This window comes from Mumia sp. zg.B21, from assembly GCF_019550855.1.
Lineage (GTDB): Bacteria > Actinomycetota > Actinomycetes > Propionibacteriales > Nocardioidaceae > Mumia.
In genome coordinates this window covers 1-111141 of record NZ_JAHWCJ010000003.1, presented here as the reverse complement: position 1 = coordinate 111141, position 111141 = coordinate 1, and the positions used below count along the sequence as shown (strand labels likewise).

Here is a 111141-nt window from a genome sequence, read left to right as displayed (position 1 = left end):
CCGCGATCACGCCGCAGAGCTGGTTGTACGCCGAGGAGTTCGTCGTCGAGGACGAGCCGCTGCAGAACGGCCGTGCCCGGGCGGACGAGGTCGGCGTGGTGCCCATCGGCCCGGGTGGCGGCGCGGCACTGCGTCTGCTGGCGGGGGTCGCGAACGCTGGCGCGGTCGTCGAGGTCGGGACGGGTACGGGTGTCTCCAGCCTGTGGCTGCTGCGCGGCATGCGCCCGGACGGCGTCCTGACCTCCGTGGACCGGGAGGCCGAGCACCAGCGGCTCGCGCGCACGACCCTGACCGAAGCCGGGATCGCCTCCAACCGGTTCCGTCTCATCTCCGGCTCCGCGCTGGAGGTGCTTCCCCGCCTGGCCGACGGCGGGTACGACCTGGTGTTCGTCGATGCCGACAAGCGCGACTACCCCCTCTTCGTCGAGGAGGCGGTGCGCCTGTTGCGTCCCGGCGGCGTCCTCGCGTTCGACAACGCGCTGTGGCACGACCGGGTGGCCGACCCGGCGCGACGCGACGAGGACACCGTCGCGGTCCGCGAGATCGGCCGTTCGCTGCTCGACGACGACCGGTTCATGCCGGCGCTGCTCCCCGTCGGGGACGGCCTGCTCGTGGCCCAGGTCCGGAGCTAGATCTCTCGACCAGCCGCCGCTCACCCTGCCGGGGCGCGGAGCTCGGCATCCTCGCTCAGCCTCGCAGCCAGCTCCGCACGCGAGGAGATCCCGAGCTTGATGTAGGCGTGCCGCAGGTGGTACTCCACCGTCTTCGGACTCAGGAAGAGTGCCGCCGCTGCCTCTCGTGTCGTCCGTCCCTCGCCGAGGAGACGGGCCACCTGCAGCTCCTGCGGGGTCAGGGGCTGCTCCGCCCCCGGCGCGCGCCGCTGCACCCGCTCACCGGTCGCGGCGAGCTCCGCGGAGGCCTGCGCGGCCCACGGGGCGGCGGCCAGGCGGTCGAACGTGGTGAGCGCCTCCCTGAGGTGCTCACGCGCCTCGCTGCGCCGCCGCGTGCGGCGCAGGTGTGCCCCGAACGCGAGCTGGGTGCGCGCCCGCTCGTACGCGTCCGGGCTGTGGGCGTGCTCCACGAGAGCGGCGGCGAACCGCGCGTCCGGCGTCACGCCGGCGAGCGCCAGGGCCCGGTGCGCGCGGGCTCGTGACCACGGCTGACCCTTGGTGTCGGCGAGCAGGGCGAACGCGGACGCCTCAGCACGGGCACCGTCCAGGTCACCGACACGGACGAGGCACTCCACCAGCTCGGGGGCCGGAGACAGGTCGGCGTCGACGACGCGGAAGCGGCGTACGAGCGACTGCTGCGCACGAAAGTGCTCGACCGCCTCCTCGTACCGGCCGAGGCCGGCCGCGAGGTCGCCCGCCGCGAAGCGGAGCCAGGCCCTGCCGAAGTTGAGTCTGCTCCGCACGCACTGACGCTCCGCCTCCTTTGACTCGGCCCGCATCTCGTCCTCGCACCCGCGACGCGCGAGCAGCCACGCGAGTCCGGCGCGGGAGATCGCCTCGTCGGTGCGCTGGCCGGATTCGCGGGCCAGCGCGATGGCCTCGCGGTAGGCCCCCTCCGCCGACGTCCACCGGTCCGTCGTCGCATCGTCGCGCGCGGCGTGGAAGAGCAGGAATGGCAGCGTCCCCAGCGCCGCGCGCTCACGTGCGTCGAGGACCACCGCGTCGACCAGGGCCCGCGAGTCGCCGGAGTCGCGCAGCCAGATCGGCGGGAGCAGCAGCCACCCCCGCCACCGGGGATCGTCGATCAGATCGCCCGTTCCCGCCGCGGCCACGGCACGGCGCATCTGGGTGGCGCCCGCCTCGCCGTCACCGGTCATCAGCCGCCCGATGCCCGCGGCGAGGTCGCCGAGCAGCCGGCTGCGGGGTGCGGTGGCCGTCTCCCGCAGCGCGTCGAGCCGGGCGACGACCGTGCGCGCTCCGGCGCCGTCACAGAGGTACACGCACAGATACACCGCCTCCGCCAGCAGCACCACCGCGAGGTCGGGGTCGTCGGCGGCGACCGGACCCGACGCCTCCAGGAGGAGGGCGCGCGCCTCGACCAACGAGCCGCACCGCGCACCCACCACCCCCCGCAGCGCCAGCGCGCGTCGACGGGCCGGCCCTGTGGGAGCACCCGCGACCGCCTCCCCGAAGATCTCCAGGGCGCGGTCGGCCAGGCCCCCGAGCCAGGCGTGCTCGCCGGCGAGCGCGAGTCGCCGGGTGCGCTCCTCCGGGTCCTCGCTCGCGTGCGCTGCCCGCTCGCCCCACTGCGACGCCACCGCGTATGCGCGACGCCGTGCCGCGGACGCGGTCGCCGCGTCGAGCACCGCGGCCGCCTCTCCGTCGGGGCCGATCGTCGCCGCCGAGAGGTGCTGCGCCCGCCGGTCGAGGTCGCCGGTGGGGAGCGCGTCGGCGATGATCCGGTGCAGCTGCCGCCGCAAAGGTGGCGCCGTGGCCTGCACCAGCGACGCCTGCATGAGCGGGTGCCGGAACCGGACACGGTCGAGCCCCAGGTCGACCAGCTCCGCCTGCTCGGCATCGGCGAGGTGCGCGAGGTCGCTCCCGGCCGTAGCGCACGCCCGGCCCAGCGTCGTGAGGTCGACGTCGCCCGCCAGCGCCGCGACGGTGAGTGCGGTGCGTGCGAGGGGCGGCAGGCTGCCGAGACGGCCGGTGAACGCCTCCTCGATGAGTCGGGGCACCGGGATCTCGCCGAGATCCCGCGCCAGCAGGTCTGGCGTACGCACCATCTCGAGGGCAGCGAGCGGATTGCCCTCGCTCACGGCGTGCAGGCGCTCGGCCTGCGTGGCGGAGAGCCCGCGGGATACGACGAGCGCGTCGCACTCCTCGCGGCTGAGTCCACCAACCTCGAGACGGTCGAGGTCGGCCACAAGCTCACCGACGGCAGCACCCGGTCGCGTCGCGAGCACCACCGCGACCGCGTCGGTGAGGAGCCGCCGGGCGGTGAAGAGGATCGCGTCGACGGAGGGGCGGTCGAGGTGATGGAGGTCGTCGACGAGCAGAAGGAGGGGGCGTTCCTCGGCTGCCCGGCTGATCAGCCCGAGCGTCGCCGCGGAGATCACGAAACGCTCCCCGGCGCGAGCGGGCGCCTCCCCCGTACCTCCCGGACGGAGGGCGAGCGCCTGTGCGAGCGCGTCCGCCTGCACGGCCGGCAGGGCGTCGAGGTGGCCGAGCAGCGGCCGCAGGAGCTGCGCGAGCCCGGCGAACGGCAGGTCGCGCTCGGGCTCGGCTCCTGCCGTCGCGAGGACCTGGACGCCGGAACCGGCTGCTTCCCTGGCCTGCAGGAGCAGGGTGGACTTGCCGATCCCGGCCTCGCCCACGACGACGACAGCACCGCTGGCACCGCCGCGTGCTCGCGCCACCAGCGCGCCGATCGCGGCGCACTCACGCGCTCGTCCGACGAGCATGCTCCCGAGGCTAGTCACCCGGGGGGCCTACAGCCGCGGGATTGACGAACCAGGGGGGTCACCGGATGCGGCGACACGTCCCCGATCCCTAGCGTCGCGGGCATCGACGGATCACCGAGGAGGGTGACATGACTGCACAGATCGACGAGGACGTCCTGATGTCCTTCGTCTTCCGAGCCGTGGACGAGGTCGGTGCGACGCTCAACGCGGCGCTCGTGGTCCTGGGCGACAAGCTCGGCTACTACCGGGCGCTGGCCGACGGTGGCGCGCTCACGCCTGCGGAGCTCGCCGAGCGGACCGGTACGGCTCTCCCGTACGCGCGCGAGTGGCTCAATGCCCAGGCGGCAGGCTCCTTCGTCCGCTACGAGCCCGACACCGGGCGGTATGTGCTCCCGGCAGAGCACGCCGTCGCGCTCACCGACGAGTCGAGTCCGGCCTTCCTGCCCGGTCTCTTCCAGATCGCGCTCGGCACGGTGGCCGACTCCCAGCGCGTCGTCGAGGCGGCGCGGGACGACGCGGGGGTCGGCTGGCACGAGCACAACGGTGACGTGCACGACGGCTGCGAACGGTTCTTCCGGCCCAGCTACCTGGCCTACCTCGTCGATGCGTGGCTTCCCGCCGCGGGTGTGGCGGACAAGCTCCGGGAGGGCGCCCGCGTCGCCGACATCGGCTGCGGTCACGGCGCCTCCACAATCCTGATGGCCGAGGGTTACCCCAGCTCCACGTTCGTGGGCTCGGACTACCACGCGGCCTCGATCGACGTCGCCCGTCAGCGGGCCGCGGCCGCAGGGGTGTCCGACCGGGCGACCTTCGAGGTGACGTCGGCCCAGCACCTCGGTGACGAGGCGTACGACGTCGTCACGACGTTCGACGCGCTGCACGACATGGGCGACCCGGTCGGTGCCGCTCGGCACGTGCACCACATGCTGGCCGACGACGGCGTCTGGATGATCGTCGAGCCGATGGCCGGCGACCGGGTCGAGGACAACCTGACGCCTGTCGGTCGCGCCTACTACGGGTTCTCGACGCTGCTGTGCACGCCCGCCTCGCTGTCCCAGGACGTCGGGCTGGCGATCGGCACCCAGGCGGGTCCGGCGAAGATCCGCGAGATCACCGCCGCCGCCGGCTTCACGGGCTTCGACTCGGTGGCGGAGACGCCGTTCAACAGGGTGCTCGCCGTCCGGAAGTGACGTCTGCGCACCCACGGGGACGACAACCAAGGGCCGTCGCACCCACCTGCGGGCGCAGACTGGGGGCGACGGCCCACCGACGGAGGGACGATGCGCGCGAGGGAACCCGACAGCGACGGCGTCGTGGTGCGCGACGGGGTGCGCATCGCGTACGAGGTGTTCGGCGACGCTCCGCACACCGTCCTGCTGATGCCGACCTGGTCGATCATCCCGTCGCGCTCGTGGAAGGCGCAGGTGCCGTACCTGGCACGTCGATTCCGGGTGGTGACCTTCGACGGCCGTGGCTCCGGCGGCTCCGACCGTCCGGTGGGGCCGGAGCCGTACGCCGACGGCGAGTTCGTGGCCGACGCCCTGGCGGTGCTGGACCGCACACGCCGCGACCGGACGGTGACCGAGGCCGTGGCGGTGGCCGGGTTCTCCTGCGGCGTGGCCTGGTCGTTCGCGCTGGCGTGCGAAGCACCGGAGCAGGTGGCCGGGATCATCGCGATCGGCTCCGCACTCGGTCTGGTGCCGGGTCATCCGGAGCGGGAGCAGCACGCGTTCCTCGCCGACCAGCGCGACGGCCCGGCACCGCCGGGGTGGGCGTCCTTCAGCCGCGACAACTGGCTCCACGGCGACTACGACGCCTTTCTCAGGTTCTTCTTCGGGCAGATGTACACCGAGCCGCACTCGACCAAGAAGATCGAGGACTGTGTGGCCTGGGGACACGACATCGGGCCCGAGCGTCTCGTCGACACCGAGCTCGCGCGGACGGTGTGCCGTCGTCCCGATTTCACGCAGAGCATCACGCAGGTCGACCTCCCGGCTCTCGTCATCCACGGCGAGGACGATCACATCCGCCCCTTCGCCGAGGCGGAGGCGCTCGCCGAGAGGACGGGGGCATCACTGTTCGCCGTGTCCGGCGGCGGGCACGCCCCCCACACGCGTGAACCGGTCGCCGTCAACCTGGCCATCGGCGAGTTCCTCGGTCGGCTCTGGCCTTCTGCGGAGCCGGCGGTGCGGCGGAGGTGGACCCCGCCGCGAGGGCGCCGACGGCGGGCGCTCTTCCTGACCTCGCCGATCGGCCTCGGTCACGTGCGACGCGACCTCGCGATCGCCGACGCACTGCGCGAGCGCCACCCCGACCTCCACGTCGACTGGCTCACCCAGTCCCCGGCCACCGGCGTCCTGGAGCGCGCCGGCGAGCGCGTCCACCCGGCATCGTCCCTTCTCGCGAGCGAGTGCGCCCACGTCGAGGACGAGGCCGGCGAGCACGACCTGCACGCCTTCCAGGCGATCCGTCGGATGGACGAGATCCTGGTGGCGAACTTCGGCGTCTTCGACGACGTGGTGAGCGAGGAACCGTACGATCTCGTAGTCGGCGACGAGGCGTGGGACGTCGACCACTTCCTTCACGAGAACCCTCAGCTCAAGCGGTTCGCGTATGCGTGGCTGACCGACTTCGTCGGCTGGGTCCCGCTGCCCGACGGCGGCGCGGAGGAGGCGGCGCTGACCGCCGACTACAACGCCGAGATGCTCGAGCAGCGTGCTCGGCTCGAACGTGTGCGTGACCGGTCGCTCTTCGTCGGCAACCCTGCCGACGTGATCACGGAGCCCTTCGGTCCGGGTCTGCCCGGCATCCGGGAGTGGACCGAGGCGCACTTCGCCTTCACGGGGTACGTCACCGGGTTCGAGCCGGTGGGCCCGATCGGACGGGCCGCCGTCCGCACCGAGCTCGGCCTCGAGGCCGACGAGCTGCTCTGCGTCGTCACCGTCGGGGGCTCTGCGGTGGGGCACCACCTGCTGCGTCGGGTGCTCGACGCGGTCCCGCGGATCCGTCGCGAGGAGCCGCGCCTACGGTTCCTCGTGGTGACCGGACCCCGGATCGACCCTCGTACGCTCCCTCGCCTCCGTGGCGTGGACGTGCGGGGCTTCGTGCCGGACCTTCACCGGCACCTCGGGGCGGCCGACGTGGCGCTCGTCCAGGGCGGGCTGACCACCTGCATGGAGCTGACGGCACAACGCGTGCCGTTCGTCTTCGTGCCGCTGCGCCACCACTTCGAGCAGAACGTCCACGTGACGCACCGGCTCGCGCAGTACGCCGCGGGCCGGCGACTGGCGTACGAGCAGGCGTGCGACCCGGACCAGCTCACGTCGACGCTGGTCGCCGAGGCACGGCGCCGACCGTCGGGTCCGCCCGTGGAGAGCGACGGCGCCGAACGGGCGGCGGGCCACCTGGCCGACCTCCTCTGAGCAATGCGTACGAGGTTCCCGCCGCAGACCCACGGCGCCGCCCAGGGCGACGTCGGTGGCCTGCGGCGGGCACCTCGACCGATCAGGCGAAGGACGGGGTGGGCCTGAAGCCCGCAGCGCCTTCCGCGATCGCGACGACCTCGCACTCCTCGATCAGCTCCGGCGCGCTCCCGACGATCTGCGATCCGGGTGCCGAGGCCGCGGTGGCGGCGAACGACTCCTGGAAGGCAGCACGAGCAGCGTCGTCGACGAACACGTACACGCCCTCGAACCACGCGCCCTCACGAGCACGCCAGGTCTTGAACGCCAGTCCGTCCATGCCGGAGAACCGGTCGTAGGAGGTGTCCCGGACATAGGCCCTCAGCTGGTCCAGCGCGCCGTCGGGGGCGTCACGCAACGACCAGCGGACGGTCAGTCCGGGCTGGGAGCCCACTCAGACTGCCTTGAGGGCGTCACCCAGGTTGGATGCCTCGTCGTTCGTCAGCTCGACGACGAGTCGTCCTCCACCCTCGAGCGGGACCCGCATCACGATGCAGCGTCCTTCCTTGGTGACCTCCAGCGGACCGTCTCCGGTCCGAGGCTTCATGGCCGCCATGCGTTCCCCTCTCCTCCGTGCGCAGCGCGGGCGCGTGCACCTTGAATGCGTCCATTATCGCCCACGTCCCCGCCGGGAGTGAATGCGGCAGACTGACGCCATGACAGAACCCCACCCCGCCGTCGCCTACGAGGTCGCCGACGGCGTCGCCACGATCACGCTGTCGCGCCCCGACGTGCTCAACTCCTTCGACGATCTGACCAAGGTCGCGTTCCGTGACTCCCTGCACGCCGCGGCGGCCGACGAAGCCGTCCGGTGCGTGGTTCTGACGGGCTCGGGGCGGGCCTTCAGCGCCGGTCAGGACCTGAAGGAGCACGTCGCGAAGATGAGCGAGGGCGGCCAGCTCAGCAACACCGTCGAGGAGCACTTCAACCCGATGGTGCTCGCGATCACCACGATGCCCAAGCCGGTGATCGCCGCCGTCAACGGGATCGCCGCCGGCGCGGGCGCCTCGATCGCCTTCGCCGCGGACTTCCGGATCGTCGCCGAGTCCGCGGGGTTCAACCTCGCGTTCGCCGGCATCGCGCTGTCGGCGGACACCGGGGCGTCGTGGACGCTGCAACGGCTCGTCGGCCTCCCGAAGGCCACCGAGCTGCTCCTGCTGCCCCGTACGGTCCGTGCCGAGGAGGCTCTGGCGCTCGGTCTCGCGACGCAGGTCGTGCCCGACGACGCCTTCTCCGAGGCGGTCGCCGACCTCGCCCAGCGCCTCGCCACAGGCCCCACGCTCGCGTACGCCTCCCTCAAGCGCGCGCTCGCGTTCTCCGCCACCCACTCCTTGCCCGAGTCGCTCACCAACGAGGCCCGGTTGATGGCGTTGACCGGTGCGTCGGAGGACCACGGCACCGCGGTCAAGGCTTTCCTCGCCAAGGAGCAGCCCACGTTCGTGGGCCGCTGAGCCGCGGCGTCAGGACCGCGTGCCGCCGAGCGCCTTGAGGAGGCCGGTGGGCGCGGTCCGGGTCAGGTAGGCACGCGACGGCCTGCGCCCGAGCTCGACCGTGACGAGCTGGCCGTCGAGCCGGTGGTTGAACCACTGCGACATCGTCCCGTAGCAGCCCGACCCGCAGGAGAATGACCTCCTGGGGAGCTTGAGGTGCTTCGCGAGCCGCCGCGCGAGCGGGCGGTTGCCGGTCCCGCTGGTGTCGATCCCGTACAGAGGCTGGTGGAACGAGACGACCTGATCGGGGGCGACCCGGCGGAGGAACCGCATCATGGCGCGCGTCTCCGGCTCGGAGGCCGCGCTCGGGCCCGACCAGGTGACGCCGCGCCTGGACCGCTTCCAGCGCCGTGGGAAGTTGCGGTTGAGGTCGACGCCACGGGCATTGCGTCGCGCCTTGCGGGCGACCCCGTCGGGGTTGGCACTCGGGACGACCCACAGGTCGAGGCCGGTGATCGGACGACCGTCGCGAAGGGTGCGGAGGATCGTCTGGGGCTTGCGCTCGTTGCCGTGCATCGCCGCGATGACGACCGCCGACCGGGTCGCGTCGGGGTCACCGAGCCGGAACGCGAGGATCGGGCGGCCCCTGCGGGAGCGGCCGATCACCACCCGCTCGACGACCGCAGGACGAGGCTCGGCGAGGCTGCGTGCCGGCACCACGACCCTCGACGGAGCCGTCCTGTCCGGCACGACCTGCCGCACCGACCGCGTGGCGGACGCCTCGGCCGCCGACGGGACCACGAGAGCCAGCGCGACAACGCCCACAGCACTGCCGGCGAGGGCGCCACGCGTTGCTGTCCGCATGAGCCGATCCTCGCTCAGACCGGGTCGGTGCGCACCTGGCAGCCGGCGAGGTGGTCGTCGACCATGCCGACCGCCTGCATCATCGCGTACGCCGTGGTCGGGCCGACGAACCTGAACCCCTGCCGCTTGAGGCCAGCGGCCAGGGCGGTGGACTCCGGGGTCACCGCCGGGACGTCGGTCATCGACAGCGGGCGCGGACGCGGCTCGGGGGCGAACGACCAGACCAGGTCGGCGAAACCACCGTCCAGCGCCCGGATGGCCCGGGCGTTGGCGATCGTCGCCTCCACCTTGGCGCGGTTGCGGATGATGCCGACATCGCTGAGGAGCGCGGCGACCCGCGCTGTGTCGTAGGCCGCCACGACCTCGGCGTCGAAACCTGCGAAGACCTCGCGGAACCGCGGCCGCTTGCGGAGCACGATGGCCCACGAGAGGCCGGACTGGAACGCTTCCAGCGTCAATCGCTCGAACAAGCCTCGCTCGTCGCGGACGGGACGGCCCCACTCCGTGTCGTGGTAGGCCCGCATCTCGTCCGACGACTCCGCCCACGCGCAGCGCGCGACTCCGTCCGACCCGACGACCGCGTCACCCATCGGCGTCGTCCCGGGGCGTCACCGACGGCTCCACGGGCGACGACGGTGTGCTCTCGTCGCGCGCGCGGGCCTCCTTCTCGAGCCGCGCCATCAGCGAATCGACCTCGTCGCGCGCGTAGCCCCGCCAGGCCCAGCTGAAGCGCACCGCCTGCAGGTCGTCGGCCGAGAGCGTACGGTCGGCCGGCACGAGGACGTCACGACGCGAGGACGGCAGCGGCGCGAGGTCCCCGGTGCGTCCGGCGACGACCGTCACCACCGCACCGACGAGGACGGCTCCGACCACGACTCCGATCCAGATCACGCCTACGATCGTGCCATGGACCTCCGACTGCGCGGACGGGTGATCGCGCCCGGGGACCACGCGGTGATGGCGATCGTGAACCGCACGCCGGACTCCTTCTACGACGGGGGCCGCACCTACGACCTCGACGACGCGCTCGCCTACCTCGGCGTGGTGGTCGCGGAGGGGGCCGACATCGTCGACGTCGGCGGTGTCAAGGCCGGCTACGGCGACACGGTCGACGCCACGGAGGAGCTGCGGCGTACGGAGGACTTCGTCCGGGCCGCGCGCGAGGCGTACCCGGAGCTGGTGATCAGCGTCGACACCTGGCGCAGCGAGGTCGCCGACCGCCTGTGCGCCCTCGGTGCCGACCTGATCAACGACACGTGGGCCGGACACGACCCCGAGCTCGCCGAGGTCGCCGCGCAGCACGGCGCCGGTCTCGTCTGCAGCCACACCGGCGGCCTGCCCCCGCGTACGGACCCGTTCCGCCCCGCGTACGACGACGTGGTCGCCGACGTCGTCGCGAGCACGACCGAGCTGGCCGGGCGTGCGGTGGCGGCCGGGGTGGCGCCGGAGTCGGTGCTCCTCGACCCGACCCACGACTTCGGCAAGAACACCCGGCACTCGCTGCTCCTCACCCGTCGCATCGGAGAGCTGGTCGCGACCGGCTGGCCGGTGATGGTCGCACTCTCCCGCAAGGACTTCGTCGGCGAGACCCTCGACCTCGAACGCGACGAACGGCTCGCGGGCACCTTGGCGGCCACGGCCTGGTCTGCGGCCGCGGGGGTGCGCGTCTTCCGCGCCCACGACGTCGCAGCCACCCGTCAGTGCCTGGACATGGTCGCGTCGATCAGGGGCGTACGACAGCCTGCGGTGTCGCGGCGCGGGCTGGCCTGATCGGCGGCTCGCGCCGGCCGCTCACCCGGAGCTGGAGGCGCCGACCGGCTCGGCCATCGCGGCGATCTGCTGGAGGAATGCCGCATAGACGTCTCGTGCCTTGGCGCTGTCGCCGTCGACCAGCCACGCGAGCACCACACCGTCGTTGACCACCACGAGCATGCGTGACAGCAGGTCCACCGGAACCGACCACTCGATGCCGGCGGCAGCCGCGATCCGCAGGAGGACCTCGCGGGCCGTCGTCCGGTAGGTCTCGTACTGCCACTGCGCGAGGTCGGTGAAGCCTGCGTTGCGCAGCGCGTGGGCCGCCACCTCGAACGTCAGCAGATGCGCCTTCGGGTCACCCTCGACCGACGACCACATGTGGGCGAAGGTCTCCTCGAGCAGCGCGGTCACGTCGTCCTCGCCCGAGACGACGACGTCGCTGACCGAGGCGACGTACTGGTCGGCCAGCCGGGAGATCATCGCCCGGAGCAGCTCCTCCATGGAGGAGAACACGTAGTGCACGATCCCGGGGGTGGCCCCTGCCTCGGCGGCGACCGTGCGCGTGCTCACCGCGCCGACGCCCTCGCGCTTGGCGACGGCCAGCGCAGCCTCGATGAGCTGTTCGCGCCGCTGTTCCGAGGAGACCCGCACCCGCACTCCGTCCGTCGACCGTGTCCGTCCGATTGTGCCGCACGAGCGCGGCCCGGTCCGCACGGCACGCCCTTGCGACGGCGGTTCAGGAGGAGACGAACTGCGCGACGATCTCGTCGATGTCGTCGGTGAGGACGAGCCGGTCCACGTCGTCGGCGGAGATCGCTCCGTACTCCATGACGGAGTCGCGCAGCCAGGCCAGGAGGCCGGCCCAGTACGCCGTGCCGTACAGGACGACGGGGAACTGCGTCACCTTTCGCGTCTGCGCGAGCGTCAGGGCCTCGAAGAGCTCGTCGAAGGTGCCGAACCCGCCGGGGAAGACCACGAAACCCTGCGCGTACTTGACGAACATCGTCTTGCGCGCGAAGAAGTATCGGAAGTTGACCCCCAGGTCGACCCAGGCGTTCATCTTCTCCTCGAACGGCAGCTCGATGCCGAGGCCGGCCGAGACTCCTCCGCGCTCGCACGCGCCTCGGTTGGCGGCCTCCATGATCCCTGGGCCGCCCCCCGTGATGACGCCGATGCCCGCGTCGGCCAGCCGGCGTCCGAGCTCGCGGGCGGCGGCGTAGTCGGCGGCGTCGCGCGAGGTCCGGGCGGAGCCGAAGATGCTGACCGCGGGCCCGAGCTCGGCCAGTGCACCGAACCCCTCGACGAACTCAGCCTGGATACGCAGGACGCGCCAAGGATCGGTGTGCACCCAGTCGGACCGCTCAGGGGAGTCCAGCAACCGCTGGTCGGTCGTCGTCGACTCGATCCGGTCGCGCCGAAGGAGGACGGGACCCTTGACCCGCTCGTCCTCGGCGCGCTCCTCGACCCGCTGGTCCTCGGCGCGCTGGTCGTCGCTCATCCGGGCTGCCCCTCGCCGGCACCGCGCAACCATCCGTGCAGCCGTTCCTCGACCGACCGGAGCTGTGTGACCGGGACGCGCTCGTCCTTCTTGTGGGCGAGCAGCGGGTCACCGGGCCCGAAGTTGACCGCGGGCACGCCCAAGCGGGCGAACTCCGCGACATCGGTCCATCCGAACTTCGGGTTGACCTCCACGCCCATCGCCTCGACGAACGCCGCCGCGGCGGGTCGGTCCAGCCCCGGCGACGCGGCCGGCGCCGAGTCGGTGACGACGACCTCGTACCCGTCGAACAGTCCTTGGAGGTAGTCCAGCGCTTCGTCCTCCGTACGATCAGGGGCGAAGCGGTAGCTGACGGCGATCCTCGCCTCGTCGGGCACCACGTTCGACGCCGCACCCCCGCTGATCCCGACCGCGTTGAGGCCCTCGCGGAACGTGAGTCCGTCGATGACCGGTGTGCGAGCCTGCGCCGCGGCGAGGCGATCCATCGCGGGCTTCAGGCGATGGATCGCGTTGACGCCCATCCACGACCGGGCCACATGGGCGCGCTCCCCGCGGGCGACGACGTCGACGCGCAGCGAGCCCTGACAGCCTGCCTCGATCACACCGTCCGAGGGCTCCATGAGGATGGCGAAGTCGCCGGCGAGCAGCTCGGGGCGCTCCCTGGCGAGCCGTCCCAGCCCGTTGGCGGACGCCTCGATCTCCTCGGCCTCGTAGAAGACGTAGGTGACGTCGCGAACAGGCTCGGGAATGTGTGCCGCGGCCCGCAGCGCGACCGCGACGCCGCCCTTCATGTCGCACGCGCCCAGGCCCCACAGGTCACCGCCATCGAGCGCGGACGGGAGGTTGCCGTTGACCGGCACGGTGTCGAGGTGCCCGGCGACCACGACCCGGCTGTCTCGGCCGAGAGCGGTGCGGGCGACGACCGTCTGCCCGTCGCGGATCACCTCCAGGTGCCGGCAGTCGCTCAGTGCGGCCTCGACCGCGTCGGCGATGACGGCCTCGTGACGGCTCTCTGAGGGGATGTCGACCAGGGCGGCGGTCAGGCTCACGACGTCGGCGTGGAGATCGAGCGAGGTCATGCCGTCCATCCCATCACGTGGCGGGCGCCAGAGCACGGGCCGCCACCTGGAGATCGGAGACGAGTGCGCGTCACCCCTCCTCCTCGAAGACGCAGAACTCGTTGCCCTCCGGGTCGGCCATCACCGTCCACGGGGTCTGCTCCGCCGGCCCGCGCAGCACGCTCGCGCCACGCCGTACGAGCTCGTCGACGGCGTCCGGGCCCCCCGTGACGTCCCAGTGGATCCGGTTCTTGACGGTCTTGGGCTCGGGCACGTTCTGGAACACCAGCGACTCGAACGGCACGCCCGGAGGAGTCGTCCAGCTGAAGCCTCGACCCTCGTCGTCCACGTCGGAGCCGAGCACGTCGGCCCACCAGGCCGTCATCGACGGATGGTCGACCGCGTCGACCCCGACCTCGTACAGGCGGTACGCCTGCGGGTGTGCCGACCACCAGTCGTCATCGCGTTCGAAGATGCACAGCTCGCCGCCGCTCTCGGGGTCGCCCATCACCGTCCACGGGGTGTCCCAGCCCGGCAGCCTGGTCGCGCCGAGCGCCTCGTACTCGGCGACCGAGCGCCCGTGGACGTCGAAGTGGACGCGCTGCTTCACCGTCCTCGGTTCGGGCACCGCGTTGATCCACACCGTGTGCTGCGGCGTGGGCCCGCGCAGCACCGCGTCGCCGTCGGGCAGCGCCTCCGCCGTGAGCCCGAGCGCTGCCGCCCAGAAGGCGCTCGCCGCCGGCACGTCGTTCGCGTCGATGCTGAAGTCTTTGAACCGTACGAGAGACATGTCGGCACCCTAGGACAATCGGGCGTCTGGAGCCGGTCGATAACCTGGACCGCATGACCCCCACCACCCCGCAGTCCGCCTGGGCGTACGGCATCGCCACGCTCACCGAGGACGGGACCGTCCTCGACGTCTGGTATCCGAACCCGACCCTCGGTTCGTACGACGGAGCGATCGAGCCCACCGGCCTGACGGCGCTGGAGGGGACCGACGAGGTGCGCCAGGTGCGGAGGACCGTGGTCCGGACCGAGGTCGAGGACCTGAGCTCGCCGGTCACCGACGCGTACGACGCCTACCTGCGCCTCCACCTGCTCTCCCACCGGCTGCTCCGCCCCCACGGGACCAATCTGGACGGCATCTTCGGCGCCCTCGCCAACGTCGTGTGGACGTCCATCGGCCCCTGCTCGGTCGAGGGCTTCGAGGAGACCCGGCTGCGAGCCCGTGCGGCTGGGCTGTCGGTCGCGGTGACCAGTGTCGACAAGTTCCCGCGGATGACCGACTACGTCGTTCCCAGCGGCGTCCGGATCGGTGATGCCGATCGGGTGCGCCTGGGCGCTCACCTCGCGGAGGGCACCACGGTGATGCACGAGGGCTTCGTGAACTTCAACGCGGGCACTCTCGGGCACGCGATGGTCGAGGGCCGGGTCAGCGCGGGCGTGGTCGTCGGCGAGGGCACCGACGTCGGCGGCGGCGCATCGATCATGGGCACCCTCTCGGGCGGCGGCAAGCAGGTCATCAGCCTCGGGCGCAACTGCCTCCTCGGTGCCAACGCCGGCATCGGCATCTCTCTAGGCGACGACTGCGTGGTGGCCGCGGGCTGCTACGTGACGGCGGGCTCGAAGGTCACTCTCCCTGACGGGTCGGTAGTCAAGGCGGCCGAGCTCTCGGGCCACGACGGGCTGCTGTTCCTGACGAACTCCGAGACAGGGCGTCTGGAGGCCCGGCCCCGGACGGGCAACGGGATCGCGCTCAACGCAGAGCTGCACGCCAACTGAACGGCGCAGTGACCGACCCGATGGCCCCTCGTGACCGTCGCCGGAGGGGCGCCTCTCTCCTTCTGATCCTCCTCGTCCTCGTGGGCGTGGTGGCTGCGGGTCTGGTCGTGCTCGCGCGCAGCGGGCAGATCGCCCAGCTGCGCGGCGAGGAGTGCACCGTCGAGGTCGGCGACACCTACGCGACCCTCGATCTCGAGCAGACCGAGCACGCGTCGCTGATGGCGGCGATCGCGATGCGCCGCGGGTTGCCCGCCCGAGCCGTGACGATCGCCGTCGCGACGGCGTACCAGGAGTCGAAGCTGCGCAACATCGACTACGGCGACCGGGACTCCGTCGGCCTCTTCCAGCAGCGCCCGTCGCAGGGCTGGGGGACGGTGGAGCAGATCATGGAGCCCCGCTACGCGATCACCCGCTTCTACGAGGGCCTGGAGAAGGTCGACGGCTACCGCTCGATGTCGGTCACCGAGGCGGCCCAGGCCGTCCAGCGGTCTGGTTACCCCGAGGCGTACGCCGACCACGAGGCCTACGGGCGCGCGATCGCGTCGGCACTCACGGGCAACTCCCCCGCCACCTTCACGTGCGTGGTCGACCTGCCCGCCACCGACGAGGGCGTGCCCGGCGCCAACGGTCTGACCCCTGCGGCCGAGGCCGTCCGTGTCGACGTACGCAAGGCGTTCGGGCGCCTGCCCACCGGCGGGTACGCCGCCGACGGGGTGAGCACGGGACACTCCGCCGGGTCGAAGCACTACGACGGCAAGGCGGTGGACGTGTTCTTCCGGCCGGTCACCGCCCAGGCGAAGAAGGACGGCTGGGCGCTCGCGCAGTACCTCGTCGCGAACGCGCGCCGTCTCGGGATCGCCACGGTGATCTACGACGCCAAGATCTGGACGGCACGCCGGTCCCCGCAGGGCTGGCGGGACTACACGCCGCCGGCGCGCGACGGCGACCGTGCCGTGCTCGAGCACCGCGACCACGTCCACGTCGACGTGTCGTAGTCGCGGTGCTCGGCGTCACCCTCCGGCGACCGGCTGCTGGGTGAGGACCTTGTAGGTGTAGCCCGTCGCGATCAGCGTCAGCGGGATGGTGACCAGCAGTCCGACGAAGCACAGGATGAAACCGAGGATGTTGATGCCGGTCAGCGCCAGTGCGAGCAGGAAGACGGGCCCGAGGTTGTTGCCCACCAGCCGGAAGCTCGACTGGAGCGCTTCCCACGGTCCCTGTCCTTGGTCCATCACGAACCACAGCGTGTACCACGCGAAGAACGTGAAGACGATGCCCGGCAGGATGCAGAGGATCAGTCCGACGAAGGTGAGGACGCCGAGGAGCAGGAAGGTCAGGATGACCTTGCCCGCGTGCTCCCCCCACTGGAAGAAGTCGCCGAAGCCGGGCTTGCGTCCTTCGGTCTCGAGCAACGCTCCCTTCGTCTGCGCGGCCTGCATGAACCAGCCGACCAAGGTGCCCGCGAGGTTGAACAGCAGCGCGACGACCGAGAAGCCGCCGGCCAGCCACCAGCGCGAGGAGTCCCAGGCGTCGTCTCCCCCGGACTGGGCGGCCGAGCCGATCCCGCTGATGACCGCCTGGATGACGAAGAACACCAGGCTGACCCCGACCCAGACGCCCCAGTTGTCCTTGAACCTGTCCCAGCCGAACGAGATCGCTCTGCCGACGTTCAGCTCCTGCGGGGCGCCGTAGCCGCCGGGTCCACCCCCATGGCCGCCCGGGGGCTGGCCGGGCGGGGGGCCGTACCCACCGGGTGGCTGGCCAGGCGGCGGACCGTACCCACCGGGTGGCTGGCCGGGCGGCGGACCGTACCCACCGGGCGGCGGTCCCGGAGGCGGACCGTACCCACCGGGCGGCGGTCCCGGAGGCGGTTCGTACGGCGGTGGAGGAGGTGGAGGCGGATCGTACGGCGGAGGCCCGCCGGGTGGCTCGTTGCCCGGTGTGTCGCCGCCGGGAGGGTTCTGAGGCTCGCTCATGGACCGTCTCCTCCAAGGGTCGCGCGGGGCGATCGACCCCCCGGCCTCCTTCGAGGCTAGCGACATCTCGGCGTGTCGGCGCGACCGGAGCGGACTCGGCGCGTCGCGGCTCGTGGGCCTCAGGCGAGGCTGGAGAGCCTCGTGGCCGCGGCCGCGATCCGCTCGTCCGACGCGGTGAACCCGACGCGGACGTGCTCGGCGCCGGCGGCGCCGTAGAAGTCACCCGGCGCCACGAGGATCCCGAGGTCCGCGAGCGCTCGCACGGTCTCCCGCGCCGGCTCGCCCCGCGTCGCCCACAGATAGAGCGAGGCCTCGGAGTGGTCGATGCGGAACCCTGCAGCCTCGAAGGCGCGGCGGAGCGTCGCCCGGCGGGCGGCGTAGACGGCGTGCTGGGCGTCGGCATGCGCATCGTCGGCCAACGCCGCCGTCATCGCGTCCTGGACGGGCGCGGGGACGATGAGGCCGAGGTTCTTGCGCACCTCGAGCAGTTCCCCGATCACCGTGGGGTCGCCGGCGACGAACGCCGCACGATATCCCGCGAGGTTGGACCGCTTCGAGAGCGAGTGGACGGCGAGCACGCCCTCGTGCGAGCCGCCGCTCACGTCAGGGTGGAGGACCGAGGAGGGCGTGGCGTCCCAGGAGCACTCGAGATAGCACTCGTCGGAGACCAGCAGAACACCACGCTCCCGCGCCCACGAGACGGTCTTGCGCAGGTGCTCGAGCCCCAGCACGCGCCCGCTCGGGTTGGACGGCGAGTTGATCCACATCAGGCTCGGCGCCGACGGGCCGAGGGCCACCGTGGAGTCGGAGACCACGACCTCGCAACCGGCGAGGCGAGCACCCACCTCGTACGTCGGGTAGGCCAGCTCCGGGATCACGACCGCGTCACCCGGGCCGAGGCCGAGGTGGAGTGCCAACCCGGCGATCAGCTCCTTCGAGCCGATGGCGGGAAGCACCCCGTCGACGTCGAGACCGGTCACCCCGTGGCGCCGTGCGAGCCAGTCGACGGCAGAGCGCCGGAGCGCGAGGGTGCCGACCGTCTGGGGGTAGCCGGGCGCGTTCGCGCCGGCGGCCAGGGCCTCCCGTGCCACTGCCGGGGTCTCGTCCACCGGCGTGCCGATCGAGAGGTCCACGATCCCATCAGGATGTGCGACCGCTCGCGCCTTGACCTCGGCGAGCGAGTCCCAGGGGAAGTCGGGAAGGCGACGAGACACCGCACCGGCCGACAACCGCGTCGTCGCACTCGGGCGCGACGGCACGGACGGGACCGGGTCCGGCATCAGTCCTGGTTCTGCGGAGGAAGCGCGGCGATCATCGGGTGGTCCTTGTCGATCGGACCCATCTTGGCAGCACCGCCGGGCGACCCCAGGTCGTCGAAGAAGTTGACGTTGGCGGTGTAGTAGTCCTTCCACTCCTCCGGGGTGTCGTCCTCATAGAAGATCGCCTCCACGGGACAGACCGGCTCGCAGGCACCGCAGTCGACGCACTCGTCGGGGTGGATGTAGAGCATCCGCTTGCCCTCGTAGATGCAGTCGACGGGACACTCATCGACGCAGGCACGGTCCTTGAGGTCCACGCAAGGCTGAGCGATGACATACGTCACGAGGGGTCCACTCCTTCATTCGAACGGCTGGAACTAGTATCACCCTCTCGTGCGGGGAGGGAGTGGCCAGGTCCGCCTAACGGACCGGCTGGGCGGGAGGTTGGGGTGCCAGACTTCGGCGAGCTCGTCGGTCGACGCGTCGTGGTGAGGTCACGTGTCCCCGGTGAACGCGGCCCGTCGGGCGGGCCCGCCTACACCGACGTGGTCGGTCGGCTGCTCTCGTACGACGGCTCGACCCTGCGCATCCAGCGCCGCGACGGTCGTGAGGCGTACGTCCCGGCAGCGGACGTGGTGGCAGCCAAACCCGTGCCCGAGGGCAGCGCACGCGTCCGGACGCGGCCGGCGATGGACTACTCCCCCGAGGAGCTCGCCCGGATCTGCACGCGCGGCTGGCCGCCCCGCATCACACAGGATCTCGGCGAGTGGACGCTGCGCGCGTCCGGCGGGTTCACCGGCCGCGCCAACTCGGTCGCGGTGCACGGCGACCCCGGCGCCGACCTCCCGACCGCGCTCGCCCAGGTCGAAGGGTTCTATCGCGCGCAGGGGCTGCCCGCGAAGGCCCAGGTGATCGACCAGACCCCCTGGCCCGGCCGCTTCGCCGACGCCGGATGGGTCGGGACCGGCGGCACTCACGACCACGCAGTGGTGCTCGTCGCCGCCGCCCGCGCCGTCCTCGAGACGTCACGGACCGGGCGCCAGGACGGCGAGGCGACGGTCAGGATCGACGAGACGCTCACCGAGCCGTGGATGGCTGCGGCTGAGCGGGTGACCGCCGACGTGCCGCTGGACGACGTCCGCCACGTGCTCGCCTCACCGCCGGTCGTCGGGTTCGCGGTCGTCGAGGGGGACAGCGGGATCGAGGCGGTGGCGCGCATCGTGGTCACCGGAGAGTGGGCCGGCCTGTCGAGCGTGCACACCCTGCCCCAGGCCAGGCGCCGCGGGCACGCCGCACGGCTGCTCGAGGCGTGCACGCGTTGGGCGTGGGACCGCGGCGCGGACAAGGTCTACCTGCAGACCATGCGGCACAGCAGGGCGGCGCTGGCGTTGTACGAGGGGTACACCTTCGAGGTGCACCACACGTACCGCTACCTCAGCCCCGCGTAGCCGTCACTCGTCCCCAGGCGCCTTGCGGCACTCCACGTTGTCGGCGGCGTTGTACTTCGCCGTCGTCGTCTCACGCTTGACCACCGCGCCGTCACGCGTGAAGGTCCGATAGACGTCGACGTCGAACCCGGTCACGCCGGCCTGGGGCAGGCACTCGTCGGAGGCGTCGTAGCGGGTCGCGGGCGACCGGAAGTTGCGCTTGGACGACAACCCTGACTTGATGTCCCACTGCTTCGTGCCCCACAACGTGACATTCATCGAGCCCTGGCGGCCCGGGGTGCTGCGGTTGACCCAGGCCTGGATGAGGATGCCGTGATCGGTGGTGTTCTTGAACTTGAGGTCGACCGACGGCCAGGCGACCGTCGCCTCGCGGCCCACCGGGTAGCGGCTGATGTAGAAGCTGTGCGGCTTGTGAGTGACGTCCTCGAGGCCGGCGAAGAATCCCGCGTTGTAGAGCGTGGTCGCGACCTGGGAGACGCCGCCGCCGAGGTCCTCGCGGAAGACGCCGTTGCTGATCATCGTGCCCGCGGTGAAGCCGTTGGCGACCGTACGCTCGCCGACGGTCTCGTTGAAGCTGAACGTCTCGCCTGGCTTGAGCAGCGTGCCGTTGACGAGCTCGGCGGCGCGGCCCTGGTTGGTGTTGCGGTAGTCCGCGTGCGGGTAGTTCGTCGAGAAGGAGCTGACCTTCTCGACGATGCCGAGCTTCTCCACCTCCTTGGTGGTGAGGTCAGGCGCCTTCTGCTTGGGCTCCACCTCGACCGCGCGTTCGGCGCCGGACTTCTGGAGCACCGGCACGAGGGCGGTCGCCACGTCGGCCGGGACCACGCCGATGCCGGCCTTGCCCGGGACCACGACCGGCTTGCCGGAGCGGATCGCCACCGTGGCGTCCTGCGCCGGTGTGCCGATCTCCTCGGTCGCCTCGGCGAGCGGCTCCGCCAGCTTCTTGGGGTCGACGACCGTCGTGAGCTTGCCGTCCTTCACCTGCACGCTCAGCGCAGGCGCGTAGTCCGACGGGGCGAGCTCGGCAGACTTGCTCCCGGCGACGATCTTGACCGGGGCCGACATCGCCGGCTTGGCGATCTCGGTGACCGCGGCCCGGAGGTCGTCGACGCTCACTGCGGGCTCCAGCACGTCGACCGGCAGCTCGAGATCGGTGTGCGCGAGCGGGTACGAGCTGCGGACGAGGGCCGTCGTGGCCTTCTGATCCACCGCGCGGCCCGCCTTGGGCTTGCTCACCTTGGGCTTGCCGTCGGTGAAGCCGATGCGACCCTCGGAGACCTCGCGGTCGGTGTCGTCGGCGATGGAGGCCACGGCCGACTCGAGCACCTTGTCGTCCACGGCGACGGCCACGTCGTAGCTCTCCGCGCCGAAGAGCACGTCCAGCATCGTCAACGGGTTCCACACCGAGGTGTCGGCGCCGGTCTGGGCGATCGAGGTGTCGAGGTCGACGGCGAGCCCGGCCTCGTCGGGCGTGAGCTCGAAGGTCTTCTTGCCGCGGACGATCCGGACGGGCTCCTTGGCTGGCGCGGCCAGCGTGTCACCGAGTGTGGTCCGCGCCTCGTCGATCGGCTTCATGCCGAGCTCGACGCCGCCGATCGTGGTCCCCGCGGGCACGCGGTCCGAGGTGGAGAAGTGCAGGACGACGTAGACGCTCACGACGAGCAGCGCGATGACGGCGAGAGCGATCAGCGCGATGCGGTCGCCGCGCCGGCGCTTCTCCTCGAACAGAGTCGTGTCGTGCTCGGTGAGCGTGGGGGTCGGGGTCGGGGCCATGTGTTCCTCGTGGTCCGGGTCGTGCGGGGGCCGGTCAGCGCTGGTGCTCGACCGGGGCCAGGCCTGAGTTTTTCTCGCTCTCGGGGGAGCGGACCAAGGCGCCGTAGTGCGAACGGTAGTAGAGAAGGGGCTCCCCGAGCCGGGACTCGCCGAAATCGCGGGTTCCGTCGGGTGCCGCGGGGGCGCCCGGCTCGTCGGCACGCACCGCCGCCGTCAGGACCTCGCCGACGACGATCGTGTGGTCACCACCGTCGTACGTCTGCCAGGTGCGGCACTCGAGCCACCCGATGGCCCGGTCGAGCAGCGCTGCGCCGGTGGCTTCGCCCCGGTGGTGCGGGACACGCTCGAGCTGTCCCTCGAGGGGGCGCCCGCGGCGGGCGAGCCAGGTGGCGTCGTCCTGTCCGTTCTCGGCGAGGACGGAGACGCCCCACGTGCCGGAGGACAGCACCGCGTCGTGGAACCGCGCTCGTCGGTCGACGGCGACGAGCACCAGGGCGGGGTCGAGCGAGACCGAGCAGAAGGCGCTCGCGGTCATCGCGTGATCGAGCCCGTCGGCCACCGTGGTCGTGACCGTGACGCCGCTCGCGAACCGTCCGAGGACATCACGGAAGGTGCGCGCGGCCGCTGGGTCGAGGGGGTGGGGCACTGAGCTCACCCTCCCAGCCTACGGGGACGGTCCACCGTTTCGGACGCGATGTGACCTGCGCCGCGTGCGGCGAGCACGACGCCGGCTCCGAGGACGACGAGGGAGCCGAGCAGGAACGAGTAGCCGAGGGCGTCGGCCGCCACCAGGTAGTCGCCCTCGGGCCGCGACGACATGGTGAGCAGCAGCACGGCGCCGTAGGAGACGGCGAGGACGACCGCCGCCGCCGTACCCCCCACGAGCGCGGCAGCACGCAGCGTCACCAGCACCGTTCCCAGGGCCAGGACGAGCCCCCACGGGACGGGGCCGGTGACGTGCCGGTGGACGACCAGTCCGGCAACGCAGAGGACCGCTCCGAAGACGGCGGCGAGGAGCAGGACGAGCGGCCTCGCGGAGCGCGAGTCAGCGCGTGCCCGCGAAGAGGTCATGCTCGAGCCCGTCCTCCCCCGGCACCGGCGTGCCCTTCGCGATCCGGAAGAACTCGGTGCCCCACACGTACGCGCCGAGGTTGTTGGACAAGGCGAAGAAGGGGCTGTCGACCTGGATCTGAGTCGGGTAGGCGCGCATCGCGTCCAGCTTGGCCTCGGCGAACTCCTCGGCGACCACCGATGCCGCGATCTGGTCGTCGGGGACGGCCATGAACGACAGGTCTCCCTCGGGGTCGAGGCCCTCGAAGGTGGTGTGGTCGCCGGCCGCTCGGAGCTTGCGCAGACCCTCCCGCAGCCACGAGTCGGCGTTGGCGGTCCAGTAGACCTTGTCGACGTCCCAGGCGGCGCCGAGGTCGGCGCGGTAGGACGGGGCGGCGGCGAGCGCGACCGCGTAGGTCGCCACGCGGTGCGCCTGCACGTGGTCGGGGTGACCGTAGTTGCCGAAGTCGTCGTAGGTGATGAGGACCTGTGGGCGGATCTCGCGGATCACGGCGACGAGGTGGTCGGCCGCCTCGCGGAGGTCGGCGAGCCAGAACGCGTTGGGGGCGACGTCGGGCGCGACGGTGGCGGCACCGGACTCGGACCACACCATGCCCGAGTCACGGTAGGTCCCGGCCCCTCCGAGCCATCGGGCGTCGGTGATGCCGAGTCGCTTCATCGCCGCGTCGCGCTCGGCGACCCGGTGCTCACCGAGCGTGTCGTCGCGGTCGGCCGCGAGATGCTCGAGCTCGGGCACCAGGACCTCGCCCATCTCGCCCATCGTGCACGTCACCAGGGTGACGAGCGCGCCCTCGGCGGCATACTTCGCCATCGTCGCGCCGGTCGTGATCGTCTCGTCGTCGGGGTGAGCGTGCACCAGGAGCAGACGGCGGTCGGGGAGGTTGTCGGGCATGCCGCCCAGCGTACCGAGGCGGACGGACGCCCCACGCCTCTTGTCGCGCCAGACGGTCGTCTAGAGTCGGCGCACCGCGCGTGTCACGGGTCACACTCGACACGCTCGCACCCGTCCGCCGGTCCTCGAGGAGATCACCATGGCCGACCGCACCGTCGACGTCGTCATCGTCGGCGCAGGCCTGTCCGGCATCAACGCCGCGTACCGCCTGCAGGAGCGCAGCCCGGGCACCACCTACGCGGTCCTCGAGGCCCGCGACGCGATCGGCGGGACGTGGGACCTGTTCCGCTACCCCGGTGTGCGCTCGGACTCCGACATCTTCACGCTCTCGTTCCCGTTCCGCCCCTGGCGCGGGCCGGACTCGATCGTCGACGGCGAGCAGATCCGGGACTACCTCCACGAGACCGCGCGGGAGAGCGGGATCGAGCAGCACATCCGGCTGTCGACCACGGTCCTCGCCGCCGACTGGTCCCCCGAGCGTGCACGCTGGACGGTCACGGTCGCCACCGGGCCGGACACCGTCGAGGAGACGTACGAGGCGCGCTTCGTCTTCTTCTGCAGCGGCTACTACGACTACGACGCCCCGTACGACCCGGGTCTCGCCGGTGTCGAGGACTTCCGAGGGCGGGTCGTCCACCCGCAGTTCTGGCCCGACGACCTGGACTACGCCGGCAAGCAGGTGGTCGTCGTGGGCAGCGGAGCCACCGCCATCACCGTCGTGCCCGCGATGGCCGAGCAGGCGGAGCACGTGACGATGCTGCAGCGGACCCCCACGTACGTCGTCGCGCAACCGAAGCAGGACGCCGTCGGCAACGCGATCCGCAAGGTGCTCCCGCCCCGGGCGGGGCACCTCGCGATGCGGACCAAGAACACCGCGATGCAGTGGGGCTTCTACCAGGCGTGCCGACGGCTGCCCAACCAGATGGCCGGGCTGTTCCGCAAGGGCGCGGTGGCGGCGATCGGCTCCCAGGAGATCGTCGACGCGCACTTCACACCGCCGTACCGGCCGTGGGACCAGCGCCTGTGCATCTCCCCCGACGGCGACCTGTTCCAGGCGATCCGCGAGGGCAGTGCCTCCGTGGTGACCGGCCACATCGACCGCTTCGTCGAGAACGGCATCCGGCTGGAGAGCGGCGAGGTGGTGGAGGCCGACGTCGTCGTGACGGCGACCGGGCTCGCCCTGCAGCTGCTCGGCGGCACGCAGATCAGTGTCGACGGGACGCCGGTCGACCTTGCGCACACCTACGCCTACCGCGCGACGATGCTCAGCGGCATCCCCAACCTGGCGTTCTGCATCGGCTACGTGAACCTCTCGTGGACGATGCGCTCGGACATGACGGCGCGCCTCGTGGCGCGGATCGTCAACCGGCTGCGCGACACCGGCGCCGACACGGTGACGCCGGTGATCGAGGGGACGCCCGAGTCCCGCCCGCTGTTCGACATGGACTCCGGCTACATCCGCCGTGGCGCGCACCTGCAGCCGCGGTCGACCGGTGACTACCCGTGGTCGATGCGCCAGAACGTCGTCGTGGACGCGTGGGCGACCAACCGGGCCGACCTCGACGACGGCCTTGTCTGGACCCGTTCGGCGCGTACCCAGGACCGGACGGAGGTCGGGGCATGAGGGCGGTCACCTGCCACCGCGGCGAGCTCGCCGTCGCCGAGGTCCCCGATCCCGTCCCCGGCCGGGGCCAGGTCCTGATCGAGGTCACCAGGAGCGGGATCTGTGGGTCCGACCTGCACGCCCGGACCCACAGTGACCTCACGGCCGACGGAGCCGCCGAGATCGGGTACGACGGCTTCATGCGCTCCGAGCAGACCGTCGTCCTCGGGCACGAGTTCTGCGGGCGGGTCGTCGCGTACGGGCCCGGCTGCCAGGAGCGGTGGCCGGTGGGCACCAGGGTGGTGGCGCTGCCGGTGCTGCGGCAGGACGACGGCGCACACCTCACCGGCCTCTCGGAGCGCGCGCCTGGCGGCTTCGCCGAGATGACGCTGGTGTCGGAGGTGATGACGATGCCGGTCCCCGACGGGGTGAGCGACGACCACGCCGCGACCACCGAGCCGCTCGCCGTCGCGCACCACGCCGTACGGCGCAGCGAGGTCGGCAAGAAGGACGTCGCGATCGTCGTGGGATGCGGACCCATCGGGCTCGCCGTGATCCTCATGCTCAAGGCCGCCGGGGTCCGCACGGTCGTCGCCAGCGACCTCTCGGCGGCACGCCGGCAGCTGGCGGCACGGTGTGGCGCCGACATCGTCGTCGACCCGCGCACCGAGTCGCCGTGGACGGCGTACGGAGAGCGCAAGGGCCACCTTCGCACCGCACCGAGCCTGATCGAGCTGGGGATGGACACGCTCCAGGTCCTGCGACGGGTGCCGGGACTGCCGTGGTGGCGGGTGATGCGCGCCGCCGAGAAGGTGGGCGCCACGCCTCGCGGCCCGGTCGTCTTCGAGTGCGTCGGTGTGCCCGGGATGATCGAGGACGTCATCACGCACGTGCCGTTGCTGTCGCGTGTCGTGGTCGTGGGCGTCTGCATGGAGCCCGACACGTTCCGCCCGTCGATGGCGATCAACAAGGAGATCGACCTGAGGTTCGTCTTCGCCTACGGACCCGGCGAGTTCTACGAGACGCTCCAGATGATCGCCGACGGCACCGTCGACCCGTCGCCGCTGCTGACCGGCACCGTCGGGCTGGACGGGGTCGCCGACGCGTTCACCGCCCTCGCCGACCCAGAACGGCACGCGAAGATCCTGATCGACCCCGTCAGCGACGTGCGGACGGTCTGACCGGCTCGATACGCTCGGGGGATGTCGAGCCCCGTTGACGAGTCCCTGTCCTTCCCCCGGCTCCAGGCGCGCTCGCTGCGCTTCACGCTCGGAGTCCCGCGCAACCTGACGGTGAGCCCCGACGGGTCGCGGGTCTTCTTCGTCCGTACGCCGGACGGGAGCTCACGCACGGGCTCGCTGTGGGCGTACGACGCCGACAAGGGCGAGGAGACGTGCCTGGTCGACGCGAGCGCCCTGCTCGGCGCGGGCAGCGAGGAGCTGTCGGCCGAGGAGCGGGCCCGCCGCGAGCGCAGCCGCGAGTCGGCCGCCGGGATCGTCGGGTACGCGATGGACGACGCCTGCGAGGTCGCGACGTTCGCGCTCTCGGGCAAGGTCTGGGTCGCTCGCACCCGCTCCGCCGGTGCACTCGCGCTCCCCACCGCCGGCTCCGCGATCGACCCCCGCGTCGATCCCACCGGGCGGCGCATCGCCTACGCCACCGACGGATCCCTCCGGGTGATCGGGGTCGACGGCACCCTGGACTACCCCGTCGTCGAGCCGGACGGCGAGCACGTCGTGTGGGGGCTCGCCGAGTTCGTCGCGGCCGAGGAGATGGACCGGTTCCGTGGCTACTGGTGGGCGCCTGACGGCGAGTCGCTGCTCGTCGAGCGCTACGACGAGTCGCCGGTCGAGACCTGGTACGTCGCCGACCCCGCCGACCCGTCCCGAGCCCCGGTCGAGCACCGTTATCCCGCCGCAGGCACCGCCAACGCCCTCGTGTCGCTGTGGCACGTGCGCCTCGACGGGACCCGCACGGAGGTGGTGTGGGACCGGGAGACGTTCCCCTACCTCACCCGCGTCTCGTGGACGTCGCACGGCGAGCCGCTCGTGCAGGTCATGTCGCGCGACCAGAAGCACGCCGGTGTGCTCGCCGTCGAGCTCGACTCCGGCGAGACGACGCTCGTCCGGGCACAGAGCGACGACGTGTGGGTCGACCTCATGCCGGGCGTCCCTGCCTACGCGCCGGGTGGTCGCCTCGTGACGCTCGAGGACCACGCCGACACCAAGACGCTGTTCGTCGACGGGAAGCCCGTGTCGCCGAAGGGCCTCCAGATCCGCAGGGTCGTCTCGCTCGGCGCCGAGGGCGCGATCGTGACGGCCTCGCAGGACCCGACGCAGATCCACCTCCACGCCGTCGGCTGGGACGGCGAGACGGTGCCGCTCGCCGAGGGGCCCGGCGTCTGGAGCGGTGACGAGCGGGGTGGCACGGCCGTCCGCGTCCGTGAGGGGATGGAGTCGCCTGTCCCGACCGTGACGGTGATGCGCCACGGCTCGACCGTCGGCACCATCACGTCCCACCCGCTCGACCCCGGCCTCCACCCGGAGGTGAGCTTCCTCGAGGCGGGCGACCACGGCATCCGCACCGCGGTGCTCTTCCCCCGTGGGCACGTGGTCGGCAGCCGCGCGGCGCTCCCGATCATCATGAACCCGTACGCCGGTCCCCATGCGCAGCGCGTGCTGCACTCGGCCAAGGCCTACCTCCAGGCACAGTGGATGGCCGACCAGGGCTTCTGCGTCGTGATCGCCGACGGGCGCGGCACCCCGGGCCGCGGACGCGCCTGGGACCGCGCCATCCGCGACGACGTCGCCGGTGTCACGCTGGAGGACCAGGTGACGGCACTCGAGACGGTCATCGACACCTATGGCGGTGACGTCGACCGGTCGCGTGTCGGCATCATGGGCTGGTCGTACGGCGGCTACCTGGCGGCGCTCGCGGTCCTGCGCCGGCCCGACGTCTTCCACGCGGCCGTCGCCGGGGCACCTGTCACGGAGTGGCGTCTGTACGACACCTTCTACACCGAGCGCTACCTCGGCGATCCCGCCGAGCAGCCCGAGATCTACGACGCGCACTCGCTGATGGTCGGGCTCGACAAGATCGACGTGCTCCCGCCGCTGATGATCGTGCACGGCATGGTCGACGACAACGTGGTCGTCGCCCACACGCTGCGCCTCTCCTCGGCGCTGCTCGAGGCCGGCAAGCCTCACAGCGTGCTCCCGCTCACCGGCGTCACGCACATGACGCCGCAGGAGGTCGTCGCCGAGAACCTCGCCCAGCTGCAGGTCGACTTCCTCCGGACCGCCCTCCGGGCCTGACCCGGCGGGTCAGCCTCGCTTGAGCCGTCTCGGTCCCGACGGGAGCGGCGGCGCGTCGGGGGGTGGGACGACCGGAGCCGGACCGGTGACCACCATCCACGCGAGGTCGACCTCGTCGACGAGCTCCTCGAGTCGGTGCGCGGCGGCGGGATCCTCGACCCGGACGAGCCAGGCCCGGTCCTCGCTGTCGTCCTCGCCGGCGAACCCCTCGCGGTGCACGGAGGCTGCGAACCCCTGCGCGTGCAGCTGCTCGAGGACGTGCTCGGCGTCCTCGCCCTCGTCGAAGTGCGCCTCCGCCACGGTCGGCGAGGGCGTACGGCGCAGCAGCGCCTCGAGCTCCGGCAGAAACGGGCGGTCGGCGTCCAGCCACGCGACGGAGTCGAGCTCGTCGGGCCCGAGCCAGCGCAGGAGGTCGTGCTCGGTGGGCTCCGGCTCACCGGAGACGATCTCACCGACGTACGCGCGAAGCACGAGGGCGCCGCTCAGCGGCACCTCGCCCGCGAGCCGATGCCCGACCGTGGCGTCGCACCCGAGCTCCTCCGCGACCTCGCGACGGGCAGCCTCGGCCTCCGACTCCCCCGGCTCGACCTTCCCGCCGGGGAGCTCCCACCCGCCCGCAGCAGCGGCCGGACGGGTCCGTCGTGCGGCGAGCACACGACCGGCACGGATCAGTGCCACCCCCACGACGACACGCGTCGAGGGCGAGGGCTCGGGGCTCTGGGGATCCACAAACGGCGAGGTTAGCGCGTACGGTCGGACCATGGACCAGTCCCAGCTCCCCGACACCCTGTTGTCCGAGGCCGAGATCACGTCCGCGCTGGCGAGCCTGCCCGCCTGGGTCCGCGACGGCGACACCATCGTCCGCTCGGTCCGTGCCCCCAGCTATCTCGACGGCATCGCGCTCGTCGACGCCGTGGCAGCGGCCGCTGAGATCGTCGACCACCATCCCGACATCATGATCCGGTGGCGCGACATCACCTTCACCCTCTCGACGCACTCCTCCGGGGGGCTCTCGGCACGAGACATCGCGCTCGCCCGGCAGATCGACGCGATCGCCGAGGACGCCGAGGACCGCTGAGCCACTCTCCGAGAGACCGGTCCTCGCGTGGGACGCTAGCCCCGTGAGTCACACGCACAGCCATCTCGGAGCGAGCGACGATCTCGACCAGGGCCGGCGCGGCCTCGCGACCGTGCTCGCGGTGGTCGTCGGGCTGCTCGGCGTCGCACTCGCGGTCGCGGTGTGGATCCTGTGGCCGGACGCCGACGACGTCGCGAAGGCGCCCAACCCCTACGGCACGCAGGGCGTCAGCATCGTGTCGGCCACCGTGACCGACGTCCGCGCCGTCGACTGCGGTGGCGGCGCGGTCGGACCCGACGGTCTCCCCGCTGTCCAGGGCGACTGCGGCGAGCTGCTGCTGCGTACGTCCGACGGCAAGTCCGCGAGCGTCACGGTCCAGCCGGCGGTCTTCCGCAGCGGCGTGGACGTCGGGGACGCCGTCGACCTGGTGCGGGTCCAGCCTGAGGGCGCCAGCGAGCCCACGTACGAGTTCCTCGACTTCGATCGCGGGATGCCGCTGCTGTGGCTCGGACTCGCGTGCGCGCTCGTCATCGTCGCCGTCGCCCGCTGGCGTGGACTGCTGGCGATCGCGGGAGTGGTCGGCACCATCGGGGCTATCGTCGTCTTCGTCCTGCCCGCCCTGCTCGCGGGCGAGAACCCGCTGGTCGTGGCCGTCGTCGGGTCGAGCGCGATCATGCTGGTCGTCCTGTATCTCGTGCACGGAGTCTCGATCCGGACGACCGCCGCCTTGTTCGGCACGTTGTCGGGGCTCGCCATCACCGCGATCCTCGGCTCGCTCACGACGGGATGGACGCACCTCACCGGCATCTCCTCCGAGGACGACCAGATCCTGATGGCCGTCGCGGAGCAGATCAGCCTGTCCGGGGTGGTGACCGCGTCGATGGTCATCGCCGGTCTCGGCGTGCTCAACGACGTGACCGTGACCCAGGCGAGCGCGGTGTGGGAGCTGCGGTCGGCACAGCCCGGAGCGAGCCGACGCCAGACGTTCATGTCGGCGATGCGTATCGGCCGCGACCACATCGCGTCGAGCGTCTACACGCTGGTGTTCGCCTACGCCGGGACGGCCATGACGGTGCTGCTCCTGGTGACCGCGTACGACCGGTCGCTGCTCGACATCGCGGGCACCGAACAGGTGGGCGCGGAGATCGCGCGCACCCTGGTCGGGCTGATCGGCCTGGTGCTCGCGGTCCCGATCACGACCGCGATCGCCGCCGCGCTCGCCCCCGGACCCTCCGACGAGGCACACGCTGGCGACGCGGAGACCGTCCCGCCGCCTGACCCCGCCGCACACGCCGTCCGACCTCGGTAGCGGACGATCACCCGACGCCGGGCAGCACGCCGACGACCTCGTACGTCGAGTCGAGCGCGACCAGGTGCGCCGGGCCGCCGACGGTGATGGCGCCGCCGTCGAGGCCGAGTGCGGTGGCCGGGGCGGCTGAGGCCGCGCACGCCACCGCGACGGGATCGAGGCCCAGCACCCCCAGCGCACGTCGTACGGCGGAGTCCATCGTCAGCGTGCTGCCGGCGATCGCCCCGGAGTCGGCGAGGCGAGCGGTGCCGTCGGCGACGTCCACGGCCAGACCGCCGAGCTCGTAGCGTCCGTCCTGCGCGGCCGCCGCCGCCATCGCGTCCGTGACGAGGACTCCACGCTCGCCGGCGTCGAGGAGCAGCCGGCGCGCCCACGCGTCGTGGAGGTGGATGCCGTCGAGGATGACCTCGAGGCGGACGCCGGGGGTCTCGAGGGCCGCCACGACCGGACCGGGTGCGCGGTGGTGGACCGGCATCATCGCGTTGGAGGCGTGGGTGAGGACGGTGGCTCCGCGCGCGAACGCCTCCCTCGCCAGCGCGTAGTCGGCCGCGGTGTGGCCGACGGCGGCGACGACCCCCTCGGCGGCGAGGTGCTCGATCGTGTCGAGCCCGCCGTGGAGCTCGGGTGCGAGCGTCACCATCCGTACCAGCCCGTCCCCGGCGGCGAGCAGCCTCGCGACGGCCTCGTGGGTCGGCGGTGTGAGCGCGTCCGGGTCGTGCGCCCCCCGGTGGTCGGGCGACAGGAACGGGCCCTCGAGATGGATGCCGCGGACGGGACCCAGCTCCCCCGAACGGATCGCGCGCGCGAGTCCTCCGACCTGCTCTGCCAGGACGTCGACGCGGGCGGACACCAGGCTTGCGAGCATCGTGGTCGTCCCGTGCGCAGCGTGGGTTCGAGCGGCGGTGCGCGCGGCCTCCAGTCCGCCGTCGAAGGACGCCCCACCCCCGCCGTGGCAGTGCCCGTCGACGAAGCCGGGGAAGATCCACGGGTACGCCCCCGCGACCGGAGCCTCGTTCTGACCGATCGCCGTGACGATGCCGTCGCGATGCTCGACCCACCCGTCGGTGAGGACGCCTTCGGGCAGGACGACCCGGTCGGCGTCGATGTGCTCGGGCAAGGGCGTCGCGTCGGTCACCCACCCACCCTAGGGCTCCGGCGGGGCGCCGCCGGAGCGCATGGGAGGCTCACGGTGTGACGAACACGCCCTCTTCCCGAACGCCTGACGCCCGCAGCTCAGCAGGCCCGACGACGCCCGCGACCCGCGTCGCCGGACCGTTGATCGCCTCCGGGGTCGTGCTCCTCTTCGCGCTGCCCTTGGCCTGGATGCTCGCCTACTTCATGAAGGACGAGCTCCAGACGGCCGACCACGTCGTCTTCCTCGCCGTCCCCGTGGTCGAGCTGGTCGTCGCCGGGCTCGTCGCAGGCCTGGTGATCGGGCGGTCGCCCGGGATGTCGTACCGCCGTGCGATGGCAGGGGCGCTCGCCCTCGTGTTCGTCCCGCTGCTGGCGATCGTGACCGTGTACGCCGCACTCAGCCTCACTCCGCTCTTCGATGACGCGATCGGGCGATCGGCGAGCGACGGCCTGTGGCTGGGCGTGGCAGCAGCGGCCGCGGTGCTCGCGGTGCTGCTGTTCCGCGCCGGCGTCCGGTTGATGCGCGCGCGTCCCTGACCGAGGTGCGCACTGCGGGTCCCGACGGCGAGCACCTAGCATCGAACCCATGAGTGTCATCAAGATCAACGCGATCACCGTCCCCGCAGACTCCGGCGACGAGCTCGCCCACCGCTTCGCCGCCCGGGCGGGTGCCGTGGACGACGTCGACGGCTTCGAGGGCTTCGAGCTGCTGAAGCCGACCGACGAGCGCACGACGTGGCTGGTCATCACGCGCTGGCGCGACGACGAGGCTTTCGAGGCGTGGAAGAGCTCGCCCGCCTTCGCGCACGGCCACGGCGACTCCGCCGTCGGTGCCCACGGACACGGCGGCGAGCACGCCGGTCACAGCGCGGGCGAGCACGCCGGCCACGGCGGCGGCCACGGCGGCCACGCGGGTGCCCACGGACACGGCGGGGAGCACGCCGGTCACGGCCAGCGCCCGGTCGGCGTCTCCGCCGAGCTGTGGTCGTACGAGGTTGCAGGCGGCACCTCCGCCTCCTGACGACGGCGGTCCCGGTGCCGGTGTGCGATCTCCGGCACCGGGCCCTCGTCGACGTCAGCCCTGTGAGCAGGGCTCCAGGCCGGTCAGCTCCAGGCCGCCATCTTCTGCAGCAGCTCGGGGCCGCGCTCGTCCACGAGCCGGCCCCCCGTACGGATCCCGAGCAGCAGCACGCCGATCCCCGAGCCGAGCCCGACCACGACGGTGAGGGCGGTGGCCCACACTGCCCCGGTGGCGAGCGCGACCACGAAGAGGACGACCGTGGGCGCCGACAGGAGCGCCACGACGACGAGACCGATCGTCTGTCCGACGAAGATCGCGGTCGTCGCTCCCTGCGGCTGCGAGAACAAGCCGTCGCCGGGCTTCTGGACCGGATAGAGATAGGCCGCCGACAGGACCGACGACGCCCCGGCTGCGATCAGCAGCACGCCGACCGACATGCCGAGCACCGCCACCAGGGTGTCCCAGCGCCCGGCGGCCCACACACCGCCCACGGCCAGGAGCACGACCATCGGCAGCCCGAGCGTCAGCACCGCCACGACCCTCCCCGCTCGGTCGGCGGCGCCGCGGACGCCTGAGACGACGTGCAGCCAGAACGCGGTGTTGTCGTAGGCCAGGTCGGCAGAGATCGCGAAGCCCATCACGTACGCGATGACGGGAGCCAGCCACAGGAGGCTGTCGTTGCCCTCCAGCCCGCCGACGACGATGAACGGCACCGGCAGGAACGGGACGAAGGCGATCGAGCCGGCATAGCGCGGGTCGCGCTGCCAGTAGGTCAGGCACCGGGCGGCCACGGCACCCGTACGCGTGTCAGGCAGGCGGTCGAGCCAGCCGTAGCCCTGTGCCTGCGCCGCGGAACCGTGCGAGGGCGGCCGTGTCATCGTCCGGTCGAGCGCCGCACCCCACGCGAGGAGCATCAGCGCGAGCGTGACCAGCGTGACCACGATGCGGCCGAGCGCCGACAGCCAGCGGCCCTCGGCGACGTCGCCGGCGAGGGACCACGGTGCGCCGAGCGGGGTCCAGGCGAGCACGCCCGCGACGTCGGGGAGCCAGTCGCGCACGCCCGAGAGCCTCCCGAAGAGCTGGCCGACGAGCGGCCCCAGCATCAGCACCGGGACCAGGACGAGCACCACCGCGATCTCGCGGAAGCGCCGCCGTTCCACCAGAGGGGCCATCACGGCGGTGATCGTCCGCGAGCCCACCGCGCAGAGTGCGACGCCGAGGACGGCGCCGACCACCGCGGCGACGAGGGCCAGCGGGGAGTCCCACCACGCCAGCGCCGTCGACAGCCCGGAGAGCAGGGTCGCCGCCCCGGCGACGCCGACCATCCCGGCGAGCGCGAGACCGACCAGGAGGTCGCGGCGCTCGATCGCGTACTGCTGGAACCGTCGCGGGTCCAGCGTCGCGTCGAGGCCGAAGGCGAGCAACGGGATGAGCCACCACCCCAGCACCGCGACCGAACCTCCGACGACGAGCCATGCCCACCTCTCGTCGTCGGGAAGGAACGAGAGGCCGATCGACCCCACCGCGACCATCCCCACGATGGACAGCCCGTACAGCGCGGAGAGGACGAAGCCGACCGTCTGCCAGGCCGAGCGCCGGAACCCGTTGAGCAGCAGGGTCAGCTTGAGTCTCAGGAGGACTGCAACCACGACAGTCCTTCCGTCACCTGAGCGCCGCCCACGAGCTGCACGAACCGGTCCTCCAGCGACTCCCCCGCGCGAACGTCGTCGACGGTGCCGGAGGCGAGCAGGAGTCCACGCGCGACCACCGCGACGTGGCTGCACATGCGCTGGACGAGATCCATGACGTGCGACGAGACCACCACGGTGCCGCCGCTGGCGACGAACCCGGTGAGCAGCTCGCGGATGCCCGCCGCCGACACCGGGTCGACGGACTCGAACGGCTCGTCGAGAACGATCACGCGCGGTGCGTGGATCAGCGCGGAGGCGAGGGCGACCTTCTTGGTCATGCCGGCCGAGTAGTCGACGACCAACGTGTCGGCGTCGTCGGCGAGGCCGAGCGTCGCGAGGAGGTCGTAGGTCCGTGCGCGGACGGTCTCGCGGTCCAGCCCGCGCAGCTCGCCGGCGTACGCGATGAGCTGCGCACCGGTGAGCCGGTCGAACAGGCGCAGACCGTCGGGCAGCACGCCGAGCTGCTTCTTGGCCCCAGCGGGGTCGCGCCACACGTCGATCCCGTGCACCGAGACGCGCCCGAGGTCGGGTCGCAGCAGACCCGTCGCCATCGAGAGCGTGGTGGTCTTGCCGGCTCCGTTGGGACCGACGATCCCGTAGAACGAGCCGGCCGGGATGTCGAGACTGACACCGCCGACCGCCAGCTTGCCGCCGAACGACTTGGACAGGTTGCGGATCGAGATCGCAGCACGGTGGTCGAGAGGTTGTTCGGTCAACGGAGAGACGGCGTACGTCGGGGGCACAGGTCCTGATGCGGCGCGGGGGACGTCCGGGGTGGACAACGGATCAGCTCCTCGATTGTCGATGGGACCACGGTATGCGGGTTTGGTGTCACCTGATTCGACCGGTGCCGCACTTTGCGCACCCTTGTGCGATTCTCCTGGCTTCGCCATGATCCACAGGTGCCCCGTCACCGCAGAGCCCTCGTCATCACACTCGCCTCGCTGGTCGCCCTCACGGTCGTCGGCGCGACCGGATGGGTCACGGCCTCTGCGCGCTCAGCGGACCGAGTCACCGTGGCCGCGGGCACACCACCGGTCTGCGACGACCCGCGGTCGCATGCGGCGAAACCGGTGCGCGAGGACGAGGTGGTCTGGCCGACGCTCCGCGTCGACTCCCGGCTTCGCTGTCGCGTCGCGGCCGTCGTACGCAACGAGTCGTCTGCACCGATCACCGTGACGTCGATCGAGTGGCCGAGCGTCAATGTGCTGAAGGTGGGCTCTCGCGCCCCGTTGAACTGGGTCGCGTCGACGGATGGCGACGACGACAGCGTGGTCCTGGCGTCCGCCTCTGGTGGCGAAGACCTTCCGCCGGGAGGGTCGATGACCATCTGGACGTGGATGGTGTTCGACCCGACCGGCTGCCTCTCGCCCAGGTCGCAGCTGGGGTTCGAGGGCTCGCCGGGGGTGGACTTCTCGGTGCTGGGCCGCCAACACAGCGTCAACGGGATCGGCCCCACGATCGCCTTCAAGGGCACCGCGGAGTCCGCACGCGGCTGCGACGAGGGCGAAGTCGGCACGGGCGGTATGTAGCGTCGGGGCATGGACGCCGTCGTGCTCGACCTCCCGTTCACCGGGCGGTGGATCGTCCAGAACAGCCCCGCCCGGCGCGTCCCCAGCCACGGGACGACGCTGATGGGGACCTCGTACGCGATCGACTTCGTCGGCGTCGACGACCGACGGCGCACGGCTCCGCTGCGCGACTGGCGCACCTACCTCGCGACCGAGCCGCCCGAGCGCTTCTACGCGTACGGTCGTCCCATCCTCGCGCCGTGCGACGGCACCGTGGTCGCCGTGCACGACGGCGAGGTCGACCACGAGGCGCGACGGTCCCAGCTCGCGCTCGTGCCGTACGCCCTGGGACAGGCGGGCCGGATCAGGCAAGGGCCGGCCGCCATCGCCGGCAACCACGTGACCCTCCGGTACGGCGCCGTGTTCGTGACGCTGGTCCACCTGCGCCGCGGCTCGTTGCTCGTCGAGGTGGGTGACGCGGTCACCGCCGGGCAGCAGGTCGCCGAGTGTGGCAACTCCGGCAACTCGACGGAGCCGCACGTGCACGTCCAGGCCAACGACAGCGCCGACATCGCCACCGCCCGAGCGGTGCCGTTGGCGTTCCGCGACTACCGCGAGTGGCCGCGCGGCGGCGGGGAGGCGTACGTCGACCGCACCCTCGGCGTGCCGGCCGAGGCCTCGGTGGTCGCCCCCGTTGCGGGCTGACGCAGCCTGACACCGCCCGGCTACCGGCGGGACGAGGCCGCGACGCGGGTCAGCAGGAACGGTGCCCCGACCCGGCGCAGCAGTGGCCGGTCGACGAAGGTCATGCCGACGATCGTGCCGTCCGGGGCTCCCCGGAGCTCGTCGCGGACCCACCGCCACGGGCGGGGCGCGTCGGCGGCATAGCTGACGACGAGGGCGAGTCCGCCGTCGGCCAGGGACGTTCCGACGCTCAGCTGTATCGGGAGCACCTCCCGCAACCCGGCCGAGGAGTCACGCACCAGGTTGACCCCGCGCACCGTCTGGCTGCCTGGCCCGGTCGCGTGGTCGGCTCCGAACCGCTTGCCGTACCAGCGCGGCAGCCCCACCAGCCCCAGTCCCCACGGCGCCACCGTGCGCAACGGCGCCACGAACGAAGCCTCGAGGTCGCCGATCACCTCCTCGGGCGCGAGCGGCTGCAGCGTGGACCAGGCGTGACGCAGACTTCGGACGGTCGTGCTCATACGGGCTCCTGAGTGCGGGCCGACCGAGCCGGGACGGCGTCGATCGGCGTACGGGTTCGTGCCGAGGTGGGCGGCGCCGGGAAGAGACTGGCGAACCGCTCGGCGAGCGCGGTGATGGTCAAGGAGGGGTTCACTCCGAGGTTCGCCGGGATCACGCTCGCATCGGCGACGTACAGGCCCGGATGGCCGTGCACCTCGTGGCGGTCGTCGACCACGCCGGTGCTGCGGTCGACACCCATCACCGCCCCGCCGAGGATGTGCGCGGTGATCGACAGGCCGCCGACCGACTCGCCGAGCAGGTTGAGCGGACGGCCCCCGGAGGAGTCGGCGAACGCCCGGGTCACCGCGTTGGCGACCGGGAGGAAGCTCGGCGGGCGGACCCCGCCGGTGATCCGCGACCTCAGCACCCGGCGCCAGGGACGGACCGGCGAGCGACTCCACTCCAGGGCCAGCTCGTTGTCGCTGTGCTGCATCGTCGTGAGGACGGTCAGGCGCCGGAGGAAGCCTCGGGCGGTGACCAGGCGCGCCTGAGCACCCGGCCTGCGTGCGATGCGACCCAGGACGCGCAGCGCCCGACGGCCCGCCCGCTCACCCTCCACCATCGGCCCGAGCTGGAAGCGCATGTGCCAGCCGCCGACGTACCGGTTCTGGGTGACGTGGGTGTGCGCGTCGGGATGGAAGTCGGAGCTGATCGTGGTGCCGCGCGAGAGATCCTCGCCCGGTGGCGCGAGCACGGCAGTGAGCGCCTCGCTGTTGGTCCGGACGTGTCGGCCGAGGGTGCTCGAGAGGTTGGGGAGCGTCCCGAGGTCGTCACGGCACCGGAACAGCAGGTCGAGCGTGCCCAGCACCCCTGCGGCGAGCACGACACGTCGAGCCCGGACGACCTGTGCCGGCTGGTTGCGCCAGGGATGCCGGGTCCCGACCTCGAAGCCTCCCCCCGGCAGCGGCGTCAGGGACTCGACCTCGTGCTCGGCGCGGATCTCGGCGCCGTACCTCTCGGCGAGGTGCAGGTAGTTGCGCGTGAGCTGGTTCTTCGCGCCGTACGGGCACCCGAGCAGGCACTCGCCGCACAGTCGGCACCCGGTGCGCGCAGGGCCTTCGCCGCCGAAGAACGGATCAGGCTCCGTGACTCCCTCACGGCCGAAGTGGATGGCGAGCGGCACCGGCCCGTACGAGGCCCCGGCGCCGACCGCACGCGCCGCCGCCTGGAGGTGGTCGTCCATGAGGCCGCGGTGCGTCGTCACGACCCGGCCCAGCATCCGCGCCGCGCGTTGCAGGTGCGGGGCGAGCTCGGTCTGCCAGTCCACCCCGAGGGCGCGCAGCGACGGCGCCCGATAGAAGTCCTTCCCCGGCTCGAGCAGGACGCCCGCCCACACGATCGACCCGCCGCCGACGCCGGTGCCGCCGATGATGCCGACGTGACGGAAGATGCGCTGCCAGAAGAACCCACGCATGCCTACGCCCGGTTGCCAGAGGTACGCCCGCGGATCGCGGCGCGCCCGGCTGAGCGCCCCGTCGTCGAGGCGGCGGCCCTTCTCCAGCACGATCACGCGATGTCCGGCCTCGGTCAACCGCAGAGCACTGACGGCTCCGCCGAACCCACTGCCCACCACGACGACGTCGGCGTCCCAGTCGTCTGCCACCGGGCGCATGCTACGGGGTGTCCGGCACGCCACGGGCCGCGAGCGCCTCGACCAGCCATCGACTGCGCCGCTCGAGCAACCGCGTCATGTACGAGGTCAGCACCACGCGATCGGCGAGACGACCGATCGGCCCGACGGGCGCCTCGTACTCGACCACGTCGGTCATCTGCGTGCGACCAGCCACCGCGTCGAACCGGTGCTCGTGCCACCAGCGGTGGAACGGCCCGGAGACCTGCTCGTCGACGAACCGGCGCGGAGCCTCGTACTCGGTGATCCGCGATGTCATCCGGAACGGGATCCGGAAGTGCGTCGCCTGCCAGGTGACCGTGTCGTCGAGACGCATCAGCCCGGACGTGACTCCTGCGACGGCCCGCTCACCCGACTGGCTCATCGATGCCGTGTGCGCGTCGACCGAGAGGCTCAGCGCGAAGCACGCCTCAGGCGTGGCAGGCACCAAGGAGGACAGCACGATCGTCGGCACGGCCTGACCGTACCGCCTCCTGCGGACCCGGCGCCGGCCATCTTCATCGCGGCCGGAGAGCGGCTGTCATGAGACGATGCCGGCTCGTTGGACGCTGTTCTTGACGTGGAGGTGACGATGCACGCGACTTCCCTGGGCGACGATGCTGTGCTCGGTCCGCTTGAACCGTCGCGGGCCGGGGAGCTCCTGAACCACATGGACCGAGGACGGGAGTTCGTCGGGCGGTACATCGCGCTGCCCGACGCGGTCACCGACCTGGCGTCGAGCCGCGCCTTCCTCCAGGCGTACGCAGACAAGGCGACCACCGACACCGGCCGGATCTTCGGCATCTGGACGGCAGGCACGCTGGTCGGCGGGGTCCTCTTCCGGACGATGGACGTCGAGCAGGGCACCGCCGAGGCCGGCTGCTGGCTGGAGCCCTCGGCGGTGGGCAGAGGGCTGGTGACCAGGGCCGTGCGCCTCATCATCGACTGGGCCGTCGAGGAACGGGGCATCCATCGCGTCGAGTGGCAGGTCAGCCCGGCCAATGCGGCCAGCATCGCGGTGGCGCGCAGGCTCGGAATGACGAGCGAGGGCGTGCTGCGAGAGAACTTTCTGCTGCGAGGGACACGACACGACACGGAGGTCTGGTCGGTGCTCGCGCCGGAGTGGCGGGCCAGCACCGGCGCCGGCGCACAGGGCGGCGATCCGGAACTCCGCGGCGCTGGTGGCACCCCCTCCCGGAAAGGAGCGCCGCATATCGACCGTGTGGTGCCAGACCTGTCCGTGTCAGACCTCGCGGCGGCGGTTCGCCAGCACACGGCCGTCCTCGGCATGGACGTCCTGATGGACCACGGCTGGATCGTGACGTTGGGGGACGGCACCGGGCCTCAGCTGAGCCTGATGACGACCGACGCCACCGCCACCGTCAACCCCCAGGTCTCCGTCTTCGTCGACGACGTCCACGCTGCCTATCGAGCGGCCCTCGGAGCCCACACTGAGATCGTCCACCCCCTCACCGAGGAGCCTTGGGGGGTCACCCGGTTCTTCTACCGCGACTCCTCGGGCAGCGTCGTCAACGTCGGCTCGCACCGCTGATGCTTCTGACATCATCGAACGCTGTGGACCTCGAGCCGGCCGCTCGCCGTCAGCACCCGCGCGCTTATCCGTCGATCCGGACCGGTGTCGTGAGCACCCTGCCCTCATCGACGACGCGGGTCTCGCCGGTGATCTCGAAGCGACCGGTCAGCCGGCGGTCCTCGCTGGAGGTGCCGACCGTGACGTCGATCCTGCCGGGCTCGACGACGCGCTCGAGGTCGCGACCGGTGAAGGACGTGCGGTCCATGTGGACGTCGAAGGTGACGGTCGCGGAGCACCCGGCGTCGAGCCGCACCTTGGCGTAGCCGACGAGCTGCTTGAGGGGCCGGGTCACCTGCGCCAGCGGGTCACCGAGATAGAGCTGCACCACCTCGGCGCCGGCGCGGTCACCGACGTTGGTGACGGTCGCCGCCACCTCGACCATCGCGTCGGTCGCCACGCTCTCCTCGCTGATGTGGAGGTCGGTGAGCTCGAACGAGGTGTAGCCGATGCCGTGCCCGAAGGGGAACAGTGGCCGAGGGTCGAGGTTGGAGATGCCCTCGGAGTACCAGGCGAGCGGCGGTGCGAGATAGGTGCCGGGCTGACCACCGTGGTGCGCGGGGATGCCCACGGGCAGCTTGCCCTCCGGGTTGAGGCGTCCCGTCAGGACGCCGGCAAGGGCCGCGCCGCCTTCCTCGCCCGGCATGAACGCCTGGACGATGGCGGCACAGCGGTCGGCGAACGCCCCGAGCGCGTACGGACGACCCGACACGACGACCAGGACGGTCGGTGTCCCCGTGGCCACCACGCGCTCGACGAGCTCCTCCTGGATGCCGGGGAGCCGGAGGTCGACGGCGTCGCAGCCCTCGCCCGAGGTGCCCAGCCCGAACAGTCCCGCCAGGTCCCCCACGACAACGACGGCCACGTCGCTCTCGGCGGCCGCGCCCACCGCCGCGTCGAGGCCTCCGCGATCGGCCTCGGTGACGGGCACGCCGAGGTGGTGGACGACCTCGGCCTCGACCTCGCCGCGCAGAGCATCGAGGAGCGTCGGTACGTCGACGCCGAGGTCGTCGCCTCCGTACCGCGACAGCACGTGGTTGGGGAACGAGTAGCAGCCCATGAACGTGTTCGGGTCGTCCGCGCACGGACCGACCAGCGCGATGCGCGACGGGACCTGGAGAGGGAGGACGCCGTCGTTGCTCAGGAGCACGATGCTCTGCTCGGCGAGACGACGGGAGACGTCTCTGTTGCGCGGGCTGTCCAGGTCGGTCGACTCCCCGACCGACGTCGGGTCGTACGCGGGATCCAGCATCCCGAGCTCGATCTTCTGCCGCAGCACCCGCCGGGCCGCCCGGTCCACGTACGCCTCGTCCAGAACCCCGTCGGCGACCGCAGACGCGAGGTCGGCGTACCCGGTCGTGCTGGGGAGCTCCACGTCGAGCCCGGCCTCCAGGGCGAGGATCCCGGCGGCGCGCGGGCCGGCGGCGACGCGGTGGGTGGTCTCGAGGAAGGCGACGGCGAAGTAGTCGGCGACGACCGTGCCGCGGAAGCCCCAGCGGTCGCGCAGGACGTGCGTCAGGAGCCTGTTGCTCGCGAGCGCCGGGAGCCCGTCGACGTCGGAGTACGAGTTCATCACCGAGCGCGCGCCGCCCTCGCGGATCGCCATCTCGAACGGCGGCAGGATCATGTCCTCGAGCTCGCGCGGACCGATCGACACCGGCGCATGGTTGCGCGCCGCCTTGGACGCTGAGTATCCGGCGAAGTGCTTCAGCGTCGCGACGATCCCCGCGCCCTCGAGCCCACGGACGTACGCGGCCCCGAGGGTGCCGACCACGTACGGATCCTCACCGAGCGTCTCCTCGACGCGGCCCCACCGGTAGTCGCGGACCACATCGAGCACCGGCGACAGCCCTTGGTCGACCCCGACCGCCTTCATGTCGCTGCCGATGGCGGCCGCCATCTCCTCGACCAGGTCGGGGTCGAACGTCGCCCCCCACGCGATGGCGGCGGGGTAGACCGTCGCGCCGTACGTCGTGAAGCCGGTCAGGCACTCCTCGTGGGCGATCGCCGGGATCCCGAACCGGGACTGGTCGACGACCTGGCGCTGGTAGTCGCGCAGCCGCTTGACGCCGTCGTCGACGGAGACCGGCTCGGTGCCGAAGTTCCGCGTGAGGTGACCCAGGCCGTGGCGGATGGACTCGTCCCACGACAGCCCGTCGCTCATCGCGCTCTCCATCGGGGCCACGTCACCGGCGACCTGCGAGGAGGCGGCGGGCTGGGGCCAGAAGCTGGCGAGCTGGCCGACCTTCTCGTCGAGGCTCATGGCGGCGAGCAGCGCATCGGCGCGCTCGTCGACGGACGCGGCGGGATCGTTCCAGAGGTTCATCGAGTTCCTTCTGCGGTCGGGACCGGGGCGATTCCGGGAGATGGCGTGGTCGCGCTACTTGGAGAAGCCCGCGGTCAGTCCCGAGACCAGGAACCGACGCCCGATGGCGTAGACGACGAGGAGCGGGATCACGGACAGGACGACGGCGGCGAGGATCGCGGGCACGTTGACCGTGAACGATCCCTGGAACGTCCAGAGGGAGAGCGGCAGGACTCTCTTGTCCGCGCTCTGGGTGAGGATCAGCGGGAAGAGGAACGCGTTCCACACGTTGAGCGCGTCGTAGATGGCGACGGTGATGATCGCGGGCACGGTCATGGGCGTGACGAGCCGCCAGAGCAGGCTCCACTCCGACACGCCGTCGAGCCGCATCGACTCGAACAGTTCTCGAGGGATGTCACGGACGAAGTTGACGAGGATCAGGACGGAGATCGGGATCGCGAAGGCGATCGAGGGAAGGATGAGCGCCCACAACGTGTCATAGAGACCGAGGCGGACGATCAGGTAGTAGACGGGCACGATCGTCGCCTGGATCGGGATGGCGATCCCGAGGAGGAGAACCTCGAAGGCCCGTCGCGACAGAGCCGACCGGTTGTGGACGATCACGTACGCGGCCATCAGCGAGAGCGTGACGGTCACGGCCACCGTCGCGACCGTCACGAGGACCGAGTTGACCAGGTACTTGGTGAAGTCGGCGGCCAGGACCTCACGGTAGGCCGTCAGCGTCGGCTCGGTGGGGATCGAGAGCGGGTTGGACGTGAAGTAGTCCGCGCGGGGGCGGAGGCTGGTGACGACGATGTAGTAGATCGGCACCAGCGTGACCGCCAGCCAGAACGTGCCGACGAGCCCTCCGACGAGGTTGGGCCGTTGGGTACGGGTGCGCATGTCAGAGGCCTTCCATCTGGCTGTCCATGCGTGAGCTGCCGCCGAGCCGGTTCAGCAGGTACGACACGGCAAGACCCACGACGACCAGGAGCACGCCCACGACCGCCGCTCCCCCCATGTCGTACGAGCGGAACCCGCGGAGATACATGTCGAGGGGCATCACGCGGGTGGCGTTGCCCGGTCCGCCGTTCGTCATCACGAAGATGAGGTCGAAGTACGTCAGCGAGCCGACGATCATCAGCGTCGACGAGGTCACGATGGTGTTCTTCAGCTGCGGGAGCGTGATGTGGAAGAAGGTGGTCATCCGCCCTGCCCCGTCGATCGTCGCCGCCTCGTACATCGACCGGGGGATCTGGCGTGCCGCGGCCTGGTAGAGCAACGAGTGGAACGGGATGAAGCACCAGGCGATGACGAACACCAGCGTGGGCATGCTCAGTGACGGGTCGCCGAGCCAGTCCTGGTTGAGCGAGTCGATCCCGAGCGCGGTGCCGAGCCCGAAGTTCGGGTCGAGGAGCGACTTGTACGCGATGCCGACCGCGGCTGCGGAGAACAGCAGGGGGAGAAACAACAGCACCGAGTACACGGCGCGGTAGCGCTGTCGCCCTGCCATGAAGACGCCGAGGAGGAGACTCGTGGGGCACTGGACCAGCCACGAGGCGACCGTGAGGATGACCGACAGCGTGATGGCGTGCTGCGTGACCGGGTCCGAGAGCACCGACGTCCAGTTCGCGGTGCCCGCCCACTCAGGCGTCCCCAGACCGTCCCACGTCGTGAACGACAGGATGACGACACCTGCCAGCGGCACGACGGCGAAGAACGCGAAGAAGCCCATGGCTGGCGCGCTCATCCACAGGGACGGACCGAGGCGACGGGGGCGAGGACGGGCGGGCGGGCTGGTGGACTGGCGGGGCTCTCGGACCCGGTCGGCAACGGTCATGACGCGTCGTTCATCGCCTTCGCGAACTGCTCGGGCGTCTTCTGGCCGAGGAAGAGCTGGCTGAGGTTCGTCAGCAGCGCCTGCGCCTGGCTCGCCGGTAGCGCCTGGTCCCACGACAGCTGGAAGTTGGGCGCGTTCTTGACCATGTCGTACGCGAAGGTGAGAAACGGCGCCTGGTCGGAGCCGGCGATCTTGTCCTCGGCACCGACGGTGACCGGGACGCCACCGTTCTTGATCAGCTCGTCCACGTACTTCTCGTCCCACATCGCATCGTTGAGGTAGTCCACGGCGGTGTCCTGCTGCTCCTTGGACGCCTTCGCCGAGACGGACCAGAAGTTGGCCGGGTTGCCGACGATGTTGGCGGGGTCACCCTTGCCACCCTCGACCGACGGGAAGTTGGCGAAGCCCAGGTCGCCGCTGTCGGCGAAGTCCGGGGCGTCGGTGAGGAAGTTGGAGTACGTCCAGGCACCTTGCAGCAGCATGCCGCTCTTGCCGGTGTGCAGGAGGGCGGCATCAGCGTTGGCGTCGGCGACGACGGAGCCGAACTTGTCACCGAAGGCACCAGCGTCGACGAGCTGGGTGATCATGCCGAGCGCCTTGAGCATCTCGGGGCTCGACCAGGCGTCGGGCTTGCCGTCGATGACGGCGTTGAACGTCTCGGGTCCGCCGACGCGGTCGGCGAGGTACTGGATCCACATCAGCTCGGGCCACTGGCTCTGCCCCGCAAGTGCGATCGGGGTGTCGACTCCGGCTCTCTTGAGCTTGGCGACGTCGTCCAGGAGCTCGTCGAACGTGGTGGGCGGACCGTCGACGCCTGCCCCCTCGAGGACCTTGTTGTTCGTGAAGAGGATGACGGGTTGGGCGTTGTTGTTGGGGACCGCGTAGAGCTTGCCGTCGATCTTGCCGCTCTCGAGCACGGAGGGGACGAGTCGCTCCTGAAGCTCCTTCGTCCGAGAGGTCAGGTCGACGACGTCGTCGTTGCCGACGTAGTCCGTGAGCGCGCCGCCGGCCCAGTTGAAGATCAAGGTCGGTGCGCTGCCGGACCCGACGGCGGTCCGGATCTTTTCCTTGTAGGCGTCGTTCGCGAACCAGTCGGTCGCGATCTCCTGGTCGGCGTTGTCGCTGTTCCAGGTCTCGAACGAGCTGCGGAACGTCGCCTCCGAGCCGCCGGTGAGCACCCAGGCGCTCGCGTCCTCGCCGCCGCTCCCGGGATCGGTTCCGCCGCATGCGCTCAGGACGAGAGCGGCCGCGCTCGCCGCGGCGCCGATCGCGACCAGCCTCTTGTTGCCTCTCATGGTGTGCTTCCTCTCCGTGCCGAAACGTTTCGGGCGGTTTCGGTTGAGATGACCATAGACCGGATGTGATGCACGACACAAGAGGTGGAAGTCGGGCGTGACCCACCGCTGGATTTCTCGCTGTTCTCGCGCGGATCGTGGACGAAACGTTTCGAATCCCGTACGGTGCACGCATGGCCGAGACGCACGTGACCTTGGGGCAGGTCGCCACCCGGGCGGGCGTCTCGAAGGCGACCGCCTCCAAGGTCTTCAACGACCGCGCCGACGTTGCCCCCGAGACGAGGACACGCGTCACCACGGCGGCCGACGAGCTCGGGTACGTGCCTGCGGTCCGCGCCCCTGCTCCCGGCACCACCCAGGTGTGGGTCGTGTTCGACCGCCTCGCCAACGCCTACTCGGCGACGGTGCTCGACGGTCTGCTCGCCGAAGCGCAGGTCCGAGACGCCATCGTCATCGTCAACGAGTTCGGCAACGTCGCCGACGACCGCTTCGCGCCAGGCTCGCCGGCCTGGATCCGGCAGGCCCAGGCGCGCGGCGCCCAGGCCTTCATCCTCGTGACCAACCCGCTCTCCGACGACCACGTCGCTGCCTGCCGCCGCCGCGGGACTCCCCTGATCGTCGTCGACCCGGTGGCTGCGGCACCTGACGGCGTGATGAGCGTCGGCGCGACCAACTGGATGGGCGGCGTGCAGGCCACCGAGCACCTCCTCTCGCTCGGACACACCCGTCTCGCCTACGTCGGTGGAGAGCCGACGTCCACGCCGGCCAACGAGCGGTTGGCGGGATTCCGCAGCGCCATCGAGACGGCCGGCCTCGACCCGAACGCCGCCCCGGTCGTCCCCGGGACGTTCGACTACGACGACGGCCTCGGATGCACGACACTGCTTCGTGACACCGACCGCCCGACCGCGATCTTCGCCGCCAGCGACGCCGTTGCCCTCGGCGTGCTCGAGGCCGCGCGCCAGGTCGGCCTGCGCGTTCCCGACGACCTCTCGGTCGTCGGGTTCGACGACACCTTCGCCGCGCACGCGGCCTCACCCCAGCTCACGACCGTCCGCCAACCCCTCACCCAGATGGGGCGCATGGCGATGCAGGCGGCCGTCGAGGGTGCCCGCGACGGCTCCCGCGTCTCCCCTCCGGTGCAGCTCGCGACGTCCTTGGTCGTGCGGGGTTCGACCGCACCACCCGCCTCGCGGGAGGCGTCACGGTGACGGTCAGGAGGTCCCCGACGATCCGTCCTCATTCTCGCGTCCCAACCACAGGGCCATACCGATCGACAGATCCCGATCCTCGGTGAAGCCCAGTCGCGTGTAGAGGCCTCTCCCTGGCGGGTCGGCCATGAGCGAGACGAAGGCACCCGGCGGCGCCCCGTCCCGTACCTGGTCGAGCAACCAGGTGAGCACCGCGTTCCCGACACCCCGCCGCTGGTGAGCAGGCAGCACGGCCATGTCGACCACGTGGAAGTACCAGCCACCGTCACCGATGAGCCGCCCCATTCCCACTGTTCCGCCACCGCTGTCGATGACATGGCATGCGGACCAGCTGCCGGGCAAGGCTCGTTCTGCCTGCTCCACGGTGCGCGGCGTAAGGCCGGCATCGTTCCGCAGCCGCAGGTAGTCGGCCGTGCTGGGCACTCCCGCACAGAGCGAGTATCCAGGTGCCAGCCCTGTCACTGCGCCACCCCATGCCGGCTCTCGTCACCGGCCCGTGCGGCTTCGTCGATGTAGTGCGCCAACGCCTCCCGAGAACGAGTCAGCGCGTCGACCTGGTCGTCCAGGCGGCCCAACCGGGTCCGCATGGCCGCCAGCAGCTCCGGACAGCCGACGAGCTCGGGCGCCTCCCCGACTGCGCACGGCAGCAGGTAGGCGATGTCCTCGGTCGACAGTCCCGCCTCGAGGAGGTGCCGGATCTGCTTCACCGTGACGACGTCCGCCGGGCCGTACACCCGGTATCCGGCCCCGTTGCGGCCCGGCTCCAGCAGTCCTTGGGCCTCGTAGTACCTCAGCTGATGGGCATTGACCTCGGTCCGACGGCTCAGCTCTCCGATATGCACAGCTCCCCCTTGACCTTCACACCGGTCTCAACGTTCAGCATGCTGGTATGACTTCCCGTACCGATTCTGACGTGACACTCATCGGCCTCGGCCTCATGGGCACCGCCCTGGCGGGCGCACTGCTCGGAGAGGGGCACCGGACGACCGTGTGGAACCGCACGGCCGCCAAGGCAGAGGAGCTCGTGACTCAGGGCGCGCTGCTCGCCGACTCGGTCGAGTGTGCGTTGCAAGCGAGCCCGGTGGTCGTCACGTGCGTCTCCGACTACGCGTCGCTCCAGCAGGTCCTCACCCCGGTCGCCGACAGACTTGGCGGTCGAGTCCTGGTCAACCTGTCGTCGGGCGACTCAGAGCAGGCCCGCGAGATGGCTCGCTGGAGCGAGGACCGAGGTGCGGCCTATCTCGACGGCGCCATCATGGCTGTTCCCCCGACGATCGGCACCGCTGCGGCAGTGATCCTGCTGAGCGGCCCCGAGACCGCCTTCACCATGCACCAGTCCATCTTCGACGCGCTCGGCACCACCGCCTACCTCGGCGAGGACCATGGTCTGTCGGCTCTGTACGACGTCGCCGGCATGAGCATGATGTGGGGCGTTCTGAACGCCTGGCTCCAGGGCGTGGCCCTGCTGAGCACCGCCGGCGTCGACGCGGCCTCCTACACGCCGTTCGCGGCCCAGCTGGCGCAGGAGACGGTGGGCTGGCTCGCCGGTTATGCCGACCAGGTCGACCGTGGGACCTACCCACCCGACGACGCGACGCTCGACACCCACGCGGGCGGAATGACGCACCTCATCGAGGAGAGCGAGAGGCTCGGCGTCAACGCGGAGCTCCCGAGGCTCTTCAAGGCGCTTGTCGATCGAGCCATCGCCGTCGCCCAGGGAGGAAGGAGCTATCCCGTTCTGATCGAGCAGCTCGCCCAACCGCACGCAACGTCGAGATGATCGAGCTCACGGTGCGGCGTAGCGCTCGCGACACGGTGACGCGGAGCTCCACCGCGTTCCGTCGAGCGCAGGCGTCACGCCTCGCCCCGACAGTGGCTCAGGCCTACCGCGGGACGAGGCGCGACCGACCTCACTCAGCGTGGGGGCGGAAGACGCTCACGCGTCGCTCAGTCGACCACCGAGCGGACGATCTCGGCGATGCGCTTCTCCGTGTCGTCGTCCACGGTCTCGAAGAACCACGCAGCCGGCATCAACAGCCCGTCCGCGCCGCCTGCGGCTCGAAAGGCCGACTTCTCGGTGATCGCGAGATTCAAGCGTTCGTCGTTGCGCAGCGTCACGAGCGCGGGCGTGCTCGCCGACGTCGCGTAGGCGGGCATTCCGTACCAGATCCGTGGCTTCAGCGCGGGGGCCGCAGTCATGATGATGTCGTGCACACGCTGCATGGTTGACCGCCTCGGCTCGTCCATCTTCGAGATCTTGTCGACCACCTGTGCCAGATTCTTCTCGTCCTTCGACGTCACGTCATGTCCTCTCTCGTCAGCCGATGTCGAGCACCGGCGGAATGAAGTCGGCGCGAATGCGCCGCACCCCATCCGGACATGTCCTGAGCTGCTCAGGCCTCTCCGCGATGATTCACGTGGCCTTGCCACGTGGAAGCGTCGTCGGTGGCGTACCACCGAGGTCAGGGTATCGGACCGCAGACAGATCACACCACCGTCAGCGATCTCGCCCGACGCTCAGCGCAGCGGCAGCACTTCTCTCGAGGCATCCATGTCACTCGGCTGACCGGCGGGCCGAGGACAGAAACGTGGCGACGGCGGCCTTCACATGGTCTCCTTGGGCCGGTGTCGACGGGATGGCGTCGTCCCCCAGGAACATGGCGTCGTTGACCGGGGCGCCCATGACCAGCCAGTTGAGCTGGATGGCGGCCGTTGTCGGATCGGGCACGGACAAGAGATCGCGGGCGTCGAGGTCGGACAGGATCTGGGCAAGCACGGCGACAGCCCGCTGGGGGCCATGCTCGAACACGGCCCGCGCCAGCTCGGGGAATCGCGGGACTTCACCGATCACCAACCGGCGCAGCCTGAGCATGCGCGGCTGCAATACCGCCGCCAGCTGCCGGCTCAGTATCGACTCGAGCACCGGCGCGATGCGGTCGGCCGACTCGATCGGGAGAGCGTCGACCTGGTGCACGTCGTCGGCTGCCAGCCGGGTCATCGAGGTGACGAGCTCGATGAAGAGCTGCTCCTTGGTGCCGAAGTGCGCGTACACGGTCTGCTTCGAGACTCCGGAGGAACGAGCGAGATCGTCCATGGTCACGCTCTCGTAGTGGGCGGCGAGGAAGGCCTCCTCCGCGGCTGCCAGGATGGCTCGCCGTTTCGCCGCCGAGCTCGGGCGCATCCCGGCTGACCCTTGACTTATCACACCCACCAGTCTAACTTCTTAATTCTAGACGCACCAGTCCAGAAACTTACGAGGGGGCGACCATGACAGGTGTCAGCACCACCATCTCGCGTGACGGCACCAGGCTTGCCTACGAGGTGAACGGCGAAGGCCCGCCGCTCGTCTACGTGACGGGGGCCATCTGCCACCGGACGTTCCGCCCCGTCCAGAAGGGCGCCTCGGTGTTGTCACGGTCCTTCCGGGTGTTGTCCTACGACCGGCGCGGACGCGGCGACTCGACCGACACAGCGCCGTGGTCGCTCGACCGTGAAGTCGAGGATCTCGAGGCGCTCATCGACACGATGGGAGGACGATCGTTCATCTACGGCCACTCGTCGGGGGCGGTGCTGGCTCTGCACGCGGCCCACAGGCTCGCACCGAAGGTGCAGGGGGTCGTTCTCTACGACGCGTCCTGGGTCGCCGACCAGGCTGGGGCCGATCGCTACGCGACGGTGTGCGCCGGCGTGGAGGCCCTTCTCGACCAAGGACGCGACGCGGCCGCTATCAAGCGCTTCCTCGTCGGCATCGGCATGCCGAGGTTCTTCGCTGCGCTGCTGCCCTTCATGCCGGGGTGGCGTCGGCTCGTCGCGCTCGCACCCACGCTCCGCTACGACATGTCCCTCACCGCGGCACCGCCACCGTTGGACGTCGCCGCCACGGTGCGCGTGCCCACACACGTGATGGTCGGCGAACGCAGCCCCGAGGAGCTGCACCGTGTCGCCGACGCTCTGCAGGCGAGCATCCCAGGCGCCACTCGTGAAACGCTGGCCGGACAGGATCACATGGTCTCGGAGAAGGTGCTCCTACCGAGCCTGGTGCGCCACCTGCGTCCCGGCGAGGAGACAGCACGATCCCGCGACCCTCGCCCCGGCGGTAGTTCCTGAAGGACTGACGGTCTCGGCCTTCAGCGCGCAGCGGCTACCTCTGGCACGAGTTCGCGCGGACTGCGCACAAACGCACCGATTCACACGTTGAAGCGGAACTCCACCACGTCGCCGTCCTGCATGACGTAGTCCTTGCCCTCCATGCGGACCTTGCCCGCCGACTTCGCCGCGGCCATCGAGCCGGCGGCCACGAGGTCGTCGTACGACACGATCTCTGCCTTGATGAAGCCACGCTGGAAGTCGGTGTGGATCACACCGGCCGCCTCGGGTGCGGTCGCGCCCTTCTTGATGGTCCAGGCGCGAGCCTCTTTGGGCCCGGCAGTGAGGTAGGTCTGGAGCCCGAGGGTCTCGAAGCCCACACGCGCCAGCAGGTCGAGTCCGGGCTCGTCGATGCCCATCTCGGCGAGCATCTCGCGAGCCTCCTCGTCGTCGTCGAGCTCGACCAGCTCGGCCTCGAACTTCGCGTCGAGGAAGACGGCCTCTGCGGGCGCGACGATGTCGCGCATCCGCTGCTTGAGCTCCTCGTCCGCGAGCTCGTCGGAGTCGCAGTTGAAGACGAACAGCTGCGGCTTTGCCGACAGGAGGTGCAGCTCGCGCAGCGGCTCGGGATCGAGGCCGGCGGAGAACACGCCGGTGCCTGCCTCGAGGTGCGTACGCGCCTCCCTGACCGCCTCGGCGACGACGGCGACGTCCTTGTCCTTCTTGGCGTCCTTCTCCAGCCGCGGGAGCGCGTTCTCGATCGTCTGGAGGTCGGCGAGGATCAGCTCGGTGCGGATGGTCTCGATGTCGTCGCTCGGCGAGACCTTGCCGTCGACGTGGGTGACGTCGGGGTCGCGGAACACACGGGTGACCTGGCAGATCGCGTCGGACTCGCGGATGTGGCTCAGGAACTTGTTGCCGAGTCCCTCACCCTCAGAGGCGCCACGCACGATGCCGGCGATGTCGACGAACTGAACGGTCGCCGGGAGGATCCGCTCGGAACCGAAGATCTTGGCGAGCTCGTCGAGGCGCGGGTCGGGGACCCCCACCACGCCGACGTTGGGCTCGATCGTCGCGAACGGGTAGTTCGCCGCGAGGACGTCGTTCTTGGTCAGAGCGTTGAAGAGGGTCGACTTGCCCGCGTTGGGGAGTCCGACGATGCCGATGCTGAGTGCCACGAGGAACTAGCGTACGGGGCGGCCGCGACGCGCCGCCGCCCAGTGGTCTCGCGTCGTACGGAACAGGTGGCTGTCGCCCTCGTACCACGGGTCCTTCAGGATGCCGAGGTCCTCGAGCCCGAGGCGTACGGCGATCGCCGCGGACGGCTGGTTGTCCGGATACATGCCGCACCACACCTCGTCGAGCAGCGGCCGGTCCGGCGCGGAGCCGTCGAAGTGTGCGTACGCCACATCGAGCAGGGCCCTCGCCCCCTCCGTCGCGTAGCCGCGACCGGTCGAGTCCGGGTGGAGGTGCCAGCCGACCTGGAGGTCCGGCGGGTCGCTGTTGGGGCACGGCGTGATCATCACCGTGCCCGCGACGACTCCGGTGTCGCGCACCTCGGCAGCCAGACCGAGACAGCCCGGATGGGCCTCGGCCAGCTCATTGAGGTCGTCGATCCAGGCGCGGGCCTCGTCGAGCGACGCCATCGGCGTGAACGGAGGGTCGCCGAGCCACCGGATGACGTCGAGCCGGCTGTGGATGTCGAGCACCCGCGGCGCGTCTCCGTGCGCGTACGGGCGCAGCCGCAGGCGGTCGGTCTCGATCGGGAGCGGCCACGCAGACGGCGGGGTGGCGCGCGTCGGCTGATCGGTCATCCCTCGTTCGTACCACCCTCGGCCGACATCCGTCCTCCCCCGGCGACGAGCGCGTCGCCGAGCTCCGAGCGGAGATAGAGCACCGACCGCCCGTGCCGGGCGCTCGTGAGCAGCCCGGCGTCGCGCATCGCCCGCAGGTGCTGGTTGACCGCAGGGGTCGTCACTCCCAGCCGACCGGCCAGCTCCGTCGACGATGCCGGCACCTCGAGCGCGGTGAGAAGACCAGCACGTGTCACCCCGAGCAGGTCGCCGAGCACCGCCGGCGAGCGGCGCGGCTCGACCTGCCAGAGAGCGCCAGATCCACGGGCGCCGTAGAGGATCATCGGCGGCTCGTCCTCGCCGATCGGCACCGTCGCTCCCCTGGTGAACAGGCTCGGCACGAGCGTCAGGCCCTCGCCGCGAGTGCCTCGACGTCTTTGCAAGGGCGACGTCAGGCGGACCCGTACGACGTCGCCGTCGAGGCAGACGCGGTCGCTGATCCCGCCGAGCATCGCGCCGACGCCCTCTGCGGCCGCGACACGACCACGGTGCACGATGTCGGCCTGCAGAACGCCGCGCATCCGAGGCCACCACGGCGCGAAGCAAGAGTCCCAGTACGCCCGCAGCGCACGCAGCATGCGGCTGCGGACCGCCTCCGCGGACCCCCGAAGCGGGTACGGGAGCCCGTCCGGGTGGACCGCGCGGAGGTCGGCACCCAGGCGCTCGTCCTCCACCCTCGCCAGCGCCTGGAGCTCGGTGTCGACGCGGGTCAGAGGGCTGTGCGGCCGCGGGCTGAGGAAGTCCGGTGTCGACAGCGAATCGTTGCTGAGCGCGCGAAGCATCGTCGTGTCGAGCCGGTCGCGGGCGTCCTGCGTCTCGCGGAGCCACGGAAGGTGGACGGGGAAGCGACCGGGTTCTCGGAACGTGCGCAGCGACAGTGCCAGCTCGTTGATCGGCGAGATCGCGAAGCGGACATCGCCCAGATCCCTGCCGTCCACCTCGTACTCGAGAAGGCCGACCATGAAGCCCTACGCTATATCTCTTCGTGCTCCCCGCGCGATCGGCGAGAACTGACCCGTGATCGAGACGTTCTTGCCGCACGACCGGGTCGCCCGGGCTCTCACCCTGAGCACAGCGGCACACTCCCTGTCGAGCGGCGTCTTCTACACCGTGAGCGCGCTCTACTTCACCCGCGTGATCGGTCTGGAGGCCACCACCGTCGGGCTCGGGCTGGGCATCGCCGGAGGCGTCGGGGTCGTCGCCTCGTACGCGGGGGGCTGGTTGTCGGACCGGGTCGGCGCCCACCACGTGCAGTCGTGGGCGATGACGCTCAACGGCCTGGCGATGCTCGCGTACACCTTCGCCGCGGACGCGCTCGTCTTCGTCCTCGTCGCCTGCGTCGCGGTCGGCGCGCGCTCGGTGCAGGGATCGGCGAAGCAGGCGATCATCGCGCGCTGGTACGTCGGACCCGACAGGGTCACCCTCCGGGCGCGGATGCGCGTGGTCACCAACGTGTGCATCGGACTCGGCACCGTCACCGCAGCGGCGGCCCTCGTCGTCGACACCGCAGCCGCGTACCGGGCCGCGATGATCGCGGCGGGCGCCCTCCTGCTCGTGGCCGCTGTTCCGGTCGTCCGGCTCCCGTACGCGGTCCCGGCACTGGCGGCGACGATGACCGAGGCCTCTCGGAGGCCGACCGACGCCGGGCAGCCGACCCGCGGCCCGTCGCCCTGGCGCGACCGCACGTACGTCGCCAGCGTCGGCCTCAACGCCGTCGTCGCCATGCACTTCGGACTCCAGACGATCGGCGTCCCCCTGTGGATCGCGACGACCGCCGCGCCGACCGCGATGGTCTCGGTGCTGCTCGTGCTCAACACGGTGGTCGTCGTGGTGCTGCAGGTTCGGGTGTCGCGGGGCACGCACGACATTCGCAGGGCAGGCATCGCGGTACGGCAGGGGTCGTGGCTGCTCGCTGCGGCGTGCGTCGCCTACGCCGCCGCGGGATACGGCGACGTCGTGACCGCGTGCGCGCTGCTCGTCGTCGCGGCTCTCGTGCACGGGTGGGGCGAGGTCCTCGGCGAGGCGGGCGGCTGGGGCATGGCGTTCGGGCTCGCCGACACGCGTCGAGCGGGGGCGTACCAGGGACTGACGCAGACGGGCTACGCGGTCGCGGCCATGGTGTCACCGATCCTGGTGACCGCGACGGCGATCGAGCACGGCACGGCGGGGTGGCTCGTCCTGGGCGGTCTCCTGGCGGCGGCGGGGACAGGGGCGGCGTGGGTCGCTCGACGCGCGGCAGTTGAACGGGAGGGTGCCGCCGACAGCAGAACTGTCAGTGACCGCTGAGACGCTGACCCCATGCCCAGCCTGCTCCTCGTCGCCCTGCTCGCCCTGCTCGCCGGCCTCGCCGTCGGAGTGCTGCTCGGCAGCGGCGTGCTGCGCCGGCACGATGCCGCCACCGTCGACCACGTGCAGCTGTCCGCGCACGCGACGGCGCAGGCCGTCGGTCCGGTCAAGGAGAGCCTCGACCGCTTCGACACCCGGCTCCGCGAGATCGAGGCGGGACGGGTCTCGTGGCAGAGCCAGCTCCGGGAGCAGGTCGAGCAGGTCCGCACGACGAGCGAGTCCCTGCGACGCGAGACCGCCTCGCTGTCGACGGCGCTCCGCAAGCCGCAGGTCCGCGGCAGGTGGGGCGAGATGCACCTGCAGCGGGCCGCCGAGCTCGCAGGCATGGTCGATCGCGTCGACTTCGACCTCCAGACCACGGTCCGTGACGGCGGAGCCGCGCTGCGCCCCGACATGGTCGTGCACCTGGCCGGCGACAAGCACGTCGTGGTCGACTCCAAGGTCCCGCTCGACGCCTTCCTCGACGCCACCGAGGCCGATGACGAGGACGAGTACGCCGCTCACCTCCGGCGGCACGCGCGTCAGCTCCGGACTCACGTCGACGGTCTGTCGGCCAAGGCCTACTGGCGGCAGTTCACCACCGCGCCGGAGTTCGTGGTGCTCTTCGTGCCCGGTGAGGCGTTCCTGTCCGCCGCGCTCGACACCGACCCGTCGATCCTGGAGGACGCCGCCGCCAAGCGCGTCGTGCTGGCGACCCCTACGACGCTGATCGCGCTGCTGCGCACCGTCGGCTACGCCTGGACCCAGGCGCAGATCGCCGACCAGGCACGGGAGGTCCACACCCTCGCGCGCGAGCTGTACGAGCGTCTTGGCACCCTCGGCAAGCACTTCGGCAAGGTCGGGCGCAGCCTCGATGCGGCGGTGGGTGCCTACAACGGCGCCGTTGGGTCGCTGGAGACGCGGGTCCTCGTCACGGCGCGTCGGATGTCGGAGCTCCACGCACCCGACGCCGACCTGCCGGCGCCCGAGCCGGTCGAGAGCCTGGCTCGTCCCGTCCAGGCGCCGGAGCTGGTCGACCGCATCGTCGAGGAGATCACGTCCGCTGAGGTCGAGCGCGCCGAGGACGGCGATACCGGCCTCGGCACGGCGCGCCGTACGGGCTGATCGAGCCACCACGCCATAGCGTGGAGACGTGCAGCAGTGGGCACGGCTCTCCCGCGGTCCTGGTCGGCGGCCGCCACGCCACCGCAAGGCGTGGACAGCGCGCGCCGCCCAGCACGACCTGTCCGCGCGTGGCGTGGTGGTCGTCGCCGTCGTGGCAGCTTTCGCCACCGCCTGGCTCGAGATCCTCACGACCGGGCGCCTCGGCTGGTTCTTCGACGTGATGTTCGTGCTCGTCTCGGCCACGAACGCCCTTGCCGCCTCGCGGCAAGCGCTCTACGCCCCGATGGTCGCGCCGCCGCTCGTCCTCGTGAGCGTGATGGCCGTGGCGGCGATCGCCCGTTCGAGCGCCCTCGACGAGCCCGGCACGCCACCCGACGCCTCGCTCGTGCAGCTCGTCGTGATCGCGGTCGTGCAGCACGCGGTCGCACTCGTGGCCGGGCTCGGCGCCGCCCTCGGCATCGTGGGCTGGCGCCGAGCCTCGCTCGGACGAGCGCTCAGCTGAGCGCTTTGGCCTTGAGCTGGTCGAACTCCGCCTGGCTGATCGTCCCCGAGTCCAGCAGTGCTTTCGCCGTCTCGATCTGGTGCGCCGGACTCGCGTGGCCTGCGGTCTGCTGGATGTACTGATCGGTCTCGGCCTTGGCCGCCCGCAACGCCGCCGCCTGCCGCTCGGCCATGCCTCCGCCGCGGGCGATCAGATACACCAGCGCCGTCAGGAACGGGAAGATGATCAAGAAGATCACCCACACTGCCTTCAACCAACCGCTCAGATGATGGTCACGGAAGAGGTCGGTCAAGATCTGGAAGAGCAGGATCAGGTACGCCACGAAGAAGAAGCTCCAGACCAGGAGCCAGAAGAAGTCCCAGAAGTCGTCCATGCGCGACCCTTTCCGTCATGCGGTGCCTCGGCGCGCCCATGCGCTCCAGCAGAACTGTCTCGCCGGACGGACGTCACCAGCATCGCCCGGGAGGGGTGATTCCGGTGGTGCCGCCGTCAGGCCGCGGTGGTGCCGCCGTCAGGCCGCGGTCTCCTGCTGGTGGGGGTAGTCCGTACGCCGCTCACGAACGGGTCGGCCGATCCCCTCGGCGATCACCCGGAGCTCGTGGACCGTCTTGGCCGAGCCGTGCTGCGACCCCGCCATGCGGCTGATCGTCTCCTCCATCAGCGTGCCGCCGAGGTCGTTCGCACCGCCGCGCAGCATCTGCCGCGTGCCGTCCACACCGAGCTTGACCCACGAGGTCTGGATGTTGTGGATCCGCCCGTGCAGCATGATTCGCGCGAGGGCGTGGACAGCCCGGTTGTCGCGCAGCGTGGGCCCCGGACGGGCGACGCCGGCGAGATAGATCGGCGCGTTGGTGTGGATGAACGGCAGCGCGACGAACTCCGTGAACCCGCCCGAGCGCTCCTGCACCTCCGCGAGGGTGCGCAGGTGCCCGACCCAGTGCCGGGGGTTGTCGACGTGGCCGTACATCATCGTCGAGCTCGACCGGATGCCGAGGCTGTGCGCGGTCTCGACGACCTCGATCCACTGCGCCGCCGGCAGCTTGCCCTTGGTAAGCACCCAACGGACGTCGTCGTCGAGGATCTCCGCCGCGGTGCCGGGGATCGTGTCGAGCCCCGCCTCCCGCAGCTCCGTCAGCCACTCGCGGATCGAACGGCCCGCCTTGGCCGCCGCAGTGACGATCTCCATCGGGCTGAACGCGTGGACGTGGACGTCCGGCGACGCCGCCTTCACGGCGCGAACGATGTCGGCGTAGGCCGAGGGTCCCAGGTCGGGTGAGATGCCGCCCTGGAGGCAGATCTCGCTCGCGCCGAGCGCGGTCGCCTCGCGGACGCGGTCTCCGATCTGCTCCAGAGAGAGCGTGTAGGCGTCGGCGTCGGACTTTCGCTGAGCGAACGCACAGAACCGGCATCCGACATAGCAGACGTTGGTGAAGTTGATGTTCCGGTTGACGACGTAGGTCACCTCGTCGCCGACCGCGTCGCGCCGCAGGTCGTCGGCGAGACGGCAGACCGCGTCCAGCGCCGGGCCCTCGGCGGTCATGAGGGCGAGGTAGTCCACGTCGGAGAGGCCCGCGGGTTCCTCAGAGGCGCGCGCCAGGGCCGTACGGACGTCGGAGTCGAGTCGCTCGGGGACCGACGGCAGACCAAGGGGTTCGGAGGTCCGGGACGCGTGCTCGCGCACCTCCTCCCAGTCGCCGTAGACACCCGCGAAGTCGCTGCGTCGGTCCGCACTCCGGCCGACCGTGTCGATCTCGGTGTGCAGCTCCGTACGGCCGCTCGCCTCCGGAGGTGTCTCGGGGTCCTGCCAGGGCCGACCCACGACCGGCGCTCCGGCGTCGGCGAGCCCGTCAGGATCCGCGAGAGCGGACACATGCGGGATCAACCGGCTGTCGAACCACGGGCGCTCCCCCGACAACGTCTCGCGCACGAACCGCGGGTGCACCGTCAGTCGCTCGGCCAGGGTCAGGCCCGACTGCGCGGTCCAGGTCGCGAGGTCGTCGATCTGCGGCCACGGGCGCTCGGGGTTGACGTGGTCGGGCGTCACCGGGGACACGCCGCCCCAGTCGTCGACGCCCGCCGCGAGCAGCGGGGCTATCGAGTCGGGGTCGGAGAGGTTGGGCGGGGCCTGCAACGTGACCCCCGGACCCAGCACGATCCGTGCGGTTGTCAGCGTGGCGAGGTATTCCTCGACCCCCAGATCGGGCTCGTTGCGCATCGCCGTGTCGTCCTTGGCGCGGAAGTTCTGGACGATCACCTCCTGGATCCCGCCGTAGGTGCGCGAGAGCCGCCGCAGCTCGAACAGCGCGTCGACACGCTCCTCCACGGTCTCCCCGATGCCGACGAGGATCCCGGTGGTGAACGGGATGCCGATGCGACCCGCGTCCTCCAGGACCCGGAGGCGCACGGCCGGGTCCTTGTCCGGCGAGGCGTAGTGCGGCTGACCGGGCTCCGACCACAGCCGTGTCGCGGTGGTCTCGAGCATCATGCCCATCGACGGCGCGACCGGCTTGAGCCGCTGGAGCTCCGCCCACGACATCACGCCGGGGTTGAGGTGCGGGAGCAACCCCGTCTCCTCGAGGACGCGGATCGCCATCGCGCGCACGTACGAGAGCGTGTCGTCGTACCCGTGCTCGTGCAGCCACTCGGCAGCCTGGGGCCAGCGGTCCTCCGGGCGGTCGCCGAGGGTGAAGAGCGCTTCCTTGCACCCCTGCGCCGCGCCCTGCGCGGCGATGGCGAGGATCTGGTCCGGCGACAGGAACGGCGCGTCGACACGGTTCGGCGTGGTCGCGAACGTGCAGTAGTGGCACCGGTCGCGGCACAGCCGCGTGACCGGGATGAAGACCTTGCGCGAGTACGTGACGACGCCGGGACGCCCAGCCGCGACCATGGCCGCGTCACGCACGCGCGACGCGACGTCACTCAGGCGCACGAGGTCGTCGCCGCGGGAGGAAGCGAGCGCTACCGTCTCCGCGTGGTCGAGGGACTTCCCAGCCTCGGCGCGGGTCAGCGCCCGTCGGATCTCGCGGTCGCTCGTCATGATCGCCTTATCGTAATCGTCTCCCGCCGTGCGTGAGACGATGCGTCGTGCTGCCGAACACACCCGGATCGAAGGACGTCATGACTCATCACATCGCCGTCGTCGGCGGGACCGGCCCGCAGGGCCGCGGGCTCGCGTACCGTTTCGCACTCGCCGGCCACACGGTCGTCATCGGGTCGCGATCGGCCGAGCGCGCCGCCGAGAAGGCCGAGGAGATCTCGACCCGCGCCGCTGACAACGGCGCGACCGTACGACTCGACGGCGCCACCAACGCCGACGCGGCCGCCGCGGCTGACGTCGTGGTGCTCGCCGTGCCGTGGGACGGGTACGACGCGCTCGTCGCCGACCTGGCACCGGCTCTCGACGCCAAGATCGTGATCAGCTGCGTGAACCCTCTCGGCTTCGACGCCGCCGGCCCGTACGGCCTCACGCTGGCCGAGTCGGCCGCCGAGGGGACGCAGAAGGCCGTGCCGGGAGCGCGGGTCGTCGGCGCGTTCCACCACCTGGCCGCCCTGTCGCTGTGGAAGACGCCCGATCCGCTGTCGCACGAGGACGTGCTGGTGTGCGGGGACGACGCGGAGGCCAAGGACCTGGTCGCCGACCTCGCGCGTACGGTCACCGGGCACCGCGGCATCGACGCGGGGGCCCTGCGGATCGCCCGTCAGCTCGAGCCGTTCACCGCGGTCCTGATCAACGTGAACAAGCGCTACAAGGTCCGCTCGGGCCTGCACCTGGCCGGCCTGCCGGACGACGCCCGCGCCTGAGGGCTGAGGTCCCGTCGGGGTCAGGCGGGCTGGCCGGCCTTGCGGAGGTCGCGGCGCAGCTCCGGAGGAAGCGCGAAGATGAGGCTCTCCTCGGCCGTGTGCACGGCGGTCGCGGTCGGGAAGCCGCGGTCGTTGAGGTACGACAGCACGCCCTCGACGAGCTCCTCCGGCACCGACGCGCCGGACGTCACGCCGACCTTCTCGACACCCTCGAGCCACTCCTCGCGCATCTCGCTCACGTCGTCGATCCGGTACGACGCCTTGGCGCCGGCCTCGAGCGCGACCTCGACGAGCCGGACCGAGTTGGACGAGTTCGCGGAGCCGACCACGATCATCAGGTCGGAGCCCTCCGAGATCTCCTTGACCGCGAGCTGCCGGTTCTGGGTGGCGTAGCAGATGTCGTCGCTCGGCGGGTCCTCCAGCTGAGGGAACTTGTCCCGCAGCGCGTCGACGATGTCCATCGTCTCGTCCACGCTGAGCGTGGTCTGCGACAGCCAGGACAGCTTGGTGCCGGCGGGGAAGGACAGCGCCTCGACGTCGGCGACGGTCTCCACGAGCGTGATCGCCTCCGGGGCCTCGCCGGAGGTGCCTTCGACCTCCTCGTGACCGGCGTGCCCGATCAGCAGGATCCGGTAGTCCTCACGGGCGAACCGCCTGGCCTCGTGGTGCACCTTGGTGACCAGCGGGCAGGTCGCGTCGATCGTCTTCAGCCCGCGAGCCTGGGCGTCGTCGTGGACGGCCGGTGAGACACCGTGCGCGGAGAACACCACCGTCGAACCGGCCGGGACCTCGTCGAGCTCCTCGACGAACACCGCCCCACGGTCCTCGAGGGTCTGCACGACGTGCTTGTTGTGGACGATCTGCTTGCGGACGTAGACGGGAGCGCCGTACAGGTCGAGCGCCTTCTCCACGGTGATCACGGCGCGGTCGACGCCGGCGCAGTAGCCACGCGGCGCGGCGAGCAGAAGGTCACGGTCTGCTCCGAGGGTGGGCATGCCGAGAGTCACGGAGTCCGAAGCCATGGCTCCATCGTAGGGGAGCCCTCCACAGCCTCCGACGGCGTCGCGTCCTGCTGTCGGCCGGAGCACCTAGGGTGGCGGCATGGCCCTCGAGACCAGCCCCGACTCCCCCGCGCCGCTGCGTGTGATCTCCCAGCTGATGGGCGACTACATCACGCGCCTCGGGGCCCAGTGGATCGAGGGCGAGGTCGCCCAGCTGACGCGACGCCAAGGGGTCTGCTTCCTCACGCTGCGCGACCTCGACGCCAAGATCTCCATGTCGGTCACCTGCCGCCGTGTGGTGCTCGACCGGTCCTCGACGCCGATCACGGAGGGCGCCCGGGTCGTCGTCCACGCACGGCCCGACTTCTATCCGACCAACGGCTCGCTGTCGCTCAACGCCCGCGACATCCGCCCGGTCGGCATGGGTGAGCTGCTCGCCCGCATCGAGCAGCGCCGTCAGCTGCTCGCCGCCGAGGGACTGTTCGACGTCGCCCGCAAGCGGCCGCTGCCGTTTCTCCCGCACCGGATCGGGCTCATCACGGGCAAGGGGTCGGCCGCGGAGCACGACATCCTCGAGAACGCGCGCCTGCGCTGGCCGGGGGTCGAGTTCGTCACCACCTATGCCCTGATGCAGGGCAACCAAGCCGCGGCGCAGGTCATCACCGCCCTGCGCGAGCTCGACGCGGACGAGACCGTCGACGTGATCGTCATCGCGCGTGGGGGTGGCTCCGTCGAGGATCTCCTGCCCTTCTCCGACGAAGGCCTGGTGCGCGCCGTCTCCGCAGCCCGTACGCCGGTGGTGAGCGCGATCGGACACGAGCCCGACACGCCGCTGCTCGACTACGTGGCCGACGTGCGTGCCTCGACACCGACCGATGCCGCGAAGCGCGTCGTGCCTGCCGTGGCCGACGAGCTCCATCACCTCACCCAGCTGCGGCGCCGTGCCTGGTACGCGGTCGATCAGCGGCTCGGACGTGAGCAGCACGGACTCGACGCGATCCGCAGCCGGCCCGTCCTCGCGCGCCCGAGCACCCTCATCGACGAGCAGACAGCCCGCGTCGAGGACCTGTGCGCTCGGGCCCGCCGCTCGCTGGGACACCGGCTCGACCTCTCCCACCACGAGGTCGCCGGACAGCTCGCGCGTGTGCGGTCGCTCTCACCGCTGCGGACCCTCGAGCGCGGCTACACCGTCGCCCAGGCGCCGGACGGCAGCGTCGTCACGTCCATCGACCAGCTGTCGCCCGACGACGAGGTCACGCTCCGAGTCGTCGACGGCCACGCCCGCCTCCGTACGCTGTCCACGGCGCCCGCGCCGCACGCCGACCTCGACGAGGAGTCCTGATGCCCGACACACCCGCCGGCGACACCCCGTCCGCCGCACCTGCGATCCCCTACGAGCAGGCCCGCGAGGAGCTCGCGGAGGTCGTCGGCAAGCTGGAGACGGGTGGCACGACCCTCGAGGAGTCGCTCGCGCTCTGGGAGCGCGGCGAGGAGCTGGCGGCGATCTGTCAGCAGTGGCTCGACGGGGCCCGTGCTCGCCTGCAGCGCGCGCAGGACCAGGCGGCGCAGCGACGTGACGGGGCCGACACCACGGAGTGACGCGCGGTCACTCCGTCGTCAGCAGCTCCAGATAGCGCTCGATGTCCGTGCGCGGCGCAGGCCCTCCGACGAGGAGGGTCATCTCGCCCTCCTCGCGGACGAAGGCAGTCTCGCCGTCGCCCGTCCAGAGCTGCCAGGTCTTGCCCGCGACCTCGACGTCGTCCTTCTGCGTGGCGCCGGACGCATACCGTTCGACCATGCGTGGGACCGAGTCGATCTCCTGCTCCAGGCCGATGTAGCGGTCGCCGTCGGTGAGCACCCCGAGATGCCAGCGGCCGTCGCGCCCCGGCTCGTACGTGACGCCGTTGGCGCGCCACCCGTCAGGTAGGGACGTCGGCGCGTAGACGGGGAACGGCGCGGACTTGCGCACTCCCTCCACCGTCTCCTCGTACGCGACGGCCGGACGCTCCTCTGGTGTGTAGCCCATGAAGAACTGACCCACGACGAAGAGCCCGATCACGATCGCCCCGATCACCAGCATGGATCGCGCGATGTCGGAGAACGCCGGGTTGCCGCGGGACGAGGACGGCTTCGCTGGAGGAGTCTGGTCCACAGGCCTGCCGGGTGCCGCCGGAGGAGTCGGGGACGGATCGGTGCTGCTCACGGTGCCATTCTCCCAGGCCCGCCCAGAGCGGGCTCCGGCACGCCGACGGGGCGTACGACGGCGTCCGCAGATGCGCCCTTGGCTCGCTATTGTCGGACGCACCTGCGGATGATGCGCTAGATTTTTGACGTGCCTGCGTATCGCTACTCCGAGGCGGCCGACCTGCTCGGCGTCAGCGACGACACCGTGCGCCGCTGGGGCGACCAGGGCCGGTTCACCCCGAGCCGGACGCCCTCAGGCGCGGCGGCCGTGGACGGTCACGACCTCGCGGCCCTCGCAGTCGCCCTGGCGGACGGCGACGAGACCAGCCGGTCCCGTGCCCGCAGCGCTCGCAACCAGTTCCGCGGCATCGTCACCAAGGTGGTCGCCGACACGGTGATGGCGCAGGTCGAGATGTGCTGCGGTCCCTTCAGGGTCGTCTCCCTGATCAGTGCCGAGGCGGTCCGCGACCTGGGCCTGGAGGTCGGCGTGGTCGCAGTCGCCGGGGTGAAGGCGACCAACGTCACCGTGGAGGTCGGCCCGTGAGCCGTTCGCCGCTCCTCCTGTCGGCCGCCCTCTTCGCGTTGATGGCTGCCACCGCCTGCGGCGGCGCAGACGACGGCGGCGGGACGCAGGACCGTACGCTCACCGTCCTGGCAGCGTCGTCGCTCACCGAGGCCTTCGACGACCTGGAGACGGTGTTCGAGCGGGAGCACGACGGGGTGGACGTCCGGCTGTCGTACGACTCCTCAGCTGTTCTCGCTGAACAGGTCATCCAGGGTGCGCCCGCCGACGTCCTCGCGACCGCCGACGAGACGACGATGCGCAAGGTCGTCGACGCGGACGCCGCCGACGGCGACCCGGTGCTCTTCGCGAGCAACACACTCGTCATCGCCACCCCGCCCGGCAACCCCGGCGACGTCCGTGGCGTGCGGGACCTGGGCCGGGCGACGTTCGCCGTCTGCGTACCGCAAGCACCGTGCGGTGATGCCGCCCAGCGGCTCCTCGCCCTCGACGGCAGCACCGCGAAGCCGACGACCGAGGAGCAGAACGTGAAGGGCGTCCTCGCCAAGGTGACCCTCGGCGAGGTCGACGCCGGACTGGTCTACCGCTCCGACGCCCAGGCCGCCGGCGACAAGGTCGAGACCGTCGAGGCGCAGAACGCCTCGGAGGTCGTCAACGTCGATCCGATCGTGGTCCTCGTCGACTCGCAGGCCACCGAGCTCGCTGTCGACTGGGTCGACCTCATCGTCAGCGAGCAGGGGCAGAAGGTCCTCGCGCGGCACGGGTTCGGGCCAGCCGCGTGACCAGGCAGGGCGGCGCCGCCCTCGGACGGGTGCCGGTCACGCTCGTCGTCCCGTCCGTCGTCGGCCTCCTCCTCCTGCTCCTCCCCCTCGGAGGACTGCTGCTTCGGGCCCCCTGGGGGACGTTCGTCGAGCGCCTCGGCGAGCCGGAGATCCTCGACGCGCTGCGCCTGAGCCTGCTGACCTCGACGATCGCCACGGCCGTGTGCCTCGTGCTCGGGGTGCCTCTGGCGTGGGTGCTCGCCCGTACGACCTTCCGCGGGCGAGGTCTTGTCCGGGCGCTGGTGAGTGTCCCGCTGGTCCTCCCGCCGGTGGTCGGTGGCGTCGCCCTGCTGATGGTGTTCGGGCGGCGGGGCGTCCTCGGGCAGTGGCTCGACGACGCGTTCGGGATCACGGTGCCGTTCACCACCGCCGCCGTCGTGCTGGCGCAGGCCTTCGTCGCAATGCCGTTCCTCGTGATGGCCGTGGAGGGCGCACTCCGTACGGCTGATCCCCGGTACGACGAGGTCGCCGCCACCCTCGGCGCGCGCCGCCTGGTGACGTTCTGGCGCGTCACGCTGCCGCTCGCCGGGCCGGGGATCGCCGCGGGCGCCGCGCTCGCGTGGGCGCGGGCACTCGGCGAGTTCGGTGCCACGATCACCTTCGCCGGCAGCGTCCCTGGCGTGACCCGCACGATGCCGCTGGAGATCTACGGCGCGATGCAGTCCGACCCCGACACGGCGATCATGCTGAGCGTCATCCTGCTGGCGATCAGCGTCGCGGTGCTGGTCGGCCTGCGCGGTTCCTGGGCAGGGCGCACATGACCGAGAAGGGTCTCGACGCACGTCTCGTCCTGCGCCGTGGCGCGCTCACCATCGACGTCACGCTGCAGGTCGCACCCGGGGAGGTTCTCGCCCTGGTCGGTCCGAACGGAGCCGGCAAGAGCAGCGTCCTGCGCGCGGTCGCAGGACTGAGCGCTCTCGATTCGGGCCGCGTCGCTCTCGGCGGCACCGTTCTCGAGGACACCGCCACCGGCGTACGGGTCCCCACCCCCGAGCGCGACCTGACGATGGTCTTCCAGGATCCGCTGCTCTTCCCTCATCTCACCGTGCGCGACAACGTCGCGTTCGGCCTGCGCCACCACCCCTCCGCGCCCTCGACGAGCCGACGGCCAGCCCGTGAACGCGCCACGGCGGCCCTCGAAAGGAGCGGCCTCGCTCCGCTCGCCGGGCGTCGGGCGACGCGCCTGTCCGGCGGCCAGCGACAGCGGGTCGCGATCGTCCGTGCGCTCGCCTGCGATCCAGGGCTCCTCCTGCTCGACGAACCGACCTCCGCGCTCGACGTCGCCGTCACCGCGCAGGTCCGGGCGTTCCTGCGGCGGCACGTCCGCGACTTCGGCGGCGTGACCGTTCTCGTGTCACACGACCCCCTCGACGCGTTCGTCCTCGCCGACCGCGTCGCCGTGCTCGAGGAGGGACGGATCACCCAGGCGGGGACCCCCGACGAGGTCGCTCGTCGCCCACGCACCGACTACGTCGCGCACCTGATGGGGATGAACCTGCTGCGCGAGCGCGACACCTTCCGGACGTTCTCGCCGACCGCCGTCACGTTGTACGGGGAGGAGCCGGTCACGTCCGCGCGCAACGTGTGGCGGCTCGAGGTCACCGGTCTCGTCCCGCACGGTGACGCGGTCCGCGTCCAGCTGCGCGGCGAGGTGTCGCTCCTCGCCGACGTCACCCGCGCGGCCGTGGCCGATCTCGACCTGCACGAGGGTGTCTCGGTGTGGGCGAGCGTGAAGGCCACCGAGGTGACGACGTTCGAGGACTGACGCCGCCGATCCGCAATTGTGGTGGCACCCACGAAAACGCCGACCCCGAGGCCGCAGCGACTCGGACGTAGGATGCGGCCATGACCGACAGCGCGCAAGGATCCAAGCTGCCAGGCCCTCTCACCCCCGCCAAGGCCGCGCCTGACCGCAACCTCGCCCTCGACCTGGTCCGCGTGACCGAGGCGGCGGCGATGGCGGCAGGCCGCTGGGTCGGCCGGGGTGACAAGAACGGCGCGGACGGTGTCGCGGTCAACGCGATGCGATCCCTCATCAACACCGTCGGCATGAGCGGCGTCGTCGTGATCGGCGAGGGCGAGAAGGACAACGCCCCGATGCTGTTCAACGGCGAGGAGGTCGGTGACGGCACCGGACCCGAGGCTGATGTGGCGGTGGACCCGATCGACGGCACCACGCTGGCGGCCAAGGGCATGCCCGGAGCGGTCTCCGTGCTCGCCGTCGCTCCCCGCGGCGCGATGTTCGATCCGTCGGCCGTCTTCTACATGGACAAGCTGGCGGTCGGCCCCGAGGCCGCCGACGTGATCGACATCCGGCTCCCCATCTCGGAGAACATCCGGCTGGTCGCCAAGGCCAAGAGCCTCTCCGTCTCATCGGTCACGGTGTGCGTGCTGGACCGCCCGCGACACCAGGGTCTCGTCGACGAGATCCGCAAGACCGGCGCACGCATCAAGTTCATCAGCGACGGCGACGTCGCAGGCTCGATCTACGCCGCGCGCCCCGGCACGGGCGTCGACATCCTCGCCGGTGTGGGCGGTACGCCGGAGGGCATCATCACCGCCTGCGCGATGAAGGCGCTCGGCGGCGCGGTCCAGGGCACCCTCTGGCCGACCGGTGACGAGGAGCGGCAGAAGGCGGTCGACGCCGGCCTGGACGTCGACGCGATCCTCACCACCGACGACCTGGTCAAGGGCGACGACTGCTTCTTCGTCGCGACCGGCATCACCGACGGCGAGCTGATGCGCGGAGTCCGCTACGGATCCGGCTCCGCGATCACCGAGTCCCTCGTGATGCGCTCGCGATCGGGCACCTACCGCAAAATCATCTCGGAGCACCGCATGGAGAAGCTCCGCGCCTACGCCTCCATCGACTACGAGAGCTGAGCCGACGATGCCCGCGGTCACCGACCGCACGCTGGTCGTCGGGGAGGCGCTGGTCGACCTGACGCGTGACTCCGGCGGCCACGAGTCGGCGCACCCTGGCGGCTCTCCGCTCAACGTCGCCGTCGGGCTCGCGCGTCTCGGCCTCCCGACGGTCCTCGCCGCGCAGGTCGGCGACGACGAGTACGGCGAGCTGCTGCGCGACCACGTCGACGCCTCCGACGTCGACCTGCGCTCGCTGCCTCCGCACCACGGAGACAGTGCGGTCGCGGTGGCCCAGCTCGACGACCACGGCGTGGCGACGTACCACTTCGAGCTGACGTGGGACCCGTCCGAGATGCCGGGCCCGGCCGGCTTCGCGCTCCTCCACGTGGGATCCATCGGCGCGGCGCTCCGACCCGGAGCCGACGCTGTCGAGCGCCTGGTCGAGGAGGCGGTCGCCGCGGGCGTCCCGGTCTCGTACGACCCCAACGTCCGACCCGCCATCACCCCCGACCTGTCCGACGTCCGCGAGCGCGTCGACCGGATCGTGCCGCGGGCCGCGTTCGTCAAGCTCAGCGACGCTGACGCCGCCGAGCTCCGCCCCGACCTGGACCCCGCCGCCTACGCCGCCCGGATCGCAGGTGAGGGTCCCCGGCTCGTCGCACTCACCCGCGGCGGGGACGGGGCGACCCTCTACAGCGGCGGCGAGTCCGTCGAGGTGGCGCCTCCGCCGATCACGGTCGCTGACACGATCGGTGCCGGCGACTCCTTCATGGCGGCCCTGCTGGCCGGCATCCTCGTCCGCGGCTGGACGGAGCGGCCGGCGTTCGACGAGGAGGCGCTGACGTGGCTCGGCGAGCTCGCGGTCCATGCCTCGGCCGTCACCTGCTCTCGCCCGGGCGCGGACCCTCCGCACCTCAAGGAGCTCCCCGAGCTGCTCGCGTGACCGGGACGTCGCAACGCCTGCCTACGATGGAAGGGTGACCGACCGGATCGCCAGGCTCGACAGCGGACTCAGCCTCGCCTACGAGACGTTCGGCGATCCGGACGACCAGACTCTGCTCCTCGTGATGGGGCTCGGCTGCCCGATGAACTGGTGGCGGACCGAGTTCTGCGAGTCCCTCGCCGACCACGGCTTCCACGTCGTCCGGTACGACTCCCGTGACGTGGGCCGCTCGACCCGGTTCGACCGCGCCCCCGTGACCCGCGCCCAGGTGGTGTCGACGTTCACAGGGCTGCGGCGTGACGTGCCGTACGCGATGACGGACCTCGCCGCCGACGCCGTCGGCCTCCTGGACGCGCTCGGCGTCGACGCCGCTCACGTCGTGGGCCAGTCGATGGGAGGGATGGTGGCCCAGACGGTCGCCGTCGAGCACCCCGACCGCCTGCGTTCGCTGACCTCGATCATGTCGACGACCGGCCGCCGTACGGTCGGGTGGCAGCACCCTCGACTCCTCGGGATGCTGCTCGGTGCCCCCGGTGAGGGCGAGGAGGCATACGTCCGGCGCTCCGTACGCAGCGCTCGTGCGATCTCGAGCCGCCAGTTCGCTCTCGCGCCCGAGGCCGTCGAGGCGCGCGCCCGCGAGACGTACGCCCGGGGTTGGTCGGTCGAGGGCACAATGCGTCACATGCTCGCCGTGATGACCCAGCCAGACCGCACCCGCGCGCTCGCCTCCGTCGCCGCACCCACGTTGGTGATCCACGGCAGCGCGGACCCCATGGTGCACCCGTCCGGCGGCCGCGCGACTGCCGCTGCCGTCCCGGGCGCCGAGCTGCTGATGGTTCCCGGCATGGCGCACGAGATCCCGGTCGATCTCGAGGGACTCTTCGCCGCATCGATCGCCCGGACAGCGCGGAGGGCTCATGCACACGCGCGGTGATGCCGTCGTCCGCCGGCGTGAGGACGGCGCGCTGGAGCTCCGTGTCAACGGCGTGTTCGTCATGGACGACGTCGAGACGACCTCGGAGCGTCTGCTCGCTCGTACGGCCCTGGCGGGTGCGGCCGACCCGCGCCACGTCGTGGTCGGCGGCCTCGGCATGGGGTTCACGCTGCGGGAGATCCTCACCGACCGACGGGTCAGGCAGGTGACGGTCGCCGAGCTCGAGCCGGCGATCCCCGCGTTCATGCGCGAGGGGACGTTGCCGGGAGCCGATCTCCTCGACGACCGACGGGTGGGCCTCCACGTCGGGGACGTGCGCGACGTCGTCGGCGACCTCGCGCCGCGGAGCGTCGACGTGATCCTCCTCGACGTGGACAACGGTCCCGACTTCCTGGTGAACGACAGCAACGCCGACCTGTACGGAGCGCCCTTCATCGCGACCTGTGCCGAGCGTCTGCGCGACCTCGGCGAGCTGTGCATCTGGTCGATGGACGACTCGGCCGCGGTCCGCGAGGCCCTCGCGGCGTCGTTCGCCCACGTCTACGCCGAGCGCGTCCCCGTACGCCTCCAGGGTCGCGCCGAGGCGTACTGGCTCCTGAGGGGCCGCGTCCCACGACGGTGACCCCGCGCCCGCCCGTACGTCGGGCCGGATAATCTCGCTCTCATGAGCACTGAGACCGAGTACCGCATCGAGCACGACACCATGGGCGAGGTCAAGGTGCCCGCCGACGCTCTCTACAAGGCCCAGACCCAGCGCGCCGTCGAGAACTTCCCGATCTCCGGCAGCACGCTCGAGCCGCAGCACATCCGCGCGATCGCCCTGGTGAAGCTGGCCTGCGCGAAGGCGAACGCCGAGCTCGGTGTGATCGACCAGGACGTCGCCGACGCGATCGTCGCCGCGGCCCAGGAGGTCGCCGCCGGCGACCACGACGACCAGTTTCCGATCGACGTCTTCCAGACGGGGTCGGGCACGTCGAGCAACATGAACATGAACGAGGTGCTCTCGACCCTCGCGACCCGCCGCCTGGGCCGCGATGTCCATCCCAACGACCACGTCAACGCGTCGCAGTCGTCCAACGACACGTTCCCCACCTCGATCCACGTGGCCGCGACCGAGGCCGCGATCAACGACCTGATCCCGGCGCTCGACCACCTCGCTGCCGGTCTCGCCGCGAAGGGCTCGGAGTGGTCCGAGATCGTGAAGTCCGGGCGTACGCACCTCATGGACGCGACGCCGGTGACTCTCGGCCAGGAGTTCAACGGCTACGCCGCCCAGGTCCGTCGTGGCATCGAGCGCGTCGAGTCCGCTCTCCCCCGCGTGGCGGAGGTCCCGCTCGGCGGGACGGCCGTCGGCACCGGGATCAACACGCCGGCGGGCTTCCCGCAGCGCGTCATCGAGATCCTCGGCGAGGAGACCGGCCTGCCTCTTACGGAGGCGGTCGACCACTTCGAGGCGCAGGGCGCGCGCGACGGGCTCGTCGAGCTGTCCGGCCAGCTGAAGACGATCGCGGTCAGCCTCGTCAAGATCAACAACGACCTGCGCTGGATGGGCTCCGGCCCGCGCACCGGTCTCGGCGAGCTCAACCTCCCCGATCTCCAGCCGGGCTCGAGCATCATGCCGGGCAAGGTCAACCCGGTCATCCCCGAGGCCGTGCTCATGGTGTGCTCGCAGGTGATCGGCAACGACACCGCGATCACGTTCGCGGGCCAGTCGGGCTCGTTCGAGCTCAACGTCCAGATGCCGGTGATGGCCCGTGCGCTCCTGGAGTCGATCCGCCTGCTCTCGAACTCGTCGCGCGTGCTCGCCGACAAGTGCATCGCCAGCACGGTGCCCAACGCCGAGCGCTGCGCGGAGCTGGCCGAGTCGTCGCCGTCGATCGTGACGCCGCTCAACAAGTACATCGGCTACGAGAACGCCGCCAAGGTCGCCAAGACGGCGCTCAAGGAGCAGAAGACGATCCGCCAGACGGTGCTCGACATGGGCTACGTGGACGAGGGCCTCGTGACGATCGCGCAGCTCGATGCAGCTCTCGACGTACTCTCCATGACGCATCCCTGAGCTGGCCGGGTGACCCGCGGGCGCCAGAGGGCGACCCGCGGACGCCAGAGGGCGACCCGCGGGCGCCAGAGGGTGACCCGCGGACGCCAGAGGGTGACCCGCGGACGCCAGAGGGTGACCCGCGGGCGCCAGAGGGTGACCCGCGGGCGCCAGAGGGTGACCCGCGGACGCCAGAGAGTGACCCGCGGACGCCAGAGAGTGACCCGTGGTCAGTCGATGCGGCGCGCGACCTGGTAGCCGTCGCGGTCGAGCACGGTCTCCCAGCTCGTGCCCGGGTGCCGCTCTTGTGCGTACGCCGCAGCGTCTGGCGCCTGCCCGCCCCAGCTCGTGAAGGCGTCGATCACCATCCAGTCGGGGACCGCGTCACCTACGGTGCCGGTCCAGTAGACCGTGCGGTCGCTGGTCAGGTGGGTGATCAGGCCGATGTCGGTCTCGACCTTCGCCCCCTCCGGCACGAGCGCCAGGACCTCCTCGGCGGCGGCGGCGCGCGGACTCGCCTCGTAGGTCTCCGCCTCCGCCAGCCGCGCCAGGGGGAACTGTGACACGAGTGCCAGGGCGACGCCTGCTACCAGTGCGGGGACGTGGGTGGCGTAGCGGCGGAGCCAGGTCGGCGACGCCCAGGTCCACCGACTCCTCTCCTCGGCCTCTTCCGCGGCCCGCAACCGCGCGATCGCGTCGAGCATCGCCACGAACACGATCGGCATGATGACCAGGCCGTAGTGCCAGTCGGTGCCCCAGTAGTACTCGTTGTCCCCGACGAAGCGCCACAGCAGCGTAGGCCCAGCCACGAGGACCCAGGGCGACCTCAGCGCGAGGAAGCCCGTGACGCCGAAGGTCGCGATCAGCGTCGGGAGCTTGAGGTCCCACCCCGCCCAGAACGTCGCCCACGGCCCCGGGCCGCCCTCGCCGCCCGCTCCGATCACGCCGACGTAGTCGTAGCCGCCGCCGGGGTTGAACGACGGGATCACGACCAGGAGCGTCAGCGCGAACCCGCAGAGCCCGATCACGGCCGTCGCGGCGCCGATCCGGCGGGCACCGGAGAGGGCGAGGACGATCCCGACCGCGAGCACGGTCAGACCCAGGTCTTCCTTGACGAGCAGCAGCGGCAGGGACCATGCGGCCGCTGTCCACCACCGGCGCTCGAGATAGGCGACGCCGGAGAGGGCCAGGAAGACGGCGGCGAAGGCCACCTCGTGGAAGTCGACCCACACCGCGGAGGCGATGCCGAACGACACCCCGTACGCCAGTCCGACCGCGAGGCCGGCGGCAGAACCGAGGAGGCGGACCGCGCCGCGCGCGATCACCCACACCGACAGCGCGATGAGAACGGCCTGCGCGACGAGCAGGGTCCGGCCGTCGGGGAAGACGCGGTAGAACGGGGCTACGAGCGCGGTGACGGGCGAGAAGTGGTCGCCCAGGATGTTGTATCCGGGAGCCTTGATGTCGACGATCGGCGCCTCGAGCCTCGAGTAGGCCGCGATCGCCTGCTCGAAGATGGCGTTGTCCCACGACGGCGTCTCGAAGCGTCGGAAGCGGAGCAAGGACACCGCCGCGTACGCCGTGCCGCAGACGACGGCCAGCAGAGCGGGGCCGAGGATGCCGACTGCGCCGGAGCGTCTGCGCGCGCCGACGTCGTCCTCGGTCGAGGGGTCGGTCATGCCGACACGCTATCCGGCGGGGCCAGCGGTCCACCGCGGTCTCCCCGTGCCGATGCCGCGAAGTGGTCACCGAGGAAGGCCAGCTGGCGCGGGGCCATCCGCCGCCAGTAGCCGACGGTGTGTCTGCCGGGTTGGAACCCGCCCGCAGGGCGCCGCTCGAACCCACGCGCGTAGTCGCGGGTGGCGGCGGCGAACGGGTCCGACCGTCCGCAGTCGATCCGCACCGGGATCCCTCGCAGGGACTCCTGCCGCGAGGTCACGTCGACCGCAGCGAAATCGTCCGCGTCGTCGTACGCGCCCGGCGCCGTGTCGGCGTAGTCGCGCCACAGCGCTGGACTCATCACGGCCACGGCGGCGACTCGATCGGGCCCGAGGGAGCCAGCCAGGTGAAGGGCTCCGAACCCGCCCATCGACCAGCCGAGCAGCCCGACGCGGTCGGTGCGCACACCATGGCGGGCCACCAGCGGGAGGAGCTCGTCGACGATCATGGCGGGGGCGTCGTCACCGTCGTCGCGCGCATGCCAGTAGCTCTCTCCGCCGTCGACGCTCACCAGGGCAAAGGGTGGTGTCCGTCCGGCGACCGTTGCCGCGAGAAAGCGATCGAGGCCCAGGTATCCGGGGCTGAACGCGGAGGCGTGGTCGTTGCCCCGGCCGTGCAGCACGACGGCTACCGGCAGGTCCCGGGAGCGCCCTGGCGGCAGTGCGAGGGCCCAACCGCACCGCTGACCACGGCGCGCTGCGGAGCTGAAGGAGCCGGTGAGGAGGCGTCCAGGGCGTACCTGCGGCACGACACCGTCCGCGCCGTCGTCCTCGAACGCGCGGGAGGCGACGGCACCACCGGCGACGAGGCCGACGGTGGCCACACCGCCGATGACGAGACGGCGTCGTGTCAGGTGACGGGCGACGGCGGAGTCCGGCGTACGGCGCATGCGGACATCCTCACGGCTCACGACACCGGTGTCCGGCGAATCAGGATCGGCGTCAGTACCAGCCGTTGGCGTTCTTGAACGCCAACGCCGAGCACGGGTCGCCGAAGCGGTCCTTGATGTAGCCCAGGCCCCACTTGATCTGGGTCGCCGGGTTCGTCTTCCAGTCCGCCCCGGCCGAGGCCATCTTGGAGCCGGGCAGGGCCTGCGGGATGCCGTACGCGCTGGAGGTCGGGTTGTCGGCGTTCCAGCGCCAGTTGCTCTCGCCCACCCACAGGTCGTTGAGGCACCCGAACTGGCCGCTGAAGCCATAGTCGGGGAGCATCGCCTTCGCGATCTGGCGCGGATCGCGGTCCTTCATGCGCGCGGTCCTGGTGGCCATCCGGGCGGCGCGGGCGGTCTTTGCAGCCTGCTGCTTCTTCGCGTCAGCGATCGACGGGCTCGGCGCGGCCTTCTGCGGGGCCGGCCGCTCCCCGGATCGCGAGACCTGGGCGTCGTCACGCTCCGCGGCCCTCGAGGGGCTCGAGCGCGGGTCCAGCTTTTCCAGCCCGGTGACGGACTCCACCTCGGTCGCCGGCGGTGCACCGGTCGCACCGACGGCCGCGCCACCGACGATCGCCGCCGAGGCAGCGACCGCCGCGGCCACGGCGATCCGACCGCGGGGCGTACGGGCGCGGGTGAGGAGCCGTGTCGTCAGCGGTTTGCGTTCGGCCTTGCGTCGGCCGTCCTGGGCACCAGAACGGCGCACGGGCATGCGGGGGTCGATCACTCGTGGTCCTCCGGGGGAAGGAATCGCGGTAAGCGCAACCCCCAGGATGCGCGGAGAACATCACGGGATCAAACAGACAACCAGTGAAAATCCGGTCAGATCGCCCTCTGACCTGCACGAACGGACTTTCCTGAGAATCTGGGCCTACTCCCTCGCGACGGACTCCGCGGCGTGCGCCCCACCCGTGGCTGCGCCCGACGACCCGTCGGCGTCGGACGACGTGTGAGCCCCCGCACGAGCGCTCAGCATCAGGTTGTCACCGGTCTCGGGATCGAAGAGGTGCAGCTTGGAGACGTCGATCGTGAGCTGCGCCTCGTCACCCTCACGCACCCGGGTCGTCGGGTCCAGCGTCACCACGATCTGCTGCTGCATCCGCTCGCCGTCGAGGTCCTTGGCGAGCTGGTCCAGCGTCGACCTGACCTCGGACGGGGCCTCGAACGGGATGTAGGCGTACTGCTCGTTGCCCAGCCACTCAACCACGTCGACCGTGGCCGAGAACGGCACGCTCGCCTCGGGCACCTGGGGCCCGTTGGCGTCTGTGAAGTGCTCGGGACGCGCACCGGCGATGAGGAGCTCGTGCCCCTCGGCCGCCTTCGCCATCTCCGGCGGCATCGTGAACGAGACGAAGGGCAGCTCCAGCTGGTCCCCGTTGGGGCGTGCCGGAAGCATGTTCATCGGCGGCGAGCCGATGAACCCGGCGACGAACAGGTTGACCGGGTCCTCGTACAGCTCGCGCGGCGAGGCCACCTGCTGGAGGACGCCCTTCTTGAGCAGAGCGACGCGGTCACCGAGCGTCATCGCCTCTGTCTGGTCGTGAGTGACGTAGACCGTCGTCACGCCGAGCTTGCGCTGCAACCGGGCGATCTCGGTCCGCATCTGCCCGCGCAGCTTCGCGTCGAGGTTCGACAGGGGCTCGTCGAAGAGGAACGCCTGCGCCTCCCTGACGATCGCCCGCCCCATCGCGACGCGCTGGCGCTGGCCGCCGGACATGTTGGCCGGCTTGCGGTCGAGGAACTCGGTGAGCTCCAGCGTCTGCGCGGCATCGCGCACCCGCTTGTCGATCTCTTCGTCCTTCATGCCCTTCTGAAGGCGCAGCGGGAAGGCGATGTTCTCGTAGACGTTGAGGTGGGGATACAGCGCGTAGTTCTGGAAGACCATCGCGAGGTTGCGGTCGCGCGGCGGCTCGTCGTTGACCCGCCTGCCGCCGATCATCATGTCACCGGACGTGATCTCCTCGAGGCCGACGATCATCCGCAGCAGCGTCGACTTCCCGCAGCCGGAGGGACCGACAAGGATCATGAACTCCCCGTCGGCGACCTCGAGGCTGACATCGTTCACGGCCGGCGCGTTGTCGCCGTACTGCTTGACGATGTTCTTCATCTCGATGGTGGCCATGGTGATCAACCCTTCACTGCACCGGAGGTGAGCCCGGAGACGATCTTGCGCTGGAACAGGAGGACGATGATGAAGATCGGCACCGTCACCACGACGGAGGCCGCGGCGATCGCTGCGATCGGCTGGTCGAACTGCGACGCACCGGTGAAGAACGCCAGTGACGCCGGCACGGGGATCGCCCGTGTCGTGGAGGTCAGAGATATCCCGAAGACGAAGTCGTTCCAGGCGAAGAAGAACGTGATGATGGCCGCCGTGAAGACTCCGGGCGCCGCCAGCGGGACGATCACCTTCCGGAACGCCTGCCACGACGAGGCACCGTCGACCTGGGCCGCCTGCTCCATCTCCCACGGGATCTCGCGGAAGAACGCCGACAGCACCCAGATCGACATCGGCAGGGTGAACGACAGGTACGGGATGATCAGACCGAGCCACGTGTCGTAGATCCCGATCGCGCGCCACATGTCGAAGAGCGGGCCGACCAGGGCGACGACCGGGAACATCGCGATCGCGAGCGCCATCGAGAGCACGAACTTCTTGCCCCGGAACCGCAGCCGCGCGATCGCGTACGCCGCGAACGTGGCGAGCACCACCGAGATGGTCGTGGAGATGACCGAGATGCCGAACGAGTTGACCAGCGCGCTCTGGAAGAGGTCGAACTTGAAGACCGTCTCGTAGTTGTCGAGGCCGGGGTCGTGCGGGAGGAACCCGCCCTGGTTGACGTCGGCGTTGCCACCCTTGAGGGAGAGCGAGAGCAGGTAGACGACCGGTGTCAGCGTGTAGAGCACGATCAGCTCCGCGCCGACGATGGACGACCACGAGACGTGCGGCGCGGTGTCGCCGAGCAGGAGGCCGACGGCGCCGGTGAGCACGAACACGGTGGCCACGATCAGCCAGAGCCAGAGGTCGGGCCGGTCGATCAGGACGAGCCCGGCACCGGCGAAGATCAAGCCGATGACGATCGCGACCAGCGACCACACCACCCGGGACTTCCGTCGCGGTGACATGTCAGTCTCCTCTCACCTGGCTCAGGTCCACCCGGAACAGCTTCATCAGCCCGAAGGCGATGATGAGGACCGAGAGGAACAGCAGCACCGACATGGCCGACCCGAGGCCGAGCTCGACGCGTTGGATCATGGCGTTGTAGACCAGCCCCGACGGCGGGGCGGTGCCGTTGGCGAAGCCCGTCATGATGAACGGGCTGTCGAAGATGCGGTAGGCGTCGAGCGCACGGAAGAGCACCGCGACCATGATTGCGCCGCGCATGGACGGCAGGATGACCCTGGTCAGCCGCTGCCACGCGGTCGCCCCGTCGACCGTCGCCGCCTCGATCGCGTCGTTCGGGACCTGTGAGAGGCCGGCGAGGAGGAGCAGGGAGACGAACGGCGTCGTCTTCCAGATCTCGGCGAGGCAGATGACGAAGATCGAGCCCCAGAAGTCGTCGAACGGGTTGGTGCCTGGGTCGAGGTTGAGCCACTGGTTGACGAACCCGGTCGTCGGCTGGAACGCGTACAGCCATGCGTACGCCGAGACCACCGTGATGATGCCGTACGGCACGAGGATCGAGGCTCGGACGATGCCGCGGGCGACGAGGATGTTGTTCATGACCATCGCGAAGCCGAAGCCGATGACGAGCTCGACGGCCACGGTGACGACCATGATGAACACGGCGACGCCGACCGCACGCCACCACAGCGGGTCGGACAGGACCACGCCGTAGTTCGAGATGCCGACGAGCTCACGGTTGTCGGGGTCGGTCAGCCGGTAGCTGAACAGCGAGAGGTAGAGCGCCCGCAGCATCGGCCACGCGGTCACCAGCAGCATCACGGCGACCGCCGGACCTGCGAGCTTCCAGCCGAGACGGTTCTCGGAGCTCTCAGCCGTGCGTGCCTTCGCCGGGCGACCCTTGTCAGGCGCCGCCTTGGTGGGTTCCAACGTCGTGGGGCTGGTCATCCTCATCGCCTCCCGCTCACAGCAGCGCCTTGCCCTGAAGGACGTCCTCGATGTATCTCTTCGACTCCGCCGGAGTCTTGTCGGGGTTCACCGACGACGGCGGGTGCCAGCTCGAGTAGAGCGCGGTGCTGATGTCGCTCCAGTACGGCGTCATCGGCCGCGCGGCCGCGGCGTCGATGCTCTCGCGCCACAACGGCGCCATCGGGAAGGCCTTGCGCGTCTCCGGCTCGTCATAGATCGCGGAACGTGCCGGCTGGTTGCCCGAGGCCTGGGCGTACGTCTTCTGGCTCTCCTCCGACGTGAGGCACGCGGTCGCCTCGTACGCCAGCTCCGGGTGCTTTCCATAGCTCGACACGCCGATGTTGATGCCACCGATCGGTGGACGGCTCTCCTGGTCGGCGACCGTGCGCGGGTAGCGGACCCAGGCGAGGTCTTCCTTGAAAGGAGCCACGTTGGGATCGGAGTAGAGGTAGGTCCAGTTCACGAGGAAGCCGCCGTCGGCTGCCGAGAACGCGGCGACGGACCCACCCTCGTCCGCGTTCGACAGGGCAGGCGGTGCGGCATCGGACTTGCCCAGCGTGGAGACGACCTCGGCGGCCGCCTTGCCCGCCGGGCTGTCGATGGTGATCTTGGCGTCCTTGCCAGCCTCGGGATCCTCGACGATCTGTCCACCGGCGCCTGCGACGAGGGAGTTGATCCACACGGAGTAGCCCTCGTAGCGCTTGGCCTGGACGCTCACCGTCGTCCCGGTCTTCTCGGCCGCGGCGATGACCTGGTCCCACGTCACCGGTCCGCTCGTGTCGAGGCCGGCCTTCTTGGCGACGGACTTCTTGTACCAGAGGATCTGGGTGTTGGACCAGAGCGGCACGGCGACGAGGTTGTCGTCGTAGGTGGCCGCCTCGATCGCGCCGTCGAGCATGCCCTCAGAGAGCTGGGACTGCTGCTCCTCGCTCATCGGCTCGAGGAAGCCGGCATTGGCGAACTCGGCGGTGAAGGCCGGGTCGAGGCTCATCAGGTCGATCGACGTGTCCTTCGCCGCCAGGCGGCGTACGAGCTGCTCACGCTGCTGGGAGGCGTCGTTCGGGAGCAGCTGGACCTTGATGTCGTAGGCGCCGTTGGACTCCTTGGCGCACTTCATCGCCAGATAGGCCTGGCCACCGGGGGTCTGCTTGCCGTCCTCGCCGGTGACGTACGGGTCGAGGTTGGAGACGTCGGGGTTGATGTACCACGTCAGGGTCGGCGTACCGCTGTCGGAGCCGCCTCCTCCGCACGCCGCGAGAGCGCCAGCCGTGATGACAGTGGCGGCGAGCACCGCGGCCCGCCGTCGAGCCCTCATCCTCATCGACAGCTCCCGTCGTCAAGGGCGCTCGGACGCCTGCGTACGTGACGTCAATACTGAACCACAGCGGTGGGACTTTCGCAGACCGAGAGACCCGGACTTCGCTGCACCAAGCCCGGGCCGCCCGCCAGGTCAGAGGGTCGGATCCTCCAGCATCTCCGTGACCAGCGCCGCGACCGGCGAACGCTCCGACCGGGTCAGCGTGACGTGGGCGAAGAGCGGGTGGCCCTTGAGCTTCTCGACCACTGCCACCACGCCGTCGTGGCGGCCGACGCGCAGGTTGTCCCGCTGAGCCACGTCGTGGGTGAGGACGACCCGCGAGTTCGCGCCGATCCGCGACAGCACGGTCAGGAGGACGTTGCGCTCGAGCGACTGCGCCTCGTCCACGATCACGAACGCGTCGTGCAGCGACCGTCCCCTGATGTGGGTGAGCGGGAGAACCTCCAGCATGCCGCGCTCGATGACCTCCTCGAGCACGTCACCGGAGGTGACCGCACCGAGGGTGTCGAAGACGGCCTGTCCCCACGGGCCCATCTTCTCGGCCTCCGACCCGGGGAGGTAGCCGAGCTCCTGACCTCCGACGGCGTACAGCGGGCGGAAGACCACGACCTTCTTGTGGAGGCGGCGCTCCATCACCGCCTCCAGCCCCGCGCAGAGCGCCAGTGCGGACTTGCCGGTCCCCGCGCGCCCGCCCATCGACACGATCCCGATCTCGGGGTCGAGGAGGAGGTCGAGCGCGACCCGCTGCTCGGCCGAGCGGCCGTGGATCCCGAACGCCTCACGGTCGCCGCGGACGAGCCTGACCCGCTTGTCGGCGGTGACCCGGCCGAGGGCGCTCCCCCGCGACGACAGCAGCACGAGGCCCGTGTGGCACGGCAGCTCCCGCGCGTCGGGGAGGTCGGCGACGCCCCGGTCGTAGAGGTCGGCAACATCCTCTGCGGGGACCTCGAGCTCGACCATGCCCGTCCACCCGGACTCCAGCGCGAGCTCGGCGCGGTATTCCTCGGACGCCAGCCCGACGGCTGACGCCTTGACCCGCATGGGCAGGTCCTTGGAGACGAGCGTGACGTCGCGGCCCTCGTCGGCGAGGTTCTTGGCCACCGAGAGGATGCGCGTGTCGTTGTCACCGAGCCGGAACCCTGACGGCAGCGAGCTGCAGTCGGTGTGGTTGAGCTCGACGCGCACCGTGCCGCCCTCGTCGTTGACCGAGATCGCGCGGTCGAGCGTGCCGTGGCGGACCCGCAGCTCGTCGAGGAGACGCAGCGCGCCGCGGGCGAAGTAGCCCAGCTCGGGATGGGCTCGCTTCGCCTCGAGCTCGCTGATCACGACGACCGGGATGACGACCTCGTGCTCGGCGAAGCGGGTCAGAGCCCGGGGATCGGCGAGAAGCACGCTGGTGTCGATCACGTAGGTGGTGGGGATGTCAGCAGCCACGGCAATCTCCTCGTACGAGCCCACGCGCATCCCCGCGCCGGCTCACTCTCTCGCAGATGGAGCCGGTTGCGGAGCGGCGGGCCCGGGGGCGGGCCGACCTCCCGCCGTGCGCACGGGACCGGCTCCTGTGACGAGCGGTCGGTGGTGCACGGAGGGCCTCCCGGTGCCGTCGGGAGGTGGTCCCGTCGACGAGACGACGGTACGACGCGGGCGGTCCCCTTGGACAGCGACACGCCACCAGGTGGACAGGTCCTGTCAGGCGGGCGGGCGACTCACTGTCCGAAGCGGCGCTCGCGCTCGGCGTACGAGCGGATCGCACGCAGGAAGTCCACCCGCCGGAACGCCGGCCAGAGCGCCTCGCAGAAGTAGAACTCGCTGTGCACGCTCTGCCAGAGGAGGAAGCCCGACAACCGCTGCTCGCCGGACGTCCGGATGACGAGGTCGGGGTCGGGCTGACCCTTGGTGTAGAGGTGGTCGGCGATGTGCTCGACGTCGAGCACCTCGGCCACCTGGTCGATCGTCCGACCCTGCTCGGACTGCTCGCGGAGGAGCGAGCGCACGGCGTCGGCGAGCTCCTGGCGGCCGCCGTACCCCACGCAGAGGTTGACCTCCATCCCGTCGACGTCGCTGGTCGACGCCACCGTGTCCTGCAGGGATCGGGCGATGTCGGGCGGCAGGAGATCGAGGTTGCCGATGAGCCGCACGTGCCAGCGCCGGGAGGCCGTGAGCTGGTCGACGAGGTTCGCGATCACGGCCAGCAGCGCACGGACCTCGGGCTCGGGACGCAGCAGGTTCTCGGTGGACAGCAACCACAAGGTGACGACCTTCACCTCGAGGTCGTCGCACCAGCCGAGGAAGTCGACGATCTTGTCCGCACCGGCCTGGTAGCCGCTCGAGACGTCACCACCGGCGCCCCTGGCCCAACGGCGGTTGCCGTCGACGATCACGCCCACGTGCGCCGGGACCTGGTCGGGGCGCAGCCTGCCGAGGAGCCGGCGCTCGTACGCCGTGTAGAGCAGGTCGCGGACCGACACCGGTTCGTCCTCCCGTGAGGAGTGTTACCTACGCTGGCGTAGGTGCGTTGGCTAGGGTCGACTCGTGACTGAGCACGAGAGACATCCCGGGGCAATCGACGTCGGCGATCGTCTTCGCGATGCCGTCGACGAGATCAAGCCTAGACTGCGCGGCTGGCTGCACGCCGCCACCTGGCCCCTCGCGCTCGTCGCCTTCGTGGTGCTGCTGGTCCTCGCCCCCGGAGCCAGGCCCAAGACCGGCGTGGCCGTCTACATGGCGAGCGCGCTGCTGCTCTTCGGCGTCAGCGCCGTCTACCACCTCGGGCGCTGGGGCCCTCGTGCCGAGGTGCTGCTCAAGCGCCTCGACCACGCCAACATCTTCCTGCTCATCGCGGGCTCCTACACGCCGTTCGCCCTCATCCTTCTCGAGCCCCGCGAGGCGGCCCTGCTCCTGACCCTGGTGTGGACGGGTGCCATCGGGGGGGTGCTGTTCCGGGTCCTGTGGGTCCACGCGCCGCGGTGGCTCTACACCCCGATCTACGTGCTGCTCGGATGGGCGGCGCTCTTCTGGCTCGAGGACTTCGCCGCAGCCTCCTCGACGGCCGTGCTGGTGCTGATCATCGTCGGCGGGGCGCTCTACTCGCTGGGCGCGCTCGTGTACGGGTTGCGCTATCCCGACCCGTATCCGCGCTGGTTCGGGTTCCACGAGGTGTTCCACAGCCTGACGATCGCGGCCTTCGTCGTGCACTACATCGGTGTCTCGCTGGCCGCCTACTCGGTGTAGGCGCCTAGGCTGGCGTCATGACGCACCCCATCGGCCTTCCACCGGGGAGGCCGCTGACGCGTGCCGACCTGGACACGCTCCCCGACGACGGTCGCCGCTACGAGCTCATCGACGGCTCACTGATCATCACTCCCGCGCCCTCTCCGGAGCACCAAGAAGCCGTGCTGGAGCTGACCGTCCTGATGCGGGCGTCGTGCCCGCCGGAGATGAAGGTCTTCGTCTCGCCCCTCGACGTCGTCCTCGCCGAGGACTCGGTGGTCCGGCCCGACGTGGTCGTGGCACGCCGCGCGGACGTCGAGGGCAGGGTCCTCTCCGCGCCCCCGGTGCTCGCCGTGGAGGTCATCTCGCCGAGCACGCGCAGCATCGACCTGCTGCTCAAGCGGTCGCGCTACGAGTTCGCCGGCGCCGGCTCGTACTGGGTGGTCGACCCCGACCCGTACGAGCGGTCGCTGACCTGGTGGGAGCTCGAGGGCGGCGAGTTCGGCGAGATGAAGCGGATCGTGGGCGACGAGTCGGCGACCTTCGAGCGCCCGTTCCCCGTGACGCTGTCGCCGTCGGACCTCCTCGGCTGAGCACCCGGAGGAGTCAACCGCGCAGCTGGGACGGATCGGTCACGGGCCGCTCGCACGCGAAGCCCTGGCACACGTAGGCCGCCGGCGTTCCGTCGACGAGGTCCTTGTACGCGAACAGCGGCACCGGCGTACCGACCGGACCCGCCACCACCACGGCTCCCGGTGACGGGAGCGAGAGAGCGGCGCGGTGGAGCCGCGCCGCCGCCTCGCCCTCGCCCACGACGGCGATCTCCAGCGGGCCGGCCAACAGCGCCTCCGCGGCCGCCAGCGTCCAGCCGGCGAACCGCGGCGACCCGGTGGCGAGGGCGGACGCCGACCGCACCGCGTCCTCGGCGCCGCTGCGGTAGCGGTCCTCCCCCGTGACGGCGGCAGCCGCCACGAACGCCGCCGCCGCCGACGACGTCCCTGACGGCGCGGCGTTGTCCGCGAGGTCGCGAGGGCGTACGACCAGCCGCTGCGCGTCGTCGGCGGTGTCGTAGAACCCGGTCACGCCGGCATCCCCGGGGACCCGGAAGTGGTCCAGCACCGTGTCGAGGAGGCCGGTGGCCCGCTCCAGCCAGACGGCGTCGCCGGTGATGCCCAGGACCGCGAGGTAGGCCTCCGCCACGCAGCCGTAGTCGTCGAGCACGCCGGCGTTGGTCGACGGCACCCCGTCGCGCGAGGTCCGCAGCAACCTGTCGGCAGCATCGGTGTGCACCGTGGCGAGCAGCGTGGCCGCCACGACAGCGGCGTCGCAGTAGTCCGGCTCCTCGAGAAGCACACCGGCCTCGGCCAGCGCAGTCACGGCGAGACCGTTCCACGCCGCGACGACCTTGTCGTCGCGGGCGGGCGCGGGCCGGGTCGCCCGGGCGGTGACGAGACGCTCACGGACCGACGCCCAGCGAGCCGGGTCGTCGGGGTCCTCCCGCAGCTGCAGCGTGGAGGCACCGTCCTCGAACGTGCCACCGGTCGTGACCGACAGCAGCCGGGCGGCCCAGGCGCCGTCCTCGTCACCGAGCACCTCGACGAGCTGCTCCGGGGTCCAGACGTACGTCGCCCCCTCGACGCCCTCGGTGTCGGCGTCGAGGGCCGAGGCGAACCCGCCCTCGGCCGTCGCGAGGTCGGTCAGGAGGAAGTCGGCGGTCTCCCGTACCACCCGCAGGGCCAGCGGCGAACCGGTCTGGCGCCACAGGTGCAGATAGGCGCGCAGCAGGAGCGCGTTGTCGTACAGCATCTTCTCGAAGTGCGGGACGACCCACCCTGCGTCGACGCTGTAACGCGCGAAGCCCCCACCGAGCTGGTCGTACATGCCGCCGCGTGCCATCGCGTCACAGGTGTGCTCGGCCATCGCGAGGGCGTCCGCCGACCCGGTCCGTGCCGCAGCCCGCAGGAGGAACTCCAGGCACATCGACGGGGGGAACTTCGGCGCGCCGCCGAACCCGCCGCGGGCGGCGTCGTACTGCCCGGCGAGGCCGCGGACCGCCTGGTCGAGGGCGTCCGCGTCGAGCGCGGGACCGTCCCCCGCCTCGAGCGCACCGAGGTGGGAGACGACCTGCGCACTGATCCGGTCGACGTCGCCGCGGCGCTCCTCCCAGACGTCGACGACAGCCTCGAGCACCTGCCGGAAGGCCGGCATCCCGTGCCGGGGCTCGGGTGGGAAGTAGGTGCCCGCGAAGAACGGGTCACCCGCCGGGGTGAGGACGACCGTCATCGGCCATCCGCCCTGACCGGTCATCGCCGTCGTGGCCCGCATGTAGACCGCGTCGACGTCGGGGCGCTCCTCGCGGTCGACCTTGACCGGCACGAAGTGCTCGTTGAGATAGGCCGCGGTCGCCTCGTCCTCGAACGACTCGTGGGCCATCACGTGGCACCAGTGGCACGCGGCGTAGCCGACGCTGAGCAGCACGGGCACGTCGCGCTCGGCCGCGAGCGCGAGCGCCTCGTCACCCCACTCGTGCCAGTCGACCGGGTTCTCGGCGTGCTGCAGGAGGTACGGGCTGGTGGCTCGGCTCAGTAGGTTCGCCATGCCCTCAGCCTAGGCACGATCCAGGATGCGCGGCCGCCGATGCTCCGTAGCGTGGGGCATCCAGCACCACCGAAGGAGACCCGATGGCACTCGACACGATGATGGTTCTCGCCGCGAGCTACGACAGCGAGGACGACGCGGTCGCCGACTACGAGGCGGTCAAGGAGGTCTATCGGGAGAGTGGTCTGATCGACACCTACGACGCCGCTGTCATCTCCAAGCACGACGACGGCACGGTCAAGATCGTCAAGAAGCACGAGCAGCCGACGCGCCGCGGAGCGTGGGGCGGGCTCGGGATCGGTCTGGTCGGCGGCGCGCTGGTGGCGCTCTTCCCGGCGGTCGCGCTCGCCGGCAGCCTCCTCGCCGGCGGCGCGGCAGGGGCGGGGGTGGGCGCGCTCGCGGGCCACGTCTCGCGAGGCATGAGCCGCGGTGACCTCAAGGACCTCGGCGAGCTCCTCGACGACGGCCAGAGCGGGCTCGTCGTGGTCGCGGCCACCGACATGGAGGCGCACGTCGAGCGCGTGGTCAAGAAGGCCGCCAAGACGATGAAGAAGGAGCTGCGCGCGGACGAGAAGGCGATCGAGGCCGAGATCGACGAGGCCAGCAAGGCCTGACGGAGCGGCCTCTCGTCGCGTCGGTCACCCGTCGAACGACTGGCCCCGCGAGGCGAGCTCCTCGCCCAGGATGCGCACGGCCTTCGGCCCGACGCCGTGGATCGCGAGCAGGTCCTTGCGTGAGACCGTCGTCAGCTGGTCGTACGTGGTGTAGCCGCTCGACGCCAGCTGGCGTCGAGCCGTACGGCCGATCTCCTCGGGGTACTCGGTCGGGACGGGCGAGTCCTGGGGCGGCATCGCTGAGCTCCTCTCAGGGCCGCGCGTCCCTGACGTCCTCGCGTCCGTGCTGGTGCGCCAGGCGCGCGTGGCGGTGGCCGTACCCGAAGTAGACCACGAAGCCCAGCAGCAGCCAGACGAGGAACCGCAGCCAGGTCTCCACGGCGAGGCTCGCCATCAGCCCGAGGCAGCAGACGACCGCGACGACCGGCACGAGGGGAACCAGCGGCGTACGGAACGGACGTGGCATGTCCGGACTGGTACGACGCAGGACCACCACCGCGATCGAGACGACCACGAACGCGAAGAGCGTCCCGATGCTGACCATCTCCGCCAACACGGAGATGGGCACGAGGCCGGCGAGGAGCGCCACCGCGCCCACCGTGACCCCGGTCATCAGCACCGGGGTGCCCCACCGTGGGTGCACACGCCCGACGACCGGTGGCAGCAGTCCGTCGCGGGCGAGAGCGAACCCGATGCGCCCCATGGCCACGAGGTCGACGAGGATCACCGAGGTGAGACCGGCGACGGCGGCGATCCCGATGAGCAGACCCGCCCACTCCAGGCCGACCTGGTCGAACACGTCGGCGACCGCATCGCTCTCGCTGAGGTCGCGGTAGTCGACCAGCCCGGTGACCACCAGGCACACGCCGACGTAGAGGACGGTGCAGATCCCGATCGTCCCCAGCAGACCGAGGGGCATGTCGCGGGCGGGCTTGCGCGTCTCCTCGCCGAGGTTGGCCACCGCCTCGAACCCGGAGTAGGCGAAGAAGACCACGGCCGCTGCCACAAGCACGCCGGCGATGCCGAACTGCGTCGGCTCGACGCCGGAGATGAACTGCCAGAGCGGTGCGCGGATCCCCTCTGCCGTCCCGTCGGAGCTTGGCTCGGCCGGCGGGACGAAGGGCACCAGGTTCTCGGGCCGGATGTGGAACGCTCCGACCGCGATCACGAAGACGCAGATCGACACCTTGATCACCACGAGTCCGTTCGTGAGCCACTTGGACTCGCGGATCCCGCGGATCGCCACCCAGCCGAGCACCAGCACGATGCCGATCGCTCCGACGTTGACGACCGACCCCTCCTCGGCGAACCACCGGTCCGGCAGCTCGAACACGCCGGCGAGGTAGCCCGACCAGCCTCGTGCCACCACCGCCGCGCCGAGCGCGAACTCGAGGACGAGGTCCCAGGCGATCACCCAGGCGAAGACCTCCCCGATGGTGGTGTAGGCGTACGTGTAGGAGCTGCCCGCCGTCGGCACGGCTGCCGCGAGCTCCGCATAGCAGAGGGCGGCGAGCAGGCTCACGAAGCCGGCGATCAGGAACGAGACCATCACGGCGGGTCCGGCGTTCTCCTTGGCCTGGAGCCCGGTGAGGGTGAAGATGCCGGTGCCGATGACGATCCCGATGCCGAAGCCGATGAGATCACGGGCCTGGAGGTTCTGGCGCAACCTGCCCTCGGAGGCGGTCTGCGCGCCGGCGCTGCCGTCGGCGGTGCCGTCGGCGGGCGGGGCGTCGTTCTGATGGACGACGTCCTCGACCGCCTTCCTCCGTGTGATGCTCATCGCTCGACGGTAGAGTTCCGTCGCCGTTCTGTCAGGGAAGCTCCCTCGTCCTGACAGCCCGTGCGCGAGGTGGCAGGCTGCGTCCGTGCCAAACATGACCAGCAACACCAAGCAGGCGGGCCGCGGCGTCCGCAACAGCAAGGCCCTCGAGACCGGCGCCAAGATCGGCCTCATCGCCTACGGGATCGTTCATCTCCTCATCGCATGGATCGCGATCCAGGTTGCGCTCGGCGGTGGCGGCGAGGCCAGCCAGGGCGGAGCGATGAAGACGCTGTCCGACGACCCGGTGGGCGTCGTCATCCTCTGGATCACCGCGGTCGGGTTCGTGGCGCTCATCTTCTGGAAGCTCTCCGACGCCATCTTTGGCTTCCAGGACGAGGACGGCACGAAGAAGATCGTCAAGAAGGTCGAGGCGGCGGCTCTCGCTGTCCTGTACGGCTTCCTCGCCGTGCTCGCGTTCAAGTCGGCCAGCGGTTCGGGCGGCGGCGGCGGCAACAGCGAGGAGGGCTTCACCGCGCAGGTGATGAGTGCCCCCGCAGGCCGCTGGCTCGTCGGTCTCATCGGTCTCGCGATCATGGCCGCCGGCGCCTACCAGATCTACCGCGGTGTGACCCGCCGGTTCGAGCACGACCTCAAGCCGCAAGCGACGAGCGGCAGCAGCGGCACCGCGCTCGTCCGGCTCGGCCAGGTCGGCTACACCGCAAAGGGCATCGCCCTCGGCATCGTCGGCCTGCTGTTCATCATTGCCGCCATCGACTACGACGCCGACAAGGCGGGCGGTCTCGACGATGCGCTCAAGACGCTCCGCGACCAGCCCTTCGGCCCGGTCCTGCTCATCCTCGTGGCCCTGGGCCTCGCGGCCTTCGGCGCCTACTGCTTCGGCTGGGCGCGCTACGTCAAGCGCCGGTGAGTCCGGCTGCCTAGGCTGCGGGGATGGACTCGCACGCCTGGGACAGCCGCTACACCGAGCAGCCGTCTCCGTTCGGCGACGCCCCCAACGCCACGATCGCCCAGGCGTTGGGGGCGTTGACGTCCGGGGACGCACTCGACCTCGCGTGCGGCGACGGACGTCACGCCGCCTGGCTCGCCGGGCAGGGCTGGCAGGTCGACGCGGTCGACTTCTCCCCCGTCGCGATCACCGCCGCACAACGACGGTGGGGAGACGTCGGTGGTGCGGTGCGGTGGATCGTCGGCGACGCGCTCGCCTGGGAGCCCGGCCGACGGTACGACCTCGTGCTCATCGCCTACTTCCAGAGCCAGCAGCTGCGCACCGTCCTCGACCAGGCCCGGACGTGGTTGACCCCGCGAGGACGGCTCGTCTATCTGGGGCATGCTCGGGAGAATCTCGCCTACGGCGTCGGCGGGCCGCGTTCGGCGGCGGTGCTTCCGACCGTGGCCTCGCTGGCCGGCGCGCTCGACAGCCTGGAGGTGCTCGACCTGCGCCACGTCGAGCGCATCACGCCCGACGGCACCGCGTACGACGTCCTCGCGGTGGCCCGCGAGTTCCCGGCCTAGGACACCTCGTCGGGGCGCTGGACCTGGGCGACGAGCCGAGCGGGCGCCTGCACGCAGTAGGCGTCCACGAGGAGTTCGCTCAGCTCGTCCCAGTCGGTCTCGTCGTCGAGGAGCATCCCGACGACGTTGTCTCCCCACTCCCCGCGGAAGTAGGGCGGGCCGAGTCGCTCGAAAGCCATCAGCTCGTCGCGCTCGGCCCGGAAGGTGATGCGGAACAACCCGTCCTCGCCACCGAACACGTGGGCGACCGTCGCGGAGCCCACGCGCCAGCGGACTCCCACCCAAGCGTCCTCCTCGACGCACGACGGGAGACCTGAGAGCGCCTCACGGATCCGGTCGAGCATCTCGAGGGGGACGTCGGGTCGGGCAGCCACCGCATCACCTTCTCCTACGGGACTGACACTCCGCACTGCCAGTCCCGCACCACCTACGGCGTGAGCCTCCACACCTGCCCGGCGGGAGACCCCGGCGGGTACGACCGACGCGTGTTCCACGCATACGCCGTCGCGTAGAGGCGCGTGCCGCGAGCAGCCAGCGAGCCGGAGCTCGGGACGGCGAACGACGGGCCGGCCCCGTCGACGCGCCGGATCGGTCCCTCGATCTCGTCGACCCACATCACGCCGTCGGACGTCGCCGTGGCTTCGCTGACGGGCCGCGGGGTCACCCAGGTGCGCAGCACCCGTCCGGCGGCGTTGAGCCGGACGACGCGCGTCGGCGCGTTGGTCGACGAGTCCTCGGCGATCACGGCGTAGACACGGCCGTCCGCGCCGTGCGAGAGGGCGTTCACGACGGGAGCGTTGGGCGCGCCGGCCGGCCGCGGGGCGCGGTAGTAGGTGCGCAGCCTGCCGTTGCGGAGCCGGAGCACCGTCTTCGACAGGTTGTCGAGCACGAGGACCTGGCGGCGCAGCGCCACGACGTCACCGGGGTCGGCGCGTCGTCCGTCGAACCTCGGTCTGGCGACGACGCGCAGCTTCCCGCGCTTGGTGACACGGACGACCTTGCCCGCGTACTTGCCGGGGGCGTACGTGCTGAACGTGGCGTAGACCGAGCCACCGGGCCGCCGATCGACCCCCGCGACACCGGCGGCGAAGGTCTCGAACGCCGTGCGGTTGGACGGGAGGCGGCTGGCGACCGTGCGCCGCTTCGTGCCTGCGGCGGTCATCGACCGGATCCGCCCGGTGCGTCCGATGCAGTCGGCATCCGAGGTCCCGCCCGGGGCTGGCGGAGATCGGCAGGCGACTCGACCATCGCGCACAGGAGAGGGTCAGGGACCGCGCGGCTGTTGCCCGGGATGACCCGGGCCGACGGTCAGGCGTCGTCGCGCGGCTCCTCGGCCGACGGGCGAGGACGCTCCGTGGCCGACTCGTCGAAGTCCACCTTCTTCATCTGGTGCGACATGCTGCGCATGAGGAAGTAGAGGCCCACGCACAGCGCGAGGATGATGAAGAGCGCGACCCAGCCGGCAGGCTTGAAGTTGATCTGCTCGGCGGCGGCGAGCACAGCGGTGGACATGCCTCCAGCCTACGCCCGCCCTCAGCGCAGACCGGCGAACAGGTCGTCCTCGGGCACCGACGTCTCCACGAACGACGTCACCAGCTCGTAGTCCTCGGTGGGCCACGCCTCGGCCCGGACCTCCCGGGGGATCGCGAACCAGTGGCCGTCGGGGTCGATCTGGGTGGCGTGGGCCCGCAGCGCGTCGTCGGCGACGCCGAAGTAGTCCGAGCAGGGGACGCGCGTGGTGAGCCGCTGGTCCTCGTCCGGGTCGAACGTCCACTCCTTGAGCCGCTCGCGGTAGACCGGCTCGAGCCCGTGCCGCTCCAGCGCCGAGTCGATCGCCTCGGCGCGGGCCCGGGACCAGCCCCGGTGGTAGTACAGCTTCTGCGGCTGCCAGGGCTCGCCGAGCTCGGGATAGGCGTCGGCGTCTCCGGCCTTCTCGAACGCGTACACCGAGATCTTGTGGCACATGATGTGGTCGGGGTGCGGGTAGCCCCCGTTCTCGTCGTACGTCGTCACGACGTGCGGGCGGAACGACCGCATCAGCGCGATCAGTGGCTTCGCGGCCTCCTCGACCGGTACCAGGGCGAAGCATCCCTCCGGCAGCGGAGGCAGCGGGTCGCCCTCGGGCCACCCGGAGTCGACGAAGCCCAGCCAGTCCTGCTTGATCCCGAGGATCTCTCGCGCCCGGTCCATCTCCTCGCGCCGGATCTCGACGATCAGCTCGGGGTTCTCGAGGATCCCGGGGTGGTCGAAGCTCGGGTTGAGGATCGAGCCGCGCTCACCGCCGGTGCACGTGGCGACGTGGACGTCGACGCCCTCGGCGACGTACCTCGCCGTCGACGCCGCCCCTTTGCTCGATTCGTCGTCGGGGTGGGCGTGGACGTGCATCAGGCGCAAGTTGTCCGGCACAGCAGTCCTCCGGTGGGTCGTGTGGGTCGCTCGGTCACAATGGTGGCATGCCCGTGACCGACCCCGCTCTCTCCACCAGCCGGTACGGAGAACGCCGGACGCTGAGCCGCCGCACCTGGACGGTCATCGCCGCCGTCGGCGTGACGCTCGGCGTCATCGCGGCGTGGTTCGTCGCGCAGGCCCAGGCCGGTGACTCCTTCCAGGCCGACGTCGTCGCGTACAAGGTGCTCTCCGACCACGAGATCTCGGTGACGGTCCGCGTGCTGCACCCCTCGGGCGACCCTGCCTTGTGCGAGGTGGCCGCGCAGGCCGAGGACCACTCGTACGTGGGCGAGGCGACCATCCGCGTGGACCGCACCGATACCGACGAGATCCAGGTCAGGGACGTGGTCGCGACCGAGCGCCGTGCGGTGACCGCGACGGTCGTGAGCTGCCGCCTCGCCGACTGAGGATGCTTGGCCGAGAGCCTGGCTGTTGCTAGGCTCAAGGTTCAGCCCCAGGCGTGACGTCTGGGGTTTGTTACATCCAAGGAGCTTTTCCCATGACGACGTCGAACGAAGAGAAGAACACGGTCTGGCTCACCCAGGAGGCGTACGACCGCCTCCAGGCGGAGCTGGACCATCTTCGTGGCCCCGCTCGCCAGGAGATCACGACGAGGATCGCCGACGCCCGCGAGGAGGGCGACCTGCGCGAGAACGGCGGCTACCACGCGGCTCGTGAGGAGCAGGGGAAGTCCGAGGCCCGGATCCGCCAGCTCGAGGACATGCTGCGCCGCGCCGAGGTCGGCGAGGCGCCCGCTGACGATGGTCTGGTCGAGCCCGGCATGGTCGTGACCATCACGTTCGCCGGTGACGACGACACGGAGACGTTCCTCCTCGGTTCCCGCGAGATGCTCGGGCTCGACGCCTCGGTCGAGATCCAGGTCTACTCCCCGCAGTCGCCGCTCGGCTCGGCGATCAACGGCAAGAAGGCCGGCGACTCCGCGACGTACGCCGCGCCCAACGGGCGCGAGCTGACGGTCGAGATCGTCGACGCCAAGCCGTACGTGGCCTGACCCGCGACCGGCCTCCGACAGAGCCGACGGCACCCGTCGCCCCAGGGCGCGGGTGCCGTCGGCGTCTCCCCACTCCCCGGCTCAGGTGTAGGTGATCACGTAACCCTGGTCGCGCAGCGCCTGCTCGACGGCGAAGCGGTGCTCCGGCCCGCGAGTCTCGACGCTCAGCGTCACCTCCACCTCGTCCATGGCGAGGGTCGAGGACGTCCGCTCGTGGATCACGTCGAGGACACTGACCGCCATCTCGGCGAGGACCCTCAGGAGGATCTCCAGCGAGCCCGGCCGGTCGGAGATCCTCACCCGGAACGACAGGAAGCGTCCCGCCGCGGCCAGGCCGTGCCGGACCACGTTCATCAGGAGCAGCGGGTCGATGTTGCCGCCGCTGAGCACGCACACCAGCGGGCCTTCGCTGTCGTCGGCGAAGAGCTCGGGATGCTGCATGATCGCGGCGACGCCGGCGGCCCCCGCCGGCTCGACGACCAGCTTGGCGCGCTCGAGCAGGAGCAGGAGCGCCTCGCTCAGCGCCTCCTCGGTCACCGTGACGATGCGGTCGACGTAGCGCGCGATCTCCTCGTACGGCACGTGGCCGGGCAGCGAGACCGCGATGCCGTCGGCCATGGTGCGCTGCGCGACGACCGACGTCGGCCGTCCCTCGGCGAGCGACACCGGGTACGGGGCGACGCGCTCGGACTGGACCCCGACGATCCGGACGTCGGGTCGTAGCGTGCGGACGGCGAGCGCCACGCCGGCGATGAGTCCACCACCGCCGACCGGAACGACGATCGTCGAGGCGTCAGGCACCTGCTCCAGCAGCTCGAGTCCGAGCGTGCCCTGTCCGGCGACGATGTCGGGGTGGTCGAACGGGTGGATGAGGACGGCCCCGGTGCGCTCGGAGTAGGCGCGGGCGGCCTCGAGCGCCGACTCGACCGACGTTCCCGCGAGCTCGATCCGGGCTCCGTAGTCGCGGGTCGCGGCCAGCTTGGGCAACGGCGCCCCCTCCGGCATGAAGACGGTCGCGGTGGTCCCGAGCAGCGAGGCGGCGAGAGCGACGCCCTGCGCGTGGTTGCCCGCGCTGGCGGCGACCACGCCGCGAGCCTTCTCCTGGGCCGAGAGGTGGGAGATCCGGACGTACGCGCCACGGATCTTGAACGACCCGGCCCGCTGGAGGTTCTCGGCCTTGAGCAGCACGGGTCGTCCGAGGAGCGCGCTGAGCGGGCGCGAGGACTCGATCGGCGTGCGTACGGCCACGTCGGTGAGGAGGGCCGCAGCCGCGCGGACGTCGTCGAGGGTGACGGTCATGGCCTCCACCCTAGGACGGGCACCAGGGCGGCGGACGGTCGACCGCTACTCGGCGACGAGCGGCGGTGAGCCGCTCGCCGGCGCCACCCTGGCCGGGTCGCCACGCTCCGAGAGGTGGCGTACGACCGCATTGACGCAGGCCGCGAGCGGGACGGCGAGCAGCGCTCCGACGATCCCGGCGACGGTCACGCCGGCGGCGATCGCGAGGATGATCGCCAGCGGGTGGAGCTGCACGAGATGCCCCATGAGGAACGGCTGGAGGATGTGGGCCTCGACCTGCTGGACCGCGATCACGCCCAGCAGCATGAAGATCGCCGTCCACGGACCCTGGGCCACGAGCGCGACGAGGACCGCCACGAGCCCGGAGACGAACGCGCCCACGATCGGCACGAACGCACCCAGGAACACGAGGGTGGCGATCGCGAGGACCAGTGGCACCCCGAGGCCCCACGCCACACCGGCGATCCCGATCGCGTCGACGAGCGCGACCAGCACGGTGGCGCGGACGAAGGCCGTCAGCGAGGCCCAGGCGACGCGTCCGGAGGTGTCGACGGGGCTGCGGGCGTTGCGCGGGAAGATCCGGACGACCCAGTCCCAGATCCGACCGCCCTGGTAGAGGAAGAAGTACGTCGCGAACAAGACGATGAAGAACCCTGCGAGCAGGTGGGTCACCGTCGTCCCCAGCTCGGTGACGCGGTCGACGACCCCCGTGCCGCTGCTCCCCCACGCCTCGATGGTGCCCGTGACGCGGTCGATCCCGGCGTTGAGCTGGGCGTCGCTGAGTCCGAGTGGCCCGGTGCGCGCCCAGTCCTGGATCTCTTCCAGGCCGTCGACCACCTTGGTCCGCAGGTCGTCGAACTGCGCGGAGACCTGCTGCCCGACCAGGGTCAGCATCCCGACGACGGCGCCGATCCCCAGGACCATCACCAGCAGCGTCGCGAGCGCCCGAGGCACGTGGAGCCGCTCGAAGCGGTCGACGAAGGGCCTGATCAGCGCGGTGACGAGGATCGCGATCGCGACCGGGATGGTGATCTCGGAGAAGAAGCCGAGCAGCCACATGAGCCCCAGCCCTGCGGCGGCGATGATGATGAGACGCCAGCCCCACGAGGCGGCCAGCGCGATGCCGTACGGGACGTTGGGAGGGGTCGCGTCGGCAGGTGTGGCCGGAGGGAGCGCGGCGTACGGGCTCGAGGTCGGGACAGGATCGCCGAGGACGCCTGCCCGGTCGTCCCGCGCCGCGAGATCGCGCCGTGCGGTCGCTCGCATCCGCTCCACGAGCTCGTCGAGGCGGTCGCGACGGGACGGGGAGGACGAGATGGCGACCGACGGCCCGTCGGACAGCGACGCGTCGGCCGCGACGGTCTCCCCGTTGCCGTCGGCGCCTCTCCCGTCGCCTACCGGGCCTCTCCCGTCGCCGACAGCGCCGTCGTCACCGTCGGGCGGGAGCCCGTCCTTCCGGCCCGGAGTCATCGCGCCAGCCGCTCGAAGGCCGTCGCGAGGTCCGCGACGAGGTCGTCGGCCGTCTCGATGCCGACGCTGACGCGCACCAGGTCGGCGGGCACCTCCAGCGGGGAGCCGGCCGCGGACGCGTGGGTCATCCGACCGGGATGCTCGATCAGCGACTCGACGCCGCCCAGCGACTCGGCCAGCGTGAAGAGCTGGGTGTGCTCGACGACCTCGAGGGCGGCACCCTCGCCCGCAGCCATCCGGAAGGACACCATGCCGCCGAAGCGCTTCATCTGCCGGGCGGCCACCGCGTGGCCGGGGTGCTCGGGAAGTCCGGGGTAGATGACCTGGGACACCTCGGGTCGGCTCTGGAGGAAGGCCACGACGCGCTCCGCGTTGTCGCTGTGCCGGTCCATCCGGAGGGCGAGCGTGCGGAGCCCGCGCAGGACCAGCCACGAGTCGAACGGCCCGGCGACTGCACCCATGGAGTTCTGGTGGAAGGAAATCTGCTCGCCGATCCCCGCGTCGCGCACGACGATCGCGCCACCGACGACGTCGGAGTGACCGCCGGCGTACTTGGTCGTCGAGTGCACGACGATGTCGGCACCAAGCTCGAGCGGCTGCTGGAGGTAGGACGACGCGAACGTGTTGTCGACGACCAGCAAGGCGTCGGCGGCGTGCGCCACCTCGGCGAGGGCCTGGATGTCGGCGATGCCGAGGAGCGGGTTGGTCGGTGTCTCGACCCACACGATCCGGGTCGTCCCCGGGACGACGGCCGCGCGGACCGCCTCCACGTCGGAGATCGAGACCGGGTCGTACTCCAGGCCCCAGCGGGCGTGGACCTTGTCGAAGAGACGGTAGGTCCCGCCGTACGCGTCGTCGGGGATCACCACGTGGTCACCGGGCTGGGTCAGGGCGCGCAGCAGGGTGTCCTCGGCCGCGAGGCCGCTGGCGAAGGCGAACCCGCGCTCGCCGTGCTCGAGCGCGGCGAGGCACTCCTCGAGGGCGGTACGGGTGGGGTTGGCGCTCCGCGAGTACTCGTAGCCCTCGCGGAGCCCTCCCACACCGTCCTGCTTGTAGGTGCTGGTCGCATAGATCGGGGGCGTCACCGCGCCCGTACGGGGATCGGGGTCCTGGCCCGCGTGGATGGCCCGTGTCTCGAAACCGAAGTCGCTCACACCCGCGAGCGTATCCGTTCGTGGTACGGCGCATGGATGGCCGGATCAGGCGCTGTCACCTCATCGGTGAGGCAGCGCACCCTGCCGCGATCGTGCGGCGACGGCCACGTCGGGGAAGTCGGTGAAGACCCCGTCGACCCCGGCGGCGTAGAAGGTCCGCAGCTCGCCGCGGAGGTTGCCGCGGGCACGGGGATCGGTGCCCCGGCGGAAGTCGGCCGGAAGGAACTGGTTCTCCGCCCGGAACGTCCAGGCGTACACGTCCAACCCGCTCCGGTGGGCGTCGCGCACGACGGTCGTGGGATCGGCGAGCGCGCCGTCCGCGGTCCGCGGGATCAGTACGTCCTTCTCCGCGCTCAGGATGTCGGCATAGCGGGAGAGGGCACGAAGTCCCTTCGGGGTCACCATGTCGGCGTACGTCGTGGGGTCTCCCGACGCCACGTGGTCGTACGGAGATCCCGACGCACTGACGTTCTGCGCGAGCGGGACCCGCAGCCGCCTCGAGAGCGCCTGCAGGTTCGCGGTCTCGAACGACTGGACGGTGACCGGCGACCGGCGGTGGTTGAGACCCCGACGGTCCAGGGTTCGGACGAGCGGGTCCTCGAGGTTCTTGCCGATCGAGCGGAAGTACGTGGGGTGCTTGGTCTCGGGGGCGACACCGATGGGGCGGCCTCGGCGGAGGCTCTCCCTGCGCGCCAGGTCGAGCACCTCGTCGAAGGTGGGGACGGTGAACCGACCGTCGTAGACGGTGTTCCCGGGTCGGACGAGCGGCAACCGCTCCTTGGCCCGCAGCGTCTTCAGCTCTGCGAGGGTGAAGTCCTCGGTGAACCATCCGGTGACCGGGCGGCCGTCGATGGTCTTGGTCGTGCGGCGAGCGTTGAACCGCGGGTGGTCGGCGACGTCGGTGGTGCCCCCGATCTCGTTCTCGTGGCGGGCGACGAGCACCTTGTCCTTGGTGATCACCAGATCGGGCTCGATGACGTCCGCGCCCTGCCGGATCGCGAGCCCGTAGGCGGCGATGGTGTGCTCCGGGCGGTAGCCGGACGCACCGCGGTGCGCGATCACGACAGGCAGGCGGGCCGTGTGGTGGAACGCGCCCGCCACGCGGTCGGGTCGGTCGGTGGCCGTGCCGGGGGTGCCTGCGGCGGCGGGGCCGCCGGCGACGACGATCGCGGGCGCGACGAGGGAGGCGGCGATCCCCAGGAGGATGGTCGTGCGACGTGTTCTCATGGGGACATCGCAGCGTCCCCGGATGGCGTCGCGGCAGCTCCCCGAGGTGGTGCGCATGAACGGTGGACGAACTCCGGAGGGCGGAGGCGGAGCCCGGGACCTGCCCGACGTGATGCGTGCGTGGCGGGTGACGTCGCCGGGGCCGGTGGCCGGTGGCGGCGACCCACCGCTCGAGCTCGTCGAGGTTCCGCTGCCCTCCCCGCTGCCGGGCGAGCTGCTCGTCCGGGTCGAGGCCTGTGGCGTGTGCCGCACGGACCTTCACGTGGCGGAAGGGGACCTGCCCGTCCATCGTCACCGCGTCGTCCCCGGGCACGAGGTTGTCGGTCGGGTCGTCGGGGACGGCGGCGGGGTCCACGGCGGTGCCCTCGACGGCTGGTCGACCGGTGACCGGGTCGGCATCGCGTGGTTGCGGCACACCTGCGGGCGTTGCCGCTGGTGCGTGCGGGGAGCGGAGAACCTCTGCCCGTACGGACGTTTCACCGGCTGGGACGCCGACGGCGGCTACGCCGAGTTCGCGACGGTCCCCGCCGCCTTTGCCTACCGGCTCCCCGACGACGTCGCCGCCGTGTCGCTGGCACCGCTGCTCTGTGCCGGGATCATCGGCTACCGCGCCCTGCGCCGCGCCGCGCTCCCCGAGGGAGGAAGACTCGGCCTGTACGGCTTCGGCGGCAGCGCCCACCTGTGTGCTCAGGTCGCGATCGCTGCCGGGGCGACGGTCCACGTGCTGACGCGCGACGCCGCGGCGCAGCGGCTCGCGCTGGACCTCGGGGCGGCCTCGGCCGGTGGCGCGTACGACGCGCCGCCGGAACCCCTCGACGCCGCGGTCCTCTTCGCGCCGGTCGGCGATCTCGTCCCTGTGGCGCTGCGTGCCCTGGACCGTGGCGGGGTGCTCGCCGTCGCCGGCATCCACCTCTCGGACACGCCCCCTCTCGTCTACGAGTCGGAGCTGTTCTACGAGAAGGAGCTGCGCTCGGTCACCGCCAACACGCGCGACGACGGACGGGCCTTCCTCGATCTCGCCGTCCGTCACGGGGTCCGAGCGACGACCCACCCGTACCCCCTCGAGGAGGGACTCTCCGCGCTGCGAGACCTCAAGGCAGGTCGCTTCGACGGCGCGGCGGTGCTCGTGCCGTGAGGTGGCTGCTGCACCTGTCAGGTCCTGGAGACGGTGACGAGGTGCCGTAGCCGGTCCTCCATCGGAGACCACCGGTCCTCACCAGGGCCGAATGGCCTGACCGGACCGCCCACCGCGCCCGCGGACACATAACGCCGACCCGTGGGCGTCGTCCAGGTAAGGCTCCTGGCGTGGTCGCGGTCGACCCGCCACCCTCGCGTCTCCTTGAGGAGGTTGTCGGTGCGGCAGACCCCCTGCGCGTTGTCGAGCACCGTCTCTCCGCCGCGTGCATACGGGGTCGTGTGGTCGATCTCGCGCACACGGCACTCGCACCACGGACGGGCGCAGAGCTCGTCGGTGGCCCGGACCAGCCGAGCGACGCCGGCCGGGAAGCGACGCCGACGGGGATCGACGGCCTCAAGGCCGTGACCGTCGGGTCGCGTGAAGAATCGGCGCACCCACCCCTGCTCTCCCGAGGCGAGGCGACGCGCGAGCTCACCGGGCACCGGCCCGTAGCCCCGGAGCACCGCGGCCACGTCGTCGGTGCCGTACAGCGTCTCCGGGCGCATCAGCACGCCGATCTCGGTGACGATGGCGAGCGCGCCGTCGGCGGTCACCGAGGCCCCGGCGAGCCGCTCGACGGCAAGGTCGGAGGTGAGCTGCGCGATGGTGCGGGGATCTCCGTCGGAGTGACGGGCCGACGCCTCGTGGTCGAGCCGCTCCCACACGGGGGCGAGCTGTGCCGCAGGTGCGCAGATCGACAGGGTTGCCATCGCGTCGAGCTCCGGTCGCAGCCGCACGTGGCGCTCGTCGCGAGCGCGCACCGTCCGCACGAACGCAGCATGCGGGTCCTTCTCGATGACCAGCCGCCGGGCGGCCGCGGCGGCACGCCGAGGACCCAGCACGGCCAGGAACGGCGCCAGCTCGGCGTCGACCTCGGCGCGCTGGTCCGGAGCAAGGTAGACCGTCTCCCGGCAGACCGCGGCGACGACGGACTGGTTGACGACGCCGTCCTGCAGGAGTCTGCGGGCTGCCGGATGGTGCTCCAGGTCGCGGGTGAGCCGGTAGGTGGACTCCCCGGCGGTGGCCGAGGCCTGGCGCGCGAGCCCGATCTCGGCGAACAACGACCGGCAGACCTCCCGCTCGTCGGTGTGCGGACCGAGCACCTCCCGCCGACGGACGTCGAGGTCGGCGACCGCGTCGGTCTGGCACGCCTGCGCCATGCGCACGATGACCTCGCACAGGGCCACCGCCTCCACCGCACCGGCACCCGCGGCCACCGCCTCCTCCTCGGCGGCGTCGATCCGTGCGAGCGCGGCCGCGACCGCCTCACCGACCCGCTCCAGCAGGCCGGTGAGCAGGAGCTCTGTCATCGGATCGCTCATGTGTTCGATTCTAGCGCGGACGAGCGACAAGGGTGAGGACGTTGTCCACCGGTCAGATCGGGAACACTGAAGCGGCAGGCATGGTTGTAGGTGGAGCACCCGAGGAGGAAACAGATGTTCTCGTTCAAGACTCACCTCATCTCCCCCGACCAGGCCCTTCCCGGCCGCGAGGCCCGTCCGTTCTCGGTCGGTGACGAGCACCTCGTGCTCGGCACGCCGATCATGACCGAGCCACCGGAGGGCTACGAGGCCGTCGTCTTCGGTCTCGGATGCTTCTGGGGTGAGGAGCAGACCTTCTGGAACGTGCCGGGAGTCTGGTCGACATCGGTCGGCTACGCCGGCGGCTTCACCAAGAACCCCACGTACGAGGAGGTCTGCAGCGGCCGCACCGGGCACGCCGAGGTCGTCCGCGTGATCTACGACCCGGCCAAGGTCTCCTTCGACGACTTGCTCAGGGTCTTCTGGGAGAACCATGACCCCACCCAGGGGATGCGGCAGGGCAACGACCGTGGCACGCAGTACCGCTCGGTCATCTACACGACCACGCCGGAGCAGCTCGAGAAGGCCGAGGCGTCGCGCGCGGCGTACCAGAAGCGGATGACCGCCTCCGGCTACGGCGAGATCACCACCGAGATCCGGCCGCTGGGCGACTACTGGTACGCGGAGGACTACCACCAGCAGTACCTCGTGAAGAACCCGTTCGGCTACTGCCCGAACCACTCCACCGGCATCGCGTACGCCACGAGCTGATCGCATGCAGGGAGCGCCGGTCCGCACGGTGGTCGCCGCGGTCGCCCTTGTGGCGGCCGCGGCGTGCACCAGCGAGCGGACGACCGGCGACACGGCTCCGTCGTCACCGCCCGGCGCCACGACGGAGCCGGTCTCCGAGCCGTCGGTCTCCGAGCCGTCTGCCGCCGACCGGCCCGACCCCACCGCGACGCCCGCACTCCCCGCCGCCGGCAGCCCGGTGTCCCTCCCGGCGCTGATGGCGAAGGAGTACGACGGCCGAGCGCTGCGTCTCGGGGAGACGCTCGCCACCACCGAGGCCTACACGCGGCGTGCGGTCACCTACCGCAGCGGCGACCTCCGGATCTCGGGGATCCTCGTCGTCCCCCGGGGTCGTGGCCCGTTCCCCGTGCTGATCCTGGCGCACGGCTACATCGACCCGGCCGTCTACACCAGCGGCCGCGGGATGACGCGCGAGCAGGACTACCTCGCGCGCGCGGGGTATGCCGTCCTCCACGTCGACTACCGCAACCACGCCGGCTCGGACGACGACCCGACCGCCGAGCGCGACCTCCGGCTCGGCTACACCGAGGACGTCATCAACGCGGTCCTCGCCGTCCGCCGCTCCGGCGACCCGCGCCTCGACGGCGACCGCGTCGGCCTCGTCGGCCGTTCGATGGGGGGAGGCGTCGTCCAGAACGTCCTCGTCACGAAGCCGGGGCTCGTCGACGCCGCGGTCGTGTTCGCGTCCGTGAGCAGCGACACGGTCGACAACTACGAACGCTGGACGGCCGCCGAGCGCCCGGAGGTGGCCCGCCAGATCGTCCGCCGGCACGGCTCGCCGGAAGATGCCCCGGGCTTCTGGAAGCAGGTGTCTCCCCGGACCTACGTCGACCGCGTGACCGAGCCGCTGCTGATGCTGCACGGGACCGCCGACGACACCTGCCCTCCGCGCTGGTCCGAGCAGACCGCCGCGGCCTTCGAGCGCGCAGGCAAGGATGTCGAGCTCGTGACGTACGCCGGAGAAGGACACGCCTTCGGGCCGCAGTGGCCGCAGTCGATGCGGCGCACGGTGCGCTTCCTGCGGACCGAGATGGGCTAGCCCGCCATCGAGGCGTAGCGCTTGGCGGCGCGCGCCTTGGCCTTCTCGGCCTCGACCTCGCGGTCCTTGGGCGGCGCCTGCGTGACCAGGTCGGCAAGGAGGTGCTGGGTGACGTGCGCGACCTCGCGCACCGCCTGCTCGAACACCTCGGCGTTCGTCTGCGACGGCTTGGTCATCCCGCTGACCTTGCGGACGTACTGGAGCGCCGCGGCCTCGATCTCGTCGTCGGTCGCGTGCGGCTCGAAGTTGTGGAGGGTCCGGATGTTGCGGCACATGTCGTCCACGCTACGCCGCCGGGCGGACCTCGTCACGGCCTCGGCGCCACCCGGTGCCGTAGAGTCGCCCGCCATGGTGAGCGACGGTGCGACGCGATCGTGGTGGGGATGGGGCACGCTCGAGGAGGCGCTCGACTCGGGTGAGACGGACGCGCTGGTGAGCCGTACGGCCGCGCTGATGCCGTCACAGGACCTCACCGTTCACGCCCCACCTGTCGTCGACGACGACCTCCTCCCCGCCCGGCGGGTGACCCCACCGCCGTCGCTGGACCATCTCTGCTCCGTCGACCCCGTCGACCGCGCCGCGCACACCCACGGCAAGGCGTTCCGTGACATCGTGCGCAACCTCCGGGGCGACCTCGCGAACGCGCCCGACCTCGTGCTCCGGCCGCGCACCGAGGCCGATGTCGTCGCCATCCTCGACTGGTGCTCGGGCGCGGACGTCGCCGTCGTCCCGTACGGGGGCGGCACCTCCGTGGTCGGCGGCGTCGAGCCGCGGCTCGACGGTGACTTCGCCGGCGCGGTGTCGCTCGACGTGAGCGCGATGGACCAGGTGCTCGAGGTCGACCGGACCAGCCGTGCCGCCCGGATCCAGGCCGGCGTCCTCGGCCCGCACCTCGAGGACCAGCTCCGGCCGTACGACCTGACGCTCCGGCACTTCCCGCAGTCCTTCGCCTACTCGTCGCTGGGCGGCTGGCTCGCGACCCGCGCGGGCGGACACTTCGCGACGCTGCACACCCACATCGACGACCTGACCGAGTCGATGCGCGTCATCTCGCCGTACGGGACCGGTGAGTCGCGACGACTGCCGGGCTCGGGTGCGGGACCGTCCCCCGACCGGTTGTTTCTCGGGTCCGAGGGCACGCTCGGCGTCATCACCGAGGCATGGATGCGTCTCCAGGACCGGCCGCAGTGGCGCGCCGGCAGCTCGGTGCACTTCGCCGACTGGGCGTCGGCCGTCGAGGCGGTGCGCCACCTGGCGCAGTCGGGCCTGCACCCGGCGAACTGTCGTCTCCTCGACCCGGCCGAGGCCTTCCTCAACGCCGGCGTCTCGGTGGGCGGTGGCGTCCTCGTGCTGGGGTTCGAGTCGGCGGACCACCCGGTCGACGCCGCGCTGGAACGGGCGGTCGAGATCTGCCACGACCTGGGCGGCATCCTCGCCGGAGCGTCTCCGCCGGGCGGCGCGCGCGACGCCTCGGCGTCGACGTGGCGCTCGTCGTTCCTGCGGATGCCCTACCAGCGTGACGCGCTGGTGCAACGCTCGGTGATCGCCGAGACGTTCGAGACCGCGACGACGTGGGACCGCTTCCCCGCGCTGCACGCGGCGATCACGACCGCCGCCACGGACGCCGTTCGGGAGGTCTGCGGCGTGGGGGTCGTGACCTGCCGGTTCACCCACGTCTATCCCGACGGCCCCGCGCCGTACTACTCGGTCTACGCCGCCGGGCGCTGGGACGGCCTCGTCTCCCAGTGGGACGAGGTGAAGGCCGCCGTGTCGGAGGCGATCGTCGCCCACGGCGGCACGATCACGCACCACCACGCGGTCGGACGCGACCACCGGCGCTGGTACGACGAGCAGCGGCCCGAGCCGTACGCCGCCGCGCTCGCCGCGGTCAAGCGCGCCCTCGACCCGGCGGGGATCCTCAACCCCGGCGTCCTCCTGTGAGGACCGGGCCGGCCCTCAGCGCCGCGTCCACGCGAGGAGCTCGTCGAGAGGCCACGTGTCGACGACGCGTTCGGCGGTGATGCCTGCCGCCTCGGCACGCATGCAGGCGAGCCCCTGCCAGGAGAGCTGACCAGGCGCGTGCGCGTCGGTGTCGATCGAGAAGAGGCACCCGCGCTCGACCGCGACGTCGAGCAGCCGCGACGGCGGGTCACGGCGTTCGGGTCTGCTGTTGATCTCGAGCGCGGTGTCGAACTGCTTGCACGCCTCGAACACGATCTCGGGGTTGAAAGCCGACTCCGCCCGTGTGCCCCGCGATCCCTCCACCAGCCTCCCTGTGACGTGGCCGAGGACGTCGGTGTGGGGATTCGCGACCGCGGCCACCATGCGCCGGGTCATCGTGTCGGCATCGTCCTTCAACCGCGAGTGCACGCTCGCGACGACCACGTCGAGGCGCTCCAGCAGCTCAGGCGCCTGGTCGAGGCTCCCGTCGTCGAGGATGTCGACCTCGATGCCGGTGAGGACCCGGAACGGCGACAGCTCCTCGTTGAGCCGCTCCACGACGTCCAGCTGCTCACGGAGCCGCTCAGGAGAGAGCCCGCGGGCCACCGTGAGCCGGGGCGAGTGGTCGGTCAGCGCGCAGTAGTCGTGGCCGAGCCGGACCGCGGTCCGCATCATCTCCTCGATCGACGCTCCGCCGTCGGACCAGGTGGAGTGCGTGTGGAGGTCGCCGCGCAGGGCCGCACGCAGGGCGGTGTCGTCACCAGGGACCGGCTCGTCCTCCTCCCGCAGCCGCGCGAGGGTGTCGGGCACCCGGCCGGCCGAGGCCTGCGCGATCACCGCCGCCGTCTTGGCTCCGACACCGCTCAGCTCCGACCAGGAGTCCCGCTCGGCCAGCTGCGCCCGACGGTCCTCGTCGAGGGCGTCGTAGACGTCCGCGGCCTTGCGGTAGGCCATGGGCCGCCGCGGCTCGGAGCGAGAGCGCTCCAGCAGGTAGGCGATCTCACGCAGGGCAGCAGAAGGCCCGGTGTCGGTGAGATTCATCCCCGGCACCGGGCCGTCGCTCGCGACGCGGCGGTCGTACGACCGCGGTCAGACCCGCATCTGGTAGGTGAGGCAGTCGGCCTTGTCCTTGCCGGGCCCGACCCGGATGGCGTCGGCGGTGCACTCGAGCTCTGCGTTGTGAACACAGTCCGTACGGTGGCACGCTCCGACGCGCGCCACCACCTTGGAGAGGCCTCCGCTCGGTCCGATGTCGAGGAACGTGCCGCACAGCGGGTCGTCCACCGTGCCGGAGATCGTGATCGCGCCGGCGTGGCACTCGTGCTCGTGGTTGTAGGAGCAGCCTGCCGCTGCGCACCCGTTGACCGCGGGAAGATCCGTGACGCTCATGCCGTGCCCCCTGCTCGATGGCCAGTGCCTCAGGCTAGAACGGGGTCCCCGCCGTAAGGCAAGACTCAGCGGCCGTCACCTTAGGCGAGGCTTCCCCCGGAGAACGACCCCTGGACACGACACTGGGTCCGGTGCCGTCCCTCCCGGACACCGGACCCAGTGGTCTTGCGGGCACCGGCGCGTACGTGGGCGTGACGCGCGCGGTGCCCGGCTCGAGGCGCTCAGAACTGGATCGGACCAGCCTGCAGCGTCATCTTGTTGCCGCTGCCCGAGAGCAGCGAGGTGAGGAGCAGGTCGCGACCGCTGGTCGGACCGATCTTGTAGCCGCAGCCCTGGAACTTCGGGATCGTGTACTCACCCTCGAGCTGCACCGGCTCGGTGAGCGAGAAGGGCGTTGTCGAGCGGAGCGTCGTGGTGATCTCACCCGTGCCACAGCCGCTGCGGACGATGTTGAGGAACGGCAGGAGGTCGGAGGAGACCCGCGGGACAGCCAGCCGGAACGAGAGGTCGACGCTGACCACGCCGTCTTCACCGACGGTGGCCGCCGTCGGGCTGGTCTGGACCAGCTTCACGGTGGAGGTCGTGTCACCGAGCCCGGGGATGCCGAGGAGGCGGATGTGGGCCTCGATCGGGGGAATGTTGACGTCTCCGACGACCGTGATCGGCGGGCCGAAGTTGAAGTCACCGTCGAGCGAGGCACCCTCGGGGATCTGCAGGGTGGCGTTCTGCTTGGCCACGGTGGCCGTGCCCGTGATCGGCAGCGTGACGGGCTGTGCGTTGGCGGGCGCGGTCGTGGCAACGAGGCTGCCGAGGACCAGGGCCCCGACGGCGGCGAGGCCACCGAGCTGCTTGCGGATGGACATGGGTCTCCCTCCCATTGGACGGCACGCTCGCGGGGTCGCCCTCGGGGGTCGGGCCGTCTGTGTCGTAGATCACGCAGACTACTGAGAGGTAACGTCGACTGCAACCCTGGGTTACAGACGTGACGGCACCCTCAGGTTGTGTGAAGCGGAGCCTCAGCCGACGAGGCGGGTGCGCAGGCCGTCCACGACCCGCGCGGCGGCCCCGGCGTCGTACAGCCAGCCCGCCGTCCCACCGGGATGGGCGTCCCAGACGTCGAGCACGGCGTCGATGGCGTCCTGCGGGATCGCGAGGTAGGAGGAGGGGGCACGTCGCGACGGATCGATCTGCGGTGCGATCCGGAGCCGCTGCAGCACCGCGTCCATCGCTGCGCCGGTCGCCAGGTAGTCCTTCACCACCGCGTCGCGCGAGACACCCGCCGTACGCAGCAGCATGGCCACGGCCACCCCCGTACGGTCCTTGCCCGCCGCGCAGTGCAGGAGCGTCGCGCCGTCGTGGTCGGCGACCAGCGTCGCGACCTGCACCAGCTCGGCGCGGGCCACCTCCAGCATGCCGAGGTACAGCGCCTCCAGCCCGCCGGTGGCCATCCGCGCCACGACCTGCGGGCTCGCCGACTGAGGGCCGTCGGGACGCAGAGCCTCGAGCAGCGAGATCTGACGCACGGTGGCACCGGTGGGGGCGAGAGGGTGCTCGGGGCCGGACTCCGCCGACGAGCGCAGGTCGAGGACCAGGCTCGGCGGCCACGGCAGCCCTCGAGGGTCACGGTCGTCGATGCTCGGCATGGCCGAGCGCAGCAGGACACCGTGCACCGTCGTGGCGCCGTCCTCGGTCGGCAGCCCACCGAGGTCGCGGAGGTTGGGCGTGGTCGTCGCGTCAGACATCCGCCACCTCGGGGAGCACCTGCTCGCCGAGCAGCGCGAGGTGGTCGAGGTCTGCGAGGTCGAGCACCTGCAGGTAGATCCGCTGCGACCCCTCGCCGGCGAAGGTCGCGATCCGGTCGACCACCTCCTGCGGCGTCCCGCAGAGTCCGTTGGTGCGCAGGTCGTCCACGTCGCGCCCGATGGCTTCCGCCCGACGTCGGATCTCCGCCTCGTCGCGACCGCAGCACACCACGAGCGCGCTCGAGTAGGTGAGGTCGTCGGGGTCGCGGCCGATCTCCTCGCACGCGGCACGCACGCGGTCGTACTTGGCCCGGTGCTCCTCCGGCAGGGTGAACGGGAGGTTGAACTCGTCGGCGTAGCGAGCCGCGAGCGCCGGGGTCCGCCGGCGCCCGTGCCCGCCGACGAGGACCGGGGGACGCGGCGTCTGGGTCGGCTTCGGCAGCGCCGGAGAGTCGGTCAGCGTGTAGTGGTCTCCCGCGAAGGAGAACCGCTTGCCCGTCGGGGTCTCCCACAGCCCGGTGAGGATAGCGAGCTGCTCCTCGAACCGATCGAAGCGTTCGCCCGTCGACGGGAAGGGGATGCCGTACGCCTCGTGCTCCTCGGCGAACCAGCCCGCGCCGAGCCCGATCTCGACCCGGCCCCCGCTCATCTGGTCGACCTGCGCGACCTGGATCGCAAGCACGCCGGGGTGCCGGAACGTGGCCGACGTCATCAGCGTGCCGAGGCGGATGGTCGACGTGTCGCGGGCGAGACCGGCGAGCGTCGTCCAGGCGTCGGTCGGCCCCGGGAGCCCGTCACCTCCTCCCATCACCAGGTAGTGGTCGGATCGGAAGAAGGCCCCGAACCCCTGCTCCTCGGTGGCCAGCGCGACCGCCAGCAGGTCGTCGTACGTGGCGCCCTGCTGTGGCTCGGTGAAGATTCGCAGCTCCATACACCCACTCTGCCATCCACGGCGAACGCCCGGTGCCGGGGCGATCCACAGGCCCACTCGCAAGACTGTTGCGTTGCGCCCTTTGTGCCCTAGTGTGTAGCGAGCCGTCCTGGAACATATCCAGTTCGGCCTGTGACAACCCCCCGGACCGACCCCTCGCTGCTTACCCCCGCGGCGTGACGGGTCGAGGAAGAAGTCAAACCACCGTGCGCGCTGCAAAGAAGCTCGTCGCGGCGGCGGGACTGGTGCTGCTGCCTGCGCTCCTGATCTCCGCCCCCGCCCACGCCACTGTCTCCACCACCTATGGTCACACCTCGGTCTGCAAGGACCTGGACACCGGCAAGCTCGAACCCACGGGCGACAAGAAGTACGTGAAGATCACGGCGCCCGAGGGCAAGCTCATCTCCGGCTACTGCGTGAAGACCGACTCCAAGCGCGGCGTCGAGTACGTCAAGGTCAACCCGCCGGCCGAGAGCGTGAAGATCAGCCACGCGTGCAAGGACGTGGTCCACTACTCGGTCACGTACGTGCCGGCTGGCAAGCCGACCCCCTCGCCCTCACCGTCGCCGTCGGCGCCCCCCCCGCCGTCTGAGACTCCGACGACCGAGCCGACGACCGAGCCGACCCCGACCCAGCCGACCACGGAGCCGACCGAGACGGAGCCGACCAGCCCCGCCACGGAGCCGACGACCGAGCCGACCGAGACGGAGCCGACCAGCCCCGCCACGGAGACCTCTCCGACGCCGTCGGAGGATGTCGCCCCGGCGACCGAGACCGCTCCCGGTGACGATGACGACAGCGACAACGGTGTCGCAGGCGATGACGAGACCGCCCCGACTGCTGTCGACGCCGGTCTGACGAGCAGCACCACGCCGGGGTCCACCACCTGGATGGCCACCGTCGCGGGCCTCGGAGGCGCCGTCCTCCTCGCCGCCGCGGCCTACCTGATGCGGATGCGCAAGCGCGGTGACCACCGAGCCTGATCTCGTCACCGTCCGCCGCGAGGCGCGTGCCCGTCGCCGGGCACGCGCCCGCGTGCGGATGGCGGTCGCCGTCGTTGCAGGCGCCGCGGGCCTCCTCTGCACCTGGGTGGCCTTCGGCGCCTCTGCGTCGTTCAACGACGAGGACGGCTCCGGCACACCGACCGCGGCCGCTCCGGTCGCCTCCGAGAGCGCTGAGGCCATCCTTGCCGAGACGCCCGCCCGCAAGCTGCCCGCCGGACGCGCCGCCAAACCGGTCCTCGTGCGGGTGCCCGCACTGGAGGTTGTCGCCCCGGTCGCGCCGATGAGCGCCGTCGACGGAGTGCTGACCCCTCCCGCCGACGCCTCGATGGTCGGCTGGTGGGACGACGGCGCACGACCGGGAGCCTCCAAGGGCACGGTCGTGGTCGCCGGACACACGGTCCACACAGGCGGAGGCGCTTTCGACGACCTCGGCCAGCTCGAGCCCGGCACGAAGGTCGCCGTCAGGACCAAGCGCGGAGTCGTCCGCTACGTCGTCCGCCGGGTGGAGACCTACGACAAGGCGACCCTCGCCGAGAAGTCCGCACGACTCTTCCGACAGAAGGGCCGCCCGCGTCTCCTCCTCATCACCTGCGAGGACTGGGACGGCACGGGCTACCGCTCCAACACCGTCGTCTTCGCCACGCCGGTGCCGCGCCGCTGAGACACCCCGCCGTCAGTCCTCAAGTCCCTCCTCCTCGCGACGACGCCGCGCGATCAGGAACGAGCCGGCAGCGACCAGCAGGAGCGCCACCGCCCCGATCCAACCGGCAGGACCACCCGTGCCGGGGAGATCCGGGAACCCCGGACCGGCAGGTGTGCTCGGACCACCAGGACCACCAGGCCCATCGGGACCACCGGGACCCGGTGGCGACGGCTCGGTCGGCGTCTCGTGGGTCGTCGTCCGACAGTCGTCCTCGTCCGCCGGCGCCGCCGCACGGGCGGCAGGCAGGTCCGGACCCTCAGGCGGACACGGCTCAGCCCC

116 protein-coding genes are annotated in these 111141 nt (G+C 71.1%); 49 read left to right on the top strand and 67 right to left on the bottom strand.

What is annotated here, in order from left to right; translation table 11 throughout:
- The first annotated feature begins 23 nt into the window (after positions 1-23).
- Positions 24-632 carry an O-methyltransferase gene (locus KV100_RS14815; protein WP_255559593.1) on the top strand — a complete coding sequence of 203 codons (609 nt, stop codon included), beginning with the start codon at positions 24-26 and terminating at the stop codon, positions 630-632.
- A gap of 20 nt (positions 633-652) precedes the next feature.
- On the opposite strand, the gene KV100_RS14810 is transcribed toward KV100_RS14815, so the two are convergent.
- Positions 653-3415 carry a helix-turn-helix transcriptional regulator gene (locus tag KV100_RS14810; protein WP_220343872.1) on the bottom strand — a complete coding sequence of 921 codons (2763 nt, stop codon included), beginning with the start codon at positions 3413-3415 and terminating at the stop codon, positions 653-655.
- 128 nt (positions 3416-3543) lie between these two features.
- Here KV100_RS14810 and KV100_RS14805 point away from each other — a divergent pair, with 128 nt between their 5' ends.
- Both KV100_RS14805 and KV100_RS14800 read left to right on the top strand, forming a co-directional pair.
- Entirely contained in the window at positions 3544-4605 is a 1062-nt protein-coding gene (locus KV100_RS14805; RefSeq protein WP_220343871.1) for a class I SAM-dependent methyltransferase, read from the top strand.
- Between the two features lie 90 nt (positions 4606-4695).
- Positions 4696-6837, top strand: coding sequence for an alpha/beta hydrolase (locus tag KV100_RS14800; RefSeq protein WP_220343870.1), 2142 nt, complete (start codon positions 4696-4698; stop codon positions 6835-6837).
- An 82-nt stretch (positions 6838-6919) separates the two neighbouring features.
- Here the strand turns inward: KV100_RS14800 and KV100_RS14795 are convergent, their stop codons facing one another.
- Both KV100_RS14795 and KV100_RS14790 read right to left on the bottom strand, forming a co-directional pair.
- Positions 6920-7270, bottom strand: a complete 351-nt coding sequence (locus tag KV100_RS14795) for a hypothetical protein (protein WP_220343869.1) — start codon at positions 7268-7270, stop codon at positions 6920-6922.
- Positions 7271-7432 carry a DUF3117 domain-containing protein gene (locus KV100_RS14790; protein ID WP_139087699.1) on the bottom strand — a complete coding sequence of 54 codons (162 nt, stop codon included), beginning with the start codon at positions 7430-7432 and terminating at the stop codon, positions 7271-7273.
- A gap of 100 nt (positions 7433-7532) precedes the next feature.
- Here KV100_RS14790 and KV100_RS14785 point away from each other — a divergent pair, with 100 nt between their 5' ends.
- Positions 7533-8327: an enoyl-CoA hydratase-related protein gene (locus KV100_RS14785; protein WP_220343868.1), complete on the top strand. Its 795-nt coding sequence runs from the start codon at positions 7533-7535 to the stop codon at positions 8325-8327.
- 9 nt (positions 8328-8336) lie between these two features.
- On the opposite strand, the gene KV100_RS14780 is transcribed toward KV100_RS14785, so the two are convergent.
- Genes KV100_RS14780 through KV100_RS14770 form a run of 3 tightly spaced genes read right to left on the bottom strand, consistent with a single transcriptional unit; the run spans position 8337 to position 10061 of the window.
- Positions 8337-9170: a M14 family zinc carboxypeptidase gene (locus tag KV100_RS14780; RefSeq protein WP_220343867.1), complete on the bottom strand. Its 834-nt coding sequence runs from the start codon at positions 9168-9170 to the stop codon at positions 8337-8339.
- A gap of 14 nt (positions 9171-9184) precedes the next feature.
- Entirely contained in the window at positions 9185-9760 is a 576-nt protein-coding gene (locus KV100_RS14775; RefSeq protein ID WP_220343866.1) for a DNA-3-methyladenine glycosylase I, read from the bottom strand.
- Complete coding sequence (locus KV100_RS14770; RefSeq protein WP_220343865.1) at positions 9753-10061, bottom strand: DivIVA domain-containing protein; 309 nt, start codon at positions 10059-10061, stop codon at positions 9753-9755. Before KV100_RS14770 ends, KV100_RS14775 begins: the two co-directional genes overlap by 8 nt.
- Before the next feature lie 15 nt (positions 10062-10076).
- Here KV100_RS14770 and folP point away from each other — a divergent pair, with 15 nt between their 5' ends.
- Entirely contained in the window at positions 10077-10940 is an 864-nt protein-coding gene (gene folP / locus KV100_RS14765) for a dihydropteroate synthase (protein ID WP_220343864.1), read from the top strand.
- A gap of 21 nt (positions 10941-10961) precedes the next feature.
- Here the strand turns inward: folP and KV100_RS20230 are convergent, their stop codons facing one another.
- From KV100_RS20230 to KV100_RS14745, 4 genes are all read right to left on the bottom strand, one after another.
- Positions 10962-11576 (bottom strand): TetR/AcrR family transcriptional regulator, encoded by a 615-nt coding sequence (locus tag KV100_RS20230; RefSeq protein WP_220343863.1) that lies wholly within the window; start codon positions 11574-11576, stop codon positions 10962-10964.
- A gap of 85 nt (positions 11577-11661) precedes the next feature.
- On the bottom strand, positions 11662-12423 hold the full coding sequence (locus tag KV100_RS14755) for a TIGR00730 family Rossman fold protein (protein ID WP_220343862.1): 762 nt from the start codon (positions 12421-12423) through the stop codon (positions 11662-11664).
- Positions 12420-13502 (bottom strand): succinyl-diaminopimelate desuccinylase, encoded by a 1083-nt coding sequence (gene dapE / locus KV100_RS14750; RefSeq protein ID WP_220343861.1) that lies wholly within the window; start codon positions 13500-13502, stop codon positions 12420-12422. Before dapE ends, KV100_RS14755 begins: the two co-directional genes overlap by 4 nt.
- A 70-nt stretch (positions 13503-13572) precedes the next feature.
- Positions 13573-14271: a VOC family protein gene (locus KV100_RS14745; protein ID WP_220343860.1), complete on the bottom strand. Its 699-nt coding sequence runs from the start codon at positions 14269-14271 to the stop codon at positions 13573-13575.
- 53 nt (positions 14272-14324) lie between these two features.
- Here KV100_RS14745 and dapD point away from each other — a divergent pair, with 53 nt between their 5' ends.
- Entirely contained in the window at positions 14325-15263 is a 939-nt protein-coding gene (dapD, locus tag KV100_RS14740) for a 2,3,4,5-tetrahydropyridine-2,6-dicarboxylate N-succinyltransferase (protein WP_220343859.1), read from the top strand.
- Between the two features lie 8 nt (positions 15264-15271).
- Complete coding sequence (locus KV100_RS14735) at positions 15272-16258, top strand: hypothetical protein (protein WP_308289420.1); 987 nt, start codon at positions 15272-15274, stop codon at positions 16256-16258.
- A 15-nt stretch (positions 16259-16273) separates the two neighbouring features.
- Here the strand turns inward: KV100_RS14735 and KV100_RS14730 are convergent, their stop codons facing one another.
- The 3 genes from KV100_RS14730 to fdxA all read right to left on the bottom strand — a co-directional run bounded on the left by KV100_RS14730 (position 16274) and on the right by fdxA (position 18842).
- Complete coding sequence (locus tag KV100_RS14730; protein WP_220343858.1) at positions 16274-17239, bottom strand: hypothetical protein; 966 nt, start codon at positions 17237-17239, stop codon at positions 16274-16276.
- A 119-nt stretch (positions 17240-17358) separates the two neighbouring features.
- Entirely contained in the window at positions 17359-18519 is a 1161-nt protein-coding gene (dapC, locus tag KV100_RS14725; RefSeq protein ID WP_220343857.1) for a succinyldiaminopimelate transaminase, read from the bottom strand.
- Positions 18519-18842: a ferredoxin gene (fdxA, locus tag KV100_RS14720; RefSeq protein ID WP_220343856.1), complete on the bottom strand. Its 324-nt coding sequence runs from the start codon at positions 18840-18842 to the stop codon at positions 18519-18521. Before fdxA ends, dapC begins: the two co-directional genes overlap by 1 nt.
- 105 nt (positions 18843-18947) lie before the next feature.
- Between fdxA and KV100_RS20225 the strand changes: the two genes are divergently transcribed.
- Positions 18948-19946, top strand: coding sequence for an N-acetyltransferase (locus tag KV100_RS20225; protein WP_220343855.1), 999 nt, complete (start codon positions 18948-18950; stop codon positions 19944-19946).
- Between the two features lie 3 nt (positions 19947-19949).
- On the opposite strand, the gene KV100_RS14710 is transcribed toward KV100_RS20225, so the two are convergent.
- From KV100_RS14710 to mshB, 4 genes are read right to left on the bottom strand one after another with little or no spacing between them, the layout of a single operon-like run.
- Positions 19950-21719, bottom strand: a complete 1770-nt coding sequence (locus KV100_RS14710) for a VanW family protein (protein WP_220343854.1) — start codon at positions 21717-21719, stop codon at positions 19950-19952.
- A gap of 34 nt (positions 21720-21753) precedes the next feature.
- The gene (locus KV100_RS14705; protein WP_301022692.1) at positions 21754-22374 is read right to left on the bottom strand and encodes a flavin reductase family protein; all 621 of its coding nucleotides are present in this window, start codon (positions 22372-22374) and stop codon (positions 21754-21756) included.
- Complete coding sequence (locus tag KV100_RS14700; protein ID WP_220343853.1) at positions 22371-22790, bottom strand: DUF6113 family protein; 420 nt, start codon at positions 22788-22790, stop codon at positions 22371-22373. The genes KV100_RS14705 and KV100_RS14700 overlap by 4 nt, the downstream gene beginning before the upstream one ends.
- Positions 22765-23682, bottom strand: coding sequence for an N-acetyl-1-D-myo-inositol-2-amino-2-deoxy-alpha-D-glucopyranoside deacetylase (mshB, locus tag KV100_RS14695; protein ID WP_220343852.1), 918 nt, complete (start codon positions 23680-23682; stop codon positions 22765-22767). The genes KV100_RS14700 and mshB overlap by 26 nt, the downstream gene beginning before the upstream one ends.
- A 139-nt stretch (positions 23683-23821) precedes the next feature.
- Here mshB and KV100_RS14690 point away from each other — a divergent pair, with 139 nt between their 5' ends.
- The 3 genes from KV100_RS14690 to KV100_RS14680 are packed head-to-tail and all read left to right on the top strand — an operon-like array spanning position 23822 to position 28599.
- Positions 23822-25306, top strand: coding sequence for an NAD(P)/FAD-dependent oxidoreductase (locus KV100_RS14690; protein WP_220343851.1), 1485 nt, complete (start codon positions 23822-23824; stop codon positions 25304-25306).
- Positions 25303-26466 carry a zinc-binding dehydrogenase gene (locus KV100_RS14685; RefSeq protein ID WP_220343850.1) on the top strand — a complete coding sequence of 388 codons (1164 nt, stop codon included), beginning with the start codon at positions 25303-25305 and terminating at the stop codon, positions 26464-26466. Before KV100_RS14690 ends, KV100_RS14685 begins: the two co-directional genes overlap by 4 nt.
- Before the next feature lie 21 nt (positions 26467-26487).
- A complete protein-coding gene (locus KV100_RS14680) occupies positions 26488-28599 on the top strand; it encodes a S9 family peptidase (RefSeq protein WP_220343849.1) in 2112 nt (703 codons plus the stop codon).
- A gap of 9 nt (positions 28600-28608) precedes the next feature.
- Here the strand turns inward: KV100_RS14680 and KV100_RS14675 are convergent, their stop codons facing one another.
- Positions 28609-29328 carry a (deoxy)nucleoside triphosphate pyrophosphohydrolase gene (locus tag KV100_RS14675; protein WP_301022780.1) on the bottom strand — a complete coding sequence of 240 codons (720 nt, stop codon included), beginning with the start codon at positions 29326-29328 and terminating at the stop codon, positions 28609-28611.
- Positions 29329-29359: 31 nt separating this feature from the next.
- On the opposite strand from KV100_RS14675, the gene KV100_RS14670 reads away from it, so the two are divergent.
- Both KV100_RS14670 and KV100_RS20220 read left to right on the top strand, forming a co-directional pair.
- Positions 29360-29677: a 4a-hydroxytetrahydrobiopterin dehydratase gene (locus KV100_RS14670; protein WP_220343847.1), complete on the top strand. Its 318-nt coding sequence runs from the start codon at positions 29360-29362 to the stop codon at positions 29675-29677.
- Positions 29678-29720: 43 nt separating this feature from the next.
- Positions 29721-30986: a YibE/F family protein gene (locus KV100_RS20220; RefSeq protein WP_220343846.1), complete on the top strand. Its 1266-nt coding sequence runs from the start codon at positions 29721-29723 to the stop codon at positions 30984-30986.
- Positions 30987-30993: 7 nt separating this feature from the next.
- Here KV100_RS20220 and KV100_RS14660 read toward each other — a convergent pair whose 3' ends face one another.
- Positions 30994-32121, bottom strand: coding sequence for an amidohydrolase family protein (locus KV100_RS14660; protein ID WP_308291452.1), 1128 nt, complete (start codon positions 32119-32121; stop codon positions 30994-30996).
- A gap of 56 nt (positions 32122-32177) precedes the next feature.
- On the opposite strand from KV100_RS14660, the gene KV100_RS14655 reads away from it, so the two are divergent.
- Both KV100_RS14655 and KV100_RS19705 read left to right on the top strand, forming a co-directional pair.
- A complete protein-coding gene (locus tag KV100_RS14655) occupies positions 32178-32657 on the top strand; it encodes a hypothetical protein (RefSeq protein ID WP_220343845.1) in 480 nt (159 codons plus the stop codon).
- Positions 32658-32706: 49 nt separating this feature from the next.
- Positions 32707-33141 carry an antibiotic biosynthesis monooxygenase gene (locus tag KV100_RS19705; protein WP_255560904.1) on the top strand — a complete coding sequence of 145 codons (435 nt, stop codon included), beginning with the start codon at positions 32707-32709 and terminating at the stop codon, positions 33139-33141.
- Between the two features lie 83 nt (positions 33142-33224).
- Here KV100_RS19705 and KV100_RS14645 read toward each other — a convergent pair whose 3' ends face one another.
- Positions 33225-34790 (bottom strand): hypothetical protein, encoded by a 1566-nt coding sequence (locus KV100_RS14645; RefSeq protein WP_220343844.1) that lies wholly within the window; start codon positions 34788-34790, stop codon positions 33225-33227.
- A complete protein-coding gene (locus tag KV100_RS14640) occupies positions 34772-35614 on the bottom strand; it encodes an ABC transporter ATP-binding protein (RefSeq protein ID WP_374226669.1) in 843 nt (280 codons plus the stop codon). Before KV100_RS14640 ends, KV100_RS14645 begins: the two co-directional genes overlap by 19 nt.
- A 120-nt stretch (positions 35615-35734) precedes the next feature.
- Between KV100_RS14640 and KV100_RS14635 the strand changes: the two genes are divergently transcribed.
- Together KV100_RS14635 and KV100_RS14630 are read left to right on the top strand one after the other, a co-directional pair.
- Positions 35735-36364, top strand: coding sequence for a hypothetical protein (locus KV100_RS14635; protein WP_220343843.1), 630 nt, complete (start codon positions 35735-35737; stop codon positions 36362-36364).
- 9 nt (positions 36365-36373) lie between these two features.
- Complete coding sequence (locus tag KV100_RS14630) at positions 36374-37048, top strand: M23 family metallopeptidase (protein WP_220343842.1); 675 nt, start codon at positions 36374-36376, stop codon at positions 37046-37048.
- A 20-nt stretch (positions 37049-37068) separates the two neighbouring features.
- On the opposite strand, the gene KV100_RS14625 is transcribed toward KV100_RS14630, so the two are convergent.
- Genes KV100_RS14625 through KV100_RS14615 form a run of 3 tightly spaced genes read right to left on the bottom strand, consistent with a single transcriptional unit; the run spans position 37069 to position 39672 of the window.
- Positions 37069-37548: a hypothetical protein gene (locus KV100_RS14625; RefSeq protein ID WP_220343841.1), complete on the bottom strand. Its 480-nt coding sequence runs from the start codon at positions 37546-37548 to the stop codon at positions 37069-37071.
- Positions 37545-39191, bottom strand: coding sequence for an FAD-dependent oxidoreductase (locus tag KV100_RS14620; RefSeq protein WP_220343840.1), 1647 nt, complete (start codon positions 39189-39191; stop codon positions 37545-37547). The genes KV100_RS14625 and KV100_RS14620 overlap by 4 nt, the downstream gene beginning before the upstream one ends.
- Before the next feature lie 10 nt (positions 39192-39201).
- Positions 39202-39672 carry an SRPBCC family protein gene (locus KV100_RS14615; RefSeq protein WP_220343839.1) on the bottom strand — a complete coding sequence of 157 codons (471 nt, stop codon included), beginning with the start codon at positions 39670-39672 and terminating at the stop codon, positions 39202-39204.
- A gap of 117 nt (positions 39673-39789) precedes the next feature.
- Here KV100_RS14615 and KV100_RS19700 point away from each other — a divergent pair, with 117 nt between their 5' ends.
- Positions 39790-40749: a GNAT family N-acetyltransferase gene (locus tag KV100_RS19700; RefSeq protein ID WP_255566279.1), complete on the top strand. Its 960-nt coding sequence runs from the start codon at positions 39790-39792 to the stop codon at positions 40747-40749.
- Between the two features lie 64 nt (positions 40750-40813).
- Here the strand turns inward: KV100_RS19700 and KV100_RS14600 are convergent, their stop codons facing one another.
- Genes KV100_RS14600 through KV100_RS14585 form a run of 4 tightly spaced genes read right to left on the bottom strand, consistent with a single transcriptional unit; the run spans position 40814 to position 46228 of the window.
- Entirely contained in the window at positions 40814-43114 is a 2301-nt protein-coding gene (locus tag KV100_RS14600; protein ID WP_220343838.1) for a glycoside hydrolase family 3 N-terminal domain-containing protein, read from the bottom strand.
- A 54-nt stretch (positions 43115-43168) separates the two neighbouring features.
- Positions 43169-43996 carry a carbohydrate ABC transporter permease gene (locus KV100_RS14595; RefSeq protein WP_220343837.1) on the bottom strand — a complete coding sequence of 276 codons (828 nt, stop codon included), beginning with the start codon at positions 43994-43996 and terminating at the stop codon, positions 43169-43171.
- 1 nt (position 43997) lies between these two features.
- Complete coding sequence (locus KV100_RS14590) at positions 43998-44933, bottom strand: carbohydrate ABC transporter permease (RefSeq protein WP_220343836.1); 936 nt, start codon at positions 44931-44933, stop codon at positions 43998-44000.
- Positions 44930-46228: an extracellular solute-binding protein gene (locus KV100_RS14585; protein ID WP_220343835.1), complete on the bottom strand. Its 1299-nt coding sequence runs from the start codon at positions 46226-46228 to the stop codon at positions 44930-44932. The genes KV100_RS14590 and KV100_RS14585 overlap by 4 nt, the downstream gene beginning before the upstream one ends.
- A gap of 173 nt (positions 46229-46401) precedes the next feature.
- Here KV100_RS14585 and KV100_RS14580 point away from each other — a divergent pair, with 173 nt between their 5' ends.
- Positions 46402-47439: a LacI family DNA-binding transcriptional regulator gene (locus KV100_RS14580; RefSeq protein ID WP_220343834.1), complete on the top strand. Its 1038-nt coding sequence runs from the start codon at positions 46402-46404 to the stop codon at positions 47437-47439.
- Between the two features lie 3 nt (positions 47440-47442).
- On the opposite strand, the gene KV100_RS14575 is transcribed toward KV100_RS14580, so the two are convergent.
- Together KV100_RS14575 and KV100_RS14570 are read right to left on the bottom strand one after the other, a co-directional pair.
- Positions 47443-47862, bottom strand: coding sequence for a GNAT family N-acetyltransferase (locus KV100_RS14575; protein WP_220343833.1), 420 nt, complete (start codon positions 47860-47862; stop codon positions 47443-47445).
- 35 nt (positions 47863-47897) lie between these two features.
- The gene (locus KV100_RS14570) at positions 47898-48281 is read right to left on the bottom strand and encodes a MerR family transcriptional regulator (RefSeq protein WP_220343832.1); all 384 of its coding nucleotides are present in this window, start codon (positions 48279-48281) and stop codon (positions 47898-47900) included.
- A 47-nt stretch (positions 48282-48328) separates the two neighbouring features.
- Between KV100_RS14570 and KV100_RS14565 the strand changes: the two genes are divergently transcribed.
- A complete protein-coding gene (locus tag KV100_RS14565; protein ID WP_255566278.1) occupies positions 48329-49219 on the top strand; it encodes an NAD(P)-binding domain-containing protein in 891 nt (296 codons plus the stop codon).
- A 167-nt stretch (positions 49220-49386) separates the two neighbouring features.
- Here the strand turns inward: KV100_RS14565 and KV100_RS14560 are convergent, their stop codons facing one another.
- Together KV100_RS14560 and KV100_RS14555 are read right to left on the bottom strand one after the other, a co-directional pair.
- Entirely contained in the window at positions 49387-49740 is a 354-nt protein-coding gene (locus KV100_RS14560; RefSeq protein WP_220343830.1) for a DUF1801 domain-containing protein, read from the bottom strand.
- A 253-nt stretch (positions 49741-49993) separates the two neighbouring features.
- Positions 49994-50620: a TetR/AcrR family transcriptional regulator gene (locus KV100_RS14555; protein WP_220343829.1), complete on the bottom strand. Its 627-nt coding sequence runs from the start codon at positions 50618-50620 to the stop codon at positions 49994-49996.
- An 86-nt stretch (positions 50621-50706) separates the two neighbouring features.
- On the opposite strand from KV100_RS14555, the gene KV100_RS14550 reads away from it, so the two are divergent.
- Positions 50707-51546 carry an alpha/beta fold hydrolase gene (locus KV100_RS14550; protein WP_220343828.1) on the top strand — a complete coding sequence of 280 codons (840 nt, stop codon included), beginning with the start codon at positions 50707-50709 and terminating at the stop codon, positions 51544-51546.
- An 80-nt stretch (positions 51547-51626) separates the two neighbouring features.
- On the opposite strand, the gene ychF is transcribed toward KV100_RS14550, so the two are convergent.
- Genes ychF through KV100_RS14535 form a run of 3 tightly spaced genes read right to left on the bottom strand, consistent with a single transcriptional unit; the run spans position 51627 to position 54340 of the window.
- On the bottom strand, positions 51627-52703 hold the full coding sequence (gene ychF / locus KV100_RS14545; RefSeq protein WP_220343827.1) for a redox-regulated ATPase YchF: 1077 nt from the start codon (positions 52701-52703) through the stop codon (positions 51627-51629).
- Positions 52704-52709: 6 nt separating this feature from the next.
- On the bottom strand, positions 52710-53339 hold the full coding sequence (locus KV100_RS14540) for a GNAT family N-acetyltransferase (protein ID WP_220343826.1): 630 nt from the start codon (positions 53337-53339) through the stop codon (positions 52710-52712).
- Positions 53336-54340 carry a DUF5937 family protein gene (locus KV100_RS14535; protein ID WP_220343825.1) on the bottom strand — a complete coding sequence of 335 codons (1005 nt, stop codon included), beginning with the start codon at positions 54338-54340 and terminating at the stop codon, positions 53336-53338. The genes KV100_RS14540 and KV100_RS14535 overlap by 4 nt, the downstream gene beginning before the upstream one ends.
- Before the next feature lie 55 nt (positions 54341-54395).
- On the opposite strand from KV100_RS14535, the gene KV100_RS14530 reads away from it, so the two are divergent.
- Genes KV100_RS14530 through KV100_RS14520 form a run of 3 tightly spaced genes read left to right on the top strand, consistent with a single transcriptional unit; the run spans position 54396 to position 57330 of the window.
- On the top strand, positions 54396-55664 hold the full coding sequence (locus tag KV100_RS14530; RefSeq protein ID WP_220343824.1) for an MFS transporter: 1269 nt from the start codon (positions 54396-54398) through the stop codon (positions 55662-55664).
- A gap of 12 nt (positions 55665-55676) precedes the next feature.
- Positions 55677-56828 carry a DNA recombination protein RmuC gene (locus tag KV100_RS14525; protein ID WP_220343823.1) on the top strand — a complete coding sequence of 384 codons (1152 nt, stop codon included), beginning with the start codon at positions 55677-55679 and terminating at the stop codon, positions 56826-56828.
- Between the two features lie 28 nt (positions 56829-56856).
- Complete coding sequence (locus tag KV100_RS14520) at positions 56857-57330, top strand: DUF6542 domain-containing protein (protein WP_220343822.1); 474 nt, start codon at positions 56857-56859, stop codon at positions 57328-57330.
- Here the strand turns inward: KV100_RS14520 and KV100_RS14515 are convergent.
- Both KV100_RS14515 and KV100_RS14510 read right to left on the bottom strand, forming a co-directional pair.
- Entirely contained in the window at positions 57323-57703 is a 381-nt protein-coding gene (locus KV100_RS14515; protein ID WP_220343821.1) for an SHOCT domain-containing protein, read from the bottom strand. The genes KV100_RS14520 and KV100_RS14515 overlap by 8 nt on opposite strands.
- Before the next feature lie 138 nt (positions 57704-57841).
- Complete coding sequence (locus KV100_RS14510) at positions 57842-60367, bottom strand: bifunctional FO biosynthesis protein CofGH (protein ID WP_220343820.1); 2526 nt, start codon at positions 60365-60367, stop codon at positions 57842-57844.
- A gap of 80 nt (positions 60368-60447) precedes the next feature.
- Here KV100_RS14510 and npdG point away from each other — a divergent pair, with 80 nt between their 5' ends.
- A complete protein-coding gene (gene npdG, locus KV100_RS14505) occupies positions 60448-61131 on the top strand; it encodes an NADPH-dependent F420 reductase (RefSeq protein WP_220343819.1) in 684 nt (227 codons plus the stop codon).
- 20 nt (positions 61132-61151) lie between these two features.
- Here the strand turns inward: npdG and KV100_RS14500 are convergent, their stop codons facing one another.
- Positions 61152-62126 carry a 4-hydroxy-3-methylbut-2-enyl diphosphate reductase gene (locus KV100_RS14500; protein ID WP_220343947.1) on the bottom strand — a complete coding sequence of 325 codons (975 nt, stop codon included), beginning with the start codon at positions 62124-62126 and terminating at the stop codon, positions 61152-61154.
- Between the two features lie 106 nt (positions 62127-62232).
- Here KV100_RS14500 and xseA point away from each other — a divergent pair, with 106 nt between their 5' ends.
- Together xseA and KV100_RS14490 are read left to right on the top strand one after the other, a co-directional pair.
- A complete protein-coding gene (gene xseA, locus KV100_RS14495; RefSeq protein ID WP_220343818.1) occupies positions 62233-63474 on the top strand; it encodes an exodeoxyribonuclease VII large subunit in 1242 nt (413 codons plus the stop codon).
- Positions 63474-63731: an exodeoxyribonuclease VII small subunit gene (locus tag KV100_RS14490; RefSeq protein ID WP_220343817.1), complete on the top strand. Its 258-nt coding sequence runs from the start codon at positions 63474-63476 to the stop codon at positions 63729-63731. The genes xseA and KV100_RS14490 overlap by 1 nt, the downstream gene beginning before the upstream one ends.
- Before the next feature lie 7 nt (positions 63732-63738).
- On the opposite strand, the gene KV100_RS14485 is transcribed toward KV100_RS14490, so the two are convergent.
- Positions 63739-64335, bottom strand: coding sequence for a DUF4245 domain-containing protein (locus KV100_RS14485; RefSeq protein ID WP_220343816.1), 597 nt, complete (start codon positions 64333-64335; stop codon positions 63739-63741).
- Positions 64336-64464: 129 nt separating this feature from the next.
- Here KV100_RS14485 and KV100_RS14480 point away from each other — a divergent pair, with 129 nt between their 5' ends.
- The 9 genes from KV100_RS14480 to KV100_RS14440 all read left to right on the top strand — a co-directional run bounded on the left by KV100_RS14480 (position 64465) and on the right by KV100_RS14440 (position 72461).
- Complete coding sequence (locus KV100_RS14480; protein ID WP_220343815.1) at positions 64465-64860, top strand: molybdopterin-binding protein; 396 nt, start codon at positions 64465-64467, stop codon at positions 64858-64860.
- Positions 64857-65621 (top strand): molybdate ABC transporter substrate-binding protein, encoded by a 765-nt coding sequence (gene modA, locus KV100_RS14475; RefSeq protein WP_220343814.1) that lies wholly within the window; start codon positions 64857-64859, stop codon positions 65619-65621. Before KV100_RS14480 ends, modA begins: the two co-directional genes overlap by 4 nt.
- Complete coding sequence (locus KV100_RS14470) at positions 65618-66421, top strand: ABC transporter permease (RefSeq protein ID WP_301022209.1); 804 nt, start codon at positions 65618-65620, stop codon at positions 66419-66421. The genes modA and KV100_RS14470 overlap by 4 nt, the downstream gene beginning before the upstream one ends.
- Positions 66418-67425 (top strand): ABC transporter ATP-binding protein, encoded by a 1008-nt coding sequence (locus tag KV100_RS14465; protein WP_220343813.1) that lies wholly within the window; start codon positions 66418-66420, stop codon positions 67423-67425. The genes KV100_RS14470 and KV100_RS14465 overlap by 4 nt, the downstream gene beginning before the upstream one ends.
- An 80-nt stretch (positions 67426-67505) precedes the next feature.
- A complete protein-coding gene (gene glpX, locus KV100_RS14460) occupies positions 67506-68543 on the top strand; it encodes a class II fructose-bisphosphatase (RefSeq protein ID WP_220343812.1) in 1038 nt (345 codons plus the stop codon).
- 7 nt (positions 68544-68550) lie between these two features.
- A complete protein-coding gene (locus KV100_RS14455; protein ID WP_220343811.1) occupies positions 68551-69468 on the top strand; it encodes a carbohydrate kinase in 918 nt (305 codons plus the stop codon).
- A 34-nt stretch (positions 69469-69502) separates the two neighbouring features.
- Positions 69503-70402, top strand: a complete 900-nt coding sequence (locus KV100_RS14450) for an alpha/beta fold hydrolase (RefSeq protein ID WP_301022211.1) — start codon at positions 69503-69505, stop codon at positions 70400-70402.
- Positions 70386-71024, top strand: coding sequence for a spermidine synthase (locus KV100_RS14445; RefSeq protein WP_220343809.1), 639 nt, complete (start codon positions 70386-70388; stop codon positions 71022-71024). The genes KV100_RS14450 and KV100_RS14445 overlap by 17 nt, the downstream gene beginning before the upstream one ends.
- A 42-nt stretch (positions 71025-71066) precedes the next feature.
- A complete protein-coding gene (locus tag KV100_RS14440; protein ID WP_220343808.1) occupies positions 71067-72461 on the top strand; it encodes a class II fumarate hydratase in 1395 nt (464 codons plus the stop codon).
- 209 nt (positions 72462-72670) lie between these two features.
- Here KV100_RS14440 and KV100_RS14435 read toward each other — a convergent pair whose 3' ends face one another.
- From KV100_RS14435 to KV100_RS14395, 9 genes are all read right to left on the bottom strand, one after another.
- Positions 72671-74119, bottom strand: a complete 1449-nt coding sequence (locus KV100_RS14435; protein ID WP_220343807.1) for a DUF2079 domain-containing protein — start codon at positions 74117-74119, stop codon at positions 72671-72673.
- On the bottom strand, positions 74116-75048 hold the full coding sequence (locus KV100_RS14430; protein WP_220343806.1) for an alpha/beta hydrolase family protein: 933 nt from the start codon (positions 75046-75048) through the stop codon (positions 74116-74118). The genes KV100_RS14435 and KV100_RS14430 overlap by 4 nt, the downstream gene beginning before the upstream one ends.
- Before the next feature lie 52 nt (positions 75049-75100).
- The gene (locus KV100_RS14425; RefSeq protein ID WP_220343805.1) at positions 75101-75814 is read right to left on the bottom strand and encodes a lytic transglycosylase domain-containing protein; all 714 of its coding nucleotides are present in this window, start codon (positions 75812-75814) and stop codon (positions 75101-75103) included.
- 144 nt (positions 75815-75958) lie between these two features.
- Positions 75959-77209, bottom strand: a complete 1251-nt coding sequence (locus KV100_RS14420; protein WP_220343804.1) for an ABC transporter ATP-binding protein — start codon at positions 77207-77209, stop codon at positions 75959-75961.
- A 5-nt stretch (positions 77210-77214) separates the two neighbouring features.
- Positions 77215-78213 carry a carbohydrate ABC transporter permease gene (locus KV100_RS14415; RefSeq protein ID WP_220343803.1) on the bottom strand — a complete coding sequence of 333 codons (999 nt, stop codon included), beginning with the start codon at positions 78211-78213 and terminating at the stop codon, positions 77215-77217.
- A gap of 1 nt (position 78214) precedes the next feature.
- Complete coding sequence (locus tag KV100_RS14410) at positions 78215-79159, bottom strand: carbohydrate ABC transporter permease (protein ID WP_220343802.1); 945 nt, start codon at positions 79157-79159, stop codon at positions 78215-78217.
- A gap of 16 nt (positions 79160-79175) precedes the next feature.
- Positions 79176-80501, bottom strand: a complete 1326-nt coding sequence (locus KV100_RS14405; RefSeq protein WP_220343801.1) for an extracellular solute-binding protein — start codon at positions 80499-80501, stop codon at positions 79176-79178.
- 129 nt (positions 80502-80630) lie between these two features.
- Positions 80631-81932, bottom strand: coding sequence for a PhoH family protein (locus KV100_RS14400; protein ID WP_308289423.1), 1302 nt, complete (start codon positions 81930-81932; stop codon positions 80631-80633).
- Between the two features lie 272 nt (positions 81933-82204).
- The gene (locus tag KV100_RS14395) at positions 82205-82966 is read right to left on the bottom strand and encodes an isoprenyl transferase (RefSeq protein ID WP_220343799.1); all 762 of its coding nucleotides are present in this window, start codon (positions 82964-82966) and stop codon (positions 82205-82207) included.
- A 64-nt stretch (positions 82967-83030) separates the two neighbouring features.
- Between KV100_RS14395 and KV100_RS14390 the strand changes: the two genes are divergently transcribed.
- Together KV100_RS14390 and KV100_RS14385 are read left to right on the top strand one after the other, a co-directional pair.
- Complete coding sequence (locus KV100_RS14390; protein WP_220343798.1) at positions 83031-83729, top strand: hemolysin III family protein; 699 nt, start codon at positions 83031-83033, stop codon at positions 83727-83729.
- A gap of 17 nt (positions 83730-83746) precedes the next feature.
- Complete coding sequence (locus tag KV100_RS14385; RefSeq protein ID WP_220343797.1) at positions 83747-84301, top strand: Uma2 family endonuclease; 555 nt, start codon at positions 83747-83749, stop codon at positions 84299-84301.
- A gap of 13 nt (positions 84302-84314) precedes the next feature.
- On the opposite strand, the gene KV100_RS14380 is transcribed toward KV100_RS14385, so the two are convergent.
- The gene (locus KV100_RS14380) at positions 84315-86306 is read right to left on the bottom strand and encodes a thioredoxin domain-containing protein (protein WP_220343796.1); all 1992 of its coding nucleotides are present in this window, start codon (positions 86304-86306) and stop codon (positions 84315-84317) included.
- Positions 86307-86389: 83 nt separating this feature from the next.
- On the opposite strand from KV100_RS14380, the gene KV100_RS14375 reads away from it, so the two are divergent.
- Positions 86390-86920 carry a DUF1269 domain-containing protein gene (locus tag KV100_RS14375; RefSeq protein ID WP_220343795.1) on the top strand — a complete coding sequence of 177 codons (531 nt, stop codon included), beginning with the start codon at positions 86390-86392 and terminating at the stop codon, positions 86918-86920.
- Positions 86921-86944: 24 nt separating this feature from the next.
- Here the strand turns inward: KV100_RS14375 and KV100_RS14370 are convergent, their stop codons facing one another.
- Positions 86945-87157 (bottom strand): hypothetical protein, encoded by a 213-nt coding sequence (locus tag KV100_RS14370; protein WP_220343794.1) that lies wholly within the window; start codon positions 87155-87157, stop codon positions 86945-86947.
- 13 nt (positions 87158-87170) lie between these two features.
- On the bottom strand, positions 87171-88700 hold the full coding sequence (locus tag KV100_RS14365) for an APC family permease (RefSeq protein WP_220343793.1): 1530 nt from the start codon (positions 88698-88700) through the stop codon (positions 87171-87173).
- Positions 88701-88794: 94 nt separating this feature from the next.
- Between KV100_RS14365 and KV100_RS14360 the strand changes: the two genes are divergently transcribed.
- Together KV100_RS14360 and KV100_RS14355 are read left to right on the top strand one after the other, a co-directional pair.
- The gene (locus KV100_RS14360) at positions 88795-89610 is read left to right on the top strand and encodes a DUF1206 domain-containing protein (RefSeq protein WP_220343945.1); all 816 of its coding nucleotides are present in this window, start codon (positions 88795-88797) and stop codon (positions 89608-89610) included.
- A 23-nt stretch (positions 89611-89633) separates the two neighbouring features.
- Complete coding sequence (locus KV100_RS14355; protein ID WP_220343792.1) at positions 89634-90215, top strand: bifunctional 2-polyprenyl-6-hydroxyphenol methylase/3-demethylubiquinol 3-O-methyltransferase UbiG; 582 nt, start codon at positions 89634-89636, stop codon at positions 90213-90215.
- On the opposite strand, the gene KV100_RS14350 is transcribed toward KV100_RS14355, so the two are convergent.
- From KV100_RS14350 to mca, 4 genes are all read right to left on the bottom strand, one after another.
- Positions 90212-90589, bottom strand: coding sequence for an MmcQ/YjbR family DNA-binding protein (locus KV100_RS14350; RefSeq protein ID WP_220343791.1), 378 nt, complete (start codon positions 90587-90589; stop codon positions 90212-90214). The two genes, KV100_RS14355 and KV100_RS14350, sit on opposite strands and share 4 nt — an antisense overlap.
- A gap of 53 nt (positions 90590-90642) precedes the next feature.
- Complete coding sequence (locus tag KV100_RS14345) at positions 90643-91377, bottom strand: hypothetical protein (protein WP_220343790.1); 735 nt, start codon at positions 91375-91377, stop codon at positions 90643-90645.
- A gap of 146 nt (positions 91378-91523) precedes the next feature.
- Positions 91524-91727: a hypothetical protein gene (locus tag KV100_RS14340; RefSeq protein WP_220343789.1), complete on the bottom strand. Its 204-nt coding sequence runs from the start codon at positions 91725-91727 to the stop codon at positions 91524-91526.
- A 21-nt stretch (positions 91728-91748) separates the two neighbouring features.
- Positions 91749-92600, bottom strand: coding sequence for a mycothiol conjugate amidase Mca (mca, locus tag KV100_RS14335; protein ID WP_220343788.1), 852 nt, complete (start codon positions 92598-92600; stop codon positions 91749-91751).
- Between the two features lie 68 nt (positions 92601-92668).
- Here mca and KV100_RS14330 point away from each other — a divergent pair, with 68 nt between their 5' ends.
- Positions 92669-93070 carry a DUF4307 domain-containing protein gene (locus tag KV100_RS14330; protein ID WP_220343787.1) on the top strand — a complete coding sequence of 134 codons (402 nt, stop codon included), beginning with the start codon at positions 92669-92671 and terminating at the stop codon, positions 93068-93070.
- Positions 93071-93162: 92 nt separating this feature from the next.
- Entirely contained in the window at positions 93163-93675 is a 513-nt protein-coding gene (greA, locus tag KV100_RS14325) for a transcription elongation factor GreA (protein WP_220343786.1), read from the top strand.
- A gap of 81 nt (positions 93676-93756) precedes the next feature.
- Here greA and ilvA read toward each other — a convergent pair whose 3' ends face one another.
- From ilvA to KV100_RS14305, 4 genes are read right to left on the bottom strand one after another with little or no spacing between them, the layout of a single operon-like run.
- Entirely contained in the window at positions 93757-94974 is a 1218-nt protein-coding gene (gene ilvA / locus KV100_RS14320; protein ID WP_220343785.1) for a threonine ammonia-lyase, read from the bottom strand.
- 45 nt (positions 94975-95019) lie between these two features.
- Positions 95020-96444 (bottom strand): AI-2E family transporter, encoded by a 1425-nt coding sequence (locus KV100_RS14315; RefSeq protein ID WP_255559599.1) that lies wholly within the window; start codon positions 96442-96444, stop codon positions 95020-95022.
- Positions 96441-97598, bottom strand: a complete 1158-nt coding sequence (locus KV100_RS14310) for a cystathionine gamma-synthase (protein WP_220343784.1) — start codon at positions 97596-97598, stop codon at positions 96441-96443. Before KV100_RS14310 ends, KV100_RS14315 begins: the two co-directional genes overlap by 4 nt.
- A gap of 60 nt (positions 97599-97658) precedes the next feature.
- Positions 97659-98825: a glycerophosphodiester phosphodiesterase gene (locus tag KV100_RS14305; protein WP_220343783.1), complete on the bottom strand. Its 1167-nt coding sequence runs from the start codon at positions 98823-98825 to the stop codon at positions 97659-97661.
- A 22-nt stretch (positions 98826-98847) separates the two neighbouring features.
- On the opposite strand from KV100_RS14305, the gene KV100_RS14300 reads away from it, so the two are divergent.
- Positions 98848-99960, top strand: a complete 1113-nt coding sequence (locus tag KV100_RS14300) for a zinc-binding alcohol dehydrogenase family protein (RefSeq protein WP_255560895.1) — start codon at positions 98848-98850, stop codon at positions 99958-99960.
- A 17-nt stretch (positions 99961-99977) separates the two neighbouring features.
- Here KV100_RS14300 and KV100_RS14295 read toward each other — a convergent pair whose 3' ends face one another.
- A complete protein-coding gene (locus KV100_RS14295; RefSeq protein WP_220343782.1) occupies positions 99978-101324 on the bottom strand; it encodes an HNH endonuclease signature motif containing protein in 1347 nt (448 codons plus the stop codon).
- Positions 101325-101438: 114 nt separating this feature from the next.
- Between KV100_RS14295 and msrA the strand changes: the two genes are divergently transcribed.
- Positions 101439-102074 carry a peptide-methionine (S)-S-oxide reductase MsrA gene (msrA, locus tag KV100_RS14290; protein ID WP_220343781.1) on the top strand — a complete coding sequence of 212 codons (636 nt, stop codon included), beginning with the start codon at positions 101439-101441 and terminating at the stop codon, positions 102072-102074.
- Between the two features lie 4 nt (positions 102075-102078).
- Positions 102079-103152, top strand: a complete 1074-nt coding sequence (locus KV100_RS14285; RefSeq protein ID WP_255559601.1) for a S9 family peptidase — start codon at positions 102079-102081, stop codon at positions 103150-103152.
- On the opposite strand, the gene KV100_RS14280 is transcribed toward KV100_RS14285, so the two are convergent.
- Positions 103149-103427: a DUF2277 domain-containing protein gene (locus KV100_RS14280; RefSeq protein ID WP_220343780.1), complete on the bottom strand. Its 279-nt coding sequence runs from the start codon at positions 103425-103427 to the stop codon at positions 103149-103151. The genes KV100_RS14285 and KV100_RS14280 overlap by 4 nt on opposite strands.
- Positions 103428-103500: 73 nt before the next feature.
- Here KV100_RS14280 and KV100_RS14275 point away from each other — a divergent pair, with 73 nt between their 5' ends.
- On the top strand, positions 103501-105093 hold the full coding sequence (locus KV100_RS14275; RefSeq protein ID WP_220343779.1) for an FAD-binding oxidoreductase: 1593 nt from the start codon (positions 103501-103503) through the stop codon (positions 105091-105093).
- Positions 105094-105108: 15 nt separating this feature from the next.
- On the opposite strand, the gene KV100_RS14270 is transcribed toward KV100_RS14275, so the two are convergent.
- The 5 genes from KV100_RS14270 to KV100_RS14250 form a co-directional block, all read right to left on the bottom strand.
- Positions 105109-106134 (bottom strand): PHP domain-containing protein, encoded by a 1026-nt coding sequence (locus KV100_RS14270; RefSeq protein ID WP_220343778.1) that lies wholly within the window; start codon positions 106132-106134, stop codon positions 105109-105111.
- A 48-nt stretch (positions 106135-106182) separates the two neighbouring features.
- Positions 106183-106482, bottom strand: coding sequence for a DUF1540 domain-containing protein (locus KV100_RS14265; RefSeq protein WP_220343777.1), 300 nt, complete (start codon positions 106480-106482; stop codon positions 106183-106185).
- A gap of 221 nt (positions 106483-106703) precedes the next feature.
- Positions 106704-107345 carry a hypothetical protein gene (locus KV100_RS14260; protein ID WP_220343776.1) on the bottom strand — a complete coding sequence of 214 codons (642 nt, stop codon included), beginning with the start codon at positions 107343-107345 and terminating at the stop codon, positions 106704-106706.
- Between the two features lie 153 nt (positions 107346-107498).
- Positions 107499-108224 (bottom strand): tyrosine-protein phosphatase, encoded by a 726-nt coding sequence (locus KV100_RS14255; RefSeq protein WP_220343775.1) that lies wholly within the window; start codon positions 108222-108224, stop codon positions 107499-107501.
- Entirely contained in the window at positions 108217-109155 is a 939-nt protein-coding gene (locus tag KV100_RS14250) for an LLM class F420-dependent oxidoreductase (protein ID WP_220343774.1), read from the bottom strand. The genes KV100_RS14255 and KV100_RS14250 overlap by 8 nt, the downstream gene beginning before the upstream one ends.
- Before the next feature lie 206 nt (positions 109156-109361).
- Between KV100_RS14250 and KV100_RS14245 the strand changes: the two genes are divergently transcribed.
- Complete coding sequence (locus KV100_RS14245; RefSeq protein WP_220343773.1) at positions 109362-110138, top strand: hypothetical protein; 777 nt, start codon at positions 109362-109364, stop codon at positions 110136-110138.
- Complete coding sequence (locus KV100_RS14240) at positions 110122-110820, top strand: class F sortase (protein ID WP_308291451.1); 699 nt, start codon at positions 110122-110124, stop codon at positions 110818-110820. Before KV100_RS14245 ends, KV100_RS14240 begins: the two co-directional genes overlap by 17 nt.
- Positions 110821-110832: 12 nt before the next feature.
- Here KV100_RS14240 and KV100_RS14235 read toward each other — a convergent pair.
- Positions 110833-111141 (bottom strand): LPXTG cell wall anchor domain-containing protein (locus tag KV100_RS14235; RefSeq protein WP_220343772.1); only part of this gene is annotated, 309 nt, incomplete at its 5' end.

Bases quoted from the DNA above. Each gene is read 5' to 3' on its own strand.
- KV100_RS14810 (WP_220343872.1), bottom strand. From the start codon at position 3,415: ATGCTCGTCGGACGAGCGCGTGAGTGCGCCGCGATCGGCGCGCTGGTG.
- KV100_RS14805 (WP_220343871.1), top strand. From the start codon at position 3,544: ATGACTGCACAGATCGACGAGGACGTCCTGATGTCCTTCGTCTTCCGA.
- KV100_RS14800 (WP_220343870.1), top strand. From the start codon at position 4,696: ATGCGCGCGAGGGAACCCGACAGCGACGGCGTCGTGGTGCGCGACGGG.
- KV100_RS14790 (WP_139087699.1), bottom strand. From the start codon at position 7,432: ATGGCGGCCATGAAGCCTCGGACCGGAGACGGTCCGCTGGAGGTCACC.
- KV100_RS14785 (WP_220343868.1), top strand. From the start codon at position 7,533: ATGACAGAACCCCACCCCGCCGTCGCCTACGAGGTCGCCGACGGCGTC.
- KV100_RS14780 (WP_220343867.1), bottom strand. From the start codon at position 9,170: ATGCGGACAGCAACGCGTGGCGCCCTCGCCGGCAGTGCTGTGGGCGTT.
- KV100_RS14775 (WP_220343866.1), bottom strand. From the start codon at position 9,760: ATGGGTGACGCGGTCGTCGGGTCGGACGGAGTCGCGCGCTGCGCGTGG.
- folP (WP_220343864.1), top strand. From the start codon at position 10,077: ATGGACCTCCGACTGCGCGGACGGGTGATCGCGCCCGGGGACCACGCG.
- KV100_RS14755 (WP_220343862.1), bottom strand. From the start codon at position 12,423: ATGAGCGACGACCAGCGCGCCGAGGACCAGCGGGTCGAGGAGCGCGCC.
- dapE (WP_220343861.1), bottom strand. From the start codon at position 13,502: ATGACCTCGCTCGATCTCCACGCCGACGTCGTGAGCCTGACCGCCGCC.
- KV100_RS14745 (WP_220343860.1), bottom strand. From the start codon at position 14,271: ATGTCTCTCGTACGGTTCAAAGACTTCAGCATCGACGCGAACGACGTG.
- dapD (WP_220343859.1), top strand. From the start codon at position 14,325: ATGACCCCCACCACCCCGCAGTCCGCCTGGGCGTACGGCATCGCCACG.
- KV100_RS14730 (WP_220343858.1), bottom strand. From the start codon at position 17,239: ATGAGCGAGCCTCAGAACCCTCCCGGCGGCGACACACCGGGCAACGAG.
- dapC (WP_220343857.1), bottom strand. From the start codon at position 18,519: ATGCCGGACCCGGTCCCGTCCGTGCCGTCGCGCCCGAGTGCGACGACG.
- KV100_RS14710 (WP_220343854.1), bottom strand. From the start codon at position 21,719: ATGGCCCCGACCCCGACCCCCACGCTCACCGAGCACGACACGACTCTG.
- KV100_RS14700 (WP_220343853.1), bottom strand. From the start codon at position 22,790: ATGACCTCTTCGCGGGCACGCGCTGACTCGCGCTCCGCGAGGCCGCTC.
- mshB (WP_220343852.1), bottom strand. From the start codon at position 23,682: ATGCCCGACAACCTCCCCGACCGCCGTCTGCTCCTGGTGCACGCTCAC.
- KV100_RS14690 (WP_220343851.1), top strand. From the start codon at position 23,822: ATGGCCGACCGCACCGTCGACGTCGTCATCGTCGGCGCAGGCCTGTCC.
- KV100_RS14685 (WP_220343850.1), top strand. From the start codon at position 25,303: ATGAGGGCGGTCACCTGCCACCGCGGCGAGCTCGCCGTCGCCGAGGTC.
- KV100_RS14680 (WP_220343849.1), top strand. From the start codon at position 26,488: ATGTCGAGCCCCGTTGACGAGTCCCTGTCCTTCCCCCGGCTCCAGGCG.
- KV100_RS14670 (WP_220343847.1), top strand. From the start codon at position 29,360: ATGGACCAGTCCCAGCTCCCCGACACCCTGTTGTCCGAGGCCGAGATC.
- KV100_RS19705 (WP_255560904.1), top strand. From the start codon at position 32,707: ATGAGTGTCATCAAGATCAACGCGATCACCGTCCCCGCAGACTCCGGC.
- KV100_RS14630 (WP_220343842.1), top strand. From the start codon at position 36,374: ATGGACGCCGTCGTGCTCGACCTCCCGTTCACCGGGCGGTGGATCGTC.
- KV100_RS14625 (WP_220343841.1), bottom strand. From the start codon at position 37,548: ATGAGCACGACCGTCCGAAGTCTGCGTCACGCCTGGTCCACGCTGCAG.
- KV100_RS19700 (WP_255566279.1), top strand. From the start codon at position 39,790: ATGCACGCGACTTCCCTGGGCGACGATGCTGTGCTCGGTCCGCTTGAA.
- KV100_RS14600 (WP_220343838.1), bottom strand. From the start codon at position 43,114: ATGAACCTCTGGAACGATCCCGCCGCGTCCGTCGACGAGCGCGCCGAT.
- KV100_RS14595 (WP_220343837.1), bottom strand. From the start codon at position 43,996: ATGCGCACCCGTACCCAACGGCCCAACCTCGTCGGAGGGCTCGTCGGC.
- KV100_RS14590 (WP_220343836.1), bottom strand. From the start codon at position 44,933: ATGACCGTTGCCGACCGGGTCCGAGAGCCCCGCCAGTCCACCAGCCCG.
- KV100_RS14585 (WP_220343835.1), bottom strand. From the start codon at position 46,228: ATGAGAGGCAACAAGAGGCTGGTCGCGATCGGCGCCGCGGCGAGCGCG.
- KV100_RS14580 (WP_220343834.1), top strand. From the start codon at position 46,402: ATGGCCGAGACGCACGTGACCTTGGGGCAGGTCGCCACCCGGGCGGGC.
- KV100_RS14565 (WP_255566278.1), top strand. From the start codon at position 48,329: ATGACTTCCCGTACCGATTCTGACGTGACACTCATCGGCCTCGGCCTC.
- KV100_RS14555 (WP_220343829.1), bottom strand. From the start codon at position 50,620: ATGCGCCCGAGCTCGGCGGCGAAACGGCGAGCCATCCTGGCAGCCGCG.
- KV100_RS14550 (WP_220343828.1), top strand. From the start codon at position 50,707: ATGACAGGTGTCAGCACCACCATCTCGCGTGACGGCACCAGGCTTGCC.
- KV100_RS14540 (WP_220343826.1), bottom strand. From the start codon at position 53,339: ATGACCGATCAGCCGACGCGCGCCACCCCGCCGTCTGCGTGGCCGCTC.
- KV100_RS14535 (WP_220343825.1), bottom strand. From the start codon at position 54,340: ATGGTCGGCCTTCTCGAGTACGAGGTGGACGGCAGGGATCTGGGCGAT.
- KV100_RS14525 (WP_220343823.1), top strand. From the start codon at position 55,677: ATGCCCAGCCTGCTCCTCGTCGCCCTGCTCGCCCTGCTCGCCGGCCTC.
- KV100_RS14515 (WP_220343821.1), bottom strand. From the start codon at position 57,703: ATGGACGACTTCTGGGACTTCTTCTGGCTCCTGGTCTGGAGCTTCTTC.
- KV100_RS14510 (WP_220343820.1), bottom strand. From the start codon at position 60,367: ATGACGAGCGACCGCGAGATCCGACGGGCGCTGACCCGCGCCGAGGCT.
- npdG (WP_220343819.1), top strand. From the start codon at position 60,448: ATGACTCATCACATCGCCGTCGTCGGCGGGACCGGCCCGCAGGGCCGC.
- KV100_RS14500 (WP_220343947.1), bottom strand. From the start codon at position 62,126: ATGCCCACCCTCGGAGCAGACCGTGACCTTCTGCTCGCCGCGCCGCGT.
- xseA (WP_220343818.1), top strand. From the start codon at position 62,233: ATGGCCCTCGAGACCAGCCCCGACTCCCCCGCGCCGCTGCGTGTGATC.
- KV100_RS14490 (WP_220343817.1), top strand. From the start codon at position 63,474: ATGCCCGACACACCCGCCGGCGACACCCCGTCCGCCGCACCTGCGATC.
- KV100_RS14465 (WP_220343813.1), top strand. From the start codon at position 66,418: ATGACCGAGAAGGGTCTCGACGCACGTCTCGTCCTGCGCCGTGGCGCG.
- glpX (WP_220343812.1), top strand. From the start codon at position 67,506: ATGACCGACAGCGCGCAAGGATCCAAGCTGCCAGGCCCTCTCACCCCC.
- KV100_RS14455 (WP_220343811.1), top strand. From the start codon at position 68,551: ATGCCCGCGGTCACCGACCGCACGCTGGTCGTCGGGGAGGCGCTGGTC.
- KV100_RS14445 (WP_220343809.1), top strand. From the start codon at position 70,386: ATGCACACGCGCGGTGATGCCGTCGTCCGCCGGCGTGAGGACGGCGCG.
- KV100_RS14440 (WP_220343808.1), top strand. From the start codon at position 71,067: ATGAGCACTGAGACCGAGTACCGCATCGAGCACGACACCATGGGCGAG.
- KV100_RS14435 (WP_220343807.1), bottom strand. From the start codon at position 74,119: ATGACCGACCCCTCGACCGAGGACGACGTCGGCGCGCGCAGACGCTCC.
- KV100_RS14430 (WP_220343806.1), bottom strand. From the start codon at position 75,048: ATGCGCCGTACGCCGGACTCCGCCGTCGCCCGTCACCTGACACGACGC.
- KV100_RS14420 (WP_220343804.1), bottom strand. From the start codon at position 77,209: ATGGCCACCATCGAGATGAAGAACATCGTCAAGCAGTACGGCGACAAC.
- KV100_RS14415 (WP_220343803.1), bottom strand. From the start codon at position 78,213: ATGTCACCGCGACGGAAGTCCCGGGTGGTGTGGTCGCTGGTCGCGATC.
- KV100_RS14410 (WP_220343802.1), bottom strand. From the start codon at position 79,159: ATGACCAGCCCCACGACGTTGGAACCCACCAAGGCGGCGCCTGACAAG.
- KV100_RS14405 (WP_220343801.1), bottom strand. From the start codon at position 80,501: ATGAGGATGAGGGCTCGACGGCGGGCCGCGGTGCTCGCCGCCACTGTC.
- KV100_RS14385 (WP_220343797.1), top strand. From the start codon at position 83,747: ATGACGCACCCCATCGGCCTTCCACCGGGGAGGCCGCTGACGCGTGCC.
- KV100_RS14380 (WP_220343796.1), bottom strand. From the start codon at position 86,306: ATGGCGAACCTACTGAGCCGAGCCACCAGCCCGTACCTCCTGCAGCAC.
- KV100_RS14375 (WP_220343795.1), top strand. From the start codon at position 86,390: ATGGCACTCGACACGATGATGGTTCTCGCCGCGAGCTACGACAGCGAG.
- KV100_RS14370 (WP_220343794.1), bottom strand. From the start codon at position 87,157: ATGCCGCCCCAGGACTCGCCCGTCCCGACCGAGTACCCCGAGGAGATC.
- KV100_RS14365 (WP_220343793.1), bottom strand. From the start codon at position 88,700: ATGAGCATCACACGGAGGAAGGCGGTCGAGGACGTCGTCCATCAGAAC.
- KV100_RS14360 (WP_220343945.1), top strand. From the start codon at position 88,795: ATGACCAGCAACACCAAGCAGGCGGGCCGCGGCGTCCGCAACAGCAAG.
- KV100_RS14355 (WP_220343792.1), top strand. From the start codon at position 89,634: ATGGACTCGCACGCCTGGGACAGCCGCTACACCGAGCAGCCGTCTCCG.
- KV100_RS14345 (WP_220343790.1), bottom strand. From the start codon at position 91,377: ATGACCGCCGCAGGCACGAAGCGGCGCACGGTCGCCAGCCGCCTCCCG.
- KV100_RS14340 (WP_220343789.1), bottom strand. From the start codon at position 91,727: ATGTCCACCGCTGTGCTCGCCGCCGCCGAGCAGATCAACTTCAAGCCT.
- mca (WP_220343788.1), bottom strand. From the start codon at position 92,600: ATGCACGTCCACGCCCACCCCGACGACGAATCGAGCAAAGGGGCGGCG.
- KV100_RS14330 (WP_220343787.1), top strand. From the start codon at position 92,669: ATGCCCGTGACCGACCCCGCTCTCTCCACCAGCCGGTACGGAGAACGC.
- greA (WP_220343786.1), top strand. From the start codon at position 93,163: ATGACGACGTCGAACGAAGAGAAGAACACGGTCTGGCTCACCCAGGAG.
- ilvA (WP_220343785.1), bottom strand. From the start codon at position 94,974: ATGACCGTCACCCTCGACGACGTCCGCGCGGCTGCGGCCCTCCTCACC.
- KV100_RS14315 (WP_255559599.1), bottom strand. From the start codon at position 96,444: ATGACTCCGGGCCGGAAGGACGGGCTCCCGCCCGACGGTGACGACGGC.
- KV100_RS14305 (WP_220343783.1), bottom strand. From the start codon at position 98,825: ATGAGAACACGTCGCACGACCATCCTCCTGGGGATCGCCGCCTCCCTC.
- KV100_RS14300 (WP_255560895.1), top strand. From the start codon at position 98,848: ATGGCGTCGCGGCAGCTCCCCGAGGTGGTGCGCATGAACGGTGGACGA.
- KV100_RS14295 (WP_220343782.1), bottom strand. From the start codon at position 101,324: ATGAGCGATCCGATGACAGAGCTCCTGCTCACCGGCCTGCTGGAGCGG.
- msrA (WP_220343781.1), top strand. From the start codon at position 101,439: ATGTTCTCGTTCAAGACTCACCTCATCTCCCCCGACCAGGCCCTTCCC.
- KV100_RS14285 (WP_255559601.1), top strand. From the start codon at position 102,079: ATGCAGGGAGCGCCGGTCCGCACGGTGGTCGCCGCGGTCGCCCTTGTG.
- KV100_RS14280 (WP_220343780.1), bottom strand. From the start codon at position 103,427: ATGTGCCGCAACATCCGGACCCTCCACAACTTCGAGCCGCACGCGACC.
- KV100_RS14275 (WP_220343779.1), top strand. From the start codon at position 103,501: ATGGTGAGCGACGGTGCGACGCGATCGTGGTGGGGATGGGGCACGCTC.
- KV100_RS14270 (WP_220343778.1), bottom strand. From the start codon at position 106,134: ATGAATCTCACCGACACCGGGCCTTCTGCTGCCCTGCGTGAGATCGCC.
- KV100_RS14265 (WP_220343777.1), bottom strand. From the start codon at position 106,482: ATGAGCGTCACGGATCTTCCCGCGGTCAACGGGTGCGCAGCGGCAGGC.
- KV100_RS14260 (WP_220343776.1), bottom strand. From the start codon at position 107,345: ATGTCCATCCGCAAGCAGCTCGGTGGCCTCGCCGCCGTCGGGGCCCTG.
- KV100_RS14255 (WP_220343775.1), bottom strand. From the start codon at position 108,224: ATGTCTGACGCGACGACCACGCCCAACCTCCGCGACCTCGGTGGGCTG.
- KV100_RS14250 (WP_220343774.1), bottom strand. From the start codon at position 109,155: ATGGAGCTGCGAATCTTCACCGAGCCACAGCAGGGCGCCACGTACGAC.